We start from the raw sequence: 115,343 nt of genomic DNA on the forward strand, positions 1-115,343 counted from the left end.
CCACTCCTCGCTGTTCGACCCGAAACGCGCCCATCTGATGTACAACGACTTCATGGACGAGCTTGAATACGCCGCCGAAGTCGGGTTCGACGCGGTGTGCGTGAACGAGCATCACTCCAACGGCTACGGACTGATGCCGTCGCCGAACCTGATCGCGTCCTCGCTGGCCCGACGCACTACGAACACGGCGATCTGCGTGATGGGCAACTCGCTGGCATTGTATAATCCGCCCACCCGTGTGGCGGAAGAGTTCGCCATGATCGACTGCATCTCCGGCGGCCGGTTGATCGCTGGTTTCCCGGTCGGCACTCCGATGGACACCTGCTATGTCTACGGGACCAACCCTAGCCAGCTTCGGCAGCGCTACCATGAGGCGCATGACCTGGTGGTTCGCGCCTGGACCGAGAAAGACACCTTCGCGTTCAACGGGCGCTTCAACCAGCAGCGCTACGTCAACATCTGGCCCCGCCCGGTACAGGCCCCGCACCCGCCGATCTGGGTGCCCGGCGGCGGATCGGTGGAAACCTGGCAGTGGTGCGCCGAGATGAACTACGTCTACTGCTACTTGTCGTACTATGGATATAAGGCCGGCCGCGCAACGATGGATGGGTTCTGGGCCGAAATGGATCGGCTGGGGAAGAGCCGCAATCCTTACCAAGCGGGATTTCTGCAGTTCGTCGGCGTCGCCGAATCCCGCCAGCAGGCATACGATCTGTATCGCGAAGCCGCTGAATATTTCTACGGCCGCTGCCTGCACGTCGACCCGAAATGGGCAACACCTCCGGGCTACACCAGCGAGGGCAGCCAGCGCGCCGGCATCGAAAGTCAGATCAAGCAGGCCGCCGACGCCGGAGTGCGCGGCAAATCCACCGGCGAACGTTTCGCCGCCGTCGCTCGCGACATGGATGCGATCGTGGAGAAAGGCTACGTCATCATCGGGTCCCCCGACGAAGTCGCCGAACAATTGCGCGAGGTGGCAACCCAACTCAACGTCGGTCATCTGATGCTGCTGCTGCAATACGGCAACATGAGCAAGGATTTGACGCGGTACAACACGAAGCTGTTTGCCGAACAGGTCATGCCCAAGCTGCGCGACGTCCACGCGGACTGGACCGATCACTGGTGGCCGCAGCCGATGGACACCGCGCAGCGGGCAATGGTTCCGGCTTTCCAGCCTGGTCTGGCAGCCGAGTAAAGTCCCGCAACTGATGCGGTGACACGCGTCGCGATCTGTCCCTGCCCGCGTCGGAAGCTGGCTATCCCAAGCGTGCCGACGCTGACGAACAGGCGGCGTCGATCACCTGCGACTATAAACGAAACGCGGAGCTCATCGTGAACCAGTCCGAAATGTCGGTCCCTGAAGCTTCGGTTATCGAGATCAACGGATTCCCAACTCGGATCTGGCGCAGCGGAACCGGCCCGAAGCTTGGCTTTCTCGCCGGCTTCGGCGGGCTGCCGCGCTGGGTGCCGTTCCTGCGGCATCTGACTCGGTCACACACGGTGATCGTGCCGTCATTGCCGGGGTTTCCAGGCGGTGATCGCGGTCACACCGTGCTCGATTCGCATCTCGACTGGCTGCTGGCGGTGCGCGAGATGTTGGACCGGGCTGGCCTGGAAGGCGCCGATCTCATCGGCAGTTCGGTCGGCGGCTCGCTCGCGGCTGAGGTCGCGGCGCTATGGCCGGCGACGGTCCGCCGATTGGTGCTGATCGCACCGTTCGGGCTGTTCGACGAGGCCAATCCGCCGACCGACCCGTGGGCACAGCGCGCCGATGCCGTGCCCGGCCTGATGTGCGCCGACCCGGAAAACTGGAAGGCCCTGAAGGCCCCGCCCGAAGGCGCCAATTCCATCGAATGGCCGATCGAGCAGGTTAGAGCCAACGAAGCCGCGGCGCGTATCTTCTGGCCGCTCGGCAATACCAGAATCGAAAAGCGTCTGCGCTTGATCAAAGCTCCAACCCTGCTGCTGTGGGGCGAACAGGACAAGATCATGCCACGAGCCTATGCCGAGACCTTCGCCCGCGGCATCGCCGGACCAACGACCACGCGGATCGTTCCGAACGCCGGGCACCTGGCCGAATTGGACCAGCCCGACGAAGTCGCCCGCCAAGTAACCGGATTCCTCCAAGCCGATTGAAACGCTACCGCATTCGCCGCGCGAGCAACTCGAAGCGTGGCGTTACGGGTTGGCACTCTGGCAATCGTTAAGAACCTGTTAACCGATCAACGCTAGGCTATGCGCGCATACCAGTGAGCGACCGCATGCAGCGTGCCAAGATCAGCGCCTTCGTCATCGCCCATAATCGCGCGCCCATACTGGGCACTTGCCTGCGCGGTCTGCGATTCGCCGATGAACTGATCGTGGTAGACAAATCCTCGACCGATGGGTCGCGCACTATCGCCGAAGCGTACGCTGACGATGTCATCACCGTTCCCTGGACCCCCACAGTGGAGGAAACCCGCACCCTCGCTTTGTCACTCTGCCGGCATGGATGGATTCTGTTCATGGACGACGATGAATGCCTCAGCGCCGAAGCGGAACGCCATATCCGCGCAGAGGTGCAAGCCCCGCGCGGAGACATCTACGAATTTCCCCTGCGCCACTACATTCTGGGGCGACATGACGAGCGGGCGTACTATTGGCCCGAGCATCATGTGCGGCTGTTCCGACGCGGCGCCGTCGCCTTCTCGCGAACCGTTCACGCCGGGATCGTGCGACTGTCGGACCGGGTGGCGCGGTTTGAGGCAACGGACGGCGTCTGCATCCATCATTTGTCGCACCCCGATGCCAGCGGGTGGATCGAAAAGACGAACCGCTACACCTCGCGTCCCGATCGGGTCGGGATCAAGGCTGGGCCCGAAGGCTTGGCCGCCTTCGCGCACCATCGGATCGACCATTGGATGGCGCGCGGCAGCGATGGCACGCCGAACGGTTATCCCGCCGTCGTGGCCGTGCTGCGCGCGGTTTACGACATCGTCGATGCGGTGAAGGCGTGGGAGGCGGACAGCGGCGTGACCGGCGCTGCATTGTTCGAGCAAGCCTGCGCGCGGTTGGATCAGGCACAGCTACGCGGTGAGCGGATCTTGGCCAACCCGTTTGCCCATGGCTATGCGGAAAAGCTTGATTGAGCGCGAGCCGCCACGATTATCGAAGCAATTGGCGGTCGAGCGCGCCAGCACGCGGCAACGTTCGTCGCAGCCTCCAGGCGGAGCCTCCGTGGCGGCCGGCGATTCAGCGCGTTTGCGCCGCGACTTCATCCTGCCGTTGCGCTTCTTCCTCGAAATCTTCTGCAACCAAAAGTAGTTTGTCCTTCAAGATAGGGTCGTCGCCGTGGCGCGCCAGTTGGCGAAAATTCTCGGCCATGTCCCGCAATTCGGCTGCTGTTCGCGATGCCATACTACAACTATGGCGGGCAGACTGATGCGGATCACGTGATCGCACACACGTGATCCGATGGGACACGAGCACTGCTGATCGGTCGTCGTGCGCCGCGCGGATGACCGATTGCGTTGGCCCTGGTCGGAGGCGACGAAGCGGACGGGGAGCCCCCCGGCACGGTGAATTTTGCGGCACCACCCGAAACATCGCCTTCGCAGTCGGTTATTTTTCGTATCAATGCCGAAGTGGTATCAATCTCACTTTGAAGTGACGCGCTACGCGCAACGGTATGATCTAGATGTGCTCACGGTCTTGGCAACGAAGGCGAACCAATGCAGTCAGCGAACAACACCCTCATCGGACGCGGTCAGTCGATCACCGATGCAGAAGGCAATGTGTGGGCGATCAACACGGACGGCCGAATCGAGGTCAATGGTGTCGTCGATAGTACGACCGCCAATGTTACTCATCTGGCGTATGCCAATGGTCTGGTGTGGCAGGAGAACAGCCACGACTTATGGTGGTCGAAAGCCTCACCCGCCGCACCATGGACCGCTCGGGGAACCACGGTTCCAGTGACCATTGCGACGGTCTCGCGGAACGAAACCGTGCTGGCAACCGCTGCCGCCTTCGGGCCCGTCGGCGCGATCGTCGACCGCGGCGGCAACACTTGGTCGATCACCAATGGCCAGGTTGCGGTTAATGGAGTGATCGACCCGACAACCGCCAATGTCACTGAGCTTGCTTATGTCAATGGAAAAATCTGGCAGGAGAACAGCCACGGTTCATGGTGGGCCAAGGCCACCCCGGCGGATAATTGGGGGCCGCCCAACGGCACAACGACCAACCCCCTAACCGGCAGCTTCTACATCGGCAATCCGGCCGGCGACTTTGCCGTCGTCGACGTGGGCGAACTGACCGCCTCGCCCGAGGGTGGCATGGGTATCGCGCCACAGTCGACGTCCGAAATCGTGACGCCCGGAGTGCTGGCAACCGGGACCGCCATCACCGTAAGCACCGAAACCGCCACGTTGGTGGTCAACGGTAACAGCACCTTGGCCAACGGCGCCACGCTGAACCTGATTGGGGCATATCGAACGCCCAGCGAAATATCTGCGCCGCTGCAAAACAACGGCGTCATGACTGTCAACCATTCGACACTCGAAATCGGCGCGCTCAGCGGCCAAGGCTCGATCAAGGCGTCCAACGCCAGCACGCTCGACGTCCAGAGTTCGAACGCCGGCAACACTGTCCAGCTTCAGGCGTCGCACCTGCACATCGGCGGGCAGGGCGGGGTTGCCGGCGGGCTGTCGTTTCTGGCACCGATCACCATGGACAGCGCAAGCTCGATTATCCTCAACCAGACACAAGCCACCAGCGAGACGCTCAAACCGCTCGGCGGATCGATCAACGAGTTGCTCCTTTACAATGGCACGACCGAGGTCGCTGACCTCAAGATTGGTGGGGTCTCGACCCTGTATGCGACAGCGACCGGCTCCGGGTCCGGCGCGGCGGTGACCCTGAGCGCGACGCCAAACGCCAACGATCTGCATATCGTCGGGCACATGGGATGACACTGCACGGCGACGGCTTCGGGCCGTCGTCGCCCGCGCTCACTGCATGATGTCTCCGGCTTACCCCCAGCTCGGCGGCTGGCGTCGGCCCAAGCTGGCGGCCCGCTTTTCGAACACCGATTGACAGTCATCCTGGGTGCTGGCGCAATCCGGTTCCGTCGCTGCCATGACTGAACCCAAGTGTCGCGAGGTTGATGTGGACCATTACGACCTGATCGTTGTCGGTAGCGGCCCAGGAGGCGCCTCACTGGCACATCGGCTCGCCCCGACGGGCAAGAAGATCCTGCTGCTGGAACGCGGCGACTACCTGCCCAGATCGCCGGCAAACTGGGACTCGAAGACCGTGTTCGTCGACGGCGCCTATCAGACCACCGAGACCTGGTATGGCGGCGACGGAAAATCGTTTCAGCCCGGCTTGCACTACTACGTCGGCGGCAACTCCAAGGTGTATGGCGCCGCGCTATTCCGACTCCGTGAGCGCGACTTCGACGCGATCCAGCACAGCGATGGCCTGTCCCCGGAATGGCCGCTGAAATACCCCGATTTCGAGCCGTTCTATACTGAAGCGGAAAACCTGTTCGTAGTGCATGGCCAGCGCGGCGAGGACCCGAACGAGCCACCAACGTCGAGCCCGTTTCCGCATCCGCCGGTGTCGCACGAGCCGCGCGTGCAGGAACTCAACGACAGCCTCAAGGCTGAAGGCCTGCACCCGTTCCATCTGCCGCTAGGTATTCGGCTCGACGAGAAAGACGGCAAGGTCACGCCGACCAGCATCTGCATCCGCTGCGATGCGTTCGACGGCTTCCCCTGTTTGCTGAACGGCAAGGCCGACGCCCAGGTGATGTGCGTGGACCCGGCGCTGGCGGCCCATCCCAACCTGACGCTGCTGACCAACGCCTATGTGTCGAAACTGCAGACCGACGCGTCCGGGCGGCGCATCACCGGCGTTGACGTCACCCGCGACGGTCGGCAGGAGCAATACAGCGCCGACATCGTGGTCGTGGCCTGCGGTGCGCTGTCATCGGCGCTGCTGCTGCTGCGCTCCGCCAACGCCGCGCATCCGAACGGTCTGGCCAACCGATCCGGCCAGGTCGGACGCAACTACATGCGGCACAATCAATCGGTGCTGATGGCCCTGCTGCGTCAGCCGAATGAAACGGTGTTCCAAAAGACGCTCGCGGTCAGCGATTTCTACTTCGGCGCCGATGACTGGGAGTATCCGCTTGGCCTGATCCAGATGTGCGCGACCTCGCACGCCGACCAGATCAAGGCCGAAGCGCTGCCGTCATGGCTGGAATGGCTGCCGGAAATGCCGTTCGACCAAATGGCGCGGCATTCGATGGACTTCTGGCTGTCATCGGAAGACCTTCCGCGGCCGGAAAATCGCGTGTTCTACGACGACGACCGGGTGATCCTCGATCTGCAGGAAAACAACATGGAGGCGCATCACCGGTTGAAGAAAAAACTGGAGCACTACCTCGGCATATCCGGGGCCCATCCGGTGCTGCTGGAACGCAAGCTCTACCTGGGCAAGAACATCCCGATCGGGGGCACCGCCCACCAGGCCGGAACCTGTCGCTTCGGCACTGACCCCGCCGCATCCGTACTCGACCTCAATTGCAAGGCGCACGACGTGGATAATCTGTATGTCACCGATGCCAGCTTTTTCCCCTCAATCGGATCGGTGAACCCCACGCTGACCATCATCGCCAACGCGTTGCGGGTTGCCGAACATCTGCGTACCCGGTTGGGCGCATGACCTTCGCCGTCCTGATAACGGTTATCGAACGCTATCTCCTGGTCGTGCTGTTCTTTCCGTTCTCGGCGCTGGACAAGATCATCAACTTCAAGGGCGCGGTCGGTCAGGCACAGCAGGCGATGCCATCGGCCGCGGCCGCCACCTGCCTGATCCTGCTTGGTCTCGCGGTCGAGATCCTGATGCCGCTTGGCATCCTGACCGGCATCGCCGACCGGCTCGCCGGTTTCATCCTGGCCGGCTACTGCGGTGTCACCGCATTGCTGTGGAAGCAGTTCTGGAAGCCGGGCGACTTCTGGCACCGTGGGGAGAGCAAGGGCCGCGACCTGTTCTGGGATTTCCTCAAGAACTTCTCCCTCGCGGGCGGGTTTCTATTGATCACCTTCGGCACCACCAGCGCCACCGTAATGACCTTTTTCCACGACCCGCTGGCATCGACCCATCCCTATGCCCAGGTGGACCATCCATGACCGACAAACCGCGCATTCCCTATTGGCACCTGTGGGCCGATGACGACGGCGTCAGTCACCAGACCCGCTGCGAACTCACCGATTGGGAACTGAAAGGCGTCGGCGGCGCCGCGCCGCAATGGAACGATACGCAGGAACGCTCCGACGCCACCGTCGTGTTCACCGTGCAGCCGGTCGGGTGGGTTGGCGAATGGCACGAAAACCCGGCGCCGCAGTGGATCGTACCGCTATCCGGCCGGTGGTGGGTCGAAGCCATGGACGGCACCCGGATCGAGATGGGACCGGGTGAATTTTCCCTAGGTGAGGATCAGGACTGCCGCCAGGACAGAAGTGGCCGCAAGGGGCACCGAGCCGGCACGATCGGCGATCAACCGGCGGTCCTGATGACGGTACGGCGTCATGTGCCGCCGGTGCGACAGCCCTGCCATCTGAAATAGTCCGATGCCGGATTGGATCGAGCAACTCGACCCGCGCTTCGCGTCGTGCGTGTTGCCCAATGCACCGTTGCTGACCCTGGGCGAGGGATACGCCTGGCTGGAAGGTCCGGTCTGGTTCGCCGATGCCAACCAGTTGCTGGTCAGCGATTTGCCGAACAATCGCATCCTGCGCTGGACCGAGGATTCCGGCGTCTCGGTGTTCCGTCAGCCGTCGAACTTCGCCAACGGTCATAGCCGCGACCGGCAAGGACGCTTGATCGGCTGTTCGCACCGCGGTCGCTGCATCACCCGCACGGAACTCGATGGATCGGTCACCGTGCTGGCGGATCGTTTCCGCGGCAAGCGGCTGAACGGTCCGAACGACGTCGTGGTGGACAGCGTTGGCGCGATCTGGTTCAGCGACCCGCACTACGGCGGCAACACCGATTACGAGGGTGGCAAGCATGCCGCCGAATTGCCGCCCACTTTGTACCGGCTCGATCCGGACGGGTCGCTGGCAGTCGCCGCCGACGATTTCACCGGGCCGAATGGACTATGCTTCTCACCCGATGAGCGCCTGCTGTATGTGGCGGAAAGCGGCGCCCAATTTGCCGAACACCCGACACGGCACATCCGGCTGTTCAACGTTGCCGACGGACGACTGCATGACGGGCGGGTATTCCACGAGATTTCACCCGGCTTCGCCGATGGCCTGCGCTGCGACCAGGATGGAAGGGTCTGGAGCAGCGCGGCGGATGGTGTTCATTGCATCGAACCGGACGGCACGTTGATTGGAAAGATCCTGACCGGGTCGACCGTCGCCAACCTGACATTCGGGGGACGCAATCGCTGCCGGATCTTCATTTGCGCCTCTCACCGGTTGATGGCCGTCTATACCAACGTCAGAGGAGCACAGTTGCCATGACGCTTAGGTTGGTTCGCGTCGAACTGACGGTTTCGGACCTTGACCACGCCGAACGGTTCTATGTGGACGGACTGGGCTTTGCCGTTGAACGGCGCGGCGTGATCGATCCGGCAATGGCTAGGCTACTGGGCGCCGATCAAGTCACCGCGGTGACACTGCGGCGCGGCGGTCAGACCCTTGTCTTGCAGGCATTCCAGCCGTCCGGCGCGCGCTACCCTTCGGGCGCGACGTCATGTGATCAGATCTTCCAACATTTCGCCGTCCCGGTTGCCGACATGAAGGCCGCTTATTCCCGCCTGCAGCTCGTGCGCCCGTCGCCGATCAGCCCCGCACCCCAGCTTTTGCCAGCCAGTTCCGGCGGTGTCGTGGCGTTCAAGTTTCGCGATCCTGACGGCCATCCGGTGGAATTGATCCAGTTCCCCGATCACCATGATGACGGTATCGATCATTCTGCGATCGTGGTGATGGACGTCGCGCGCAGCATCGACTTCTATTGCGACCAGTTGGGTTTCTCAGTCGCGGCGCGGCAGATCAATACCGGCCTGGAGCAGGATCGGCTCGACGGTCTCGCGTCGGTCAGCGTGGACGTGGTTGCCCTGGAACCGGAACGGCCGACCCCGCACCTGGAGCTTCTGGGCTATCGCAACCCGCCGGTACGACCGACCATCCGGCTCGCATCTCGGGATATCGGCGCCACCCGCGTCGTGCTCGAAGGCGCCGAGTTGCCCAGCGGATCGGTGCGCCTCGGCGATGGCAGCCGAGCCGGGCTGATCCATGATCCGGATGGACATGCCATCGTTTTGATTTCGCATTGTTGACGGCGGGTCTGCTTTATTCTTGCAGTTTTTCCCAATGCCGTCCGTCGCGCTCCAGCAGTTGGTCCGCTCCGCTCGGTCCCTGGCTGCCGGACGGATAGTCTTCCACCTTGCCTTCGCCGCGTCCCCACGAATCCAACAGTGGCTGCACCGCCGCCCAGCTCGCTTCGATCGCGTCGGCGCGCTGAAACAGCGTGGCATCCCCGATCATGCAGTCATACAGCAGCGATTCGTAGCCGACATTGGGCTTCTCATCGAAGAAGTCCTTGTAGCGCATCGACGTCTCGACGCGGCCAAGCTGCATCTTCGGCCCCGGCACCTTGGCATCGAGCGCTGTCTCGATGCCCTGCTCGGGATCGATCATCAGCCTGATCACGTTTGGCTTCGTCGCATCGACCGGCGTATCGCGAAATATCTGATACGGCGCCGGTTTGAAGAAGACGGCGATTTCGGTCCGCCGCCCGGCCAGCCGCTTGCCGGTGCGCAAATAAAATGGCACCCCGGCCCAGCGCCAATTCGCGATATCGAGCTTGAGCGCGATATAGGTTTCAGTCCGGCTATCCGCAGCCACATGTGGCTCCTGACGGTAGCCCGGCACGGCGGCATCGAACTCTTTTCCCGCGCCATACTGCCCGCGCGCCGCGTCCTCGAGCCGGACCGGCCGGATCGCCTCGATCAGCTTGGCTTTTTCACTGCGCACCGCTTCGGCATCGAACGAGTTGGGCGGCTCCATCGCGACCATGCAGAGCAGGGTGAACATATGGTTCGGAACCATGTCGCGCAGCGCCCCGGTCGGCTCGTAGAATGCGCCGCGCTCTTCCACCCCGACGGTCTCCGCCGCGGTAATCTGGACATGATCGATGTAGCCACGCCGCCAGATCGGTTCGAACATACCGTTGGCAAAACGCAGCGCCATGATGCTCTGGACGGTTTCCTTGCCCAGGAAATGATCGATGCGATAAAACTGGCTCTCGTCGGCTTGCTTCAGGATGCGCGCGTTCAGCGCCTTGGCCGATGGCAGGTCAGCGCCGAACGGCTTCTCGATCACCACGCGGCGGAATTTCCCGTCCGGCTGTTTCAGCAACCCGGCTTGTCCAAGACCATCCACCACCGTGCCGAAAAAGCGCGCCGCCACGGCAAGGTAGAACAGCGCGCTGCCGCCGCCGATCGCCTCGCCAATGTGCTTGAAGGTATCGGACTGACTGAAATCGCCCTGCATGTAGTGCAGGCGGTCCTTTATCCAGCCCCAGGCGGTGGCATCAATCTGCGGCGTGTAGAACTCGGCTGTCTTGTCGTGGGTGAACGATTGCATGGTCTCGTCCAGCGAGCGCTTCCAGTCATCGCCGCTGATCTGTTCCCGATCCACGCCGATGATCTTGAAATCCTCGGCGAGTTGCTTTGCGCCGGACAGGTTGTAGAGCGCCGGCATCAGCAACCGCTTCGTCAGGTCTCCGCCAGCGCCAAATATAACCATCGTGCAGCCAGGGGCCCGCTGCACCTGTTGAGCGGGCGCCGATTGATGCGTCTGGGTCATACCAATGCCTTTGAATTCAGCCGGGTTCCGAGAACGCCTTGGGTTATGGATCACGCTGATATCGCCCGCAAGCCAGCGCGCGATGTAGACGAACCGGATACTGCGCCGCATAAGACTAACCCGAGATGCAGCAAATCGAGAGCAGACGGAATGGTCGACACGAAGCCGACGGACGACGACCAGCAGCCGCTACGGATCGAAGACTATGCGTTGATCGGTGATTGCCTGACCGGAGCCTTGGTGGGCCGCAATGGCTCGATCGATTGGCTGTGCTGGCCGCGGTTTGATGGCGCCGCCTGCTTTGCCGCGCTGCTTGGCACATCGCGACACGGCCGTTGGCTGGTCGCCCCAGAAGATCCCTCGCCACGGGTTAGCCGCGCCTATCGCGGCGACACAATGGTGTTGGAAACCTTATTCGACACCGCGGACGGCCAAGTTGCGGTGATCGATTTCATGCCCACCGGGCGCGCCGACTCATCCCTAGTCCGGCGTGTCGAAGGCAGGCGTGGCAAAGTTAGCATGTGCATGCATCTTGTCTTGCGCTTCGACTACGGGTCCGCGACGCCCTGGGTCACCGAGCTTCACAAGGGTGGCGGCATCAGCGCCATCGTCGGCCCGAACCTCGTGGTGTTGCATACCAAGGTTGAGCTACACGGCCGCAACCAGGCCACCCATGCCGCATTCACCGTCGGCAAAGGCGACAGCGTCGACTTCGTACTGACGTGGGGCCCGTCGCACCTTCCGCCGCCAGCCGCATTCGACGCCCGCAAAGCGCTTGATCAAACCGAGGCGTTCTGGCGCGATTGGGCGGCGCGCTGCAAATATCAGGGCGCCTGGAAACCGGCAGTACTGCGCTCGCTGCTGACGCTGAAGGCACTGACCTACGCCCCGACCGGCGGTATCGTCGCCGCGCTGACCACTTCGCTGCCGGAACAGCTCGGCGGCCAACGCAATTGGGACTATCGCTACTGCTGGCTGCGCGACGCCACCCTGACGCTGATCGCGCTGATGGAAGGTGGCTACGACGACGAAGCCGAGGCCTGGCGGCACTGGCTGCACCGCGCCGTTGCCGGCAGCCCCGACGAATTACAGATCATGTACGGCATCGCCGGCGAACGTCAGTTGGTCGAGTGGTCCCCGTCCTGGCTGCCCGGCTACCAGGGCGCGGCCCCGGTGCGTATCGGCAACGCCGCGTCGCAACAACTGCAACTCGACGTCTATGGCGAGATTATTGGTGCCGTCTCGCTCGCCCGCACCAGCGGGCTAAGGGAGCCGGCCACGGCGTGGTCGATGCAGGCCTTGTTCATCGAGCATCTGGCGACGATTTGGGATCAACCGGACGACGGGATCTGGGAGGTCCGCGGCGGTCGGCGCAACTTCACCCATTCCAAGGTCATGGCCTGGGTGGCGCTGGACCGATCGGTAAAGGACGCCGAGCGTTTCAGCTTTGACGCTCCGCTGGATCGGTGGAGGATGTTGCGAAACAGTATTCATGCCGAGGTCTGCCAGAATGGCTTTGACCCAGGGCGCAACACCTTCACGCAGAGCTTCGGCAACCCGGAGTTGGATGCCAGCCTGTTGCTGATCCCAAAGGTCGGGTTCTTGCCGGCGAACGATCCCCGCATGATCGGCACCGTTGAGGCAATCGAGAGCGAACTGCTGGCCGACGGATTCGTGCTGCGCTATCGCACCGAAGCGGGGGCAGACGGACTGCCCCCAGGCGAAGGTGCGTTCCTGCCGTGTTCGTTCTGGTTGGCTAACGCTTACGCGTTGCAGGGCCGGGATGCCGACGCGGTCGCGTTGTTCGAACGGCTGCTCGGCCTGGCAAACGATGTCGGCCTGTTGGCCGAGGAGTACGACCCGCGGGCAAAACGCCTGGTGGGCAACTTCCCACAGGCATTTTCCCACCTCGCCCTGATCGGTTCGGCGCTCGATATCCAGGCGTGCCGGTCTGACGGCAAGGCCGATTCCTGACCGCGACGCGCGGTTTGGACTGATACTACTGCACAGCCATCGCGCGCGTGCCTGCGGTCTCGGTTTCCCTCTGCACCGTAACCGGGATCGATTTTGCCGCCGGCGTCTTGCTGCCTTCCGCATAGTGCCACAACGGCAGCAACACATTGGCCTCGGGATAGTAACTGCCGACGCAACCCACGGGAATGTCGTAAGCCACCACGGTCAGCCCGGCCAACTTGCGCTCGACGTTGTCCTTCGACGCCGTGCGCACAGTCACCACATGCCCCGGCGCCAGGCCAAGCCGATCGATATCCGCCCGATTCATCAGCACCACCTGGCGCGTGCCCTCGATGCCGCGGAACCGGTCGGAATAGCCATAAACCGTCGTGTTGAACTGATCGTTGGAGCGCAGCGTGATCATCCGTAACGTGTCGTGCCCGATTTCCGGCATGTCCGCATCCTCGACGAGGCCACGCGGCGTGATGAAGTTCGCGCGTCCTGTCTTGGTCTTCCAGTTCCGCTCCCGCGCCGGCATTGGCCGTTGGAAGCCACCCGGCTGCCACATCCGCCGATCGTAGTCGTAGAAGATATCGGGATAGGTCTCGCCGATCGATCGGCGGATCAGCCGGTAGTCGTCGCGCCACGCATCCCATGTCAGCTTCGGATTTGGATCCAGCGTTGCCTTCGCCATCTCGCAGACCAGGCGCACCTCGCTGATCAGATGCGGCGAGGCGGGTGCCCGTACTCCGCGCGAGCCATGGATGTGGCCGGTGCTGTCCTCGATCGACAGGTCCTGCGGCCCGCTGGCCTGGCGGTCGTTCTCGATGCGACCAATGACCGGCAAGATATAGCTGGCCGCGCCATGAACCAGATGGCTGCGGTTTAGCTTGGTAGCCACGTTCACCGTCAGTTGGATGCGGCGCCAGGCCGGTTCCATTTGCCCGCGATCCGGGATCGCGCGCACGAAATTTCCACCCAGCATGACGAATGCATTGATCCTGCCGTCCAGAATAGCCTGGCAGGCGTCAACAGTGTTGGTGCCTTCCTCGCGTGGCGGGTCGAACCCGTACTGCACCGCCAGCCGGTCCATCGGCACCAAGGCGGGCTTTTCGGTGATGCCGACGGTGCGCTGACCTTGCACGTTTGAATGACCGCGGACCGGGCAGATGCCGGCGCCGGAGCGTCCGATATTGCCGCGCATCAGCAGCAGGTTCGCCACCATCTGCACGGTCTCGACCCCGGCGCGATGTTGCGTCAAGCCCATGCCATAAACGGCGATCACCGCCTTGGCTCGGGCATAGATCAGTGCCGACGCTTCCATCGCTGCTCGCGGCAACCCGGATTGCCGTTCCAGCTCGTCCCAGTCCTGCTGGCGCAGCCAGGCAACGAACGTGTCGAATCCGAACGCGTGTTCGGCGATGAATGGGTCATCCAGCACCGGAGGCCGCCCCGCGTTCCGAGCCTCGGCGTCGAGGTCAAGCACCGCTCTGCAGATGCCGGTCAGCGCCGCGAGATCACCACCCGCCTTGACCTGGTTGTACTGCGACGCGATCCGGGTCTGGTGTCCGGACAGCATTTCCCTGGGCGACTGCGGGTTGGTAAAGCGCTCCAACCCACGCTCACGCAACGGGTTATAGACGATGATCGGCACGCCGCGCTCGCTGGCGGCCCGCAGCCCGTGCAGCATGCGTGGGCTGTTGCTGCCAGGGTTCTGGCCGAAGAAGAAGATGCAGTCGGTCTTGGTGAAGTCGTCCAGCGCCACCGTGCCGACCGGAACCCCGATGCTCTCCGGCAGTGCCACCGACGTTGTCTCGTGACACATGTTGGAGCTGTCGGGCAGGTTGTTGTTGCCGTAAGCCCGCGCAAACAGGCCATACAGATAGCTCGCCTCGTTGGAGCACCGGCCGGAGGAGTAGAACACCACGCTTTTGCGATCCTCGATAGCGCGCAGGGCACCGCCGATCTCGCCGATCGCATGGCCCCACCCCACAGCGACATACTTGTCGGTGGCGGCATCGTAGCGCATCGGGTGGGTCAGCCGCCCCGCTTGCTCAAGATGGTAATCGTCCCAGTCCAGCAATTCGGTCACGGTGTGCTTGGCGAAGAACTCCGGCGTGCAGCGATGCGCGGTGATCTCCCACGCCGTTGCCTTGGCGCCGTTCTCGCAGACCTCGAATGGCAGCGGGTTTGCCGGCTTGACCCAGGCGCAGCTAACACACTGGAAGCCGTCCACCTTGTTCTGCCGGGTCAGCGTCAGGCTGCCGGAGGCCAGGACACCTTCGCGAGCCAGGATATCGCCCAGCGAGCGGATCGACCCCCAGCCACCCGAAGGATGCTGATAGGGTTTGAACGACGACTTTCCGCGCATGTCATTGCTCCCGACTGTCGTGGCTCGACAATCCCGACAAATGGTGTTGCTTGCGAAACCGCAAGGCACGAGACCACGTTCGTGAGATGACAAACCGAGACGGTGAAATCGATGACCAAGCCCGACTACATGACGCAACACGCCTCCTTGTCCCCGGCGTGGAAGCGCGTGCGTGACCGCAACGTCATCCCGTTACTGATCGACGCTGCCGGCAGCGTCGAGTCGGTGATCGAGAGCTGGGCGATCCGTGTTCGCAGCGCGCCGGCGCAATCGCTTGGTATCGTGGTCGCTGCGAGCGCGCTGGCCTCGTTCCTGCTGGCGCGCCGAAGGGCCTAGACCTATCGCGCGGGCGCTGGCTGCCCCGCAAGCCGGCTCGCCAGCGCGGTCTGAAACGCGTCCATCATCATGAACCCTGGGTCGGCCCGGCAGGCCGCCTCGGTTTCGCGCATGATCTGCTCATCCGACTTGGTCAGATCTAACGGTTCGCCATGCGGCTGCGGCACGTGGAACGGGGTGTCCAGGTAGGCCTCCACCGTGTTGCCCTCTGGATCCTTGAAGTAGCAGGACCAGGCATTGCCGTGCGAGGTCACCCGCATATCGGTCGCGCCGTTGTCAAGCGCTCGGCGATGCACGACCCGCAAGTCGGCGAGCGAGTCGACCATGAACGATATCTGGTTGATCGGATTAAAGCCCAAGGTATCGGGCCGGCCGCTGGCCAAAACCAACTGATGGTGGTTGCCGGCACTGCCGCTCAGGAACGTCAGCTCGGCTCCACCACGCCCTGCTCCGCTGTCCGTCACCATCAGGCCAAGCACGGTGGTGTAGAACTGTTCCAGCAATCCCTTGTTGTGCGCGTAGATGCCCACATGCGCCAAGCGGGCATGAATTGTTCCCATGGTCGCTTCCCTGGTTCAGCTTGAATCCATTGAAGATCGCCGCTGGCAAATGTGCAAGAGTTGCCGGGCCGTGGGGTTGCCGGGCCGGGCACGACCGGCTCAAGCCGGCCGGATCGCGATCATCACCCGCCGATGTCCCGGAGACAGCCGGACATATAGGTCGAGGATCTGCTTCCAGGGCCAATACTTGCGGTTGAGCAATTGCATACCGCGGTCGAACTCTGAACCGCCGGTGATCCGGGCATGCGCAGCGACCCAGGCGCCCATCACCTTGCCTCGGGAATCGCAAGGCGCAATCTTGACCACGCCGGTCCGACGGATCCGTTTCGCCTTCCCGGAGTCAGCGGTCGTATAGACATAGATCATCACGCCGCCGGTCTCGCATGGCGCCGGCGCGAACCAGACCGGCGTGCGCACTCCCTTGCCGCTCTTACGGTAGGTTTCCAGATTGAGATACTTCATTCCCTGAAACGCATCTAGGCCAGCGGCGGCGTTCATCGACAGCCTCCTGTCTCGGCGCTTCGCCAAGATCGCTTCCGCAAGGCCTGCGCGAAAGAGATCACGGAGGCATTTGCCAGGACGTCCCCGAACGCGGTCTCGAAGCGCTGCTGGCGTCTTGCCACACTCGGCGTCAGAGTTCGAGTTCTGCCCGGATCCAAGTTTTCGCCTGTGCGATCGTCGTTGGGCCGAGTATCGATATCCCGCGATTCAGCAAGCCGTCACCGGGCGACGCCTGCGGCGATTAATCAGGGGAAGACAACCATGCGTATTCTCGTTGTGGGCGCCGGATCGACCGGTGGCTATTTCGGCGGCCGGCTGGCACAGGCCGGCCGCGATGTGACGTTCCTGGTGCGCCCGGCACGCGCCGAGCGGCTTCGCGCCGACGGCCTGCGGATCGTTAGCCCGCACGGTGATGTCACCCTGGCGCCAAAGCTGGTCACCGCCGGTAACATCGATGCACGCTATGACGCCGTGCTGCTGACAGTGAAAGCTTTCTCCCTCGACGCCGCGCTCGATGATCTGGCGCCTTCTGTCGGGCCCGAAACGATGATCCTGCCCGTGCTGAACGGCATGAAGCACGTTGACGCCCTGATCGCCCGCTTCGGCCGACAGGCGGTGGTCGGATGCGTCTGCAAAGTCGCTACCATGGTGGACGACCAAGGACGCGTCGTGCAGCTCAATAAGCTGCAAGACCTTGCATACGGAGAAATCAACGGATCGCCGTCGCCGCGCACCCGCGCTCTCGACGAGGCGATGACGGGCGCCGGCTTCGACGCCAGGCTGTCACCGACCATCGAGCGCGAAATGTGGGAGAAATGGACCCTGCTCGCCACGCTCGGCGCCATCACCTGCCTGATGCGCGGCACGATCGGCGAAGTCGAGGCAGCGCCAGGTGGCCGCGAATTCGCCCTAGGGTTGCTGGGCGAGGTATGCTCCGTCGTAACTTCGGCCGGGGTCGCGCCTAGCCCAGCATTCCTGACCGCGACCGAAGCGGCGGTAACGCAGCACGGGTCTCCTCTTACGTCATCGATGTACCGAGACCTTCTGCGGGGCGGCGCGGTCGAAGCGGAACAGATTATCGGCGATCTCCTGGTGCGGGGCCGCGACGCCGGTATCTCCACCCCGCTGCTGTCCGCCGCCTTCGTTCATCTATCGGTGTATCAGGCTGGGATTTCGGCAGCGTGACCGCGGGTAGCGATGAAGTGTCCCGCATCCGCTTGACAGCCTCGGCTCGGTTCGATAGCGATTAACCCGTGGTCACCGAACGCCGCAAGCAAGCGGATGGCAGAAAAGTCTCTCGTTAAGGGGCTAAGGTTCTACGCAGATTTACGCTTCAGCGTTATCGGATCGATCACAGCCCCGCCAGTTTGACGGGGTTTTTTTCTGCCAATTTTCTGTGCCCTGCGGCGCGGACAAGCAGCGCCGCAGATCGAAAGCCCATTAAGCCGCCTTCGCCAGCGCCATCGCCCGCCACACCCGCTCCGGCGTCGCCGGCATGTCGATATGCGTCACCCCGTCGCCGCTCAACGCGTCGATGATTGCATTGATCACCGCCGGCGGACTGCCGACCGCTCCGGCCTCCCCCGCGCCCTTCACGCCCAGCGGATTGGACGCGCACGGGATCTCCAGCAACTCCACCTCGATATCGGGGAACTCGTTGGCCCGCGGCATCGCGTAATCCATGAAACTGCCTGACAGCAACTGGCCCGAGGACGGATCGTAAACAGTGTGCTCCAGCACCGCCTGGCCGAACCCCTGGGCGACACCGCCCGCCACCTGGCCGCGCACGATCAACGGATTGACGGTCTTGCCGAAATCGTCGCAGACGCTGTAGCGCACCAGTTCCAACATTCCGGTCTCCGGGTCGATCTCCACCTCCGCCATGTGGCAGCCGTTAGGGAAGGTATGCGCATCGATCGGCGCGACCTCGGCCGCATCCAGCAGGGTTGCCGGCTGACCCGCCGAGGCCTTCTTCCGCTGGCTCGCCGCCAACGCCACGATATCCACGCCCCGATCGGTCCCGACGATCGAGAACCGACCATCCGCGAATCCGATATCGGCCACCGCCGCTTCCAGTTCCTCGGCTGCCGCCTGCTTGCCCTTGTTGATCACCGACTCCGACGTCAGCAGAATCGCCTGTCCTTCCGAATAAAGACTGCGAGCCCCGCCGGTGCCCCCGCCGACCGGAATGATATCGGTGTCGCCTTGGCGGATGCGAATCTTGTCGCCATCGATGCCAAGGTTATTGGCGGTCAGTTGCACATAAGCCGTCTCGTGCCCCTGCCCGGTGGACTGGGTGCCGACATAGACATCGACGAACCCATCCTCGGCGAACCGGATCTCCGCCCGTTCGGTCGGATCACCGCCGGTGGCCTCCAGGTAATATGCCAATCCAAGCCCGCGCCGCTTGCCACGCGCCACCGCCGCCGTTTGCCTGGCGGCAAAACCCGCATAATCCATCCGTTTCGTAGCAGCATCAAGCACACTGCGGAAGTCGCCGCTGTCATAGCTCTTGCCCACCGGGGTCGCGTGCGGCATCGCGTTCGGGGGCACCATGTTCCGCCGCCGCAATTCCACCCGGTCGATGCCAATCTCCCGAGCCGCGGCATCGACCAGCCGTTCGACTAGATAGTTGCTTTCGGGACGACCCGCGCCGCGATAGGCGTCGACCGGCACGGTATTGGTGAACACGCCCAGCACGTTGGCATAGATTGCCTTGAAGCCGTAAACGCTGGCTAGCACGCCGGTGCCCGCGAAGGTCGGGATGAATGGCGCGAAGGTCGACAGGTAAGCGCCCATATTGGAGATGTTGCGCGTCCGCAAGGCAAGGAACTTGCCGTCCGCATCGACCGCCAATTCGCCCCGCGTAACGTTGTCGCGGCCCTGAGTGTCGCACAGGAATGCCTCACCACGTTCCGCCGCCCACTTCACCGGACGGCCCAGCTTGCGCGCGGCGAAGCAGGTCAACACATGCTCGGCGTAGAGAAACAGCTTCATGCCGAAGCCGCCGCCGACGTCGGGGGTGATGACACGAAACTTCTCGGGATCGGTGCCGAACAGCGGACCGATCAAGTTCTTCACCATCCAGCCGCCCTGGGTATTCGCATACAAGGTCCAGCGACCGGACGCGGCATCGAACTCCGCCACCGCCGCCCGCGCCTCGATCGAGTTGACGACGATCCGGTTGTTGATGATGTCGATTTTGGTGACGTGCACCGCCCTGGCGAACTCGGCCTCGGTCGCCTGCTTGTCGCCGATCTCCCAGTCGAAGGCGAGGTTATGTGCGACGTCCGGCCAGACCCTTGTGGCGCCTTTGTCCATCGCGGTCGCAGAGTCAGTATGTGCCGGCAGCGTATCGTAATCGACCTCGATCGCCTCGGCCGCGTCGCGCGCCTGCTTCGCGGTCTGGGCGACGACGAATGCAACCGGGTCGCCGACATGGCGGACGACACCATCGGCCAACACCGGGTGCGGCGGGGTTGCCTGCGGCGAACCATCGCGGTTGTTCACCGGCGCCGCGCAAGGCAGCGGTCCCACGCCCTCGGCGGCCAGGTCGGCGGCGGTGAAGACACCAGCAACGCCGGGCAGCTTGGCCGCCACCGCAGTGTCCAGCCGACTGATTTTCGCCGCCGCATGCGGGCTGCGCAAGACGATGCCGAACAACATGCCCGGCAGCACGATATCGTCGGTATAGCGTCCCGAACCCTTCAGCAGCCTGGGATCCTCCACGCGGCGGACGGGCTGCGCTAGTCCGAACTTCGTGGTGGCCATGATCGAGGCTCCTTTTCATAGGCTGGTATCACCAGCACAGCATGTACTCCCCGCCGACGAAACGCCAAGGGGTGAGGCACCATCACGGTTCTCGCCGATCGAGCTATCCCGCCGTCAACGGCTGAACGACTGCACGATATCCGCGTGCAGCGCGCCGATTTCGCGCTGCACATAATCCAGGAACGGCGACAGCTTGCGCGAGGCCAACTCGACGACGTTCTGATATGTCATCATCCCGTTCAGGTGATCCAGTCGTTCCAATGCCGCCGGCATGCGCAGGAGATAGCGCGCTCGCAACTGCGTCAGATGCCACTCCGCTTGCGCCAGGTTCAATCCCACCGAGCGTGGAAACGCAGTATTGGCTAGCAGAAAGCAGGCGACCTGACGCGCGTCATAGCCGGCGGGATGTTCCCGCCGATAGGCATGATATCCCGCCGCTCCCCGCAGCAGCGCGTTCCATTGTCCGGCGTCAACATCAGGATCCACCGTATCCGACCGCGGCGCGTCTGCGTTGAATCGCGTATCCAGCAGCCTGGTCGTCTGATCCGCCCGCTCAAGATAGCGGCCCACCATGTAGAAGTGCCAAGCCTGATCGCGGTACAGCGTGCCCTCGGTGATCCCGGTATGCGACTGCGCCCCGTCCTTGAGCATGTTGCATACAGCGGTGAAGTGATCGGGTGAGATGGTGGCGGCGCTCAACTGCCGGATCCGCTCGTGGAACACATTGATCTGCAACCACATCTCGGTTGAGATCAGCGCCCTCAAGGTGCGCGCATTTTCCCGCGCCGCGGCGATGAACCATTGCACCGAGGTCGGATTGTCATCATCCAGCAGATAGAACTCGCCGACGCTGCGCTGCGTCGCCTCGGTGTGCTTCTTGTAGAATTCGGTCAGGTCGCCGTTGATTCGCGGGATCGACAGCCAATTGCGGGTATCGTCGGCATCGCGCGCAAAGGTGTTCGCCACATCGAGGATCCGCGCCATGTTCTCGATCCGCTCCATATAGCGGGCAAGCCACAACGTGCTTTCGGCGTGCCGAGCGATCAGATGGACTTTGTGCGGCTGCGCAATAAGAGCCATTAGATCGGTTCCGCGCTCAAGCCAGGACCCAGGTGTCTTTTGAACCTCCGCCTTGCGATGAGTTCACTACCAGGGATCCGGCGCGCAGCGCGACCCGCGTCAGTCCTCCGGGCAGCACCCAGGTGTCCTTTCCAGTCACCGCGAACGGCCGCAAGTCGATATGGCGCGGCCGCACGCCCTCGTCGCACAATGTCGGCGAAACCGACAATTTCAGCGTCGGCTGGCTGATGTAGTTCGACGGTTCGGCCTTCAGCAGTGAGCGAAACTTCTCAAGCTCCGCTTGCGATGCATGCGGCCCGACCAGCAGGCCATAGCCACCCGACTCAGCGACCGGCTTGACCACCAGTTCATGCAGATGGTCCAGCGTGTAAGCCAGAGCGTCCGGTTCGCAACAGATCCGCGTTTCGACATTCGGCAGGATCGCCTCTTCCGACAGGTAATACCGGATGATACGCGGCATGTAGGCATAGATCGCCTTGTCGTCCGCCACCCCGGTGCCCACCGCGTTGGCGATCGCCACCGCGCCTCGCCGCCACGCCTCGATCAACCCGCGGACTCCGAGCGTACTGCCGGGATCAAACGCGTCGGGATCAAGGAAATCATCGTTGATCCGCCGGTAGATCGTGTGCACCTGCGCCAGCCCACAGGTCGTGCGCATCCACACCTTGCCGCCATCGACGCACAGGTCGCGGCCTTCCACCAGTGGCACACCCATCTCGCGCGCCAGGAAAACATGCTCGAAATACGCCGCGTTGAAGATGCCGGGCGACAGCACCACGACCTGCGGGTCATCCACGCCCGGCGGTGCGATTTCCGCCATCGCGTTGTGCAGCCGCAGGCCGTACTCGTCGACGCCGCGCACCCGAAGGTTGGTCATCAGGTCCGACATCACCCTTAGGCTCATGTGACGGTTCTCGACGACGTAGGCGACACCTGACGGCGTCCGGGCGTTATCCTCCAGCACCCGAAACGCGCCGGTCTCGTCGCGCACGATGTCGATGCCACAGACATGGACATAGGTGTTGAACGGCACGTCGAAGCCGACCATCGCTTGGCAGTAGCCGGCGTTGTTCAGCACCAGTTCCGCCGGGACTATCTTGTCGGCGAGGATTTTTCGATCGTGGTAGACGTCATGCAGGAACATGTTCAGCGCCCGCACACGCTGCACCACGCCGGTTTCTATCTGCTTCCACTCGGTCGGCGTGATGACGCGCGGAATCAGGTCGAACGGCAGGATGCGGTCGATCGCGGTGGCATCGGAATACACCGTAAAGGTGATGCCGCGTTCCAGCAGATCCCGCTCCGCCGCGGCCGAGCGCCGGCGCAGGCTGTCGATCGGCAGCGCCGACAGCCGCGACAGCAACAAGGTCAGGGTCGGGTGCTGCGGCTGGCCGGAGCGCAGCATTTCGCAGAAGAACGCGGCCGGGTCGTAGCCCTGCATCGTGCCATGCGGCTGCAATTGGGCTTGCAACTGACTGTGGACCTGAGTCTGGCTGGCATCGCCCGGCTGCATCCGCGTCTCCGTTTTGCAATGCGGGATGATAGAGCAAACCGGACCGGGGGGAAGGGGTTTCCCGCCGCTGGCGAGCCCTGGTTCAGCGATGCCGTAGCCGCCTCAAGCCGGCTTTTTCGGCCGGCGATCCGATCCGGCGGCCGACACCCGCCGCGTCGACGCCCGGTGCCGAGGCGATGGAAATACTTTATCCGCCGCGTCTGCCCTTGTATGCACCCGACACTGATCGGGGGAGATCGCCTTGGTTGACGAGTTACACACCCAGCAGCAGGCGGCGGAAATCGCCGATGCCAGAAGCCGGACCGCGTCCACCCTCCGCCCCACTGTCCCGGCTTTGGAAGCCATGCTGTTCCACGCCGTCCCGGTGCTCGACCATGGTTTGATACGAGTCATCGACTACATGGGCGACGACACCGCCATCGTGCAGGCGGCCCGCGTCTCCTACGGCCGCGGAACCAAGCGAGTGCAAGAGGATGCCGGTCTGATCCGCTATCTGATGCGCCACCGGCACACCACGCCGTTCGAGATGTGCGAGATCAAGTTCCATGTCAAATTGCCGATCTTCGTCGCCCGGCAGTGGATCCGTCACCGCACCGCCAGCGTCAACGAATACTCCGCCCGCTATTCGATCCTCGACAAGGAGTTCTACCTACCCGCCCACGAACAACTCGCCGCCCAGTCCACCGCCAACCGCCAAGGCCGCGGCGAGGTGCTGGCGGGCGAGGAGGCCGCCGAGGTGCTCAGCATGCTGCGCAACGACGCCGAACGCACGTATGCCAATTACGCCGCGATGCTGAACGAGGGCGAGGCCGCCGATCCCGGCCGCCGCGGCCTGGCGCGCGAGCTTGCCCGGATGAACCTGACGCTGAACACCTATACGCAGTGGTACTGGAAAACCAACCTGCACAACCTGTTCCACTTCCTGTCGCTGCGCGGCGACGCGCACGCCCAATACGAGATCCGCGTCTACGCCAACGCAATGCTGCGGATGACCGAGGCCTGGGTACCAATCGCCGCCGCCGCATTCCGCGACTACCGGCTGGGCGCGATCACCTTGTCGGCGCAGATGGTCGTCGTGTTGAAACGGATGCTGGCCGGTGAGGTCGTCACCCAGGACACCAGCGGGCTCAACCGTCGGGAGTGGGCCGAGTTCAGCCAGCAGATGCTGCCCTGAGCTTCACACCACCAGCCACTCCCCTTGCCCATGCCGCAAGCTTGCGTGCCGCGACCAAACCGTCACAGTAGGGCACACCGCGCGACCAGTGGACCAACAGCGAGCCGCCAATCAAGTCATCGCCTGGACCGAACATCCTGCCGAGCATCATGAGGTCAACCGTTTGAGCCACGATCATGAGCCCGACATACGCGGCTCTACCAAGCCAAGCCTCGGCATGCTGATGGCGGTATTGGGCGTCGTCTATGGCGATATCGGCACCAGCCCGCTTTACGCCTTCAAGGCCAGCCTGCAGTTGTTCGAGCCGGCCCGGACCACCGCCGTCGAGGTCATGGGCGTACTGTCGCTGATCTTCTGGTCGCTGATCGTCATCGTCACGGTAAAATACGTCTTCCTGGTAATGCGCGCCGACAACCGCGGCGAAGGCGGCATCCTGGCGCTGATGGCGCTGGCGCAGCGGGTCTCGGTCGGCAGCAGCGTCAAGAACGCGATCGCGCTGATCGGCATCGCCGGCGCCTGCCTGTTCTTCGGCGACGGCGTGATCACACCGGCGATCTCGGTGCTGTCGGCGGTCGAGGGCCTGGAAGTCTCCGCCCCGGCATTGAAATTCTACGTGCTGCCGATCAGCATCGCGGTGATCGTCGCGCTGTTCGCGGTGCAATACACCGGCACCGGTCGCGTCGGCCGGATCTTCGGTCCGGTCATGGTCGTCTGGTTCTTCATCATCGGACTGACCGGGCTGGGCGAGATCATTCCCCATCCATTCATTCTGCTCGCGATCTCGCCCAGCTACGCGGTGGCGCTATGCATCCAGTACAAGGGCATGGCGTTCTTCGTGCTTGGCGCCGTGGTGTTGTGCGTCACCGGGGCGGAGGCGCTGTATGCCGACATGGGGCATTTCGGTGCCCGACCGATCCGGCTCAGTTGGCTCGGTTTCGTGCTGCCCTGCCTGATCCTGAACTATTTTGGCCAGGGTGCACTGATTCTGCGCGACCAGGCGGCGATCGCCAACCCGTTCTTTCTGCTCGACCCGGTCTGGCTGCGGCTGCCGATGGTGCTGCTGGCGACCGTGGCCACCGTGATCGCCAGCCAGGCGGTGATTTCCGGTGCGTTCTCGGTGGCTCGCCAATGCATGCAGCTTGGCTTCCTGCCGCGCATGATGGTGCGGCATACCTCGAATATGGAGGAGGGTCAGATCTACGTCCCGCAGGTCAACATCGCGCTGGCGATTGGCGTCGTGCTGTTGGTACTGGCGTTCAAGACGTCCGACAACCTCGCCTCTGCCTACGGCATCGCAGTCACCGGAACGTTCCTATGTACCGCGGTGCTGGCGATGGTGGTGTTCCGTCGCCAGTTCCACTGGTCGCGCGCCGCCGCGATTTCGGTATTCGGCGGCCTGTTCCTGGTCGATATCGTGTTCTTCAGCGCCAACACGGTGAAGATCTTCGAAGGCGGTTGGGTGCCGCTGGTGCTGGGCATCGGCCTGACCGTGATGATGACGTCCTGGAAGCAAGGCCGCGACCTGCTGTTGTCGCGCTGGAAGCAGTCCAGCATGCCTTTGGCGCCGTTCCTGGCCCGACTGCCGCAGTCCAGGATCATCCGCGTCCCCGGCCTGGCGGTGTTCATGACCAGCAATCCCGACTACGTGCCGACCTCACTGCTGCACAACCTCAAGCACAACAAGGTGCTGCATGAGAACGTCCTGTTCGTGACCGTGCAGAACGAGGATGTGCCGGAGGTCTCGCCGCGCCGCCGCGCCGAGGTGGCGCAACTGGCGCCCGGCATCCACCGGGTGATCCTGCGCTACGGCTTCATGGAAAGCCCCAACATTCCACGCGCGCTGGAGGAACTCACCGATCAGCTCAATGTCCGGGTCACCCAGGCGAGCTATTTCCTCGGTCGCGAGGTGCTGGTCCCGGGTATGGCACCGAAACTGTCATGGTGGCGCCGCGCGCTGTTCCTGGTCATGGCGCGCAACGCGGTGCCGGCGACGGAGTTCTTCCGCATCCCCAGCGATCGCGTGGTGGAGCTGGGGGTGCGGATCACGATCTGATGGCAACGGCACGGCTGCCGGCCATGCCGGCCGGTCCTCGGCCAGCGCTGACTTATCCGCTGTAGGTAAAGGTCGGCATGGCGTTCAGGGCGTCCTTGCTGGCGCCCGGCATTGTCACCTTGGTGCCGGCCTGACTGTTCTCGATGTGCAACTGCTGATATGGCACCGCGACCAGCTTGTTGCCAATCCCCAGAAATCCGCCGACCGAGACCACCGCCATGACGATCCGGTCACCCTCTTTGACGATCAGGTCGTCGACGCTCCCGACCTTTTCGTTCTGGTCGTTGTAAACCGCCGACCCAATCAGCCTGCTGGCACGCAAGCCGCCCTGCAGCTTTACTGTCGCGACCACAAGATCGGCGCTTTTCGGCGTACCCGGCAGGTTCGCCGCCGCGGTCGCGGCCGGCGCAGTCGGGGGTTGTGCATTTGGCGGCTGTGGCGGGGCTTGTGCCCGCGCTGATCCAAGCGCGCCGAGCAAGGCGACAAGACTGAGACGGGCCGGGCGGATCATGGCGGCTCCTTGCGTTTGAGGGGATTGCCGAGATCAAAGGACCGGGCCTCCCGGCAGGGCAGGCCAGGCATTGGCGGCATTTGGATTAGCGTCGAACCGTAGGTCGTCCTGGCGCGAAGATAAAGCGCCGGCGACGGTCTTCCCGCGAACCGACATGATTGTCACACATCGACGGATTTTGCCGCTTTGTCCCCAGGTGTTGACGTACCCGATGTCAATGGCCCTTGACGGCGAGCGCGAACCTCGGAAAAGTTTTAGCGCTTCGGTTCTTCGTGTTTGGAACAGCGCGAAGCTAAGAGGGAAGCCGGTGCGATGCCGGAGCTGCCCCCGCAACTGTAAGCGGCGAGCGGCTGTCCATCACGGCGCCTCGGAAAAGGCCGGACGGTTGCGTTGACCCGCGAGCCAGGAGACCTGCCGCAGCAACAATCCACGGGCGGGGTGCACCGGTCGGATGCAGGCGTGCCGGGCGTGGCGTATGCCGCGGACCAGAGATCTGCATTCGGGTGTCCCCGATCGGCAAGAAACGATGGGGAGCGGCCATGCTGGATACCCACGCCTCGACACCCAACGCCAGCACAGCGTCTGCTGGTGTTGGCTCAACGGCAACGGCCGCTTTGGCGACCATGGTTTATCGCAGCCGGGCAGTGCGTCCGCTATCCGGATTGGATTTGCATCGATTGACCCAGGCGGCACAGGCTCGCAACCGTGCCGAATGCATCACCGGGCTGGTGCTGTATGACGGTTCGCGTTTCTTCCAATGGCTGGAAGGACCGCGTGAAAGCCTGGCCAGGATCATGCGGTCGATCTTGAACGATGTTCGCCATACCGATATTCACGTGCTGCACAACCAGCCGATCGCTGCTCGCTGTTTCGGCGACTGGAGCATGCAGTTGGTGACGATGGGCGGTCGTGCCGGCGCTTGGAAGCACGACGTCGTTCAACCGCCCAGGCGGCTTATTCTCGATCTGCGCCGAGATCCGGATGCCGCACCAGCGTTGCTTGCCAGGCTGGCACCACGAAAACCGGCATTGGCAGTCAGCAGCATCGCCGCATCTGGCTTTGCCCCGCCGCCTTCTCATGAACCGACGGCGACGATCCTGCAGAACCTGATCATGCAAACAGTGATGCCGCGGGTGGCGGTCAGGCGAGCACTGGCAGGTGGCTCGCGGATACCGCCACCAGGACTGCTTGATGGGCGGGCCGACCAGCTGGCGCATCTGCTGATCGGATCTGACCCGGCAGCAGCACTTCAACTGATCAAGCAGATCCAGGCCGGCGAGCGCTCAGATTTGCGGCTTTATTCCAGGTTGTTCGAGCCAGCGGCGCGCAGGTTGGGCGACTTGTTCAGCCAAGATCGGTGCAGCGAAGTCGACGTGGGCTTCGGACTCTGCCGATTGCAGACCGCGATCCGGGTATTGGGTGCCAGCAATCCTCCCCGATCGCGGCCGATGCCGTCCGCGCCCGATGTGCTGCTGGTGACTCAGCCCGGCGAGCTGCACACTTTGGGCGCGGTTCTGGATGCGGAAGTACTGTGGCACGCGGGCTGGGCGCCACGCTTCGGCTATCCTGCCGATGACGCAGCGCTGCAGGCGCTGCTGGCAGCCACCTGGTTCGATGCGCTGGATCTCTCGCTGAGTTCCGCGTTGCGCCGCGAACACTGGCTAGGGCGGATTTCCAGGACCATTGCCGCCGCGCGCTCGGCGTCTCTCAACCCGAACCTCGCTATTGTGGTCAGCGGTCGCCTGTTCGCCGACCAAAGCGCGGATTGCGACGCCGTGGGAGCCGACACCGCAATTACCACGGCTTTGCAGATCAGACGAGCCATCCTGCTCACGGCGGAGAATAATCGTGCTCAGCCGACAATCCAGGGCGCGCCGACTGCGCCGAAGTCGTTGGCAACACAACACAGCTACCCGCAGCCCGCCTAGCTGAATATCAGCCGATGAACGCGCGGGTGGAACGGTTTACCCGCGCGATGATGCGATAAGGCCGATAGCCGGACACTGTTAGGCTGTATTCAAAGCCGAAAGGCCCGGCGATCGGATGACCGACCGCCGAGCCATCCGCGCGGCGATCAGCGGACGATGATCTCGACCCGCCGGTTTTGCGGCTCGCGAACCCCGGGTCCGGTCGACACCAGCAAGTGGGTCTCACCCAATCCGTGGACATCGATCGCGTTCTGCGGCACGCCGTCTCGGATCAACTCGCCGGCTACGGCGCGCGCCCTTCGTTCGGAAAGCCCAAGGTTGTAGCGCGGCGTGCCGGAGGTATCGGTGTAACCGTTCACTTCGATCCTGGTATACTGCACGCGGGTTGAATTATCCGCGGCTTCCTTGACGATCGCCCGGGCGCGGTCGGTCAATGTCGCCTTGTCCCAATCGAAGAACACCAGGTAGGACCGGGCGGCGGCCGGGGCCGGCACCGCCACCGGCGATGGGGCCGCCGGCGGCGGCGGTGTCGGCGCGCCGAAATCGTAGCGAATGCCGATCAGCAGGGCATGGTTGAAGTCGTTGCCAAGCTTCACCCGACCGTTCGGGTCGGAGACACCGGGCGCGGTTTGCACCGTGGCGTCAAAACTGCGGTCCGCCGTGCCGAGAAACCGATACTCGATGGTGGTCGCCAACTGCGGCAGGAACCGGAACGGGATCACCGCGCCGATGATCGCCTGATAGGCCAGCGCGCCGCGGCTGTCATCGGAGGACTGGCGCGGGAAGCCGGTGTCGTCATTGTAGGTATGGAATGAGTTCAGCCGCGTCCATTGATAGCCGACGCCGACACCGGCATAGGGTGCCACATAGGGAAAACTGGGGATCAGTCCGGTCAGGTCGTAGACCACGTTGAACATCGGCCCGAACTTGGTCTCGCCTCCGCCGGCGCCCGCCGGATAACCGAAATTCTTGCCGTTGGAAAACCCGTTGTGCCGATAGTCGCCCTCGAATTCGAGCCGCAGTCCGTTGCCCAGACCGTAGCCTAGCGCGCCGACCGCGACGCCGCCGAAATGCGAGGCCAGGCTGGCGTCCGAGGTGTTGCCGTTGGGTCCGACGATGTGCTCGTTCTGCAGGAAATTACCGCCGCCGCCGAAGCTGACATAAGGCCCGGTCACCGGGGGTGGGTTGAACGTCTGCGCCTGGGAACTCAGCGGCGCCGCGATCAGCGTCGTGGCGAGCAGTATGTTTTTCAATTTCATTCGTCAGTTCCTGAACTCGGTGGATGACTTCGGTGCCCGCGGGCCGGCAGCCATTACCGAGTGCGCAGTGTCCTGGCAACCGAATTGGTAATCCGTCACTTGCGAGGTTCAGACCGCTATCATGACAGATCAGCGCGAATGCCGGCGCCCCCGCGGCGGCGCCGCAGGGGACGTCCCGCGACGTCGTGTTCGACACGCTGGACCGCGCCCTTGAACGCTGACGCCGTCGCCGCCAAAGCCGCGGACACAGCCGCAAAAGCACAGAGACGTGATTACAAAGCGTTATACGGCCGGAGACCCAACGGTCAGTCTATCCAGCGTGTTGCCGGCGGTGTGGCCGCCTGAACACAGCAGGTAGCGAATCAGCATGAGCACTCCGGATCGGGCGAACACCCCCCCGGGCCGGGTGTTCCGCGCTGGCATGCCTCGCTGGCGCCGGGTCCGACGCGATCCCGCGGCGGCACGGAATGGCGGCCGGGGAGCCCGACCAGGCACGCGCTCAGCGGCGCCCAAACAGCTTCTCAAGGTCCGCCCGCGACAGTTTCAGCACCGTCGGCCGGCCGTGACTGCAAGTCGACGCCCTAGGCGTCGCCTCCATGGCCCGCAGCAGCGCACTCATTTCCGCCGGCCCCAACTTGCGCCCGGCGCGGATGCTGCCGTGGCAGGCCATTCGCGCGATCACCGCGTCGAGCCGCGCCGATAGCGCCGTCTGTTCGTCGAACGCGGCGAACTCGTCCGCCAGATCACGCAACAGCAGCCCCGGTTCGGCCGGCCCCAGCACCGCCGGCAGCGCCCGCACCAGGACCGCACCAGCGCCAAACGCCTCCAGCTCCAGTCCCAGTCGCCCCAGTTCCGCGGCCCGCCCCGCCAGCCGCGCCACGTCGGCGGGCGCCAGATCGACCACCGCCGGCAACAACAGCGGCTGGCTGCGCACCGCACCGTCCAAAAGCTGGGCGCGGATCGCCTCGTGCGTCAGGCGTTCATGCGCGGCGTGCTGATCGACCAAGACCAGTGCGCCGTCGGAAGCCACCGCGATGACGTAGGTATCCAGCACCTGCGCCACCGGCGCGCCCAGCGGGTGCTCGGGCAACGGCGCGGTGGCGGCGATCTGGCGCGCCGCCGGAACGGCGGCGAAGGCCAATTGAGCCTCGGCCAACCCGGCGGCACCACCGCCAAGACCGGCCTGGGCGGTTTCGGCCGGACTGCCGCCGCCGTCGTCGGCGCGCAACGTCGGCGCCGGGTAGATCGGCCGCGCCGGCCGGCCGCCACCGGACCACCCGCCAGCGCCGGACCACGGCGACGCCGCCATCGACCCCGCCATCCCTGGGGCCGATCCGGTCGCCATCCCCAGCGCCCGCCGCACCGAACCGATCACCAGCGCGCGCACCGCGCCGGCGTCGCGGAATCGCAACTCGGTCTTCGCCGGGTGGACATTGACGTCCAGTTGCTCCGCCGGCAGTTCCAGGTAGAGCGCCACCACGGCATGCCGCCCCGGCGCGATCACATCGCGATACGCCAGCTTGACCGCGGTACGCAGCACCGGATCGGCCACCGGGCGGTGATTGACGATCAGCGCCTGCGCCGCCGGTGTCATCCGGGTCAGCGCCGGCGAGCAGACGTAGCCGCGGATCCGCAACTCACCGCGGGTCTCGTCCAGCGCCAGCATCACTGCCGCTGCCTCCGCCCCAAGCAGCGCCGCCACCCGTTCGAGGCGCGACTGCGCCGGCGCCTCGAACGCCACGCGCCCGTCAAGCTCCAGCCGGAACGCCACCGTCGGCGCCGCCAGCGCCAGCCGGCGCACCGCCGCCTCGGCGTGCTCGGCCTCGACCCGTGCCGATTTGAGGAACTTGCGCCGCGCCGGAGTGGCGAAGAACAAGTCCCGCACCGCGACCCGGGTGCCCGCCGCGCCGGCGGCCGGTGCCACCGCCGAGACCCGGCCGCCCTCGACCGAGATCGTGCTGGCATGATCCGCGGCCGACCCGGTTGCCGCTGGGTCCGCGGCCGCCGGGTCGGCGCCCTCCTGGGCCGCGCCCCATTCATCGGGGCCGGCTTGATCGAGGCCGACTTGATCGGGGCCGAATTGATCGGGGCCGGCTTGATCGGCGCCTGGCTGACCGATTGCAGCCCGACCTTGCTCCCAGCCCTGTCGGCTCGACCGCGAGCGTGGCCGCGAGGTGATCCGCAGCCGCGCCGCCGCGCCGATCGCCGGCAGCGCCTCGCCGCGAAAGCCCAGCGTGGTGATCCGCAGCAACGTCTCATCGGTCAGCTTCGAGGTGGCGTGGCGGCGCACGCACAGGCCGAGTTCCGTCGCCGACATGCCGATACCGTTGTCGGTAACCTCCAGCCGGTCGATGCCGCCGCCATCGAGGCAGACGGTGATTCGCGTCGCGCCGGCATCCAGCGCGTTCTCCACCAATTCCTTGGCGGCGGCGGCCGGCCGCTCGATCACCTCGCCGGCGGCGATGCGATTGACCGTGGTCTCGGGCAACAGCCGGATCCGCGACAGCGTCATGCTCAGGCGTCTCCTGCACGCGCCGCCGGCGCTGCTTTGACCACTCCCCGGAGCCCGTCCCATCCGGAACTTGCGGCGGGAACTCCCTGGCCGCCGCCGAGCGGCGACACCGAAGGCGGCAAATTTATTTGGCGCCGCGTAGGGCTGCTGTCCAGCGCTAACGGCAGCCGCCAGATCACAGCATTGCCACGGCAACGTTGCAGAGCGGGGATTGCCAGGGGGCATGACCAGGGGGGCATGACTAGGGGGGATCATGGCTCGGTGCGGCCTCATCCGGAGCGGCATTGCCGGTCGCCGCGGTGGCCGCCCGGCATGCCTGGCGGAACCCTCTTTGCCGCCCTGCCCGGACGCGCTATGGGTGGGCACCACAGGCGCGAGGGCACTGATGGAAGACGATCAGCAGCAGCGGCCGGACAGTCTGCTGCCCTATGAGACATGGATCGCCCAGGCGCTGCGCCACGTCGTGGCGCAGGCGATCGAACACGTGGCGGCCGCCGGCCTGCCCGGCGGGCATCATTTCTACCTCACCTTCCGCACCGATCATCCCGGCGTGCAGATCCCCCCGCGGGTCGCCGCGCAATACCCCAATGAAATGACCATCGTGCTGCAGCACCAGTTCTGGGACCTGACGTTCAACCGCGCGACCCAGACGATCGGGGTCGGTCTGTCCTTCGGCGGCGTGCCGTCCCGGCTGGTTATCCCGCTCGACGCGGTGGTCGAATTCGCCGACCCGCATATCCGCTACGGCCTGCGCTTCCAGCCGGCGGACCCGGCCATGACCGTCCCGCGAACAGCGTCGCCGGATAGCCAACCCGAGGGTGGCGAAGCGCCAAGTGGCGAGGACCCGGGCACCGCACCCGGCGACGCCGCGGCCAAGGGGAGCGAACCGGCTCAGGTGGTCAGCCTGGACGCCTTCCGCCGCCGCTCACCGCAGGATTGAGCGCCGCCGCCGACCGCGGCGGCTGAAAGGAGATCAACGTGGCTTCCCTGATCCAGCGGCCCGCCGCATCGCGCCCCGCCGGCGCCGCTGACGCCACCTCGGAGGCTCGCTCCGCCCGAGAGTCTCGCTCTGGGACGGACGCTCGCCCGGCTGGTTTTCGTTACATGCCGATGTTCCCGCTGGCCGCCGATACCACGCCGTGGCGCCGGCTGCCGATCGACGGCGTGCGCAGCCTCAGCATCGAGGGCAAGAACTTGCTGCGGATCGCGCCGGAGGTGCTGAGCGAACTGGCCCTGGCCGCGTTTCACGACGTCTCTCACCTGCTGCGTCCGGCGCATCTGGCTTCGCTGCGCGCCATCCTCGACGACCCCGAGGCCTCCGCCAACGACCGCTTCGTTGCCCTCGATCTGTTGAAGAACGCCAACATCGCCGCCGGCGGTGTGCTGCCGATGTGCCAGGACACCGGCACCGCCATCGTGTTCGGCAAGAAGGGTCAGCGCGTCTGGGTCGACGGCGACGAGGAAGAGGCGCTGTCCTGGGGCGTGCACCGCACCTACACCGAGACCAATCTGCGCTATTCGCAGATGGCGCCGCTGTCGATGTTCCAGGAGGTCAACACCGGTAACAACCTGCCGGTGCAGTTCGACATCATGGCCGCGCCCGGCGAGGACCACGCCGACGAATTCCATTTGATGTTCGTCGCCAAAGGCGGCGGGTCGGCCAACAAGACGTTCCTGTTCCAGGAGACCCGCGCCATCCTGACCCCGGATGGCCTGGCCAAATTCCTCGAGACCAAGCTGAAGACGCTCGGCACCTCGGCCTGCCCGCCATACCACCTGGCCATCGTCATCGGCGGCACCTCGGCCGAGCTGACACTGAAGACGGTCAAGCTGGCCTCGACCAAGTGGCTGGATGCACTGCCGACCAGCGGCGACGCCAGCGGCCATGCGTTCCGCGACCTTGGGCTCGAACAGCTTGTGCTGCGGATCTCGCGCGATCTGGGGATCGGCGCGCAGTTCGGCGGCAAATACTTTTGTCACGACGTGCGCGTGGTGCGGTTGCCGCGGCACGGCGCGTCACTGCCGGTCGGCATCGGCGTGTCGTGCAGCGCCGACCGCCAGATCAAGGCCAAGATCACCGCGGACGGGGTGTTCCTAGAGCAGCTCGAAACCGATCCGGCACGCTACCTGCCGGATCTTCCGGCGGGGGAGATGAGCACCCGTCAGAGCGGCGACGCGGCCGACACCGCGATTGCGATCGACCTCGACCGGCCGATGGCCGAGATCCGCGCCGAACTGAGCCGTCATCCGGTGAAGACCCGGCTGTCGTTGACCGGCACCTTGGTGGTGGCGCGCGACATCGCCCATGCCCGGCTGGCCCAGCGCCTGGACAATGGCCAGCCGTTGCCCGACTACCTGAAGCAGCACCCAGTCTACTACGCCGGCCCGGCGAAGACCCCCGATGGCATGGCCACCGGCAGTTTCGGCCCGACCACCGCCGGCCGGATGGACAGCTACGTCGCGGCGTTCCAGGCCGCCGGCGGCTCGCTGGTGATGCTGGCCAAGGGCAATCGATCGAACGCCGTCAGGCAAGCCTGTCGCACCTATGGCGGCTTCTACCTGGGCAGCGTCGGCGGCGCCGCGGCGCGGCTGGCGCAGGACTGCATCCGTCGCGTCGACGTGCTGGAGTTCCCCGAACTCGGCATGGAAGCGGTCTGGCGCATCGAGGTCGAGGACTTCCCGGCCTTCATCATCATCGACGACAAGGGCAACGACTTTTACGACGGGCTTGGCTGATGCGCTTCACCATCGACCGCATCGACCACCTGGTATTGAACGTCGCCAGCGTCGAGCTCAGCGCCGCCTGGTATCAGCGCGTGTTGGGCATGGAGCGCGAGGATTTCGGCACACAGCACCGCACCGCCCAGAACCGGACCGCGCTGAAATTCGGCGGCCAGAAGATCAACCTGCGCCCGATCGATGCCAATGTCGGGTCCTGGCCGACCGGGGTGAACGCCGACCCCGGCGCCGGCGACCTGTGCTTCATCACCGCGATACCGCCGGACGAGGTGATCGGCCACCTGCACGACAACGGCGTGCAGGTATTGCAGGGCCCGGTGGAGAAAGCCGGCGCGCTGGGTCCCATTCTCTCGGTGTATTGCCGCGATCCCGACGGCAACCTGGTCGAAATCGCCTCCTACCAGCCGCTGTGAGCGATGCACTCGACCGATCCCGCGTCGATGACTCGGCAAGCCTTGCTTCGCGTTCGATCGGCCGCCGCGCGCGACCCGCGTCAGCCGCCCGCATCGGCCGATCTTCTCGTGATCCGGTTCGATGACCACGGCGCGGGGTAGCGTCCGGGCCGCAATAGGCGCGGCACCAGCCCATCAGACAGCACCCGAACCGGCCATGACGGATCAGGCCGCCACCGGACGAGGGGGCGAACCGAGCGCGGCCGAGCTTTCCCTGGCCGATTTCGACTACCCCCTGCCAGCTGCGTCCATCGCCCAGCAACCCGCGCGCCCGCGCGATTCCGCGAGGCTGCTGCAGGTCGGCCGCGACCGCTTGACCGACTGCACGATCCGCGACCTGCCCGGCCTGCTGCGCCGCGGCGATATCCTGGTGGCCAACGACACAAGGGTGTTTCCCGCGCGGTTGCAGGCCAGCCGAGGCGCGGCACGGGTCGGCCTCACATTGGACCGGCCGCGTCCGGACGGGGCCTGGCACGCGCTTGCCCGCAACGCCCGACGGCTCAGTCTCGGTGATACCCTGGCGATCCAGGCGGCCGACGGGCTGACCGCCCTGGTCATCGACAAGGCCGCCGACGGCAGCCTGGTGCTGGCCTTCAGCCGCGACGGCGAGGCGCTGATGGCAGCGTTCGCCCGCGCCGGCGCGCTCGCCTTGCCGCCCTATATCCATCGCCCGCATGGCCCCACCGCGGCCGATGCGAGCGACTACCAGACGGTGTTCGCCCGCCATCCCGGCGCGGTGGCGGCGCCAACCGCCGGGCTGCATTTCACCCCGGGCCTGCTGGCGGCGCTCGATACCGCCGGGGTGCGCCGGGTCACGCTGACGCTGCACGTCGGCATCGGCAGCTTCCTGCCGGTGCGCGCGGAGCGGGTTGCCGATCACCGCATGCACGCCGAGCGCGGCGAGATCAGCGCCGCCGCCGCGGCGGCGATCAACCAGGGGCGGGCGGCCGGGGGGCGCGTCGTCGCCGTTGGCACCACCAGCTTGCGTCTGCTGGAAAGCGCGGCGACTGCCGACGGCTTGGTCACGCCGTTTCGCGGCGACACCGAACTGTTCATCCTGCCGGGCTACCGGTTCAAGACGGTGGATCGGCTGCTGACCAATTTTCATTTGCCGCGCTCGACGCTGCTGATGCTAGTCGCGGCGTTCGCCGGGCGGCAACGGATCCTGGCCGCCTATGCCCACGCGGCGGCGACCGGATATCGGTTCCATTCCTATGGCGACGCATGCTTGCTTGAGCGGTTCCAGACGATTCCACCGATGCCGTAACGATTCGCTTGACATCGGTGGGGGGCAATCCGCTATTCCCTGCCTGATGGAAACGTCCTTCGCCGCCCTGCCGGCCGGTCTCCGGCGCGTTCGAAGGAACCCACAGTTGAAGACAACCGCAAGCGCGCCGCTCGCCCCACCCGTCACCACGGTCAGGGTTTGGCAAAACCGCCGCATGGTGCGCGGCATCGCCGACTTCGGGCCATCTGCCACCACCGCATCCATGTCAGGCGCTCAACTGATCAAGCGGATCGCCCTGGCGATCATCTTCGCCGCGATGCTGCAGCCTGGCATCCGCGCGCAACCCAACCAGGCGATTGATCCGACCGTCGGCATGGAGCGGCCGTTCGGCCTCCGCGGCCAGTCCTGCAAGCAGTATGACGACACCGGCCGGCTGTATATTTACAGCGAGGGGCTGCCCGATATCAGCATAATCTCCTGGCTGCAGCGGTCGGCCAACGGCACCCGGCCAAACGTGCCGATGCCTGATGCCCTGGCGCAGGCCCTGCCACTGCTACCGGGCTGCCTGCCAGGCAAGCACCACGCCGCATCGGCACACGGCTGATCTCGGCGACCGGCGGAAGCCGGCGAATGCAGGCCCCTGGGCGCAGCGGCCGAACGCCTCCCACGCACGACCCCATTCCGCGGGTCGCGGCATGGCAATAAAGCATCTGCCAAGAATAGAACCCCGACCAGCGGGTCTTCGCGTGTTGCAAGCATGTCTTGCATAATTCAACCTGCTGTCACGCTCCGTCCGATAGAATGCGACCGCAAGGATTATTGGAACAAGCGAAAATTCGTTCCGATGAGATACTGTGATGTCGCGGGAATTCGGGGGAACCACTGTGCGCATTCTCAGAACCATGACGGGTGTGACCACAGCCGCCATCATGTTGTCGCCGCCAAACTCCGATGCGATCGACCGGGCACCCTGGATCTGGGCCACGATATGCGGCCACGCGCCCCAGGAAGAGCTGTATCAGCCGGCCGCCTACCGCTATCCTGCCTTGACGAACGATACGCCGACCGTACCCTGCGCGGCAGCGCCAACCGGGTTTCATCGCCTGCAGCAAGCCAGCGCCGACGGCGATCTGTCGGTTGATCTGTCGGTCGCCAGCGACACCGCAAACTCGTCGCTCTGTTATGTCTATAACGGTGTTCCGGAAGCACCTGTCATCCGCATCCAGCGAGGCCACAGGCTGACCGTCAGGCTGACCAATACGCTGCGTAACACCGGACCCGGCAACACCCGGAACTGCCTGCTGCAGACCTTCGTCGACGGCGGCGCCTGCGATGAGCCAGAGCAGGGATTCGAGGCACAACCGGGTCCGGACCAAGACTTCTACCCGATCCAGACCAACGTTCCGCATCTGGCTGACGGCACGACCAATCTGCATGTCCACGGCCTGATCGTCTCGCCACGGCCGTGCCACGACGAGGTGATCCGCAGCGTCATCTATCCGGCGAATTGGGACGCGCCGGTGGTGCGGCCGTTGCCCTGCCAAGCGGCCTAGAATGAACTGACCTACAGCTACGATATACCGGCCGATCATCCTGAAGGACTTTATTGGTATCACACCCATCGGCACGGCCAGGCCGAGGCCGCGTCCATGCTGGGTCTGGTCGGCGCCATCGTTGTCGAGGGACCCGACGATGCCCGCCGGGCCGCGATGGGGGTCGATGACGACGTGCTGGTGATCCACGACGTGCCGATCATGCAGCCCGAGGGGGCGGACACGCCCTCGCAGCCGATGCCATCCCACACCACGACCTTGAACCACGCGGCACGGCACCCAAGGATGATAGCCGCGGCAGACCCAAGGATCGATCAAGCCAATGAGGTGACCTGCGATCCCGACGATACCGCGTTCGGTGGGCCGCAGGTCACCACACTCACCTTGAATGGCGCCCCCGTTCCGGAGATGCCCGATGGCTCGTTGCCGCCTGATGATGTGGTGCTGACCAAGACCATGCGGCCAGGGCAGACCGAGGTCTGGCGCATCCTCAATGCATCCGCCGACACCGCAATCCGGCCTCGTCTGGTCATGCTGCAGAATGGCGTGACCACCACGCTGCCGCTGCAGGTCTTGGCGCGGGACGGCGTGCCGGTGGCTGACGACACCGGCTCTCCTTCGGTCCAGACGATCGACACGACAAGCAAGCCGGTATTGCTGGACCCAGCCTACCGGCTGGAGATCGTCGTGCACGCCCCGCCGACCGGTGCGACGCTGTATCTTGACAGCGGCCGGGTTTCGGTCGGCTGCACCGGCGATGGCGACCCGGCGCGCCGGCTGTTGCGGGTCGTCGCGGCCGGAACGCCGGTGAGTGCCACCGCGTCGGATGCCGCACTGGCCCCGGCCGACCCCGATCAGTACTATACCCATATTCTCGATCAGACACCGACGATACAGCGGCGGCTGGCGTTCACCGAGTACCCACGCAGCTTCACCGTTGCGCAATCGACCTGGGATGGTCCCGCGCCGCAGCCCGGCCAGTTCGATCCGGACGCGACCGACTTCTTCCTCAATCAGATGGAGTCAAGCGATGCTCCGGCACTGCGCCCGGTCATCAGACCATTCGATATGCGTACGACGCGTCCCGACGTGGTTGTACATCTGCATGGCGCCGAGAGCGTTACCGAGCAATGGACCATCCAGAATTATTCCCTGGAGTACCACGCTTTCCACATCCACCAGATCCATTTCCGCGACGTTACCGCGGGCAGCCTCGATCCGCTCGACGCCCCATTGCTGGATACCGTCAACGTGCCGCCGGCCGTCGACAACGATGGCTTTCCCGGTGCGCCCGGGCAGACCAAAATCCGCCTGACCTTTACCCGCGCGCAAATCGGCGAGTTCGTTTTCCACTGCCATGTGCTGGAGCACGAGGACAACGGGATGATGCAGAAAATCCGCGTCGTCGAGGACTAGCGACCACCGCGCAGCACAACGTTCCCAGCGCTTAATCCACCGCCCCCGCCGTCGGAGTTTCCAGGCCGACGGAACTCGCTCTAAGCTCCAGCGCGGACCACGCGGGATCAGCCATGCCACAGACCGAACCGGTCACCGGGGCCGAATACCTGGCACGTAGCCTAGCCGCCAACGGCACCAGCCACGTTTTCTTCATCGACGCCGTGTTGCGCCGCACCTTGATCGAGTTGGGCACGCTGGGCGTGAAGCGCGTGCTCGGTCACAGTGAGAAGGCGGTCGCCTATATGGCCGATGGCTACGCTCGGATCGCCGGCCGGCCGGGCATCTGCTTCGCCCAGTCGGTCGGTGCCGCGAACCTGGCCTCCGGTCTGCAGGATGCCTATCTCGGCCGCAGCCCGGTGATCGCCATGACCGGGCACAAACAGCCCTCGATGCAGCACCGCAACGCCTATCAGGAGCTTCCGCACACCCCGCTGTTTGCGCCAGTGACAAAATTCTCCGCCCGCGTCGACCAGGCCGCCGACCTGCCACGGCTGATGCGCCAGGCCTGGCGCGAGGCAATGACCGGCACGCCGCGTCCCGCCCACCTCGACCTCAATGGCCTGCAGGCCGAGGTGATCGAGACCGGCGCGGTGCAAGAAGCCCCGGTCGCCGATCGCGCCCTGCAACTGACCATGCCGCCGCATCGACCGGTTGCCTCGACGGCGGAAATCCAGCGTGCGGCAGAATGTATCTTACAAGCAACGAACGTCGTGATCGTGGCGGGCGAAGGCGCCACCGCGTCGGCTGCCGGCAGGGAAATCCTCGCGCTCGGCGAACTGCTGGCCGCTCCGATCGCGACGTCCTTGGGCGGCCGCGGCCTGATACCCACTCGCCACCGGCTGTCGATCGGTTGCGCCGGGAACTACGCCGCGCCGCCGGCCAACCAGATCGTCAACCAGGCGGACCTGGTGGTGTTCATCGGCTGCGACACCGGCGATCAGGTCACCCATGGCTGGCGCATCCCGGCGATCGATACGCCACGCCTGCAGATCGACCTCGATCCCGCCGAGATCGGCCGTTCCTATCCCAACACCACAGCTTTGATGGGCGACCCGAAAGCCACCCTGGCAGGCTTGCTTGTCGCGCTGGGCCGGCCGCGGCGAGACACCGCATTCGCTGATCGCGCCGCCGCCATCGTCTCCGCCTGGCGGCACGACCGCTCCGCCGCGTTGGCCAGCAACGCCACGCCGATCTGGCCCGACCGCCTGTGCGACGAGATCACCCGCGCCCTGCCGGCCGACGGCATCCTGGTCGCCGATACCGGTTACTCCAGCATCTGGAGCAGTTCGCTGATCGAACTCAACGGCGAAGGGCAGACGTATCTACGAGCAGCCGGATCGCTCGGTTGGTCGTTTCCCGCGGCACTTGGGGCGAAATGCGCGGCGCCACATCGCAAAGTCATCTGCTGGTCGGGCGACGGCGCGCTATACTACCACCTGAGCGAACTGGAAACCGCCCGGCGTCGCGGCATCGCGGTGGTGCTGGTGGTGAATAACAATGCGGGCTTCGGCCAGGGCTGGCCGAACATTCAGCGCCAGCAAGGCAACAAGTCCGGAGACGTCGCCGAACTGGTGCGTTTCGGACCAACCAACTTCGCTGATCTGGCCAAGGTGTTCGGACTGCGCGGAGTACGCGTTCAAGACCCGGAACAAATCGGCCCAGCGCTGCGCGAAGCGTTGGCATCGGATGAAACCGTGGTGGTCGACGTCGCTACCGATATCGACTGCCGAGCGCCGGAACCTTGGTTGCCGGAGGGGGTGTAGCATGACCGATGTAGCGGTGCTCGGCGCCGGCCTGATGGGCCACGCGCTGGCCCTGGTGTTCGCGCTCGGCGGCCACCGTGTTCGCCTCACCGATAACGACGCGGCAACCCTGGCACGCGCCCCCGGCCTGATGGCCACCGCGCTGACAACCCTGGCTGAGGCCGGCGAAGCCGACGGCACCTGGAACCGCCAGCGACTCGCGAACGCGGTGCGCTGCGTCCCATCACTGGCCGAGACCGTCAAAGGTGCCACCCTGGTGGTCGAGGCCGTGGTCGAGCGCCCCGACGTCAAGCGCTCGCTCTACGCCGAGCTCGAAGGTCTGATGGAATCCCAGGCGATCCTCGCCAGCAACACCTCGAACCTCGATATCTTCCCGCTGATACCGGACGGCCTGCAGGCCCGGACCATCATCGCGCACTGGTACACGCCGCCTTACCTGTGCGATCTTGTTGACCTCTGCCCAGGGCCCGGAACCGATCCGGCCGCCGTAGAAGCGGTGCGCGCTATCGTCGCGGCGATGGGCAAGACGCCGGTGGTGTTCAAGCAGATGGTGCAAGGCTACGTCGCCAACCGCCTGCAAGCGGCGATGCAGCTTGAAGTCTATCGATTGCTCGACGAGGGTCTGGTCACCGCGAAGGACATCGACGACTCGGTGCTGCATGGGCTGGCCGTGCGCATCCCGATCCTCGGCATCATGGCCAAGGCCGACTTCACCGGACTGTTGCTGATGCAACAAGGTATGCGCAACCGCAGCTACACGCCGCCTGCACCGCGCGACCACAGCACGACGCTGGACGCACTTATTGCCGACGGCCGCACCGGTGTCATGGCCGGCAAAGGCTATTTCGACTGGGGCGACCGCACACCCGAGGAGCTGTTTCGCGAACGCGACCGCAAACTCCTGGCACTGAAACAAGCTTGGCGGGCGATCGGCCCGATGGAGGGCAAATGATCCGCTACGATCTTACCGGCAAGACCGCCCTGGTCACCGGTGGTGCCTCTGGAATCGGCTTCGCAACGGCGAAGATGCTGGCAGGCTTCGGCGCCACCGTGGCGGTAAACTTCCTGACCGATGACCCGCGCGGGCCCGAGGCGGTGGATCGCGTTGTCGCAGGCGGCGGCAAGGCGGTGCTCGCTCCAGGCGACGTGTCCGACGCCATTGACGCGGTGCGGATGGTTGAACAGGCGGTTGCCGAACTCGGCGGCCTGAACCTGCTGGTCAACAACGCCGGCACACCGGGCACGCGACACCGGATCGCACCACAGGATCTCGACCTGATCACCGAGGACCTATGGTCGGTGCTCCTGCAAACCAATCTGCTCGGCGTGTTTCGCTGCGCCAAGGCCGCCTCCCCGGCGTTGAAGAAAGCTGGCGGCGCGATCGTCAACACCGCCTCGATCGCCGGGCTCGGCCGTGCCGGCAGCAGCCTGGCGTATGGTGCGACCAAGGCCGGCGTGGTCAGCCTGACGCAAAACCTGGCGCGTGCGCTGGCGCCCGAGGTGCGGGTGAACGCCATCGCCCCCGGCGCGGTGGACAGTTCCTGGATGGTGGAGTGGAGCAACGAGGAACGCCAACAATCGATCGAGCGGGCGCTGTTGAAGCGCCGCTGTCAGCCGGACGATCTAGCCGAGGTGATCGTGTTTCTTGGCTTCGGCGCGGCGATGGTGACTGGCCAGACGGTGACGGTGGATGGTGGTCTGACGCTGTAGTTGGCGAGCAGGCCAGGGACGGTCAGCCTGGCCTGTTGCCTTCAGCTCAGAACGTCAGCACCACGTCCGACGCCAAGGTGAACGAGCTGTTGTCCTTGTTGCTGTTGAAGGCACGGGCACCCCCAAGATCCGTATCCCACCGCGCTTCCGGGCGGATCAACAAGCCGCTTATCACTGACGGCAGGTTGGCTGGCTTGTAGGACACGCCAACAGTGATTTCGCCGTATGTAGTCTGATGCAGGGCGGTGGTCGTGGGTGTCGCGAAGCCTTTCTGGAACTGGTCAAAACCGTTGTTGGCGCCGAACCCGGCCACGAAGAAATTATTATCATCTCGGAATAATTCGCCGCGTCCGTTCAGCGTCAGCGTGTCAGTAAGGGTGTAGCTGGCGTATTGGGCGATGCCGAGGCCATTGGACGCCGATGGTCTCCCGGTGGCAAAACCCGTCGCTCCGAAGTCGTCACGAATCCAGTTCAGTTCAGTGGTTAGTGTCAGGGCCGGGGTCGCCTTGTAGGTGATCACGATGTCATTGAAGTAGCGGTAGTATCCGTCGGCGTTGAAGCCGGCTGGCGACAGCGCGCGGGACGCGTTCTCGGGCCCGATGTGGGTCAGTGCCAGGACCGTCAGATTGCCGCCCAGCAGAGTCAGGTTGACTCCACCGAGAAACGCCGGGGCGCTGTTATTTTCGCCCAACGGCCCGAACGTGGTGTTCGATCCGGTATCCACTCCCAGGTAGACATCAAGCATCGAGTTGACGTGGCTGGTAGTCAGGACGCCGGTGTGCTTGAACGGCAGACCGAAGCTGAAAATGTAGGAATGCGAATAGAACGGGTTGGTTGACGGGTCTATCGTTTCGAAGCCAAGCGGAGTTGAATACTGCCCCGCCTTTAGGTCGACACCGCCATCGAACAGCACCGGCAGGTGAAACAGGGCGTTCGCCTCGACGATATCGAGTTGGTCGCGGTCGTAAGGATTGACCCTGTCCAGTTCACCCAGGAAGTGGGTGTAGCGGGCGTCGGAACCATACATGCCCTGTAGCTTGAAACCCCAGTCGAAATCGGTGGCCTTGGGATCGAGCGGTTTGTTGGCGGTCAGCAGGATCTGGTTCAGCAGAACGGTATTCGGTTTATCGGTGAACAGTTGTCCGAAGTTCTGCTTCGGCCCGGCGAAGTTGCCGGTGATACCGCCTTCGATCTGGGCGGACAGATGGATGCCATCGATCCAGAAGCCAGGCGGCGGCGCTGCCGGGGCCGGCGTCGGGGCAGGCGCTGTTTGGGTCGCGGCCGGCGGGGCCGGCGTTTGTGCGGCTGCCGGTACGACCGTGCTTGCCATCGCGACTGCCGCGGCGAGCGACGCGACGTGCCGAACTGGTTTTATAGGCATTTTATATGTTCCATCCTGGTCTGATGCAGACGCAATACAAACGTCCGGGTAAAACTATAGGAACAGTCTGTTGCGCTGGGGTGCTCATCTTGCAACACGGACAAAAAAAGGGCGCCCCGAGCAATCGGGACGCCCTGTTGTGGTCTAGAAGATCTGCTCGCCGTGCAGAACGATATCCAGACCTTCGCGCTCTTCGTCCTCGCCAACCCGCAGCCCGACCAGAGCCTTGGTCACCATCAGCAAGATTAGCGTCATGACGCCGCTATAGACCAACGTCGAGCATACGCCGATGGCCTGCAACTTAAGCTGCGCCAGCCCGCCCGGGCTGCCATCCGGCGAGGCGTCGGTCGCCGACAGCGGACCGTAGGAGAACACACCGGTCAGCAGCGCGCCGACGATGCCGCCGATGCCGTGCACGCCGAAGCAGTCCAGGCTGTCGTCATAGCCCAGCAGGTGCTTCAGCGTGGTGGCCGCCCAGAAGCAGATCACGCCCGCGGCGACGCCGATCACGATCGACCCACCCGGCAGCACGAAGCCCGAAGCCGGGGTGATGGCCACCAAACCGGCAACTGCGCCAGAGATCACGCCCAGCACCGAGGGTTTGCCTTTGGTAATCCACTCCGCGAACATCCAGCCCAATGCCGCCGCTGCGGTGGCGATCTGGGTCACCGTCATCGCCATGCCGGCGCGGCCGTTGGCAGCCACCGCGGAACCCGCGTTGAAACCGAACCAGCCGACCCAGAGCAGTGAGGCGCCGATGACCGCGAGCGAGAGGTTGAACGGCGCCATGTTGTCGTTGCCATACCCGACCCGCTTTCCGAGCACCAGCGCACACATCAGACCGGCGATCCCGGCATTGATATGCACCACGGTGCCCCCGGCGAAGTCCAAGATCCCCATCTGATTGGCCCACCCCGAAGGCGACCAGACCCAGTGCGCGATCGGTGAGTAGACCAGCAACGACCATAACGCCATGAAGATGCACAGCGCCGAGAATTTCATGCGATCAGCGAACGCGCCGGCAATAAGCGCCGGAGTGATGATCGCAAAGGTCATCTGGAACATCATGTAGACCGTTTCGGGAATCGTCGTCGTCATGTCGGCGACACCCTTGACGCCCGAGGCCAACACGAACGCCTGCGAATCGTTCCCCTTGACGATGTGCTCGCCGATCCCGTTCAGCAAGATGCGCGAAAAATCGCCCATATATGCGTTGCCGGTGGTGAAGGCGATGCTGTAGCCAGCCACCGCCCAGACAATCGTTACGATGCAGCAGATGGTGAACGACTGCATCATCGTTGCGAGCACGTTTTTCTTCCGCACCATGCCGGCATAGAACAGCGCCAGGCCGGGGATCGTCATCAACAGCACCAGCGCGGTGCTGCTCAGCATCCAGGCGGTATCGCCTGAGTCGAGTTTGGGTGGGCCGGCCGGGGCCGCTGCCGCCGCCGCTGGCGCAGCGGCATTCTGGGCCAAAGCCGGCAGCGCGAGCAACAGAGCGAACAGCAGCGCGCTCAGTCCCCAGAAGTAACGGGGTCTCTTCATAGTCCTGTTTCCCTATGCTTCTTGTTTACAGCGCTTCGGCATCGACTTCGCCGGTGCGGATGCGCATGGCGCGCTCGATGTCGATAATGAAAATCTTGCCATCGCCGATCTTGCCGGTATGCGCGGACTTTGCAATCGCTTCAATCACCTGATCGGTCAGATCATCCGGCACCACGACCTCAATCTTGATCTTGGGCAGAAAGCTGACGTGATATTCCGCCCCGCGATAGATTTCCGTCTGACCTTTCTGCCGGCCAAATCCTTTCACTTCTGAAACGGTCAGGCCTTGCACGCCAAGCGGCGTCAGGGCCTCCCGCACGTCGTCGAGCTTGAACGGCTTGATGATGGCCATGATGAGTTTCATGTCGGCCGGTCCTCCAGTTTTTCGTCGCGGTGGGGGAAGTCCTGCATTTTTTCCGTCCTGTGCTGCCGTTTCGCCGCGCCGTTACGATGAACCACGGCCAGACGCGCTTCAGATAGAATCAACAATCATGCCAACATCCCCCCGGCGTCGCCGGCGGTATTTCCACCAAACCTGATCGGCTTCGATGCACATTAATCAGGCAGTTGCCCGTGCACGGCCCTGTCCGTCTGCGAATCCCCTCGCCGACGCCCCACCAACGGATTTGGCTAACGCGGTTCGCCGTGCGGACGCATCGGACGAAGACGTCGGGTATGTTTTGCGCACAAGAAAACCCCGCCGCGAAGATACGGCGGGGGTATTGAAGCCCGTCTGCTCAGACCGAATAGTACATTTCAAACTCGACTGGGTGAGGTGTGTGTTCGAAACGATACACTTCATTCCACTTCAGCTCGATATAGCTCTCGATCTGGTCCGAACTGAACACACCGCCTTCCAGCAGAAAGTCATGGTCGGCAGTCAGTGCCCCAAGCGCCTCGCGCAGGCTGCCACATACGGTCGGGATACCCTTCAGTTCTTCCGGCGGCAGATCGTACAGGTCCTTGTCCATCGGATCGCCCGGATGGATCTTGTTGATGATGCCGTCCAGCGCCGCCATGGTGATCGCGGAATAGGCCAAATATGGGTTGCAACTGGGGTCCGGGAAGCGAACCTCCACCCGCTTGGCCTTCGGGTTGGTGGTGTATGGAATGCGACACGACGCCGAGCGGTTCCGCGCCGAATAGGCCAGCAGCACTGGCGCTTCGAAGCCCGGGATCAGTCGCTTGTAGCTGTTGGTCGACGGGTTTGAAAAGGCGTTGATCGCCTTGGCATGCTTGATGATGCCACCGATCGCATACATGCAGGTCTCGGACAGGTCGGCGTAGCCATTGCCCGCGAACAAGGGCCGTCCAGCCTTCCAGATCGAGATATGGGTGTGCATGCCCGACCCGTTGTCACCATAGACCGGTTTCGGCATGAACGTCGCCGTCTTGCCGTAGGAATGAGCGACGTTGTGGACGCAATACTTGTAGATCTGCATCTGGTCCGCCATTGCGGTCAGCGCGCCGAACTTGAAGCCGAGTTCGTGCTGCGACTGGGCGACCTCGTGGTGATGCTTTTCGATCGTCAGTCCCATCTCACCCATGGTGGACAGCATCTCCGCGCGCAGGTCGCTGTCACCATCGACCGGCGGAACCGGGAAGTAGCCTCCCTTCACCGTCGGCCGGTGACCCATGTTGCCTTCCGGGTAGTCCTTCAGGTTGGATCCGGGGCCTTCGACGCTGTCGACCTGGAAGCTGGCGTAGTTTCCGCCGGTGCCGAACCGCACACTGTCGAAGATGAAAAATTCGGCCTCGGCGCCGATCGAAACGCCGTCGCCCACGCCGCTGGATTTAACGTAGGCTTCGCACAACTTGGCGGTGGCGCGCGGGTCGCGGGCGTAGAACTGACCGGTGGACGGTTCGATGATGTCGCACAGCACGATCATGCTGGGTTTGGCCGAAAACGGATCCATCGTCGCGGTCGCCGGGTCCGGCATCAGGATCATGTCGCTCTCGTTGATCGCCTTCCAGCCGGCAATTGATGAGCCATCGAACATGATGCCGTCACGGAACGCGTCCTCGTCCATGGTCGAGACATGCTGGGCGGTGTGCTGCCACTTGCCGCGGGGATCGGTGAATCGCAGATCCACATATTCGACTGAGTTGTCACTCAGCATCTTGAGCACTTTGCCCACGCCATTGTCCGTATCTGATGCTGTTACTGCCGGCTTCTTCGCCATCCTGCTACCCTCGTTCTCTGTCTGAAAGCCAAAACCGTCCTGCCGTCACACGACGCGACAGCCGAACACCCCGGCCTGCGCGGGGCTCAATCGTCTCGATCCCGCTGGCCACGCCGAGCAGGGGTTGGAAACCAACAAATCCGTTCTGAGTGGGAAATCGCACCCGCACCGGAACCGCCGGGAGCGGAGACACGGGGTCGGGCAAGCCGATTAGATCGCGTCCTCCCCACGTTCGCCGGTCCGAATGCGAATAACCTCATCGACACTGGAAATGAAGATCTTCCCGTCGCCGATCCGGCCAGTACGAGCAGAGTTCACGATCGCCTCGACCGCCCGCTCCACAACCGTATCCTCACAAATGACTTCGATCTTCACCTTCGGCAGAAAATCCACCACGTACTCGGCACCTCGGTAAAGCTCGGTGTGACCCTTTTGACGGCCGAAACCCTTAGCTTCCACCACGGTAATCCCCTGCAGTCCAACCTCGTGCAGCGCCTCTTTCACTTCATCGAGTTTGAACGGCTTGATGACGGCTTCGATCTTTTTCATGCTCATCAAGCCCGGTTTAGCCGGGCCTCCCACAAAGTTCAGGCTGCCCGAGTCGCGTCAAGGATGTCAGCGGCGTGAACAGCGCCACAGGTTTGCATGCGGCGTGCCAAGCTACAACGGCGAAGGTTGCACGGTATCCACCTTTTTTGGCTGTTAAACCGCCAGTCGGTCCCCGCCCAGCCGCAAATCCCGCGCCCCTGCTGCAAGCCCGCTTGATGCTGGCCGCCGCGCTGGGCGACCTCGCCCCGCCCGGGCCCGGCAGTTCTATACCGACGGCGCTTCGGGTCGCGACAACGGGGCGCAACCGATTGCCGCTTATTTGCGCAGAGGAAACGGATGCATGTCGCCCGTTTTTTATGCATCGGGTGGAGTCAATATAGCCGGCCGCTATGCTTGCCTCCAGGTCTTTCCAGTGCAAGTTGAGGACGGCAGTTCAATGTCTCGCGCGGCCAGTCTCGCGCGGCTAAACCACGACGGAGCATGACCGATGCGCGGCGCGAACAGCTACCTGGGATCGATCGGCACCACCATCTTCACGGTGATGTCGGCGCTCGCCACCGAATATCGGGCGATCAATCTTGGTCAAGGCTTCCCCGACACCGACGGTCCGGCCGACATCGTGCAGGCCGCCTGCGACGCATTGCGCGACGGCCGCAATCAGTATCCGCCGATGCCGGGCGTGGCTGACTTGCGCCAGGCCGTCGCCGCGGCGAACCGCCGCTTTTATGGCCTCGACATTGACGGGATGCGCGACGTCACGGTGACATCCGGCGCCACCGAGGCGATCACCGCCAGCTTGATGGCGGTCGTCGACCCCGGCGATGAGGTCGTCCTGATCGAGCCGCTCTACGACACCTACGTGCCGGTGGTTCGCATGCTGGGCGGGATACCGCGCATCGTACGCCTGTCGCCGCCGCACTGGGACCTGCCGTTCAACGAACTCGCGCACGCATTCGGCGCCAATACCAAGGCGATCCTTTTCAACTCGCCGATGAACCCCTGCGGCAAGGTGTTCACCGCCGACGAACTGGGCTTCATCGCCGATCTGGTCACCCGCCACGACACCTACGCGATCTGCGATGAAGTCTACGAACACCTGACATTTGACGGGGCCAGGCACATTCCACTGATGACGCTGCCCGACATGGGCCAGCGAACCATGCGGATCGGCAGCGCCGGCAAGACGTTTTCGCTGACCGGATGGAAAGTCGGCTATGTGACAGCCAACGCGGCCCTGACGCCACTGGTGCAAAAGGCCCATCAGAACCTTACCTTCACCACCGCGCCCAACCTGCAACGCGCGGTTGCGGTCGGCCTGGCCAAGGACGATGCCTACTTCGCCTCCCTGTCGCGCAATCTCCAGGCACGGCGGGACCAGCTTGCCCAGGGCCTGGCCTCGATCGGATTCTCTGTCCTTCCGACCCACGGCACCTACTTTCTTACCGCCGATTTCACCCCGCTTGGTTTTGCCGGCGACGACGTCGCGTTTTGCCGCCACATCACCGAACAGGCCGGGGTGACGGCGATCCCTGTCTCGGCGTTCTATGAGCAACCGGGCGCACCGCGGCATTACGCCCGCTTCGCCTTCTGCAAACGGCTCGAGGTGCTGCAACAGGCGATCGACCGCCTGAAAAGTCATTTTGCGGCCCGATGATGCCGCGTCTCGGAGGCGACCGAAACCACGAACCGCCGGCGTATGCGGGCGCATGACTTCGGCATCGGCACTTTTCCAGCCGAAGCATCAGTGCTTAACAATGCACCTCAGATGACGGTGGCCCGCATGGGCTGAAACGGGAACTGCCGAACGGCGGCTGCCCTCGCAACTGTAAGCGGCGAGCCAGGTCCTTATGCCATTGCCCCCAGGAGGTGCCTCCCCGGGCGAGAAGGTGGACCCAGGCCAAGACCCGCGAGCCAGGAGACCGGCCGGCATCGAGACTGCGCGTGTGCTCCGGGCGAGGTGAACCGGGGCTGCGGGGAGAAACCCGTATGCGGGCAATCGACACAACGGTCGATGGAGTAACCGCATGCGCCTTGGTCGCGCGATCTGCCTGTCACTTGCCTTGCTGTCGATAACAGCGGCAAGAGCCGAGGACGCTCAGCTTGCCATACCCGAAACGGTGGTGACCGCGACGCGGGTGCCGACTCCGGTCGAACAGATTCCGGCCGGCGTCACCATCATTGATCGAGCAACGATCGAGGCACACGGCTATAACACCATCGCCGAAGCGCTCACTGACGTTCCCGGCCTGCATGTCAGCCCGTCCGGCGGCCCCGGCGGTCAGACCAGTGTGTTTCTCCGCGGCACGAACTCCGACCACGTCCTGGTGCTGCGCGACGGGATGCCGATCAACGACGCCGCTGATCCGACCTCGGCGTTCAATTTCGGCGTCGATACCTTGTCCGACGTCGAGCGGATCGAGATCATCCGCGGCCCGATGGCGGCGCTCTACGGGTCGGGGGCGATCGGCGGGGTGATCAACCTGATTTCCCGCCGTGGCTCCCAGCCGGGGGTGCATTGGAGCGGCGACCTGGCCGGCGGTTATCCGGCACTGCTGCGCGGCAATCTGACCGCGAGCGGCATCCAGGGGCCGGTCGATTTCGCCATCACCGCCGAATCGCAGTCGCAGCGCGGCTACGATGCCCTGCCGCAACGGGAGAGTTCCTACACCGATGTGCCGCAAGGGTTCCGCGACCGTATCCTGACCCTCAATCTTGGCTATACACCGGTCGAAGGTACTCGGCTGTCGCTGTTTCTGCGCGCCGACACCAGCTATTTCGGTTTCAACACACTCGGCACCCCGACATTCGATGACTCGAACTCCAACGGCCAAGCGAGCTCCGTGCTGGGTCGCATCGGCGGCACCACCCATCTGTTCAACGGCCAACTGGAAACCGGGGTGTTTCTGGGACAGTTGCAGGATGATCGGCGCTATCTGGAGCCGCTGGCGCCGGCCGATCCGAACCAGGCAACATCGGATTCACGCTACCATTCATACCGCACCGATCTGCAGTGGAACAACACGCTGCATCTGGACGATGTCATTGCGGTACCCGGGTTGTCCGCCAGCGCGATGACCTTCGGCTATGAATTTACCGGTGACACCGCCAAGGTCCGGGTCAATGAAAATTTTGCCGGGTTCCCGTTCGCCCAGGGCACGTCGGCCTATATGTCCACCCACGCAGCCTATGCCGGGCTGCAGACCACGCTGCTGCAACGGCTGGCGCTCACCGCACAGGTGCGGCAGGATTGGGTGGATCAAAACGCGCCGACCACCTGGCGGATCGGCGGTGTCTACGACCTGAAGCAGATCGCCACGCACCTGAAGGTCGCCTATGGAACCGCGTTCCGAGCGCCGTCCTTGTTTGATAGATTCGGGGTCGACTCTTTCGGCTATGTCGGCAATCCGAATCTGAAACCGGAACAGTCACAGGGCTGGGAAGCCGGCTTTACCAGCGATATTGCGGCCGCCGGGCGACCCAATTTCGCGACCCTTGGGGCGACCTACTACGACCAGCGCATCCGTGACCTGCTGGTGAATGTCCCAACCTCCGAGACGATGAATACCGAGGTGAACCTGGCCTCGGCCCATCTGCACGGCGTGGAGACCGAGGCAACCGTGCGCCCGGCGTACTGGATCGATCTGCACGCCACCTACAGCTTCCTCAACACCGCCTCGGACGGCGAACCGGCTGGCCAAGGCTCCCAATTGCTGCGCAGGCCGCAGAACCAGGCATCCGCCGACGTGACGATACGGCCTTTAACCGGCCTGAGCGTTGTCACCACAATCATATATACCGGATCCGACCGGGATTTCTTGATTGATGATAGCGGCAACAGCAGCTTGCAACCGGGTGTCGGCCAGCATGGACTGGTCGCCAACCTCGCGGTCAACTACCGGCTGACGCCGCGTGTCGAGCTTTACGCCAACGGCTGGAACATCTTCTATTCGAAGTTCGAGCCGGTGAATGGCTATCAGATTCCCGGGCCGACTGCGCTGGCCGGCATCCGGTTGCGGCTGTAGCAAGTCGGGCTCTGCCCGAACCCGCAAAGGGTGCGACGCACCCTTTGATCCCGCTGATTCAGCTCAGGCCACCGCGCGCGGCTACTGGCCACAGGCACTCTACGCGGCCGTTGCGCACGCCGACATACCAGTCGAACTTGTCCACCGTCGGGTCGCAATGGCCGGGCACCAGCCGCAGTTTTTCGCCGACCTTGGGCGATGCTGTCTCGCTGCCGTATTGCAGCTTGCCGTGCTCGTCTGACGCGCTGGTGTAGCGAATGTCCGGCCGCTGCCAGACTGTGGGCAAACCGGAATCCACCGCCACCGCCTTGTGCCCCGTATCCACGACCGCGATGCCCGCCTGCGCCTGGCTCATCACTGATGCCAGTACAAACAGCGCATGTCGGAACGTGCTGACCGGCGCACCCTCCTCGTCAAGGTTCCTGGCATAGTCCGCGTCCATAAAAACGTAGCTACCAGCCTGCATTTCGGTATAGACACCCGACTTGGATTCGAATTCGAACGTTCCGGTGCCGGCGCCGCCCACGATCGCGCAGTCCAATCCCTGTTGACGCAGTTGCTCCACCGTACGCCGCGATGCGTCGACCGCGCCGCCGATCAGAGTCCGCCGCTCCGCTGGCGTGCGCTTGTGCTGAGCACTGCCGTGATAGGCCTGCAATCCGCCGAAAACCAAGTGTTTTGACCCGGCAATCCGCTTCGCCAGTGTCACCGCGTCCGGTCCGGGCTGAACCCCGCAGCGCCCGGCACCGACGTCGATCTCCACCAACACCGGCATGCGAATGGCGGCGTCAGCCGCCGCCGCTTCGATCGCCGCGATCTGCCCGGGATCATCGGCGCAGACCGCGACCTTGGCGATCCGTGACAGCGCGCATAGCCGAGCCAGCTTGGCCGCGCCGACGACCTCGTTGCTGACCAGGATGTCGGGAATGCCACCCCAGGCAAGCACCTCGGCTTCCGCCACCTTCTGCACACAGTTGCCGACCGCGCCGCGCGCCATCTGCATTTTGGCGATGACGGGGGATTTGTGCGTCTTGGCATGCGCCCGCAGCTTCACTCCGGTCGGCGCCAGCAGCGCGGCCATGGAATCGAGATTTGCCTCGAAGGCGTCCAGGTCGATGACCAGAGCAGGGGTGTCGATCTCGTCTTCGCGCATGCCGGGAGCGGCGGGCGGCAGTTGCATCATGGATTAATTCCTCAGTAGGACGGCCAGTTTCGCCGCATCCCGGGCCTTCGGCAACCCCCAGGCAACCCCGTAATTAAGATATAACCTTCTTTTCTTTAATAAGCCAGCGCGCTATTAACGCATCCTTTAACAAGGTCGCAGATGCCCGACTACCCAAGCCGCCTGGGTCGCTACGAAACCACCGCCATCGGCGGCGAGCCGGTGCGCGCCTACGTCCCGCCACCCTTGCCACCCATACCGCCCATCGACCTCGCGGGCCTGCACGTCCCGCTCGAACAAGCCAACCAGACGCTCGGACGGCTCGACGGTATCGCATCGGTGCTGCCCGATCCCTCCCTGTTCCTCTACATTTATATCCGCAAGGAAGCCCTGCTGTCCTCCCAGATCGAGGGCACCCAATCCTCGCTGTCCGATCTGCTGCTATACGAGGCGGAAGAGGCGCCGGGCGTTCCGATCGATGACACGCGCGAAGTCTCCAGTTATGTCGCCGCGATGAACCATGGTCTGCGCCGCCTGCGCGAGGACTTTCCCTTGTCGCTTCGCCTGATCCGGGAAATCCACGCCATCCTGCTTTCGCAAGGCCGAGGCCAGGACAAGGACCCTGGTGAATTCCGCCGCACCCAGAACTGGATCGGCGGCACGCGGCCCGGCAACGCCCTGTTCGTGCCGCCACCGCCGCACCTAGTCATGGACGCCCTCGGCGCGCTCGAAGCCTTCATCCACGCCGACAGCCCGGACCTGCCGCTGCTGGTGAAAGCCGCCCTGGTGCATGTCCAGTTCGAAACCATCCACCCGTTCCTTGACGGCAACGGCCGCCTCGGCCGCCTGCTGATAACCTTCCTGCTCTGCGAACGCGGTGTCCTGCGCGAGCCGCTGCTCTATCTCAGCCTGTTCTTCAAGCAGAACCGGCAGGCTTATTATGACCACCTGCAAGCAGTGCGCGAGGGCGGCGACTGGGAGGCGTGGGTCGGCTTTTTCCTCCGCGGCGTCACCGAGACCGCTCGCCAAGGCACCCAGACCGCGCAGAGCCTGCTACGGCTGTTCGGCAACGACCGAGCCCGCATCGAGCAACTTGGCCGGCCCGCCGCCACGGCGATGCGGCTGCATCAATTCCTCCAGCGGCGCGGATTGACTACCATCCCCGATGCATCCCGCCAGCTTGGCCTGTCGCAGCCCACCGTCACCAGCGCCATCGGCCACCTGCGGAAATTGGGCATTGTTCGCGAAACGACGGGCCGTCAGCGCGGCAAGGTGTTCGTCTACGGCGGGTTTCTCGATTTGCTGAGCGAGGGCACCGATCCCCTGCCACGGTAATCCGACCGGTTTCCCGCCGCACCAACCTCATCTACGCTGCTTCAACGCCAAACCGGGGGAGATCGAACCATGTGGGCACCAAGCCAGCGCTATCCCGATCCGAACGTGCAAGTGCTGGATCCCAGCTTCAACGCGCTGCGCCTGCCGCTCGCCTCCGTCGAACAATTGGCCACCGGCTGCCGCTGGTCCGAAGGCCCGGTGTATTTCGGCGATGGCCGCTACTTGTTGTGGAGCGACATCCCCAACGACCGCATCCTGAAATGGGAAGAGGAAACCGGCGCGGTCAGCGTGTTTCGCAAAACCTCGTGGAATGCCAACGGCAACACCCGCGACCGCCAGGGTCGCTTGGTGACGTGCGAGCATCGCGGTCGCCGCGTCACCCGCACCGAGTATGACGGCAGCATCACCATCGTGATGGATCGCCACGAAGGCAAACGGCTGAATTCGCCCAACGACGTGGTGGTGAAATCCGACGGCTCGATCTGGTTCACCGATCCGCTTTTCGGCATCAGCGGTTATTACGAGGGCGAGAAGGCTGCGTCCGAAATTCCCGCCGCGGTCTGGCGCATCGACGCCCAGACCGGCCACGCCGCGATGATGGCCGACGACATCGAGGGCCCCAACGGGCTCGCCTTCTCCCCCGACGAGCAGGTGCTCTATGTGGTCGCCTCGCGCGCCGAACCGAACCGCCTGATCCGCGCCTTCGACGTCGTCGACGGCGGCCGCAAACTGGCTCGGAACCGCGTGTTCATCGACGCCGAAGCAGGCACGCCGGATGGGTTTCGCGTCGACGTACACGGCAATCTATGGTGCGGCTGGGGCATGGGCCAGGACGAGTTGGACGGCGTGCGGGTATTTGACAAAAGCGCCACGCCGATCGGCCACATAACGCTGCCTGAGCGAGCCGCTAACCTTTGCTTCGGTGGCCGCTTCCGCAACCGGCTCTTCATGGCGGCCAGCCACGGGCTGTATTCGCTGTATGTCAATACCCAGGGTGCGGTTGGCGGCTGAAACGCGGATAAACGACCCCGCTCGGACCGCCGGCTTCCAGCTTTGGATTGAAGCGTCGTCCGTTCGGCGAAACCGCTTAGGCGCTATCGCCAGTGGGCGATAACCGCCCGGTGAACCAGCCATGCTCCGGCGCAACCGGTCAATAGCACCGCGCCCCAAAGCGCGGCGGATTGCCAGTCACCATCGCGCAGCCGTCCGATCGACAAACCAGCGATCCGCGCCGGGTAGATGTGCACCGGCGCCCAGACCAACGCCGATGCGACATTCGCCGCCACAAAGGCCCGCTGTCGCATCCCCGCCATGCCTGCAACCAGCGGAACGGTGGACCGCAGCACCGGCACAAACCGGCACAGTGCCACACTATAGACGCCATACCGATCAAAGAAGCGGGCCGCGTTGTCCATCAGCATGGGCCGCCGCGAAAACGGCCAAACGCCACGCAACCGAAGGCTGAACCGTTTGCCTACCCAGAACGAAAGGAAATCGCCAATCACCGCGCCCAGGATGGAAAGTGCCAGGAACGGCAGCATCGACTGTCCAGCCATCGCCGCTGCGCCGGCGACCGCCATCAGGATTGGAGTCCCTGGAATCAGGATGCCAAGCACCGCCACGGCCTCGACGATAGCGGCAAGAAACACCGCGCCCAGCGCCCAGCCCGGATGCAGCGTCACCATGTCGACGATGATGTCGATGCAATACCACATAGGCCGGATGAATACTCCCGCAAAGCAATCCAATAAGCACTATGGCTAGTCCTGGTGACGAAGGAAAGCGGACGTATACAAGGGCGCGACTCGATCGGAAATCGCCGTATCATTGGCACGATGTATCGGTTTCCTCCACCGGCTAAAAACCGCCATCTGTTGCCCGCCTGCACGGCGATCGATTTGCATTTCGGCGCCAAAGATGAAATAACGTAAAAGTTGATTATTCACGCATCAGCTTCGACACTGCCACAACAAACTAAGCGAAAGCAATCAGTTATCCGACCTTTTCGGGTCCGCTTCAAATCGTCGCACGGCCTATGCGACAGGATCGCGTCAGGCTTACATGATGCTGTTCAAGTCGTGGTGAATTGCCGGTTCGGACCGACCGCCGAATATGGGGGACGTCAAAGGGCTGGGCGCAAGCAGCCGCTTCCAGCGGTTGCTCCTATCCCGGACAATCCAAGACCTAACCCAGGAGTTCAGGCGCATGCGTCTCCGCGGTGCGATTCTTGCCACGGCCCTTCTGACGACACCGATCCTCGCCATCGCGCAGCCGATCAGCGGATTGTATGTCGGCGCCGGTGCCGGGCTGCATGCCCCGCAAAACCCGAAGGTGACGGCGTCAGGCGCCGGTTTCGGGACCGGGCAACTGCAATTGAACGAGGATTTCGGCTTCAACTCCAACCTCGCCGTCGGATATGGCCTAGGCAATGGGTTCCGCTTCGAGATCGAGGGCGACTTCGCCCGCAGCGACCTGCGTCATGTGCTTGGCACGCCGTTCCCCACCGCCAGCAACGGTACGATCCGTACATACGGCGTGATGGCCAACGCCCTGTTCGACATCGACGTCGGTTCCCGCTGGGTCTTTCCCTATCTCGGCGGCGGTGCCGGATATCAATGGACGAAGCTGAATTCGGTAAATTCCACAGCTTTGAATGGCGGCTTTTCGTCCTCGACCAGCACCCAGGACGGCGCCTTCGCCCTTCAGGGTATCGTCGGCGCGTCGTTTCCGATACCCAATGTACCCGGTCTGTCGCTCACCGCGGATTACCGCTTCATGGATATCCTCGGTGGCGCCAAATACGATGGGGTGGTCGATAACGGCGGCGTGATCACACCATCGGAACTCAAGCTGCACAATCAGTTCGACCATGACGTCGTGATCGGGGTTCGCTACGCGTTCAACGTGCCACCGCCGCCCGCGCCGCCGGCGCCCCTTCCTACTGCCGCTCCGGCACCCGCTCCGGCCCGATCCTATCTGGTGTTCTTTGACTGGGACAAAGCGGATCTGACCGAACGTGCGCGAGCGATCGTAAAGGAGGCAGCGGACAACTCCAGCCGCGTCCAGGTCACCCGGATCGAGGTCAACGGCTACACAGACACGTCCGGAATCCGAGCTTACAACCAGGATCTGTCGATTCGCCGCGCCAGGGCCGTGGCCGGCGAACTGGTGCGAGACGGCGTGCCGCGGAACGTGATTACCGTGCAGGGCTTCGGGCAGACCCACCTTCTGGTCGCTACCGGCCGCAACGTGAGGGAGCCGCAGAATCGTCGGGTCGAAATCATCATCCGCTGACCCCCGATCCAACAACCGTGCAGCGGGCAAACGCCCGTTTCCGGTTGGGCCGACGTCTGGCCCGGACCGTATTCCGATTGAGCCGCCGCAATCACCGGATGGCGACGCGACGACAGTCCTGGCCAGATTACCGACCATGCAAGACACACACATCATCGACCGGGTTTCCGAAGAGCATCTCTGGAATCAGGTCTTCACCCGCCAGGCCGGCGCCGACTTCTTCTATGCGGTAACCACTATGGGAGTGTATTGCCGCCCGGGTTGTCCCTCGCCCCGGCCGCTGCGCAAAAACACTCGTTTCTTCCGCTCTCCGCCGGAAGCCGAGGCAGCCGGATTCCGCGCCTGCAAGCGCTGCGACCCGAAAGGCGAGCGCGCCCGCATCGCCCAGGACGTGGTGCGCGACGCCAGCGCCTTCATTGAGGCCAGCGACGAGGTCCCCTCGCTCGAGGTCCTGGCTAAACGCTCAGGCTATTCGCGATTTCACTTTCTGCGCATGTTCCGCGACCATACCGGCCTGACGCCACGCGCTTACGCCGAGGCGATTCGCGCCCGCCGGCTGCATGCCTCACTCGCCGATGGCAACCGAGTGATCGATGCGGTCGCCGACGCCGGCTTCGGTTCCGAAAGCCGGGTCTATGAACATACCGCCACTTTGCTCGGTATGACCCCCGGCGCCGCGCGGCGCGGCGGTCAGGGCGAGCGCATCCGCACCGCGTTTGCCAACTGTCCGTTCGGCCGGTTGCTGGTCGGCGCGACCGACAAGGGCGTCTGCTTCATCGGTTTCGCCGAACCGGATGATGCGTTGATGGCCGATCTGCGACGGCGTTTCCCGCAGGCGGCGATCAGCACGGACGATGCCGCGCTGGCGGGTACGGTCGGTGCGGTCGTGGACTTCCTGCGCGAACCAAAACAGGGCTTGGACCTTCCTCTCGACTTGCGAGGAACCGCCTTTCAGCAAAGGGTATGGCGTACGCTGTGCACCATTCCGCCCGGCGAGACCCGCAGCTACGCCCAACTCGCCGCGATGGCGGGAAACCCGAAGGCAGTCCGAGCGGTGGCGCGGTCGTGCGCGACCAATCCTGTGTCGCTCGCGGTGCCTTGCCACCGGGTGATCGGCAGCGATGGCCGGTTGATCGGCTACCGCTGGGGCGTGCCACGTAAGCAGGCGCTGCTAGAGCAAGAGAGGTCGCTTTCGTTGCGGGGCTGACTGGCGGGCCGGGTTGGCGGACCAGTTCACCGCCATCCTGGCGTCGATGGACAAGGCAGCGGCTCGATAATCGCCGACCGGCCGAGGTTGAGCGACCATCGCACCACGACAGTCAGAACAACAGGGCGATCCATCACCGCGACCCCAACGGCGCGCACGCCGCCGTCAGCCAGCCCCGCTCCGCCTCGCCCAACGCCGGCCCGACCGTGCGCAGAACCCTGGCGTGGTAGGCATCCAGCCAGTCAACCTCCTGCCGCGTCATCAACCCCGGACACAACAGCGCCCGATCGAACGGCGCCAGGGTCAAGGTCTCGAATGCCAGAAACGGTTTAACCGCCGCGGGCAAATCGGCCGGTTGCACCAACAGCAGGTTTTCCAGGCGGATGCCGTACTGATCCGGCAGGTAGAACCCCGGTTCATTGGACAGGATCATCCCGACATCGATCGCTACCGGACGCGCCAGCCTGGACAGACTGACCGGCCCCTCGTGTATCGACAGATAACTGCCCACCCCGTGACCGGTACCATGGTCGTAATCCAATCCCACCTGCCACAACGTCCGCCGCGCGAACGCATCCAGATGCGCCCCCCCGACCCCTTTCGGAAACACCGCAGTGGCGATCGCGATGTGCCCCTGCATCACCCGCGTCACCCGATCACGCAGCTCGTCCGGCGGATCGCCGGGTCCGGTCCAGATGGTTCGGGTGATGTCTGTCGTTCCGTCCGCATATTGCGCCCCTGAGTCGATCAGGTAGACCTCGTTCGACCCAAGCTGGCGGTTCGTTTCCGCGCTCACCCGATAATGAATGATCGCGCCGTGCTCGGCGGCACCAGAAATCGCCGGGAAACTCTCGCCGCGAAACCCCTCGACCTCACGCCGAAACCCCAGTAGCGCCTCAGCGGCGGAGATTTCGCTCTGCCGTCCGCTCGGCGCGGCAACCGACAGCCAGTGCAGGAAGCGGCAGACCGCGACCGCATCACGCAGATGCGCCTCGCGTGCCCCATGCTGCTCTGTTGGATTCTTGCAAGCCTTCGGCAACAGGCAGGGATCGCTGGCCGAAGCGACCACCGCCTCGGCGTTCTCCAGTCGCTGCGCGAACCAGACCGGCGACCCCGCCGCATCGACTCGCACCGTCTTGCCCGCCAGCTTCGCCAACGCCGAAGCCAGTGTGGTCCGATCCGCCACCGACACCGCGTTGCCCAGCCAGGCCCGGGTCTCCGCCGGCAGCTTCGCCGCATCCATGAACAAATCCGTCGTCGCATCGGCATGAACCACCGCGAAGCCCAGCGCAATCGGTGTGAACGGCACGTCCGCACCGCGGATATTCAGCAGCCACGCGATCGAGGCCGGATCGGTCAGCACCGCTGCGTCCTGCTTGGCTTCCAGCAGCAGCTTGGCGACATCGCCGCGCTTTTGCTCCGACGCGCGCCCGGCGTAAGCCAGCGGGTGCGGAACCGCGGGCGCCGTCGGTTGCGTGGGGCGATCCGGCCATATCGCGTCGATCGGATTGCGCTCGACCGCGACCATGGTCAGACCAGCATCGCAATAGCGGCCCAACGCCTCCCGGCTGATCAACATCGGATCATAGCCGATCCGCGCGCCCTTCGGCGCGTGTGCCGCCAACCAGCCCGGCGGCGGCTGCTCGATCATATGGAGCCGCTGCCACAGCGCCGGATCGGTCTGCTCGGCAAGCTGCAGCACATAACGCCCGTCAGTGAACACCGCCGCGTCTGAGGCCAGCACCACCGCCAGCCCGGCACTGCCGGTGAAGCCGGTCAGCCAAGCAAGGCGCTCCGCCGCGGCCGGCACATATTCCCCAAGATGCTCGTCTGCCCGCGGAACGATGAATCCGTCCAAACCCTGATGCACCAATTCCCGCCTTAGCGCGGGCAATGCTGAACCGTCCATTTTTAATCCTCGGAATCTGATGGTTGCAGAATTTCATGGCTTCACGCCAACCCATGCTCCATATGCATGGCAGTCGGCTGATTCTGCGACTTAACGCTCACGTAATCCGCATTATGTTGCACTGCGTCATGGCCGGAAGCGACCGCCATTCCGACGGCACGCACGACCCGGACCCGTATGGACATTTTGCCATGAGCGTTCACACCGCCAAATCCGAACTTTCCTTCCAGCTACCCAGCATGAGCTACATCGACGCCAAGTGGGAAGAGCCGAACCTTCGCGCGGCCGCCTCCACCCCCGGTAACCGCCGGCGCGGTGGCCTATTGGCCTGGGTATCGCGTCAGGTCACCGGCATGGTGTCCTGGCATCGGGAAAACCAGGCCGCCCAGGAATTGTCGCTGATGTCGGATCGTGAGCTCAGCGATATCGGCCTGAGCCGTAGCGACGTTGGTCGCGTCTTTCAGACCCGTTTCAACGCTGATCTACGCCACCGCGGCACCAGCCGCTGACCGTTATGTTCCGACCGAAGTCGGCGACACTGCCTGATGCATGCGTCGTCCGGTAGCGCCGCCGACCCAGCGTGTGCATACAGTCGTGTTCGCCAACGTCATCGCGGCCAGCGCAAGGACGCAAGCGCTCGGGTAACCATGGCCGGAACGTCCTGCCACTCCGCCAAGATCCAGTAGCACAATAGCAACACCACAATCCCGAACACCGGGACCGCGAAGCCGCGGCCCGCGCGGGCCTGCTTCCGCGATATCGCCATGACACCTCCAGCCGCCCCGTCAGAGATCACGACGCAGCGACGCGGTGATTGTAACGCTGGCAGTAGGGCAAAATTTTGCGGCATCCGTCGCTTCATTGCGAGCATAATACTGCCCGTTTCCGGTCGGGTTGGCCCGCTGTTGCCTGGAAAGATCGAGCGGTGGGAAATTGGCCACAGCAACGCCGCCACTTCGGCCACCACGCCAAGCATCCCTGGCTCCAGGCTACGAACCGGGGCGCCCCGATCTCGGAGCAACGCGATGGATCACATCGAACTAGCGATGGTTTTGGCGGTGGATGGGTCGGCCAGCGTCACCTATGACGAATTCGGACTTATCGCCGGAGGCATGGCGAACGCGCTGCGTGATCCGGCGGTGGCCGCCGGACTGACCGGACGTAGCCTGCTCGCTTTGTTGCTATGGTCCGGCACCGGACAGCAGGACATCATCACCGGCTGGACTGCGATCAGCACGGCGGCCGACCTGGCAGCATTCGCCGACGGGGTCGACAACATGCCGCGCACCGTGAAGGCCGGCAACACCGCGATCGGCGAGGCGTTGCTGGCTGCGCTGACCCTGTTCGCCCGCGCACCCGGCATTCCTGATCGCAGCATCGTCGACGTCATCGGTGACGGCCGGTCCAACGACGGGATCGCCCCGGGGCTGGTCCGTGACCGCATGGTATCGGCGGATATCACCATCAACGGCCTCTGCATCCTGCACGAAGAGCCTGACCTGCTGACCTCCTACACCAACGACGTGATCGGCGGCCCCGGCGCCTTCGCGGTCACTTGCCGTGACTATCGCGATTTTGCCGAAGCCATGCGGCAGAAGCTGACGCGCGAGGTCAAATCCCCTATCGTCTGACCGCTATGTCGAAGAGGTGATCCGCCGCCCGAACGCCGCGCAACGCTTAGCTGACGCCGTGCATTGTTATAGGTGATGTCGCAGCCGACGTCGTCGCACCAGCAAGAGGATCCGTCGTCTGACCGACCAACCAGCAGAAGCCGGCGAAAACCGAGTCATTGCCGAGGAAACCCGGCACGAGTTCGTCGCCGTGACCGAATCCGAGGGCGACATCCTCCGCGGCCGCACCGTCGGTTCCGTGACCGAGAAGAAAACCTTCGGCGACGACGAAGACGACGCGATGCCGCTGCCCACCGACCCGCGGACCTTCTTCCTTGGCGGCTTGTTCGTGCTGGCCTGCATGGCCGCGCTCTACATCACCGCGCCGATCGTGCTTCCGCTGATCCTTGCCATCGTCCTCAAGCTTCTGCTGCAGCCTTTGGTCCGCCTGCTGGAGCGTATCCACGTCCCGCGCGCCATCGGCGCCATCCTCTCGGTGCTGCTGGTTCTGCTGACCTTCGCCGGCACCATCAGCATGCTCGCCGGTCCCGCCGCCGCTTGGGCCGCAAAGTTGCCTGAGGCGATCCCCAAGCTGAAAGACAGCCTGAGCGTCCTGCAGCCACCGATCGACGCCATCCAGCGGATGATGAACCTGGTCACGGGCCCGGCCGTCAGCCCCGGAACGCAAGCTCCGAATATGCATCCGTCCGGCCTGCTGAGCGCACTGCTGGCTAGCTCCGCCACTGCCACTTCAGGCCTGTTCACTACCCTGCTCATCCTGTTCTACATGCTGGTCTCAGGCGAAACGTTCCTGCTCCGCATGGTCGAGATCCTGCCGCGGTTCAGGGACAAGCGTCAGGCGGTCGAACTGTCGCTCCGCATCGAGCGCGATGTCTCCGCCTATCTGCTGACCGTGTCCTGCATCAATTTGCTCGTCGGCGTGGCCACCGGCTGCGTCATGTGGGTCTGTGGCGTCGCCAACCCGGTGCTGTGGGGCGCCATCGCCTTCGTGCTAAATTTCGTGCCGATACTCGGGGCAATGGTCGGGCTCGTCATCTTCCTGATGGCCAGCGTCCTCGCGCTTGGCGTCACCTGGTGGGCGTTGCTGCCGGTCGGCCTGTATTTGGCCATCCACATCGCCGAGGGTGAATTCGCCACCCCGATGCTGTTGGCTCGGCGTTTCACCATCAACCCGGTGGCGCTAATCCTGGCTTTGGTCTTCTGGTATTGGATGTGGGGCGTTACCGGCGCGATCCTGGCAGTGCCGCTGCTGGCGATCGCCAAGATCATCTGCGACGAGCTCCGCCCGCTGCGCGCCTTCGGTCACCTGCTGGAGGGTTGAGCTTCGGCCGCCCCAGTCTTCCGCGCCCAGCATGGGGCCCGCTGCGAGTCCAACCCGGAGCCCTTGTCCAAGCTGTCAGTCGATCCCCGCGCCTACGATTTGCAGCGTCATTGCCGCGAAAACGGCGGCGATGAACACGCTGGCGGTAGCCATCACGGCTCGTCCGCCCCAATTCTGCAATGCGGTCGTCTTGTATGCCAGCGCCAACTCCCACACGCCGTAACCCGCGAAAACGGCGCTGAGACTCCCGAGGACAACCGGTCCGATTTGCTCGTACATGGCTGGTTGTTACACCGATCCGATATGACAGCACAACAAGTATCCTGCGTTGCGCCATCAGGGCACGTCCCTGGTATCACGGGAATAGTATGAGACACCTGATTCTCGACAGCCGGACGCCCCGCAACCTTCGGTCGCAAACATTGCCGTCAGGCAGCCGGCATCCCATACTGATGGCATGCATGGCTCCGTGACACTGTCCCTCAATGGCGAAACAAGGCTGTTCGCCGGCCCCGCCGACGGCCCGCTTTCGCTTTCGGCGCTGCTGGGTATGCTTGGGCTCGACGCGCGCAAGGTCGCGATCGAGCGGAATCAAGAGATCGTGCCGCGGTCGCGCTACGCCGAGACCTGGCTGGCCAGCGGCGATGCGCTGGAGATCGTGCACTTCATCGGTGGAGGCTAAGCATGGACGGATCAATCGTTGCGGACGACGGCTGGACGGTGGCCGGACGAAAGTTCCGCTCCCGGCTGATCGTCGGCACCGGCCGATACAAGGACCTGCAGGAAACCGGTCGCGCGATCGAGGCCAGCGGGGCCGAGATCGTTACTGTGGCCGTTCGACGGGTGAATCTGTCCGATAGCGGAGCGCCGATGCTGCAGGACTACGTCGATCCAAGGAAATATACCTATCTGCCAAATACCGCCGGCTGCTTCACCGCGAACGAAGCGGTCCGCACATTGCGACTGGCGCGCGAAGCAGGCGGCTGGAATCTGGTCAAGCTGGAGGTCCTCGGTCCGCCGCCGTTGCTCTACCCCGACATGCAAGGCACCTTCCAGGCTGCGGAAGCGCTGATCAAGGACGGCTTCGAGGTCATGGTCTACTGCGCCGACGACCCGCTCGCGGCGAAGCGGCTGCAAGACATGGGCTGTGTCGCGATCATGCCGCTGGGCGCACCGATCGGGTCCGGTCTGGGCATCCAGAACCCGGCGATGATCTCGATGATGATGGAACACGTGACGGTGCCGTTCCTGGTCGATGCCGGCGTCGGCACCGCGTCGGATGCGGCGATCGCGATGGAGTTGGGCTGCGATGCCGTTCTGCTGAACTCGGCGATCGCCCATGCCAAGGATCCGGTGTTGATGGCGCGTGCGATGAAGGCGGCGATCGAGGCGGGCCGGTTGGCCTATCGGGCCGGCCGGATGCCGCGTCGGATGGGCGCCGATCCGTCCAGCCCGCTGACTGGATTGATTCGTTAATACGTGCAACCGCGCGTGGCACGACGCTGGCGTTGCAGCATGATCGCCTCGGGCGCCTCCAACCCGCGCCAACCACGAGGCAGAATAAGTCGAGCGGGTTCAGATGTTCCATTCGGCGTGGGCAGCTTGACCATGCTACTCGTGGAACGCCGCCCGCCCCTCTTGAATGCCAAAATTCTCGTAATGCACGAGCGGATCAATGCCGGCGGCTCTGACATCGGAATAGGCAGCCAGGTACTTCGCGGTCGAAAACGCGGCACTCGGATCCCGACCCTCTCGCCAACCGAAGTTCTCATAGTGCAGCAACGGATCGATGCCGGCCGCCGCCACGTCCGGGTTGCTGCGCAAATAGAAGTTTGTGTCGAACAAGGCGTCCGGATTGCGCCCCTCTCTCCAGCCGCTGCTCGCGTAATGGGCTGAGGGATCGACGCCGGCGGCCCTTATGTCGGCGTATTGGGAGAAGTAATAAGTGTTGTCCACTAGCGGGTCCTGCGGCCCGACGCCATGGGGCGTGGCGACGAATGCCAGGCGTCCCTCCAACGCTCCATTGTGCAGGTAGTGCATCAGCGGGTCGATCTGCGCCGCTGCCACATCTGGGTTGGCCCGAAGATAGGCCCGCGTGCTGAACGACGCGCTGGGATCGCGCCCCTCTTTCCAACCGTCGGTTTCATAATGCACCAGTGGATCGATGCCGGCAGCCGCCACATCTGGGTTTTGATTGAGGTAGTATTTGATATCAAAGAACGCATCAGGGTTGCGTCCCTCTCTCCAGCCGAAACTGGTAAAGTGCGCTTCGGGATCGACGCCCGCGGCGGCAACGTCCGGATTGTGCTGAAGGTAATACGCCACATCGAAGTCAGGGTTTGCCGAGGGTGTGATGTAATCGGTGATACTGTAGCTGCCGCGCCCAATAAAGGAATTCGACGAAACCTCGAGCTTGTAGGTGCCGGAGATCGTGGGGGTGTAGCTATAGCTCCGGCCGACCACGGCGGACGTATACGACACAACCTGATCGAACGGATTGACCAGTTGAAGATAAGGATCAGCGAGAGTCGCGAATGTAATAGCGGCGTAGTAGGTCGTACCGGCAGCAAGTTGTAAAGCATAGGTATGCTCTTCGCCGGTATAGGTCAGGGTGTCGGTCAGCGTTTCACCCGAGACCAACGGTGTGTCGGATGTCTGTTCCGGCTTAGAGGCATTATCCGCCCGTAGCGAGTAGCCGCCAGCCGACGGCGAGGTGACTTCGATGTAGTAATCGGTTGAGTTTGCGACCCCAAGCCACTGCTGAGCCTGTCCATTAGCGCTGCTGTAGGCCATAATGTTACCGAATTGGTCACGAACATCGAATTTTGCGCCCAGCGAGCTGGTGCCGTCGAACGAGTTCGGCAGCAAGGTTACGACGTAGGTGAAGCCTACGTCAGTGTGCATGTGATACCAGTCGGTGTCGATGCCGCCAGCGCTGATCGTACCGTAGGCGTTCTCAGGCCCAAACGTCAGATAACCTGTGGTGGCCGTGTTGCTCGGCAGGTCGATTCCGAAACTCTTTTCGTCGAGACTCATGATAATCCCACCGGAGACTTGAATGCAGCCTTTTTATGTCGGAATAGATATATTTGTCAACAAACAATGAAAATCGCAGAGTCTATCGACTCACCCTGGAATGTTTCACCCCGTACACGCGCGCCATCGGCGAGGCGAATATCGGGTATTGACCGAGCGGCGGCCCGCATAGGCCGCCTGAGCGTCTGGACGGCTTTAGTCCGGCGTGCCTCGTGAGCAGGAATCTACCGCCGTCTGCCGGTGGCCGCACCCCGCCGCGGGAATGGCAAATGTTTGGAGCAAAGCCCGACCACGCGACCTACCTTTGACAATAGGCCTGCGAAGGCGCGGCCGGGGCCATCGCTGGTTTGCACCCACCGCTACACGTAATACTCCGCCAGCGGCGCAAAGCCGTTGAATCTGGTGCTGGCGTAAGTCGTCACATACGCACCGGCAGACAGCAGTTCCACTCGGTCTCCACACCGCAGCGCCAATGGCAGACGGTAGTTCGACCTCTCATACATGATGTCCGCGCCATCGCAGGTCGGTCCGGCGATCGCCACCGGGCCGGTCTTGCTGCCATCGTGTGCCGTGGTGATACGATACTTGATCGACTCGCCCTCGGTCTCCGCCAATCCGCCGAAACGCCCGATATCGAGGTAGACCCAGCGCACTGGGTCGTCCCGATCGCGGCGGCTGACCAGCACCACCTCAGCCTGCACCAGGCCGGCATCACCGACGATGAAGCGGCCGGGCTCGATCACCATCTCGGGCAGGTTGTTGCCGAAGTGCCGGGTCATCGCCGTCATTATGGCGTCACCGAAACGGTCGATCTGCGGCACATCGTCGCGGTAGCGGGTCGGGAAACCGCCGCCCAGATTAAGCATCCGCAGGTTGACGCCGGCCTCGGTCAGGTCGGTGAACAGCATCGCGACCTTGCCGATGGCGGCCTCGTAGGCGTGGGTGGTGACCTGCTGACTGCCGACGTGAAACGACAGGCCGTACGGGTCCAGCCCAAGCTCGCCCGCCTGCTGCATCAGTTCGCGTGCGTTCTCGATCGTCGTACCGAATTTGCGCGACAACGGCCAATCCGCGCCCTCGTTCTCGACCAGGATGCGGCAATAGACCCGAGAGCCGGGGGCATGACGAGCAAGCTTCTCCAACTCCTCGCGGGAGTCGAAGGCGAACATCATGACGCCAGCTTGGTGCGCCCGTCGGATCGCCGACACCTTCTTGATGGTGTTGCCGAAACTGATCTTCTCGGGCGCGGCGCCGGCGTCTAGGCAAAACACCACCTCCTCGATGCTTGCGGCGTCGAAGTAGCTGGAAAGCCCAGCCAGTCGCTCCAGCACCTGCGGCGCCGGGTTTGCCTTGACAGCGTAGTAGATGCGGGCCAGCGGCAGCGCATCACGCAAAGCGCGGAAATTATCTTCCACGCGATCCACATCGAGCACCATGCACGGCGTCGCCGGCTGCTGCTGCGTAAGGAATCGGGCGATTTTCGGAGTCATCGCGCCGGGCCTCCCTCGGTTGGACGCTCACCTATCCAGGCGATGAGCGTAGTTGACGAAACGGTCGAACGAACCAGCGACCAAACGATTGCCAGAACGCTTGACGTCGTTGCGTAACCACAGAGGGCCAGAGGCACGTGCGTTGCTGCGTGAGCGCCATCTAAGACCCCCTCCCCCCCCTTGCAATAGGAAATTCGTGTGCGGGGTCAAAAAACCCCCGGAGCCGCGCCACATGCTTGATGACACTGTGTTAACCGAGGACGACGTGGCACCCGATATGACGCCTCGACACGCCGCCCCGGCGTGGAGCGGCCTGCTCGGCCGAACCCTAAGAGAAAGCACGTCGGATCGGGTGTCGCTCGCCGCCGCGGGTTGTGCATTCTATGCCACCTTGGCGTTGTTCCCGGCGATCAGCATGCTGATCTCGGTGGCCGGCATGATCCTGGATCCGGTAACCGCCGAAAAGCAGCTAGCGGTGGTTTCAGGCCTGCTGCCGTCACCCGCCTTCTCGCTGATCGAAGATCGCGTACACCAGCTCGTCAACCAGAGCAGCGGCGCGCTCAGCCTGCATCTGGCGGTCAGCTTCCTGTTGACGTTCTGGAGCAGTGCCAGCGGCAGCAAGTCTGTGCTGTCAGCGGTCAACGTGGCTTATGACGTAACCGAGCAGCGGCCGTTCCTGCGATTTCAGGCGATCGGGCTGGCAATGACACTGGTCTCGGTGCTGTGCGCGATCCTGGCGATCAGTGTGCTGTTGCTGCTGCCGCCGGCGATCGATTTACTTGGGTTGTCGAGCCATGGCGGCGGGCTGATCCATTTCGCCGGCATGGCGATGCTGATCGGCTTCTTCTTCGTCGCCATCATGCTGCTGTATCGCTTCGGTCCATCGCGACCCAAGCCGCCGCACCCCCGCATCATTCCGGGCGCCGTGCTGGCCACCATGCTGTGGCTGATCGCGTCGGAATTGTTGTCGTTCTATGTCTCGCGGATAGCCTCATTCGGCGCCACCTATGGCTCGCTCGGGGCTGCTGTCGGGATCATGCTCTGGTTCTATATCTCCGCCTACGCCGTACTGCTCGGCGCGGAACTCAACGCCCGCCTGGAAGAGGTCCAGGACGGCTGGTGACCGGTACGGTAGATGGCGGCAGCACTATCGAGTTTCTGATTGAAGCAGACGCATCACAACAGCCGGATAGGCCTCATGCTTGGGCCTGCGCCTTAGCGGCCGCATCTTGTTGACACTGATATCACATCGGCAACCGGGGTGTTTTTCGTTGATCGCTCCGAGCGCCAGGTGATATCGACGTTGCGCGACGCACAAGAGAGCATCCATGACCGATCTCCATTGGTTGCCGACCATTGCCGACTGGCGTCAACGTCTGCGCGCTTTGCCCGCCGATCCAGCGACCGCTTGGGAAAACGCCGTTGCACTCGCCAATGCGCGACTGAACTTCGTGCTGACCAATTCGCTGGATGAAACCATCCGCCGCGTGTTGCCCGCGGGGCCCGAGACTCTGGCCACCAAGAAGGTACGCCTCGCCGTGCTGGGGTCCTCCACCCTGACTCACTTGCTGCCTGCGATCCGGGTCGCCGGCCTGCGACGCCGGATCTGGGTCGACACCTACGAGAACGACTACGGGCAATATCTGCAGGAACTATCGGACACCGACTCGGCGCTGCACGCATTCAAGCCCACAGCGGTACTGGTCGCGCTCGACGCCTATCACCTGACCGCCGGCGTGACGGCGGCGATGGACGCCGCTACCGCCGACGCCGCGCTAACCGAGATGCAGGACCACCTGCGCGAGATCTGGCGGTTAGCCCGCGAAGCGTTCCGCTGCCCGATCATCCAGCAGGCCGCACTGCCGGTTCACTTACCCTTGCTTGGAAATAATGAACACCGATTGCCCGGATCACGTGCCTGGCTGCTGACCCGCCTGAACGCGGCGATCCGCGACATGGCCGAGGCCGAGGGCATCGACGTGCTGGCGGTCGACGACCGAGCTTGCCGCGACGGTATCGGCAAGTGGCATGATGCGGCGCTGTGGCATCGCTCAAAGCAGGAAGTTTCACCGACCGCCAGCCCGCTTTACGGCGATCTGGTCGGCCGCTGGATGGCCGCCAAACAGGGCCGGTCGTTCAAGTGCCTGGTGCTGGACCTCGACAATACGGTTTGGGGCGGCGTCATCGGCGATGACGGCCTGGAAGGCATCGTGCTGGGTCAGGGCAGCCCGCTGGGCGAGGCCTATACCGCGTTCCAGGACTATGTCCGCGAGCTCAGCCGCCGCGGCGTGATCCTGGCGGTGTGTTCGAAGAACGACGAAGCCAACGCGCTGGAGCCGTTCGACAAGCACCCCGACATGGTGCTGAAGCGCGCCGACATAGCCAGCTTCGTCGCCAACTGGTCGAACAAGGCCGACAACATCCGCGCCATCGCCCACGAACTGAACATCGGCCTCGATGCGCTGTGTTTCGTCGACGACAATCCTTTCGAACGCAACCTGGTGCGCCAGGAACTGCCGATGGTCGCGGTGCCGGAGGTGTCGGACGATCCGGCCGGCTATCCGCTAGCGCTGTCGGACGCCGGCTATTTCGAGGGCCTGTCGGTCACTGACGAGGATCGCGATAGAACGTCGCAATACCAAGGCAACAAGGCTCGCGACGCACTGAAAGCCGCGGTGACCGACCTGCCGTCGTATCTGCGCGGGCTCGAGATGCAACTGATCTGGAAGCGCTTCGACAAGCTCGGCTTGCAGCGGATCGTGCAGCTCATCAACAAGTCGAATCAGTTCAACCTCACCACAAGGCGCTACGCCGACGAGGACATCATCGCGGTGATGGCCGATCCGAAGGCCTTCGGTCTGCAGCTTCGGTTGACCGACCGGTTCGGCGACAACGGCATCATCGCCATCATCATCGGGCGGATGCAGGCGAACCAGGATCTTTATATCGATACCTGGCTGATGAGCTGCCGCGTGCTCGGACGTCAGGTCGAGCCGACGACGCTGAACCTGATCGCCCGGCAAGCGGCCAGCCTGGGGGCTAGGCGGCTGGTCGGCGAATACATACCGACCAAGAAGAACGCCATGGTCAAGGAGCACTATGCCCGGCTGGGCTTTAGCGTTATGCAAACCGACGACGCCGGCGGCAACCGCAACATCCTGGATCTTGCCGCCTTCACGCCGGCCGAAACCTTCATTCATGTGGTCGAGGGCTGATCTGATGGCGACGGAAGCCGAAATCTATGGCGATCTGACCGAGATCTTCCACGACGTGTTCATGCGCGACGACATCAAGCTGTCGCCGGACCTTACCGCCAAGGGCGTGCAGGGCTGGGACAGCTTCAAGCAGATCGAGATCATAATGGCCTGCGAGGAGAAGTGGGGCATCAAGTTCAACACCCGTGAACTCGACGCCCTGCGCTGCGTCGGCGATCTGGCGACGATGGTGCAGAAAAAGACCGCCTAGATCGCTTCTTAGCCCGGAAGCAACAGCGAATTCGCTTCAGGTTCTAGAGCCCGGGGCCAGCATCTCGGGCGGCAACCATACCCGTTGCACGCGCCATGCGCCGTTCTGCAGATCCATTTCAAGCTTGATCGGATCCGTTTGGCCGCGCGCCTTTAAACTGACCAGGAACGTGGTTGGGCTATCGAAGAATGCCCAATTGACATGGACATCGGCGCCCTTCGGGGCCGGCGCCGGCTGGTTCGCCGGCACGGTGGTGGTGGCGGCGGCCAACAGCGCCTGCGGAGTGACAGATTTATCGATCGAGTTCGATGCAATGCCGCGAACAAACGATGCTCCGAACGGCGGCAAGCTCGCCGTGGTCGTGGACGCCGGCGCTTCCGTTCCAAGATCGCAGACGTCTTCCTTGATTCCCTCCCGCACCGCGGGCCAGTCAACAAGAGATTCCAACGTGGAGGCATCAGCGCTCTGGATGGCCGACCCAAGCCGATAGAGCGTCACATAGGGATAGGCGACATAGGCGACACCGACACTCAACACAGTCGCAAGCAGTGGCCACCTGGCACGCATTCGGATGCTCCGTGTTTTTGTCGCCCCGTTCCATTCGACGTGTAGCAGCTAAACGCCGAAGGGTGGAGTGCTTTCCTTGAGCAAACGGCACATTGAACCACAACCGGTTGATAAAACGTTAACTCTGTCGTGAGCGCCGCATATCAACGCAACCGCCGAATCGGCAAGCGAATGCCCAACAACGCGAACCGAGCGCCAAGCGACGCCGAAGAAGGGACACCATCGACCCTGACCTCGATTCCGCGCTAACACCCGACCATGAACCCTTCCGATCTCTACGCCCGTCTGCGCGAGACCGTCCTGGCCGCCCTGCGCGAAATAGTCCCCGACCTTCCCGCGGAGATCGCCGCGCGCGTCGAGATCACTCCCACCCGCGACCAGGCGCATGGCGACATGGCCACCAATGCCGCCATGGTGGCCGCCAAGGCCGCCCGCCAGCCGCCCGCGAAAATCGCCGCCGCCCTGGTCAAGCATCTGACCGCGGCGCCCGATATCGCCTCGGCCGAGGCGGCCGGCCCCGGCTTCGTCAACCTCCGCCTGCGCCCCGACGCGTTTCGGGCCATTCTCCCCGCCATTCTGCGTGATGGTGAATCCTGGGGCGACGCCACCATCGGCGCGGGAACCCGCATCAATGTCGAATATGTCTCCGCTAACCCGACCGGTCCGATGCATATCGGTCATTGCCGAGGCGCCGTGGTCGGCGACGCGCTAGCCAATTTGCTCATCAAAGCCGGCTACGGCGTCACCAAGGAATATTACATAAACGACGCCGGCGCCCAGGTCACCGCGCTCGCCTGGGCGGCCTACTGGCGCTACCTCCAGGCCATCGGCTCGCCGATCACCGAGCAGATGTTCGCCAGCGAAGTCCCCGGCGGCCTGCAATATAAAGGTGAATACCTCGCCGACGTCGGCAGAGCCCTTGGAGAGCGATATCAAGCCTCGCTGGCTACGCCCGATCTCGGCATCGCTCCGCCCGAACTCTGGCTCAACGCAGTCAAGGACCTCACCATCGCCGCCATGATGACCGAGATCCGCGAAGACCTCCGCCGCCTTGGCGTGCAACAGGACGCTTTCACCAGTGAACGCGCCCTGGTCGCCTCCGGGGCCGCCGACGCGGTGATCGACAAGCTGCGCGCCGACGGGCTGATTTACCAGGGCGTGCTGGAACCGCCGAAGGGCAAGGCGCCGGAGGACTGGGAACCGCGCCCGCAAACCTTGTTCCAGGCCACCCGATTCGGCGACGACGTCGATCGGCCGCTGCGCAAATCCGACGGCTCCAACACCTACTTCGCGAATGATATCGGCTATCACGCCGACAAGGTCGCGCGCGGCTACGACGTGCTGATCGACGTCCTCGGCGCTGACCACGGCGGATATGTCTCTCGGATCAAGGCCGCGGTTCGCGCCATCTCGGCCGACGCCGTCAAACTGGAGGCCGTGCTCTGCCAGATCGTCCACATCGTCAAAGCTGGCCAGCCAGTCCGCATGTCCAAGCGTGCCGGCAGCTACGTCACCCTGCGCGACCTGCTGGACGAAGTCGGCAAGGACGCCGTCCGTTTCACCATGCTGACGCGCAAGGCCGATGCGCAGATGGAGTTCGACCTCGACCAGGTACTGGCCACCACCCGCGAAAACCCGGTGTTCTACGTCCAATATGCCCACGCCCGCTGCCGCTCGGTTTTGCGCGCCGCGACCGGAATGTTCCCGGGCCACGGTCTGGCCGATTCTGACCTCGCCGAAACAGCCCTGAATACCCTGACCGGAGAGCCCGAACTGGCCCTGATGCGTCGCCTGGCACTTTGGCCGCGCACCGTGGAAAGTGCGGCTATTGCAAGAGAACCGCATAGGATAGCGTTTTTTCTCTATGACTTGGCAGCCGACTTTCATATGTTATGGAACCGAGGCAAGGACGACGCCACACTTCGATTCCTGCGGCCCGATCAACCGGCGGAGACCCGTGCGCGGCTCGCCCTGGTTGCGGCAACGGCGATCGTGATCCGTTCCGGCCTCGCGGTGATGGGCGTCACGCCCGTCGAGGAAATGCGCTGACCGCCGGCTGACTTCCGCCGGCCAAGGCCAAGCGGGAAAGAGCTGTCACGTGTCGGACGATCTGAGCATCCCCAACCCGAGTTACCGCGGAACCCAGGCGCGCCGCTACGGCACCGGTCAAAGCCGAACCGGCCGACGGCTTGACCCGGATACTCGCCGCCTTGCGCTGTTCGCCAGTGGCCTCGGCGTCGTGTTGGTGGCGCTGATCGCCGGCTCCACCCTGATCGGTCGCCGCGGCACCGAGGTCCCGGTTATCACCGCCGACACCCGGCCGATCCGCGTCAAACCGGACAACCCTGGCGGAATGAAGATCGACGGCGCCGAGAACGACGTGTTCTCCGCCGGGTCCGACCTCGCCGATGCCAAGCTGGCCCCGCCGCCGGAGAATCCGGACGCCAAGGCGCTGCGCCCCGCGTCGGCGCCCCCTGTCGCCGTCGAACCGCCCGCGCCGCCGCCCGCGCCTTCGGCTGTGACCACGCCGCTGCCCGCTCCGCCGGCGCCCGTGGCCATCAACCCGCCGCTGCCCACGGCCATCGCCCCACCGCCCTCGGGCAAGCCAGCCCAGGTCACCAGCGTGCTCGCCAGGCCCGCTCCGCAGTTGGCCCCGAAACCGCAAGTTGCCGCGGCCGAAACCCATCCCTCCGCGCCCGGACATCAGATCGAGGTCCAACTTGCCGCACTCACCTCGGAGGAAGCGGCGCGCGACGAATGGCAATTGCTGTCCAAGCGCCTGCCGGACCTGCTCAACGGCCGGCAGCCCGATTATTCTCGCACCGAGCGGGATGGGCACACGTTCTGGCGCATTCGCACATCAGGCTTCGCCGACATGGCTCAAGCCCGCACCTTCTGCGACCACATACGAGCCAAGGGTGGCGGCTGTTCAGTGGCGGATTTCTAGAGCAGGATCCAACCCTGGCGTGGCGATTCGGGAGTCAGCCATGCTGGGAATCAAAAGCCGGCCGCCATGAGCTCTCCACCAATCCGCGCCGCCATCGTCAGCCTCGCCGGACTCGCGCTTTCGGCGGAAGAAGCCGCGCTGTTCCGGGCCTTCCCCCCCGCCGGCGTAATCCTGTTCTCCCGCAACATCCAAGACCCGGAGCAACTGACGGAGCTGACAGCTTCGCTGCGCGGCGTGCTGTCGGCTGACGCCGACCTCATGGTCGATCAGGAAGGAGGACGGGTTGCCCGCCTCAAGCCACCGCACTGGGACCCCCACCCGCCCGCTGCGTCGCTCGGCCAGCGATTCGCCACCGACCCGGCAGCAGCCATCCGGGCCGCCTGGTTGACCGGTGCGCTGATCGGTTGGCAGTGCCGGACGGCCGGATTCACTATATCCGCCACGCCGGTGCTGGATATCTCGGTTCCCGGCGCGCACGACGTGATCGGTGACCGCGCCTTCGCCCGCCATCCGGTCGCCGTGGCCCGGCTGGGCCGGGCGGTCGCCAATGGGCTGCTCGCGGCCGGCGTCGTGCCGGTCGGCAAGCACGCCCCTGGTCATGGCCGGGCGCGCGTCGATAGCCACCTGTCGCTGCCGAAGCTGACCGACACCGACCTCGCCGCCGATATCCGGCCTTTCGCACTGAACGCCGACCTGCCATGGATGATGACAGCTCATATCGTGTATGAGGCCTTCGATCCCCATCTTCCGGCAACCCTGTCGGCCAAGGTGATCGAGAGCGTCATCCGCGGCCGCATCGGCTTCGAAGGAGTCCTGGTGACCGACGACCTGGCGATGCAAGCGCTTTCCGGCGCCCCAGCCGACCTGGCGGTCCAGGCGCTGACCGCCGGCTGTGACATCGCGCTGTACTGCAGCAGCAATTTTTCCGCCACCGAGGCAGTGCTGCGAGCCGTCCCCCCGCTGACTTCACGCGCCCAGCAGCGGCTGCGCGCCGCCAGGGCCGCCGCCGCCCGCCGCCGCCAGACGCTTCAGCCGGCGCCGCTGGCCGCCGAGCGGGAATGGCTGCTGGCGTGAACCACTTCCTGTTCAATCTCGCACTGGCCGTTATCCCGGTGGTCCTGGCGATCACCCTGCACGAGGCCGCGCACGGCTATGCCGCCTTGGCGTTGGGCGACACCACCGCTCGTGATGCCGGCCGGCTGTCGCTGAATCCGATCCGCCATATCGACAAGGTCGGCACCATAATCCTGCCGGGCTTTCTGCTGATCAGCCAGCTGCTGGTGCCCCCGCACCGGATCTTCTTCATGTTCGGCTGGGCCAAGCCGGTGCCGATCGGAGCCTGGAAGTTCCCCAACCCGCGGCGCGGCATGGCGCTGGTGGCGAGCGCCGGGCCGCTGATGAACTTCTTTCTCGCCTGGCTCGCCGCCCTGGTGATTCCAGTGGCCGATACCGACAGCGCCACCCTGGCGGTGCTTCAGCAATTCCTGCTCTATTTCATACTGTCAAACATCGTGCTCGGCCTGTTCAATCTGCTGCCGATCCCCCCGCTGGATGGCGGCCGCATCGCCGTCGGCCTGCTGCCGGAGAGCCTGGCGCGAATCTGGGCGCGGCTGGAGAAAGCCGGCATCGTGATTGTCCTGCTGGTGGTGTTCATCCTGCCCCGCATCATCGGGGTCGATCCGGTCGGACAGGCGCTCGACCACGTGCTGCCGTGGGCGTTCCACACCCTGTTCTGGCTCGCGGGGCGAAACGTCGGTGGGATGGATGGAAACATCATCTGACATCGCCGAACCTAGCCCGGCTTCGGACAACCTCGTGCTCCGGCTTGAAGGGTTCGAGGGACCGATGGACCTGTTGCTCGACCTGGCGCGGTCGCAGAAGCTGGATCTGGCGAAAATCTCCATCCTGTCGCTGGTCGATCAATATCTGGCGGTGATCGAGGGCGCCAGGCGCGTCCGGCTGGAACTGGCCGCCGACTGGCTGGTGATGGCTGCCTGGCTGACCTGGCTGAAATCCCGCCTGCTGATCCCCGCCGCCGACGGCGATGACCTCGAAAACGGCGAGTTGGCGGCCGAGGCACTGGCCGAGCGGTTGCGAGAGATGAACGTCGTCCGCAGCCTTGCGTCCTGGCTGGCCGCGCGGCCGGTGCTGGGCCAGGACGTGTTCGCCCGCGGCGCGGCAGAGACCCACTTCGAATACGATCGCTCGCGTATCGTGCTGGAACCCGGCCCGTTCGTGCGCGCCTACCTGCAGGCGATCCGGCGCGGAACCAGGACGTCGCCATACACGCCACGCGCGCTGACACTGTGGACTGTGCAGGATGCGCTGCGGCGGCTCGCCGATCTGCTCGGCAGCCTGCCGGACTGGAGCACGCTGGAGCAGTTCTTGCCTGAGCACGGAGACAGCCCGACGGAACGCCGCGCCGCCCTGTCCAGCACCCTGCTGGCGAGCCTGGAGATGGCACGCGGGGGGGCCGTCAGGCTCCGGCAAGAGCAAGCGTTCGGACCAATCCTGGTGCGGCGCGGCAGTGCTGATGTAGATATGGGCGCATGAGTGACGATCCCGAATTGCGGACCGCCGATCCCGCCGACGCGCAACCGTTGCCGGAAGCGGCGGCCAATCCGGCGGACCGGAATACGTTGCCCGAACAACGTGAAGCCGGGCATCAGAGGCTCGAACGACCGCTTGCCGAACCGCAAGCGAGCGAAGCAGGGCCGCCAGCTTCTCCGCGAGAGCCCGACGAGGACGCACTGCGTCTCGCCGAGGCTCTGGTGTTCGCCAGCGCCGAACCGGTCACGCCGCGCGGTCTCGCCAGGGTGCTGGCGGATGATATCGACGCCGACGCCGTGCTGGCGGCCCTGCGGGCGCGCTATGCTGGGCGCGGCGTTGAATTGGTCGAAGCCGGCAACGGCGTGATGTTCCGATCCGCCCCCGACCTCGCGCCCCGCCTGCGCAAGGTGATCGATTCGCCGCGCCGGCTACCTCGGGTGGCGATGGAGACGCTGGCGATCGTTGCCTACCACCAGCCGATGACCCGCCCCGAGATCGAGCACATCCGCGGCACGGCGTTGTCGCAGCAAACCTTGGACTCGCTGCTGGAGCTGAACCTGATCGCGCCGAAAGGCCGGCGGGAGACCCCTGGGCGGCCTACCTTGTGGGGCACGACCCCCGAATTCCTGGCGCATTTCGGCCTGAACGATCTGCGCCAACTGCCGCGGCGCGAGGACCTGCTGCTCGACATCGCGCCGCCAAAGTCCGCGCCCGAGATGTTGCCGGCCGATCTGCAGCCGCCACCGCAAGCGCGGACCGAATAGGCGCCGCGGCAGGATTGCATCGAGCGGAACGTTCAAGGCGCGCAGCGAGGCCCGCGCGTTGACGCTAGTGTATACAAATGTCAAATCACCTGTCCGCATGGCTGGGTCATCATAGTTGCATAACAATCAGTCAGAATGGCTGGTTTATCGCTCCCGCATCAGAGTATGCTTGGCATTGTTAGGGAAGAGCGTCCTTCGCCTCCTGTCCGGCATGGCCCGGCAGCTCCGAAGGAACGTAGATAATGAACCTGTCCAGCAACATTTCGATCAGCTCCGAACGCCAGCGAAAATTCGCCGGCGATAGCGGCACGTCGATTTTCACCGCTACGCTGCGGTTGCGGCGTCTTGCCGCCTACCTGGCGGATCGGCGCGAACGTCGTAGGGCGGCGGACGCATTGCATCGCTTCAGCGACCGCGAGCTTTGGGATGTCGGGCTCAGCCGCGGAGATATCTTGTCGATCGGGCGGGGGAGTTTCCGTAACGATTGATAGCAACGTGGCGGATCGACGTTCTGGTACTGAAATAATTCCGATTTCACATCATACTTCGATAGGCCTATTCCATCGGGACGATACCCGCCGATTGGACAACTGTTGATGTCGCCAACCATGAGCCATCGTTAGCGGCGCTCTGGTCATAAAGCTTGGCCGAAAGTGCCGTAACGACCGAGCGGAGCGCCTAGACCATGAGCGGGCCAATCTAGCCCGGTCATGGTCTAGCGTTGCGAAGGCCGAACCATCAGTTGAGAATGTCCGGCGCGGAGGCGGTCCTTGCCGGCCTGCTGTTCGGCCTGAACCGCGCCGTCATAGTCGCCGTCCGTGATCCGCGCCTGCGCCTCCAACTCGGCCCAGCGTGCGGCGTCGCGATCCGCGGCAGCCGCGCCCAAGTCGGCGCTTCTCGGGCCGGCCGCGCCGGGCACCGCCGGTTCGGCGCTCGCCGGTATCGCCAGCAACATCAGGACCCCGATGGCGGTGGATAAACGCATCGGCTTTGCCATCCCCAACTACGGATCGATGCGAGCGCTTGCTGATCCCGAAACGACCTCCTTGCCGTCCTGGTTCGTGGTCGACAGCGCCAGATCGACGTAATGCTGGCCGCCTTCCTGGCGCATCGCCACCACAGTGGCCTTCGATTCCAACGTATCACCCGGCCAGACCTGATTGGTGAACCGCACACCAAAGTTGGTCAGCGTGCCGTCGCCGACATAGTTGGTCAGCATCTTCCCGGTCAGCCCCATGGTCAGCATCCCGTGCGCAAACACCGTCGGATAGCCGGCGATCTTGGTCGTGTAGACCTCGTCCGAGTGCAGTGGATTATAGTCGCCCGACGCACCGGCATATTGCACGATCTGGGTGCGGGACAGGTTCTCCACCACGCGCTCGCTGTGGCTGTCGCCGACCTTCAGGGCGGCTGCTTTCAGTGCCATGATCTTGTCTCCTCAGCCCTGATCCACGGGACGTTCGGTGGTCACGCCGACGCCGCGCGCTGTGACCACCAGTTCGCCTTTCTGGTCGCGGTATTCGGTGATCCGTTCGCGGAAGGTCAGCTTGCCGGCGCGCTTGCTCTCCTTTTCCCAGGTCTTGCCGGGCTTGGTCTCCACGCTCAGCACGTCGCCGGGGCGGACGTGACGATGAAATTCGAAGTGCTGTTCCGCATGCAGCCCACCTGACGAGGTAGGCTTGCCGTCGATCCCGGTCGGCTCCTTGGCGGATCCGAACCATTTTTCACCCGGCTTCGGGCGCAAGTGATAGTCGGGGTCGAACTGAGCGACCGCCTGCGCGAAGCTTGGGGGCGCGATGATGCCCCCCGCCTCGGTGTCTTTCGCCGCCGCCGCGTCGTGGTAAACAGGATTGCTGTCGCCAACCGCACGCGCGAACATCATGATGTGGCTCGCTTCCACGGGGAAAGTGATTTTGGCCAAGGGTTCCCTCCGATTGCTTCGATCCGGACAGGTTAGCAGGCTTCGCAAAAGAAGAAACAGCCGGTGAGGCGACCGCTGCGGCGCCCCGCGATGCGAGCCGTCCTGGATGCCGCCGCGATCCCGACCTTTAGCGGCCCACGACAGATGGCGGCGTCAGCCGAGACCATCAGCTTCCTGCGCGCGCCCGGCCGGCTGCCACCCGGCCGACGGGTTTACGCGATCGGCGACATCCACGGCTGCCTTGACCAACTGGCTGCGCTGCACCGCTTGATCGCGGCGGATTTCGCGGCCCGCTCGACCAACTCCGCGGTGCTGGTTCATCTCGGCGACTACATCGATCAAGGCCCTGAAAGCGCCGGCGTCGTCGCCTTGCTGTCCGCCGGAACGCCGGTCCCGGGGATCACGGTGATCAACCTGCTGGGCGACCACGAGCGGATGCTGCTCGATGCGCTGGATGGCGACCGGGCGGCGGCGACCGACTGGCTGTGGGCCGGCGGCAAGCAGGCGTTGCCAAGCTGGGGTCTTGATCCCGACCTGCCGCGCGACCAGTGGGAAGCCGCGCTGCCGCCGGCACATCTGGCCTGGCTGCGCGGCTTGGCTCTGACTCATCACGAAGGGGACTATCTGTTCGTCCACGCCGGCATCCGCCCGGGTGTTCCACTGGTGCGGCAGTCGCGCGAGGACCTGACCACAATGCGGCAGCCGTTCCTTTCCACCGAGCAGGATTTCGGCATGGTGATCGTGCATGGACATTCGTCCGGCCCGTCGGTGCCAATCGCCGCCAACCGCATTGGCCTCGATACCGGTGCCGGCATCGGCGGCAAGCTGACCTGCGCGGTGCTGCAGGACGACGTTGTGGGCCTGTTGGCGGTTTGAGATGGACGATACAATCTACAGCCGACTGGGACCTGCGCGGACACCGCGTCATGTGGAACCGGCAATGACCGTGCCGGAGCTGAATTTTGAGATCGCCGCGGCCGCCTTGCGGCGATCCCGCTTGCTGGCGTTGAGGCTGACCGGCTCGATAACCCAGCGGGCCGGGTTGGTCAGTTGCCTGGACCTTCCCGCGGGCGGGATAATCCACGGTGACTGCATCTGTTTGGCGCTTGAGCCACCGGCAAGCAACTGATGGCCGAAGCGGATCACATGCGCCGAGCGATCGAGCTCTCGCTGGAGATGATGCGTACGGGGCGCGGCGGGCCGTTCGGCGCCGTCGTGGTCAAGGATGACAAGATCATCGCCGAGGGGTTCAATCAGGTGACCTTCAGCAATGATCCGACCGCGCATGCCGAGGTGGTGGCGGTTCGCCGTGCCTGCCAGGCACTGGCAACGTTCGATCTGACTGGCTGCGAGATCTACACCAGTTGCGAGCCCTGCCCCATGTGCCTCGGCGCGATCTACTGGGCACGGTTGGCGCGGATCTACTATGCAAATGATCGCTCCGACGCCGCGAAGATCGGCTTCCGCGACGATTTCCTGTATCGCGAGATCAGGCTCCCGCTGCGCCAGCGATCGATCCCGACAGCGCGGCTGTTGCGGGCCGAGGGCCGCGCGGCGTTCGAAGAGTGGGATCGCAAGCCAGACAAGATCCCGTATTGAAGCCGAACTTTGGAAACCCGGGCGCCAGCGCGTCATTACGCCAAGCCGGTGGTGGCGGCCAGAAACGGCCTCTGCCAGCGCGATGACAGGCTTCAGCATCGCCGCGGCCGACGCTAAACCGTCGCGACGCAATCAAGTGCGCCTCGTGGTCCTCCGCCTTCGTCCGTGTTAAGCCCTGCTGGCACATATGCAGCCAAGCCGTCAAAGCTGAGACTCGGCGCTTCGCTCTTGGACCTTCGCCATGACCCCGACCCAGCTCCAGACAATCAAGGCCGCAGAGATATACCGGGGTGGCATCGAAACCCGGCACGTCGACGCCGTCCAGGTGGCCGCTTGACGCCGCTGCGGATGGCACAGGCGGCGATCGCCGCCGACCGCGCCCACGCCGATCCGGCGATCTGGATAGCCCGCCGGTCCGACCAGGCCATTCTGGCGGACGCCGCCGCTTTGGAAGCCGAGGGACCGCGCGACAGTCCCCTGTGGGGCGTGCCGTTCGCGGTGAAGGACAATATCGACATAGCCGGAATGCCGACCACCGCGGCCTGTCCAGATTTCTCTTACCTTCCGGCAACGGACGCCCAAGCCGTGCGTCGCCTGCTGAATGCCGGGGCGCTGTTACTGGGCAAGACCAATCTCGATCAGTTCGCGACCGGTCTGGTCGGTACCCGCAGCCCGTATGGGGTTCCACGCAATGTGTTCGATGCTAAGCGAGTCCCCGGAGGTTCGTCGTCGGGATCGGCGTGCGCCGTGGCGGCTGGCATTGCCCGCTTTGCATTGGGCACCGATACCGCTGGATCGGGGCGCATTCCCGCGGCCTTCGGCAACATCGTCGGCCTGAAACCAACCGTCGGCAGCGTTTCCGCTCGCGGGATGGTGCCAGCATGCCGCTCGCTCGATACCATTTCGATATTTGGCCGCTCGGCTGACCAGGCGCTGGAGGTGCTGCGGGTGATTGCCGGGTTCGATGTCGAAGATCCTTACTCTCGCCAGGCACCGGCGCCGCATCTTCGCCGCGGCGGCGGCATCGGGCGCGTTGCGATGGCGGACGTCGCCGGATTGTGCGAAGCGGACGTGGCGGTTGCGTTCCAACAAGCCGGACAATTCCTGCACGCCGTTCCGGTCGGCGTCGGTCTGTTCCTGAAAGTCGCTGATCTACTCTACGAAGGTCCCTGGGTCGCCGAACGCAGTTCGGCATTGCGTTCGGTGATCGGCCGAAGCCCGGACATGCTATATCCATCAACTCGAACGATCCTCGAACTCGGGCTTCAACGTCTGGCGGTCGATGCATTCGACGCGTTCCATCTGCTCAGGCAGGCGCGGCGCCAAGCTGACTTATTATTTGCCCAATACGATGCGCTGCTGTTGCCCGCCGCGCCGTTTTGTCCGTTACTGGCCGAGGTAGCCGCCGATCCGCTTGGACCCAACCGGCGCCTCGGCGCGTTCACCAATTTTGCCAATCTCTGCGACATGGCCGGCTTCGCCGTGCCGATCGGTTTCGCACCCGACGGTTGCCCGATCGGCGGCGTATTGCTTGGACCGGCGTGGTCAGAGGGCCGGCTCGCCCCAGTAGCCGACGCGCTGCATCGGCAGTTTAGCACGACAGTCGGCGCCACCGGCCAGTCGCTGCCGGCTGCCGAGCAACCCGATCCCCTGGCGACGGATGAAACAGCGCTGTTCTGCATCGGCGCGCACATGGCCGGGCTACCATTGAACCACCAGATCACCTCGCTCGGCGGGCGGTTGCTGCAACAGGCGACCACCCAGCCTGTCTATCGGTTGTTCGTGCTCGACGATCGGCCCGGCTTGGTGCGGGCGGCCGATGGCGGCGTGGTCGCCGGTGAAGTCTGGGCGCTGCCGACCGCTTCCATCGGGAGATTGCTGTCGCTCATACCTCCGCCGCTTGGTTTTGGCAGCGTGATACTCGATGATGGCCAGTGCCTGGGCTTTCTGGCCGAATCCGCCGGGATCGGGGACGCGCCCGACATCACCCACCTGGGCGGCTGGCGGAATTGGCTGCGCAGCAAACCCAAGGATTGAAAATGGAAGAAGCCGCCTTGGATGCCTTGATCGATGCCGGCACGACGATCCTCGGGATAAAAATGGAACCGGAATGGCGCGCGGCCGTGCGTACGCATCTGGCGATCTCGCTGGACCATGCGGCCGCGGTGCTGGAAGCGCCGCTGCCCGACAATCTGGATCCAGCGCCGGTGTTTCGTGCATGAACCCGTTCCGCTCCGCCGCTGAAACCGCCGCGGCCGTCGGCGCGGGCCACGTCACCGCCAGCGTGGTGCTGGCCGAGTGCCTCGACCGGATCGACCGGTTGAACCCTGTGCTGAATGCGTTTACCGCGGTCACCGCGGATCGCGCTCGCGCCCGGGCGGCGGCGATCGATGCGCCGGGAGCGAAGCCGGGTCCGCTTGCCGGCGTGCCATTCGCCGTCAAGAACCTGATCGATGTCGCCGGCCTGCCGACATTGGCCGGATCGAAGATCAACCGCGATCATCCGCCGGCGACCGCCGATGCCCCGTTGATCACCCGGCTTGAGTCCGCCGGCGCGATCCTTGTCGGTGCGCTGAACATGGGCGAATACGCCTATGACTTCACCGGCGAGAACGCCCATCACGGACCGTCGCGCAATCCGCACGATACCACGCGCATGACCGGTGGATCGTCAGGCGGATCGGGCGGCGCTGTCGGCGGCGGTCTGGTGCCGCTGACATTGGGCTCCGATACCAACGGTTCGATCCGCGTGCCCGCCTCGTTCTGCGGCTTGTTCGGGCTCAAGCCAACCTACGGACGGCTGACCCGGGCAGGCAGTTTCGCATTCGTTTCGAGTCTAGATCATCTAGGGCCGCTGGCGCGCAGTGTGACCGATCTGGCGATCGCCTATGACGCCATGCAGGGTCACGATCCAACCGACCCGGTCTGCACCGATCGCCCGGCCGACCCGGCGGCGGGGTCAATCCATCAGGGCATTGGCGGCTTTCGTATCGCCGTGGCCGGCGGCTACTTCCAGGCCGGTGCGTCAACAGAGGCCCTGGCTGCGCTGAATGCCGCCGCCGCGGCGCTGGATGCCTCGGATATTGTAACGATTCCCGACGCGCGTCGAGCCCGAAGCGCGGCCTACATCATCAGCACGACGGAAGGCGCGGGATTGCACCTGACGCGCCTGCGCACCCGGCCGCAGGACTTCGACGCCGATGTGCGCTACCGCTTGATCGCCGGCGCCCTGGTGCCCGCCGCGGCTGTGGTGCAGGCGCAGAAATTCCGCCGCTGGTATCGCGACCAGGTGCTGACGTTGTTTCAGCACGTCGATGCCATCCTGGCGCCGGCCACTCCGACCGTGGCGCCGCTGATCGGCCAGAAAAGCATCGTGCTCGATGGCCAGGAAATGCCGTTGCGGCCAAATATCGGTATCTATACCCAGCCAATATCGTTCATCGGCCTTCCGGTCGTCGCCGTGCCGATCCCCACCGCTTCCGGCTTGCCGATCGGCGTACAGATCATTACCGCACCATGGCGCGAGGACGTGGCGCTCCGCATCGCCCGGGGGTTGGAGGCCCGCGGCGTCGCACGAGCGCCAACATCAAAGCTGGAGGCCTGACCCGTGGACATCAACATCCCCGATGTCAAAGCCGAGGTAGAAGCGGCGTTCGCGGGCTACGAGAAGGCGCTGATGGCCAACGATGTCGATGGCTTGCAAGCGCTGTTCTGGAACAGCGCTCACACCATCCGCTATGGCATTGGCGAAAATCTCCATGGCTATGACGAGATCGGCGCGTTTCGCGCGGCGCGCTCACCGATCGGGCTGGCACGGACCACGTCGCGCACCGTCATTACAACCTTTGGGCGCGATTTCGCCACCGCATCGACCTTGTTCCAGCGGCCAGCTCTTCCCGGCAAGGTCGGGCGGCAAATGCAGACTTGGGCACGGATGCCGGATGGCTGGCGGGTGGTCGCCGCTCATGTCAGCGTGATCGACTTGCCGTGACGGTGTCGCCGCCGCCGATCCGCGACTTGCTGGCGATCCTGACCCAGGACGCGAATCATGGTCAGCGTGCACGCTCGACCCCGGGGCTGGACATCGCCGGCCGTGTTCGGCGACACAATGCGACGGCGAAAGCGCTGCACGCAGTATAGGGGACGCCCGTCATGGCTGATTACGATCTGGTGGTCACCGGCGGCACGGTGGTCACCCCGGCGGAGATGTTCCAGGCTGATGTCGGCGTGGTCGGGGAAAAGGTCGCGGCGATCGGGCTGGGATTGCGCGGCGAACGCACACTCGATGCGCGCGGGTTGCTGGTCATGCCGGGCGGTGTCGACTCGCATTGCCATATCGAGCAGCTACAGCCAGGCGGTGGGGCCGACGAGGAGAATTTTGTCAGCGGCAGCACCTCGGCGCTGGCCGGCGGCACCACGAGCGTGATCACCTTCTCAACTCAGTTCAAAGGCCACGACATCCTGCAGCCGCTGGCCGAATATCGCCGCCGGGCGGCCAAGGCGATGGTGGATTACAGCTTCCACCAGATCATCACCGACCCGACGGATGACGTGATCTTCAACCAGGTGCCGCAGGTGGTCGCGTCCGGCGTGCGCAGCCTGAAGGTGTTTCTGACCTACGATCCGCTGCATCTGGACGACCGCCAGTTCATCCGCGTCTTGGCCGCGGCGCGCCGTACCGGCGCCTTGGTCACCGTGCATTGCGAGAACTATGAGGCGATCCGTTGGCGCACCGCGGCGCTGCTCGCGGATCGGCGCACCAGCCCGAAATATCATGCCTGGTCGCGACCCAGCGTGGTGGAACGCGAGGCAACCCACCGAGCGATCGCATTGGCCGAGATGGTCGACCAGCCGATCCAGATCTTCCACGTCTCCTGCCCGGAAGTGGCCGAGGAAATCGCTCGGGCCAAGGCGCGCGGGCTAAAGGTCTGGGGCGAGACCTGCCCACAATATTTTGTTCTTTCAGAAAACGATATGGATCGCCCAGGATTCGAGGGCGCGAAATTCATGTGCAGCCCCGCGCCACGCGACGCAGCGACAAGCGCAGGGCTGTGGCGGATGATCCGCGATGGCGTGCTGGATGTGGTTTCATCCGATCATAGCGGTTGGAGTTATGACACGCCCGTGGGCAAGCGGGCGAAAGGCGCCGATGCCGCGTTCAACGAGATCCCGAACGGAGTGCCGGGACTGGGCTCGCGGCTGCCGATCCTGTTCAGCGAGGGGGTTTCCAAGGCACGCATCAATGCCTGCGAATTTGTACGGCTGACCGCGACCAACCCGGCGCGCCTATTCGGGCTGTATCCTCGCAAAGGCACTATCGCACCGGGATCAGACGCCGATCTCGTGTTATGGGATCCAAACCGGAGCGTCACAATCACCAACCGTCTGCTGCAGCACATCATCGACTACACGCCGTACGAAGGACTGGAGGTCGTCGGTTGGCCGACCTGCACCATCCGCCGCGGCGAAGTGGTGATGCAAGACGGTATCGTGCAGGCCGAAGCCGGCAGCGGCCGGTTTTTGCCGCGCGCTCCGTATGACCTGATCAAACCGACCGGCAACCTGCCATTCGGCTTCGACGCCAGCGCCTTCCTGGTCTGACCCGAGAAGCCATCATGACCCTGATCGACATCACCGCCGGCCCGTTCAACTTCAAGGCTCGATTCGAGGACCAGAGTGCAGCGAAGACCTGCGCTAAGTTCCGCTCTCTGCTGCCCTATCGCGAGCGGATCATCCATGTACGGTGGAGCGGTGAAGGTTGCTGGATTCCGCTGGGCGAGCTTGATCTCGGCTTGGGGTTCGAGAACCACACCAGCTACCCGGCGCCGGGACAGTTTCTGTTGTATCCAGGCGGGATTTCCGAAACCGAGATCCTGCTCGCCTATGGCGGTGTACAGTTTGCCAGCAAAATGGGGCAACTGGCCGGCAATCATTTCCTTACCGTTGTCGAGGGAAACGAAAATCTGGCTGCGCTGGGTAAAATGGTATTGTGGCAGGGCGCTCAGGCGATCGAGTTCAAGATCCCCTGAGGATTGGCGGGGCTAGAGGTCCACCGAGACGTCGCAGATATGGGCGCCGAAACCGGGGCCGGCTCTAGCGGCCTTCGAGCTTGTTCAGCAAAGTGCCGGCCTGCGGATCCCCAAGCGCGAGGGCTTTACGATACCATTCGAAGGCGCGCGCGGGGTCGGACGGTTGACCGGGCGACGCATAGCTTGGGTCGTAGGTTTTCGCCAAGGCGGTGGCCGCCGGAGCGCTGCCCGCGTCCGCGGCGCGTTGATACAATAATCTGGCGGCAGCGGCGTCGCCCAGGGCAACCGCCTCGTCACCGCGCTTCATCAATGCAGCCATCAACGCGGGCGGCAGGGTTTCGACTGGCTTTTCGGCCGGTGGTGGCGGAGTGTTGGCGACAGTCGGGTGCGGCTGGGCTCGTGGTGCGGAGACGGCGGCCGATGGCCGTTCGACTGGGCCCCTAAGTCCCGTGTAGAGAAAAACTGATAGACCCAACACCAATAGTCCGATAGCGGCATACTGCGCGCCGCGCGCCGTAGTGGCGGAGAACTCGATCGGTTTGCGCTGGGGCCGCGGCGGCGCGGTCGGCCCGGTTACCGAAGCAACGGTCTTGGCCGTGATCATCGAATCGCCCCGGGCGAAGCCTGCCATCAGCACCGCCTCCATCAGTCGGCCGATGGCGACGGGCACGCCGCCGGATCGCGCGATCAACAGCTTCATCGCGTCAGCGTTGATCAGCCGCCGGGTCGTGCCACCAGAAATCCAGAGCGATCGCTCAATGTATTGCTGCACTTCGAACGGCGCGAGCCGCGGCAGGCGAAGCGTGTTTCGTGCCAGGGCGGCAAGCTCTGCGAGGTCTGGCCGCTCCGAAGCTGCCGTTACATCGCCCGAACTGGCCACTACGAGCGCTGGACTGCTCGATTGACCTGGCACACGTTGCGCTAACGATATAAGCAAATGAACGCAATCTTTTGGCATCAAGTCGACATCGTCCAGCAACAAAGCTTTACGCGGCGGTGCCAGAAACTGCGTGATCGCATCCTCGCTGGATGTCCCCTCGGCGCCGGGACGGCCTTGCAGTGCCGAAACCAATTGCATCAGGCTGATACGCCCGTTTGGCGGTCGCGATACGACGACGGTTCGCAGATCCGTTTGTTTGGCGACCGAGGCCGCGGCGGCGCGCAGCGTTTCGGTCTTGCCGATGCCTTCCTGCCCTTGCAGCACGAGCAGACCGCTGCCGCTGGCGACGTGATCTATCAGCGCTTCGATGACGCGCCGATGGGAATTGAACAGGATATAGGTCGCGCTGTCGGGCGCCCCGCCAAACGGAGGCTTCGCCAGCCCGTAAAGGTCGAGATAATTCGTCGGCGCACCGGATCCGGCCGCGGCGGGCGCCCGTTCCGCCACCATGGTGGTTTTCATCAAGTTCGGTGAGCGGCGCATGTCGCGTTCTACGAATATGACAGGGGACGGATCATAATGCGTGTCGCGGCGAGTCGCCAGCAGTTACTCACCGAACTGTGAGTCCGGTCAGTCTGGAGCTGAGAGGCCGAACGATTGACAGGACCGGCTGCTTGTGTTGCCGGTAGAGTAACAACACAAGCAGCCGGTTCAATGGCCGTTATTACTGCTCCCATTCATTTTCAACCAGACCCGGCGTAGCCGCCGCATCACCCAGTATCGTTCCCGTCTCTCCGGCATCATCAGCAGCCTCACCAGTTCCCGGTGCTGCCAAGGAACGTCGTGATACTCGGTGTTCATAAGGTGATTGGCCGGATCTTCACGCCAGGTATCGGGGAAGAACACTACGATGTCCTTGTTCGTGCATGGCGGGCGTTCGCGCACCGGCCTGGCGGCGAGAACGGCCACCATGGCCTCGGCAAGATCGCGTCCGGCGCCCAAGCGCAACGCACAAATCGGAGTGTTGCGAGGGTTCATTTCGATCAGATAGGCCGCACCAGTCGCGGCTTCGATCATGAAGTCAAAACCGATCATCCCGGACAGCCCGAGTGCCCGGACTACCCTTTTGGCCGCGTCGATCATTTCAGTGTTGTGGATGATACGCGCGACCGTCGACGGACCTGTCGCCGAAGACGTCGCCACCGACTCGGCACACACCGCTGCCAGCACCTGACCCTGCCAACAGGCAACCCCGATATTGGCCGGCCAGCCATCGACATAGCTCTGCGCCGACATCGCAGGACGTTCCCGCCGCAGCCATGACCGGATCCCGAAGTGATTGCCTTCCAACAGCGACTCGCGCACCGCCAGCCTGCCACTGGACCGCCGCGTCATCTGCCTAAAGGCGTCCTTGGCCGCCGATCCGTCCGAGATGATCCGCACCCCGAAGCCGGCCCAACTGCCGTCAGCCTTCAGCACGAACGGCGCCGCGTATCCCGCCGTCCAACGGTCGAGGTCCCCGATCGTATGCAACGGCATTGACGTCGGCACCCGCACGCCGTGCCGTTCCGCAACGGCAAGTAGCGCGGCGCGCGAGGTAATGGTGGCGAAATTCTCGCCCGGCGCGGTGGACCTTTCGATCAACCGCTTCACCGACGGATGCCGGGTGTCGCGCCAGATCGCGTGCAGGTCACGCACCGTGCGTTCGTCGCAGGGGATCACGATATCCGGCCGCAGGCGCAACAACGCTCGTTCCAGGCTGAACCGCGGCGCCATCGCGCGATAAATCAGTCGATCGGACACCAGGGACAGCGTCTTGGCTGGGTGATTGCTCGGCCCGATCAGGCTGACCTGCGCCCCAGCGTCATGCAGTTCGATCGCCAGACGCGCGGTGGAGGGCAACTGGCCCGTCGTCGCCAAAAGGATATGCGGCGCACCGGTCAGTTTGCCATCGGACGCGGCGTGATCCGCGACCGGCGCAATAACTCCCGGCGCAAACCCGCGAGCGGTGAAGTCGGCGGTAAAATGCGCTGGAAGATCTCGCATGTCTCCGCCATCATTTACAAGTGAGTTACTGGACAAGGCGAGATCCGTTCTGCAATCAGAGTTTATGTTGCCCTTGCGTCAGAACACCACAGTCGCAACGGTAAGAAAAGCATTTCCAACTGCGATGATCTGCTTGTGATGACTCTGTTCACATCGAGGTTAGATTCTATACCACTGCGTGGCTTTTCAACAAAATCGCGACCAACGGCCCGCGCTTTACCGGTGATCGATGCTGCCGTGCAACGCGCAACCGTGCGCGCTGAGGCCGCATGACGATGGTCAATTCCTCCTGACTATACTTAGGCTTTCCAAAATAATACCGGCCCTTCCGTAGCCAGTTGCCAGCGTTGTCAAGCGATCGGGAGGCGGGAGAGTCCGTGTACTAAACCCGGGTAGTCAAGCCGCACACCTACCACAGCCTCTAATCGGCCGTCTCCAGCTCTTCAGGAGGCGCGTCGCTCACTGAATCCTGCCGCTGCCGCCGTCGCAACAGCCAGCGATGACCCGAAACCGCCACCTGACCCATCAGCGTGCGCGCACCGGTAAAGCTGCTCAACAAGGTTTCCGCATTGGCCATGCGGAACTTGAAGGCTTCTTCACCGCGCAGAAAGTCGACATGGCACAGACCCCGATCGAACGCCCAGCGTGCGTATTCCACGATCAGGATCGTCCCGGGCGAAGCGCGGTCAAACATCGGATCATAGGCCGTGAAGTACGCTTCCATGCGGCCGGCATAGACGAAATTGACCGATGCCGCCGCGATCTTGCGGCCACACTTCAAGACGAACAGCTTAGCCAGCCCAGATCGGCAGGCATGATCCAAAACCGAGCGCAGGACTGGTCCATCGGCACCAAGCAGCGGTGACGCCGGATCGTTGGCGCGAAGCCAAAGCGCTTTGAGACGCATGATCTCATCGATCAAGGTATCGCTGTTGTCGAGCTCTTCGATACAGCGGAATTCCACCTCACCGCTGAGTTCGTTGAGGATGCGCTTTCCCCTGGTATGATTATTCCGCCCTTTCTTGTTGAGCGAGCGGAAGAAGGCCTCGCCGTTCGGCCACTGATTCTCGATGCGCATGCAACGTTCTTCACGATCAGCGAGCTGCAACTGGCTGCCGTCGCGGGCAAGCCGGTCCAGGAACTCCCGACATTTCGCATCAGGCCGTATCTGTTGCAGGCTGACGAGATCAAAGCCGCCGAACCGGCGCAGCGCACTCCACAGCACCGGCATGGCCGCGCTTGCGTGGGGCGGATCGAGCAGGCAGTCGCAATAGTCGCTGAACAACTGTGCCGCCCAGGTCAGCACACGCAACCCGGAGCGGCGGTGCACCGCGCAAGGCATGGCGCCGCCGAGGCGATCGCCTTCCCAGGCCAGCGCGATCTGAAGCTTGATCTCCCGCCGTCCATGCACACCTCCGAGCCAGCCGGCGATCCAGGCGTGACTTTGGAAGATGTGGCCGCCCGAGCTTTCCCAAAGCTGCTGCCACGCCGGCTGTATGGCAGCGAACCGTCCGGCATTTGTTACGACTTCGGTGGTAAAACTCAAACCGTCTCTCCGGCACGATGGTCCGCACGCACCGTCTCACGGCGAGGGCCGAACAGCCGCAAGCGGCCGGCGATCTTCTTCAACGGAACGACATGAAGCTTATAAAGCGATTGATATTCATCATGTTCGTTTTCCGTCAGCCCGAACACGAAATCTTCATCAGGTTCCGGCACCACCAAGGTGCCGAACAGCCGATCCCAGATGCTGAGACCTAGCCCGAAATTCCTATCCCAATGCTTCTCGGCGATGCTGTGGTGAAGTTGGTGATAATGCGGGCTGAGCAGCACCACGCTGAGGTATCGGCCATAGGACAGCTTCAAGTGGGTGTGGCGAACGAAATCCATCATCAGGATGATGTTACGCAGCGCGTAGACGTTGATGCCGAAGACCGTCAGTTCTACCGGGTCCAGCGCAAAGAACAGCCAGGCTCCATAACACAGGCCGGGGATCAGGCCGTCCCACCACCGGTTCATGATCTCGTCGATCGGGTGCACACGGTCCTTGGTCACCCCGACCATAACTTGAGCGGAATGGTGAACCTTGTGCAGTTCCCACAGGATCGGGATTTTGTGCTGCATGCGGTGATACAAGTAATAAGACAGGTCGTAGGCCAGCAGCATGCTGATGGTGAACCCAAGCAGCGTCAGCGGGCCGGCCGGTGTGGCGGGATGACTGGGCGCGCCGATGATGCTGCTCAGCACCCAATAGGCGAAATGCCCGGCGACCACGGTGGAGATCACCAATGGCACCACCAGCAATGGCATGAAGATTCGCCGCGACAGCCAGAACAGCAGGTCAGCCCGTGCCGAGGGATGGCGGAAGGTTCCCGGCGGGACGAAGTGGCGGATGAAATCCCGCACCGACCACCGCTCCGGAGTAGCCCGCACATAGGTCACCAAGGCGGCGAACAGCACTGTCCCCCACAGCAAAAGCAGGAGCATGCCGTTCTGGCCCGACACGTGCTGCCAGGCGAGGTGTGCAAACCGGTGGATGTCTGATTCCACTGCGATCATTCTAGTTCACCATGGCAGAGTTTCTGGTCGTCGCCAGCGATGGAACCCAAGCGTCGGCCCGACGCAGATGTTCCGCCAGGCGCAGCGCCATGGCAACGATCGTCAAGGTAGGATTTGCCTGGCTCGACGTTGGGAACACCGCACTTCCGGCTACATATAGGTTGTTGACGCCAAACACCTTGGCATTGGCATCGACCACGCCCGAGGCCGCACTGCCCCCCATCCGAGCGGTGCCGATATGATGGCCACCATAAGCCCCATCGCGGCGCACGACGGTTTCGATATCGGTCTCATCCGGCGCCAGCGTCAGCCGCCCGATCGCCTGATCGGCAAGGTCCTCGCGGAGCAGGTCGAACGACCGCTCGACCGTCTCGACATCCTTCCGGCTATAGCGCCAATCAACCCGCACTTGGCGATTGCCAAAACGGTCGGTCGCCGCAGCCAGGCCGATCCGGCTATCCCGGCTGGGAGTCTGCTCGGCATGGAAGTCGAGGCTGAACAGATTGGTTCGCGGGCGGATGATGACCGATGGAAACTTGCGCTCCGCCAGTGTCCGATCGCGCAACCAGTGGCCCAGAAAGCGCAAGGTCGCGACAGGGTCGGTCACCGCGTTCAGCCCATGCCGCAACCAGTCTGCTGCTGTCGCCGGCTGATCGCTGACCAGCCGCTTGGCATATTCGTAGCTAATGAAATTCTGCGCCAGATAGATCGCCGACAACGGTCCGGTGCGATGCCCCGGATCGGTGATCCGCGGATGATGCAGGCGAAACACCGCGTTGCCTAATCCATACTGGGCCTGCACATCAGCCCGCAACGATATCCGCCGGCGGCAATAGGTGCCGTCGGCCGCGATATCATAGCCGTGCCACACCGAATCCGGCGGCCCAAGCACCTGCAGGCGGCCGATCGTGCCAGCGATGTGGCACATGTAAAACCGCCCCACCAGATCGTTGGCGTTGCCCAAGCCGCTTGCATGCACGTCATTCGAGGTCAACAGCAGCCGAGGTGTCTCAATCCCGCCCATCGCCAGCACGAACTGATTTGCCACCACCGAAAAGCCATGGTCCCTGCTGTTGCGGACATCCACTCTTTCAATCCCCGTTCCATCCGACGATGCGCGAAGCTGGGTCACCGTGGCGCGCAGCAACACCCTGACATTCGCCGCTGCCCGCAGCCTGGTCTGATAGCGTGCACCGAAATTGGTCGGGCAACTGAACCGCTCGATCCCGTTGACCTCGAAGTGTCGCGGCGTAAAGCCGCGCAGCACCGGCCGCATCCCGCCGGGCGACGCCAGCCGCGCGTCATATTCATATTCGCCCGCCTCACAAAGCGCGTTCGCGGCGGGGTAGTATTGCGCCACGTCAGCATAGCCGATCGGCCAGCCGGAGTGGTCCACCCAGTCCCGAACCTCGAAATCGATCGGATCGAACGGTACGCAGCGGCCGCCCCAGATCGATGTCCCGCCGCCAAGACGACGTTGCCGATACTTGTCCGGCGGACTGTGCAGCGCCTCATCGACGACCTCACCGGCATTCAGCGCCTGGGCGTCGTCGGACTGGTCTATATCGCCCGATTCCAGCAAAACGATGCTGCTGCCGGTCTTCGCCAACTCGATCGCCAGCGTGATACCGGCCGGACCGCCACCGACGACGCAGATATCGGCCTGCACAATCGTGTCGCGCACTATCTGGTCAGCATCCTGAATCATCGCTCACCTCCTGCACCGGTGGCCAGACCGAGCGGCTCGTGCCGCCCTCGCGCGGGGTCAGCGACGCATAAATCGCCGCAACGGACACCGCGAAGGCTTCCATGGTGAACAATCGCTGGTACAACGCCGCGCCCGCAGCCGACAGCTCGGCACCCAGTTCAGGGCGATCGACCAGCGTCGCGATCGCCTCGGCGATACCAAGCTCATCGCCTGGGGTGACGAACAAGGCCGTGTGCCGATCCTGCAGAACTTCGGGTATGGAACCGACCGGCGTGCAGATAACCGGGGTCCGCGAAGCCAGCGCCTCCAGGATCACCAGCGGCAATCCCTCATCATAGGCGGGCAAGATCAGCGCGTCCGAGTCGACCATCAGCGCCCTGGCGTCGTCCTGGCTGACCCACCCGCTGAACGAGACCCGGTCAGCAATGCCAAGTTCGGCCGACATCGCACGATAGAAGTCCACGGGGCCGCCCCCCGCCATCGTCAAACGGATATCGCGGGTCTTCAGCGACGGTCCGGCGAACGATCGCAACAGGTCCTTGACGCCCTTGCGTTCCAGCAAGTTGCCGACGAACAGCAGGCGGAATGGCGCGTCCGCGCACGCCGTGCGCTGTGCTGCCAGGGTCGCGGGCACGCCGTTATAGACGATGCTGATCCTGGCCGGCCGCACTCCGAACTGATCGATGACCCAGCGGCGCCACACCTCCCCAAGCACGACGCAATGATCGGCGCCGCGGAACATCCACTGTAGCAGGGACTGTCCCGGCCGCCCCATCGCGGCATGGAACTGCATGATCTGCGCGGCATGCAGATGCAGCAGCACGCGCCCCCCGACCAACCGCGTCGCCGCCAGCAGCACCGCTTTGCGAAACACGCTGCCACGCTCGGCCAGGTTCAGGTGCACCACCGCCAGCCGCCCGCGCGAGGCCTCCAGCCAGATCCGCGCCACCGCCAGCGCCAAAAACAGCGGCGACAGCGCGATATGACCACCGCCGCGGGTTTCCAGCCGCTTGAAGTCGAAACGACCGGTCGGATCCTGCTGCATCGAGGCGAGATACGCCATGATGCTGCCCATGCCGCCGCCGATCTGGCCATAAGGGCACGCCAGGAAAACCGTCCGCCGGTCGGTCATGACAATGCTGCCTGCGGCAGCCCGCGTTCATGCCGGACCGCCGCCGCGATCATCCGATCGACCGGGGTTCGCGGCAGCCGCAGCAAGGCCTGCGCCCGCGAACAATCGATCCGGATATCCTGCGACCACAACGCCGCCAATGACGGCGTAATCGCCTCGGTCATCGGCGAGCGCAACACCATGCCGGCAATGCGGCGCATCGGCGCCAGCAATTTGGTCTCGATCCGAAGCGACCGGGGCGCGATCCGCCGTACCGGAGTTGCCCCCAGCGCCTTGGCGAAGGCGGTCAGAAACTCGTTCCATGTCAGCTCGGCGGAGCTCGAAACGTTGAACACACCGCCGGCTATATCGGGCGCGTCCAGCGCGGCGATCACCCCGCCCACGACATCGTCGACGCAGGCCAGGTTGCACCACCCGTCGCCCGCGCTGCCCAGGTCGCCGATCCGGCCCGCCCGCAGCAAGCGGGCCAGTCGGGTCGTCCATTGCGGACTAGCCGGCCCGAATACACAACTTGGCCGCAGCACGACCGCGTCACCGCCGTCGTGCACGTAGCCCAGCACCATTCGCTCGCAGTCGATCTTGGCCTGGCCGTAGCCACTGACCGGCGATACCGGAGCGCTTTCCTCACGCACCGTTCCGGTCGCTGCCCCATATACCGCCATGCTGCTGAGATGCACGATCCGCCGCGGCGGCGAAGCCCGCGCCGCCTCGCACAGCACTTCGGTCGTGCGCAGCATTGTCTGGTTGTTGCCGGCAATACAATTCACCACGTAGTCAGCGCCGCGGAGCGCGTTGCGCAAGCTGTCCGGCTTGGTCGCGTCAACCGCCGGATCCGACCGCCGAGAGGCCTCCACTGGCCGATAAATCGGGCTGCCCGACAGCGCGGCAACGACCCGCGATCCGATATAGCCTGATGCCCCGAGGACTAGCACCAGCTTGCGCGAAAAATCGACTGAATCTGGCATGATTATCCGCTGATGGTTTAATGAAACTTGCCGCTTGGTCCTCAGGCGTCGTTGTGCCGGCTGCCCGGATGCCTAATCCGATGATCGAGCTCTCACGGCGCAATTTAGGGGCTGCGCTGAGGCCAGCCCAATCAATTGGTATCGACCGGGCGCACAGAACGAATAGCGCCGGGACGAACAAGGCCGGAGCCTCGATCGTCCCAGCGAACAAGCTCAGGCAGGCACGACCAGCACCGATGACGACGGGCCGCCGATCGCCCGCATCTCCGGCACCGAAGTCAGCACCGTCAGCCCGGTATCCATCTCAAGAGCCTCCGGCCGCAGATAGATGGCTCGCAGGAAGTGCGACACCAGCACCGAAGCGATCGACAGCAACATGCTGATCACGATCCCGGCCAGCAGAATAAGCCGTCGCGTCGGCTGCGGCAGGGCCGGCACCCGTGGCGGCTGGATCACCCGAACCGACGATTCACGATGCGCCTCCACCGCCTCGACGGTCTGCCGCTCATCGAGGATCTTCGACACCGCCTTGTAGTTGTCCTCAAGGATCGCTCGGTTGCGCTCCAGCTCATGCAACTGCGATTCATCGGCATCCAGCGCAGTGACCTGCTTGTTCAGGGTCGCCAATTGGCCCGCGATCGCATCATGCGCACCCAGGCTAGCACGCAGGTCAGCCTCGGTCTTGTTGCGATCGGCCTGCACGCCGTAGGCCTGGGTCGCCTGCATACGAGCAATATCGGTCTCCCGCTCCAGCATCTGGCGTCGCGCATCATCCACCGCCGGCGAGCCGCGGTAACGGGTCTGCGCATCTTCCTGCCGCTTCTGGTAGGCTTGCACCATCCCTTGCAGCGCCGCCGCCGCGTTCGGCGCACCCTTCCTGCTCCCGGCGACCGTCCCAAGCGTTTGATTCAACTGCGACAGCCGCGCCGACTGCTCAGCAATCGTGGCTTCCGACTTGGTCAGCGCGGTCTCCAGGGCACCCTGCTGCTGCAGCAGAATGGCCCGCCGCTCGGCGAAGTTGCTGATATCGTGCTGCTGCTTGAATGAATTCAACGCCGCATCCGCATCGGACAGTTGCTTGCCCACCGCGTTCTGCTGCACCTGCACGATGGGCGCCTGAACGTCGCCATAAAGTTTCGCTCTAAGTACGAGATACTGAGACTCCAACAGCCGTAGTGCATCGGCCGCTACCTGTTTGTGAGGATTGGCGAACTCCAAGGTTATCACGCTGGATTTCTTGTCCACCGTGATCGTCAGATTGCGAGCGAACAGTTCGACCGCCATCGCCATCGGATCGTTCGGGCCGATGCCGGTTGCCTTCTCAGTCAGGCCCAGGGAGTCGGTCACGAATCGCTTGGTATCCACGATCCATTGCCCGATCGGACCCGGCTTCTCCAGCAGCTTCGGATACATCTTGCCGATGCCGATATCGCGGATCACCGAACGATGCAGGTCGTCACTGGTCAGGATGTTGGACTCGGTGCGCAGGATCTCTTCCGAATCCGGTCCCCCCGTTGGCGTTGTCAACTGACCCGCCGCCGGGCGGAACGCATGCTCGGTGCCCATCAGCACCAGCAGGCTGGACTTGGCCTTGTAATCAGGCTTGATCTGCACCGCGATCACGATGCTCAGCGCCACGATGCAAAAGAAGATCAGCGCGATCCGCGCCTTTTGCGAGAAGGCCGTCAGCATCAGGTCGCGCAACACCAGGCGCGGCGGGAGAGCGAGGGTCTCGTTCATGGTTCAAATCCTGCCAGGTTCAGAAGGGACGTCGGGACGCCTTGCCAGGCGCCGGTTCCACGCGGAGCAGTCGGCCCCCTCGCGCAGGATTGAGACGGAAGCAGAGGATCGTCGGCCAGGTCGATCATGATCGACTCTCCCGCAGCATCCGAAACTGATCCTCGATGACCGCGTAGCCGAAGCCTACGGATGCGGCTACGTATCTTTTGGTCAGCCGGGATGGCTCTTGAAGCACGCGCCATAGCCACTCCAGACCGATAGACTGCCACTTGGACGATGCGCGTTGCACCAGTCCGAGTTCGACCTTCACCGCCTGGCCGACACAGAACGCCCAGCATGGCGGCAGCAAAGCGCGATAGCTATCGACGAATACCTCGCTGCGCGGCGCGCCCACCGCCATGATCAGGATCGTGCTGCGGTGTTCGCGGATAGTCTCCGCCAGACGGACGCAGTATTCGGCGTCTCGTTCGAACCCGAACGGCGGCACGGCGACCTGACTTTCAACCCCGTTGCAAGCGGCCCAGGCTTCGGCCGCCTTACTGGTCGTCACACTATCGACCACGAAGAACAAGCGCTGGGAAAACGGATACGGTGCCAAACGCATCAGTTCCGCGGTGATCTCGCAGCCGGTTACCCGCGCTGCCGGAACCCCGCAAAACCGGGCATAGAGTTGCACCGGCCAGCCATCGCAAACGATGCAAGCCGCTTTCTTGTATGCCTCCGCCAGCGCCGGCGACCGCCTGATCGTTGCGATGTGGTCAATGTTGGGCGTCACCACCAACGCCACCCCGTCAGCGGGAGCCTGGCGAACCGCCGCGCCGACGATATCGCGTGCAGACTCGGTGCTCAGCGTCAGGCCGAAGGGGCGCGCGACGTTCATGCCGATGCCGCCCACGCGCGGTTCGGCGCCAGCGCCTTGAACATCGCCATATAGCGTGAGGCACACGCTGCGTAGCTGAAGTCACCCGCGCGTTTGCGCAGCATGTCGGCCGGAAACCGCTCACGCAACGTGGCAACCTGATCCATGGCCTCGGCGAGAGCAGCGGGATTGCGCGGTTGCACCAGCACGCCGTAGCGGCCCCCATCCAGTATTTCCCGAGGTCCGTATTCACAGTCTGTGGCGATCACCGGCGCGCCGCAACCTAGCGCCTCCACCACCACGTTACCGAACCCCTCACAACGGGAGCTCAACAGGAACGCATCAGCCTCACGAAAGAACGGCAGCGCGTTACTATGAAACCCGGCGAAATCCACCACATGGGTCAAACTTAGCCGTGCCACAAGATCGATGAGTTCATCCTGTCGCGGACCGGTGCCAAGGATGATCAGCCGACTGTCGACCTCCCGCCGATGAATCGCCAACGCCCGGATCATGGTCTCATGATCCTTCTGCGGAACCAGACGACCGGCGGTGACAAACACTGGCCCGCTGCGCGGCGATCCCAGCCAGGGATGGTCGACGGGCTCCATGCTGCGCCCTTGAAAGTCGGGACCCACAACCGGATTATTGATGGTCAAGATCAGTTCGCTCGGCAACCGCGCCAACGTCGCCAGTTCCGCCGACACCCCGTCGGACACCGCCACCGCCCGGGTGATCAGTGGCGACAGCACCCGGTAGGCCATGGCGATATGTCGGTACAACCGACTTTCTCCGGCGGCGAAGCTGATCGAGATCGGATTGTGCTGGCAGATCACCACCTTGGTGTGGCTGAAGCTGATGCATTTCGCGAGCAAGGCAGCCACATTGTTCAGATCCACGTTGGACAGCAAGATATCCGGCTTCTTGGCCCGAAGAAAACGCGCCAGACCTGGAACATCCATCAGCGTGCGCGAACTGTTCAGGTCGACTACGCGCAACCCAGGCGGTACCTGATCCAGCAACTGTCCGCGCAATCGGTGCAGCACTAGAGTGACATCAGCGCCGCGGCGCCGAAACTCCTCTGCGATGATCAAGCTCTGCCGCTCGACGCCGCCACCCGCCAAGTCGTGCAGATAGATCGCCACCGACAGTCCGGTTGCGGTGCCGTTGTTGCGCGATGGCGCCGATACATCCGCCCGACGCGCGGCAGGGGGGGCGGTAACCGATACGGACATGGTCAGTCCATCCCTACGCTGGAAACGACGCGCGATGCCCGAGTCAGCAGCTTATGTCGGAACAGGCCCAGATCCAGCACGAAGCGCTTGCCATCCAACCAAAACCGGTCGCCATCGTGAACCAGCGTATGCAAACCATGCGGAAACGGACCGGACCGGTCCGGTCGAAGTACGGTGACAAGCGATTCATGAAACTCGGTTTCGCTGAGCGTCAGCAATTCATGGATCGCCACCGCTGCGCCGTAGGTCGCAGCGCAGTCTTGGCCCGGACGAAACAACCGGCCGGCGACCTCGAACACCATCCCGGCCGGCCGAGCCCCGCGCACGTCGATCTTGACCGGCCATTTGGCATGCGGGGTCCACGGACCAGTGATTGCGGGGGCGTGCAGCAGGCAAAGATTGTCGTGCCCACCCAGGTCCAGGTCGGTGCAGCCAAGCCAGTAGCGTCCGTTCCACCGAAACAACGTCGGATCAGCCAGCCGAGCATGCGGCGCAACCTGGCATAAAACGGTCAGCCGCCCGTCATCTCCCAGCCGATGGATCACCGTGGCGCCGCGCTCAGTGGACTCCGGCACGCAATAGACGTTGTCGCCATCGCTTAGCGTGCAAGGATAGGAATGATGGTAGCCATCATCCAGCACCACTCTAGGTGGCGTTAGAGAGCCCTGCTGCTCAGCGACCGCGACGATCCGACCGACGCCGTTGGTCAACGGCATCTCCTCGCACAGGATACGACCGGTTCCGGGCCAGGGGAACGGGTCCGCAAGGTAACGATGCCCAGCCTTGGCGCGATACCAGGTGACGTCGCCAAGACCGCCTCCGCCAAGCACATGGTCCATCGCCACCGTGGACGTGCCAATGCTCCACCACTCGGCCATCAGGCGATCGCGCCACTTACCACGCATCGCATCCAGCCAGCCGGGCAGGCCATGGGCCGGGGCAGCCGGTGGCGAACCCGCCGGGCCTCGGCCGCGGCCCAGCGCGGCGTCGCGCACAAAGCGCATCGCTAACCGATCGATCGCCGAGTTGAACGCGGCCCGGCTGCCGCGTGTGCCCAGGGTGCCCTCGTCCAGGATTTCCGCCACCGCCGACCCGGGTTGATACTGCACCAGCCGAAGCGTGACCGCGTACGGCGCGCGGTGCCAATGCCGCCCTAGCACACCCGGATCGTTCACCGCCGCACCTGACGCGGTTTCAAATCGCCACAGCAGCGCGTCGCAAGGCGGCGCGCATCCCGGCTCCAGCCGCGGCATGGCTGCTTCGGTCAGCGCCGGATCGCTCAGCGCCGCGTCAACAATCTCGGAACCTTCGATTCCGGCCAGCACCACGACGAACGGCGATCTGTGGCCACCAGGCCAAACCGTCGCGCCCGCCCAAAGGGCGGCAGGACTGGTAACCGTCTTCATGTTAGTGCCGGCCTAGCCAGCGCGGCATTACGCTCCGCTCGCGATTCAGCACGACGCCGACGGTCTGACCGCCAAGACGCTCCAGCAGCGATTTGGCGTTCTCGATTTCCCACTGCTTGGTCTTCCCGGCGGCAACCACCAGCACCGACCCGTCGCAATACCGCGATATGGCGGCGGATTCCGGCGCTTCGGTCGGCGGCGTGTCCAGCACGATCACCGGGTGGTTCGCCCGCAGCATGTCCAGCATCGATTGCAGCCGATCACCGCCCAGCGCCAGAAGTGGACGCTCGCCGGGTCCCAGCCGAGCCCATAGCAGGTTCTTTGCCTCGCGCGCCGGAGTCATCGCATCGGTCAGCGGCAGGCCGCGGCGCAACGCATCGAAGAGCGACGGCGCCTGCAGATCGCTTCCGCCACGCCGCGATTTCGCCGCCCGGCCGGCATTGCAATCGATATAAAGCACCGGCTGCGCGCAATCGTCGGCCGCCACCCGCGCATACCCCGAGGCCACCGTGCTGGACCCGGTCGCCGGGGTCGGCGAAATGAATTGCACCACCAGTGGCATCGCGCTGGTGCGGCGTGCCTCGATCGCATAGTAAAGCTGCACGAATGAGGGGTGGTGACGCGATATCGCACCGATGTCGATCCGCACCGGCGCGACAGCATGCTCTTCGGGCGGTTGCGCGACCGGCGTCGATTTGCGAAGAATCGTGAGCTCGGGGTTGGGCGACCTGTTCACGGCAAGCTTCTCCAAATCCAAATTCGGGCTTCAATCGAAATGACGGGCCTGGTGCCAGCGACAAACTAAGGCCGTCCGGACGCTATGCGAAATCAAAACGCATTGTCATCGGCAAAAACCAGCCGCACGGTCCGCCACAAAATCTTGAGGTCGAGCGCCAGCGACCAGTTCTCGATATAGTAAAGGTCATGATTGACGCGGTGAACGATCTTCTCGACGCTGTCCAATGCGCCGCGATAACCATTGACCTGCGCCCAGCCGGTAATGCCGGGCTTTACACGATGACGTGAGGGATAGACCGGAACCGCTTCTTCCAGCGCCAATCCGCCCGCCGTCGTGGCCAGGGCATGCGGCCGTGGACCGACCAGTGACATGTCGCCCCGCAGCACGTTCAAGAGCTGCGGTATCTCGTCCAGGCTGGTTCGCCGCAACCAGGCCCCCACGGCGGTAACCCTCTTGTCGCCGCGCAGTGCCTGTTGCTTGGCATCGGCGTCCGCGAGATGAGTGAACATCGAGCGGAACTTCAAAACTTCGATCAGCCGATTATTGTAGCCCAGTCGGCGCTGGCGAAATAGCACCGGCCCCTTTGACGTGAGCTTGATCGCCAAGGCGATGGCCAGCATCACAGGCGAGATAAACGCCAGCAGCGCCAGCGAGAGCGCAATGTCCTCGGCGCGCTTGATGAACGCACCCCATCCGCCGATCGGACGCGTGCAGGCCATCAACAACGGCAGATGGTCGAATGCCCGATCGGCCCGGCGCAGCGGCAGATCAAGGCCGTCGAGGCCGGGATAGATATACACATCAATTGGCGCCATCGAGATCCGCTGGATCACCGCCCGCATCTGCTCGGCGGCTGACCAGGAAAACGCCACCAACACGGTGTCAACCGCATCCCGACGGATCATCCGCTCCATCGCATCGATGTCGTCGATCACCGGCGATCCAAGGATATGCTCGCGCAAGCTGGATCCGCCCAGACCATTCGCCGCGTGATCCACGATGCCGATCACATCGAAGTTTCGCCGCCCCCCGGCAGTCATTCGCTGTAACAGATCGTGAATTGGCTCGGGCTCGCCGATGATTACTGTCCGGTTCAGCGGCTTGCCACCCGCGTGCAGCCGCAGTCGCACCAGTCGGGCCGCGATCAAGCCGGCAAATCCAAGCACGAGAAACGTCGGCAGCCAGGCGCCCCCCAGCGTGGCACCCATCTGATTGGCATCCATCTGACCGAAGCCGGGCGCGAGGCTGCCATGGCCCGAGATCACCGCCAGGCAGAAGGTCGCCAGCGTGCCGATCGCGACCGCCTGCAGCCAAGCCAGCACAATCTTGCGCCAGGGCACCGTATGACTAACGATCTCCGCCGCCGCATACAGTCCACGCTCAAAGAAACTTAGGCTCAGGCAAGCCGTCAGGCAGGCGATCGGAAGGATGACCGAGGCCGCGTCAAGCTGCCGCGCCGGGTTGAACAAGGCGTAGCACAAAAACGCCAGACCGGCGGTTACCGCCGCGTCAAGCCCGACCAGGGCGAACGTCAGGGTCGCCAAGCGCGGACGCGGAGCGAACCTGTGCTGCCCGCCAAGGAGCGCCGACAGGCGGGGGTCCCCCAGCACGACGCCAATCGCTATTTCCGGTTCCGCCATCGCTGGCATCCGCCTGTTCCTGTTCCTGTTTGGATGCATGGCACCCATGGTTTGCCACGCATCTCCCGTCCCACGGCGGTGACCGGGGCCGATAGCTGCCGGCATGTATCGTGATAGATTGCGACTGACCTTCGTCTGAGACAGCACTTCCGCGTCCAGTATGGTCGAACGGCCATCCGGACAGCCGATAAGGTATCGCGTCCTCAACGACGTACGAAACCAAACTCTGCGTGTACCACGATCAGATGAAACGTTTCGAACTGCACCGAACCGTCGATTGTGATGCTTAGAAACTCGGACAAAGCCTCACAAAAAGATGCCAATTGGCGGTAGTTTCTGTCAAAAGGTTATATGTACGCAACATAAGTGGTGACGATTGACGATAAGTGTCTGCGATCCCGTCATTCTATATCGGATTCGGAATGCATTGCCACAAGTAGAACGTTTTCACAATACCCGCAATTAGTGCGCCGACCGCTACGTTTCGTAACCCAGCGACGCGACGACCAAGTCCTCGGCGCCTCAGAACCATAATCATCGGCGTAAAAACTTCATCAACAAATCCGTCACTCCAACCGAATCCTCCTGTTGCACCCAATGTCCCGCGCCCTTTAGCAAGTGGCAACCTAGCATTTTCCTGCATACACTAGTCTGCATGCGTTCGATCGCATCAAATGTCTGATAAACACCCCAGTCGTGCGCCCCAGCGATGAATAAAGATGGAATGTCAATAGTCCGACCGATGAAGACTTGCAGCTCCGCATTTCCGATTCCCTTAGTGCGGCAACGGTACCACTGTAGACCTCCCTGAAACCCGGTTCGTTTGTATTCGCCACTGTATACTGCCAGCTCGGCATCCGGCAGCCATCGACAAGCGACGATCGACTCGGGCGATGGCATCTCCGCGGCAACCGTCCGGGGCATGTCCCGGTCGAGATCCATGATGTAATAGGTTGGCATACGCGCCAATTCAGTTGCCGTCGCCGAAGCCAGACGAAACGGCTGATTGCCGAGCCAATCCGCACTTTTGTGGTGGTAGTAAGCACGCAGGAAGGCATGCATGCCCTGTCGGCTGCGCGTCATGTCAGAGTTGGCCTCACGCGTCGAGTAATACCACTGATAGTGCTTGCGTGGACGTTCCAGCCCCGCCAGGGCCGCATGCAATCCGGACGCTGCCGCCGGCGCCAGGCTGGGCAATCCGCCGAACGGTGCGCTCATCAAAACCACGGAGCGGAACAGGTCCGGCCGCAGCAGTGCGCACCACCCGGCGACCGAGGCGCCGAAGTCGTGCCCAACCACCGTCGCCACCGAATCGCGCCCCAACGCCGCCAGCAAGGCGACCGCGTCACGCACCAGGTTGATCGGCCGGAAAGACGCCACGTCGCCGTCGTAGTCCTGGTCCCAGCCGGTGGTGCGGCCACAGCCGCGTTGATCCGGCGCGATCACGTGATACCCGGCCGCCGCGACCGCCGGTATCACCTTGCGCCAGGAATAGGCTAGTTCCGGAAACCCATGCAGCAACAGCACACACGGCTGCCCGGGCTGCCCAGCCTCCAACAAATGCACCCGCAAACCATTGACATCATTGACAAAACGAGCAGTTATGCCGGACGGAAGCACGTCCGGCCCCAGCGCATCGATCATGTCCGGTTCGCCTTTCACAGCTCTATCACCATAGGCGAGATACAAAATCCGCCCACCGGCTGCGAGTTGAACAGCCCACCCCCTCGCGATTACCCTATGACTCCTCGCCGGATCGGGCCGTGTTCGCCATCAGCGCGTCAGGCCGGAATGCGAACCTTCATTTCCGTAATGCCGTGAATGAAGTTTGAGTAAATCCGCTTCGGCTCCTCAACCAGCTCGATCACCGGGAAGCGCTTCATGATTTCTTCCCACAGGATGCTCAACTGCATCTCTGCCAACCGGTTGCCGACGCAACGATGGATCCCAAAGCCGAACGACAGGTGATGCCGTGGTCGCGTCCGGTCAATGAAGAATTCGTTCGGTCTATCGATTGAGTCCTCGTCACGATTGCCCGAGACATACCACATCACCACCTTGTCGCCGGCCTTGATCCGCTTGCCGCCGAGTTCGGCCTCCGCCACCGCTGTGCGGCGCATGTGCACGATTGGTGACTGCCAGCGGATGATCTCCGGCACCATGCTGGGAATCAGCCCAGGATTGTCGCGCAGCTTCTGATACTCGCCGGGATGCTTGCACAGCGCCCACAGTCCGCCGCTCATTGAGTTGCGTGTCGTGTCATTGCCGCCGACGATCAGCAAGGTAAGCGTTCCCAGGAACTCCGCCGGATCGTTGACCAGATTCTTCGTCGCCTCGCCGTGCGCCAGCATCGATATCAGATCGAAGCCACCCGGCCGCGCCGCTCGTTCATGCCACATCGCGGTGAACGTCCGCAGCGCCTCGGTCAGGATCTCCAGCCGCTTCTGCTCGGAGTCCACCACTCCCCCGGCATTGACGTCCTGGGTGGCGCAATCCGACCAGTAGGTCAGCTTGCCGCGTTGCTCCAGCGGGAAGTCGAACAGCGTGGTCAGCATGAGCGTCGTCAGCTCGACCGATACACGCCGAACCCAGTCAAAAGTTTCGCCGCGCGGCAACGCGTCGAGCACCGTGCATACTCGCTCTCGGATGATGCCGGCCATGTTGTTCAGATTGGCTGGCGCGACGATCGGGCTGACCACCTTGCGCTGCTCGTCGTGCCGCGGCGGATCCATCGAGATGAAGCTGGACCGCCGGAATTCCATCGGCCGGTCGGTGATGCTGATGCCGCCCAGCCGGGCCTCGGACGAATAGATCTCGGGATGGGTTTCGACTGCCATGATGTCCTTGAACCTGGTCACCGACCAGAACGAGCCATACTTGCCGTTAGCTCGCCAATGCACGGGATCCTCACGCCGCAAGCGCTCGAAATACGGATAGTAGACGTCGTCCTGATACAGCCGCGGATCACTGACATCGATCTGGTCAAGCGGTGTCGTCAGGGCATCCGAAGCAGGGTCGAAATGGATCGGGGCATTCATCGCAACGAGCCTCCTTGTTATCGTCTCATCTCCGTCAGCCGCCCGCGCCGCAAGCGCTAGCGCGCTTCGGTCAGCCTCTAATGCTGGCCTTCCGGCATCCGCACCACCAGCCCGTCCAACGCGTCGCTGACCTGAAGCTGGCAGGACAGTCGGGAATCCGGCTGGGTGACCGCGGCGAAGCTTAACATGCTGGCCTCCTGTGACCCCGGCTCAGGCCGCCCGATGCGGTCCAGCCAGGCGGCGTCGATATAAACGTGGCAGGTGGCGCATGCGCACTCCCCCCCACAGTCGGCGTCGATGCCGGGCACGTTGTTGTCCACCGCCCCCTGCATCACCGATCGGCCGACCGCCACCTTGATCGGGTGTTCTGTCCCGTCGTGTTCAATATAGGTGATCTTGGGCATCTGAGTTTCCCTGCTGGCGCCGCGTTAGGCCGCGAGTTCCTGCATCGATATTGACATATCTTCGATCCGCTTGCGAGCCAGCCGTTTGCGCCGCGCGATGATCCGGCGCCCACCCATGAATTCGGTCGAGGCGTTGACCGCCTCCACCGCCTGCACGGTGCCGTCCGCGGTCAGATGAAACAGCGCGAACTTGGCGGCCTCGACATCGCCGCGCACCGCGATCTCGGTGCAGTCGAACGGCAAGCCGGCGATCTGCAACCGAAGGTCATACTGATCGGACCAGAACCACGGCACCTCCGGCGTCGGTGCCGGCTTGCCGCAGATCATCGCCGCCGCCTGCTTGGCCTGCTCCAGCGCGTTCGGCACGCTCTCCAGACGCCCCAACCTATCATACAGCGGCAGCGGCCGGCTGGTGCAGTCGCCGATGGCGAAGATCGCCGGATCGTCGGTCCGCGCCGCCAGGTCCACCGCGATGCCGTTATGGCAGGTCAGCCCGGCTGCGCGCGCCAGGTCGTCGTTCGCCACCGCGCCGACGCCGATCAGCGCCACGTCGCAACCGATCAGCCGGCCATCGCCCAGCCGCACGCCGCTGATCCGCCTCGCCGTGCCCTGCAGCCCGGCAACCTCGGCGTCCAGCTCGACCGTCACGCCCCGGCCGCGGTGAAAACCCCGGAAGAACTCCGACAGGATCGGGCAGGCGACACGCGCCAGCAACCGGCTTTCGCGCTCGATGATGATCACCTCCGCGCCTAGCGACCGTGCCGAGGCAGCGGCTTCCAGGCCGATATACCCGCCGCCGATCACCGCCAGCCGAACGCCAGGATGCAGCGCCGCCTTCAACCGGTCGGCATCCGCCGCCGAACGCAGTTCCAGCACGCCGTCCAGTTCGACCCCCGGCAAAACCAGCCGCCGCGCCCGCGCGCCAAGCGCCAGGATCAGCACGTCGTAACGCAATGTTCCCCCATCCGACAGCGCCACAGTCTTGCCCGCTCGGTCGATCGCACTCACCCGCGTCGCCAGCCGCAAACCGATCGTCGCGCCGGGGTAGAACGCCGCCGGTCGTAGCGCCAGGCTCTCGGCTGTCGCTTCACCCTTCAACCAGGCCTTCGACAGCGGCGGACGCTGATACGGCGGTATCGGCTCTTCGCCGATCAGCGTAATCGCCCCTTGCCAGCCAAGCTGGCGCAGCATGGCGGCGGCCGATCCGCCGGCGTGACCGGCGCCGGCGATGACGATGTGGCGGCTGTCCTGCGTCACCGATATTCTCCGTCGTTTCAACGGATAGGAGCAGCGGCTGGCGTCCTCGGCAAGCCGCCGGATATTCTGGTTCTTACTCGAAGACGACCAAATGGCCGCCGCCATTCCCGGCCGAGAGCCCCAAGATTTGCTACCCTTGCCGCCACCCCCCTGAAGCGTGGTAATCTCCGGGCGGGAGATCGGCGGTGGACGGGCGCCTCGCCAACCCGGTCAGGTCCGGAAGGAAGCAGCCGCAACGGGTCACCGCTCGGGTCGTTTGTCGGTCTCCCACTTACCCCCTCGCCGCTTCCGCCGGCCGTCAGGTGATCCTCCGAAATGTCCGGCATTTCCCGGCACGACCCCGCCGAGCAAGACGATTCTCCCCCGCCGCCCGATGGGCCGGGTCTGTTCGGTGGCGCACTACCGGTATCGCTGCCCGAACCCGCGCATCCCCTCTCCTACCGCGTGCTGGCGCGCAAATACCGCCCGACCACGTTCGATGACCTGATCGGACAGGACGCCATGGTGCGCACCCTGCGCAACGCTTTTGCCGTCAGGCGCGTCGCACACGCGTTCATGCTGACCGGTGTGCGCGGCGTCGGCAAAACCACCACTGCCCGTATCATCGCCCGAGCGCTGAATTGCGTCGGCGCCGACGGCAGCGGCGGCCCCACGGCGGACCCGTGTGGTGTCTGCGCCAATTGTATCGGGATCCTCTCCGATCGCCACCCCGACGTGATCGAAATGGACGCCGCCAGCCGCACCGGTGTGGACGACATGCGCGAGGTGATCGAGGCCACGCGGTTCCGCCCGATGCAGGCCAGGACCAAGGTCTTCGTCATCGACGAGGTCCACATGCTCAGCCGTAACGCGTTCAATGCCCTGCTCAAGACGCTGGAAGAACCCCCGCCGCACGTCAAATTCGTGTTCGCGACCACCGAAATCCGCAAGGTACCGATCACCGTGCTGTCGCGCTGCCAGCGCTTCGATCTGCGCCGCGTGCGAATCGCCGAACTGACACAACTGTTCGGCCAGATCGCCGCCCGCGAACATGTCACTGTTGAGTCCGCGGCGCTGGACCAGATCGCCCGCTCCGCCGACGGCTCGGTACGAGACGGATTGTCGATCCTGGACCAGGCGATCGCGCAAATGGATCGGGGAGCCGACGCAACGATCACCAACGTCCAGGTCACCGACATGCTGGGGCTGGCGGATCGAGCGGCTGTGTTCGACGTGATGGACGCGGTGATGGGCGGCAAGGCCGCCGCCGCCCTGGCGATCACCGACCGGGCCTATGAGCGCGGCGCCGATCTGGGGACTCTGTTGCAGGACCTGCTCGAACTGCTTCACACCGTGACCCGGCTGAAATCGATCCCCAGCCTGCGCGAAAGCCACGAACTGCCGGAGGTCGAACGCACCCGAGGCGCTGACCTGGCGGATCGGTTGACCGTTCCCGTGCTGGCGCGGGCCTGGCAGATGCTGCTGAAGGGTGTGGCCGAGGTTGAAACCGCTCCCGATCGGCGCGCCGCGGCCGAGATGGTACTGATCCGGCTGTGCCATGTGTCGGACATGCCGACGCCGGGCGACCTGGTCCGTCGCCTCGGCGCCGGCGAACCGCCCGCCGCGCCCCCCCCATCTCCCACACCGGGCGGTGGCGGTGGTTTCCGCGCCGTCGCCAACGGCGCGCCACTTGTGACTTCGGAGCCAGCGCCGGTACGGCCTCGGCCGGGAACCTTCCGCGACGTCGTGGCCCTGGTCGGTGAGCGCAAGGAAGCAATGCTGCACGCCCACCTGTTGCACTCGGTGCACCTGGTGCGTTTCGCTCCGCCGGTCATCGAATTGCGCCCCCAGCCGGAGGCGCCGCGCGATCTGGCGTCCCGGCTGGCGGCGCTGCTTTCGGAGCTGACCGCCACCCGCTGGACAATTGCCCTGTCCACCGCCCTCGGTGAGCCGACGATCGCGGAACAGGGCAACGCCGCCGATGTCGCTCGCAAGACCGCCGCCGCCGATCACCCGCTGGTCCAGGCGATCCTGGCGGCATTTCCGGGCGCGCGCATCGCCACGGTCCATGATAAGACGGCGGATGCCTACGGATTGCCCGCCGCTGCCGCGGATGCGCCCGATATGCCGGACTTCGCTCCGCCCGATGCCGCCTATTTCGACGACGACCCGATGGAGATCGACCCATGAAGAACCTGGCCGGGATGATGAAGCAGGCGCAGCAGATGCAGTCCAAGATGCAGGAATTGCAGACCAAGCTGGAGGCCATGGAGGCCATCGGCGAGGCCGGCGCCGGCTTGGTGCGCGTGACGCTGAATGGCAAGAACGACCTGCGCAAGCTCACCATCGACCCAAAGATCATCGATCCGGCTGATGCCGAGATGCTGCAGGATCTGATCGTCGCCGCCCACCGCGACGCCAAGTCCAAGATCGAAGCCGCCTCGGCCGATGAGATGCAGAAAGTAACCGGCGGAATGCAACTGCCTCCCGGTATGAAGCTACCTTTCTAGTGGTCAGCGGTCGGAAGTGCTCGCGGCTATCACTCTCCCACTGACCGCTGACCACTGAAATGGGCCCCCAAGTCGACCACCTGATCAGCCTGCTGTCGAAGCTGCCGGGCATGGGTCCCCGCAGCGCGCGCCGCGCCGCGCTGAAGATGCTGCAGCAGCCGCAATCCCGCATGCTGCCGCTCGCCGCCGCGCTGGCCGACGCCGCCCGAGCGGTGCGGCCCTGCGCCGATTGCGGCAACCTCGACAGCCAGGACCCATGCGCGATCTGCGCTGACCGCGAGCGCGACCGTTCGGTCATCTGCGTCGTCGAAGGGGTTGGTGATCTCTGGGCCTTGGAACGGGCGCAAGTCCATCATGGGCTATATCACGTGCTCGGCGGCACGCTGTCGTCGCTGTCGGGCATCGGCCCCGAGGACCTCGCGCTGCCTGGACTGCTGACCAGGATCACCGAGGGCGGAGTGACAGAAGTGATCCTCGCGTTGGGCGCGACCGTCGAAGGCGCCGCCACCGCGCATTGGCTCACCGACCAATTACGCAGCACTGGACCCACCGTCACCCGCGTCGGACAAGGCGTCCCGATGGGCGGCGCGCTGGATGTGCTGGACGACGGCACCCTGGCTGCCGCCTTGCGCGCGCGCCGGGCAACCTAGACCTGGCCGTGCCGGGCGTAACGTTCCGTCCCCGTGGATCATGGGACAAAGAGCAGTTACAGTTACACCAATCCATACTCGGACAGAGCGCCCCTTTTGGTATCTGCCGGGGCATTGACCGAGCCGATATACAAATGCTCGCCTTACAAAGGAGGGACACTGCCATGATCGACTCACTAAATCCGCCATATCCGGGGCGTTCGCGCCCCTGGCCATGCTGGGGCAAGATTATTTCCGTGGGGATCGTCCTTGCTGGTTTTCCATCCGTGTCCGACGCACAGATTAGCCCGTTTCGCGGATATAAGGGACCAACGCTCAGCAAGGAGGACCTGGCGGCAGGACAGGCGGCAGCCGAGAAGCTCCTTGACGATGATCACGCTCAGGTGGGCAAGTCCGAGGATTGGTCCGGGCCAACGTCCGGTAACACAGGCAATATTTCCGTTCAGAGGGCTTTTCAGCGGCAGAACATGGAGTGTCGGGCGCTGCGGTCCGAAATCCGCTTCCGGAAAGCCTCGACGAAGCCGAGGACTATCAACCTCAATGTGTGTCGCGTTCAGGGCCGCTGGAAGTTGATGTAGTCATTGCCGCCATGACACGGGACAGGCCTCACCACTTCAGGACCTGGGTCATCACCACGCCTGCCCATGACCATGGCGTCTGATTGGCTGTTAGGCCATCGCCGCAGCCACTTTCGCGACGCGGTCCTCGCGCTGAACTCTTAGCGCAGCCATCCGGGCGCGCGCAGCCGCCACAAGTTCCGGACGAGCGGTATCCGGACTGCCGGCATTGAATGGTGGCGCTGGGGCGTATTCGATCCCCAACTGGATGGTTTCGGCCACCTCCTGGCCGGCGAGTTCGGCCACCATGGTCAAGGCGAAGTCGATCCCGGCGGTGACGCCGCCGCCGGTCATCACTTTGCCGTCCCGAACCACCCGGCCCTTGGTGGGAATCGCTCCGAGCGGGGTCAACAAATCGATCCACGCCCAGTGGGTCGTGGCGCGCTTGCCGCGCAACAGCCCGGCTGCGCCCAGGACCAGGGCGCCGGTGCAGATCGACCCGACGAACCTGGCCCGTTCGAACCGGGTGCGCAGGAAGGACAGCACGATCGGGTCATCCATCAGATCCAGCACGCCGGGCCCACCCGGGACGCAGATCACGTCCAGCGCCGGACATTCCGCCAGCGTGGTGTCGGGCAGCAGTGTCAATCCACCCTGGGTCCGGATTGGATCCATCGTCTTCCACAGCACATGCACCTCGGCGTCGGGCAGGCTGGCGAATACCTGCAGAGGGCCGGTCAGGTCGAGTTGGGTCATTGCCGGAAACGCCAGCAAACCGACGCGGTATTGGGGCATCGCGAATTCTCCTGTTGTCGCGGCATCCGTTTCTGGCATGACGG

General features: G+C 64.0%; 103 protein-coding genes, 1 other RNA gene and 2 riboswitches (1 of these 106 only partly in view). Of the genes, 59 read left to right on the plus strand and 45 right to left on the minus strand.

Features of this window, described 5'->3' with window-relative positions; all coding sequences use genetic code 11:
* From ACQY4T_RS03170 to ACQY4T_RS03180, 3 genes are all read left to right on the plus strand, one after another.
* Positions 1-1,195: the 3' portion of an LLM class flavin-dependent oxidoreductase gene (locus ACQY4T_RS03170; protein ID WP_428537545.1), read on the plus strand. The gene continues 86 nt to the left of window position 1, outside the view; only the last 1,195 of its 1,281 coding nucleotides appear in the window; its start codon lies off the left edge, out of view; its stop codon occupies positions 1,193-1,195.
* A gap of 137 nt (positions 1,196-1,332) precedes the next feature.
* A complete protein-coding gene (locus ACQY4T_RS03175; RefSeq protein ID WP_428537547.1) occupies positions 1,333-2,136 on the plus strand; it encodes an alpha/beta fold hydrolase in 804 nt (267 codons plus the stop codon).
* A gap of 125 nt (positions 2,137-2,261) precedes the next feature.
* Positions 2,262-3,128: a glycosyltransferase family 2 protein gene (locus ACQY4T_RS03180; RefSeq protein WP_428537549.1), complete on the plus strand. Its 867-nt coding sequence runs from the start codon at positions 2,262-2,264 to the stop codon at positions 3,126-3,128.
* A 103-nt stretch (positions 3,129-3,231) separates the two neighbouring features.
* On the opposite strand, the gene ACQY4T_RS03185 is transcribed toward ACQY4T_RS03180, so the two are convergent.
* Positions 3,232-3,363: a hypothetical protein gene (locus tag ACQY4T_RS03185; RefSeq protein ID WP_428537552.1), complete on the minus strand. Its 132-nt coding sequence runs from the start codon at positions 3,361-3,363 to the stop codon at positions 3,232-3,234.
* A 347-nt stretch (positions 3,364-3,710) separates the two neighbouring features.
* Between ACQY4T_RS03185 and ACQY4T_RS03190 the strand changes: the two genes are divergently transcribed.
* From ACQY4T_RS03190 to ACQY4T_RS03215, 6 genes are all read left to right on the plus strand, one after another.
* Positions 3,711-4,952, plus strand: coding sequence for a hypothetical protein (locus ACQY4T_RS03190; RefSeq protein ID WP_428537555.1), 1,242 nt, complete (start codon positions 3,711-3,713; stop codon positions 4,950-4,952).
* 166 nt (positions 4,953-5,118) lie between these two features.
* Complete coding sequence (locus tag ACQY4T_RS03195) at positions 5,119-6,711, plus strand: GMC oxidoreductase (protein WP_428537558.1); 1,593 nt, start codon at positions 5,119-5,121, stop codon at positions 6,709-6,711.
* Positions 6,708-7,178, plus strand: a complete 471-nt coding sequence (locus ACQY4T_RS03200) for a DoxX family membrane protein (protein WP_428537561.1) — start codon at positions 6,708-6,710, stop codon at positions 7,176-7,178. Before ACQY4T_RS03195 ends, ACQY4T_RS03200 begins: the two co-directional genes overlap by 4 nt.
* Complete coding sequence (locus ACQY4T_RS03205) at positions 7,175-7,615, plus strand: cupin domain-containing protein (protein ID WP_428537564.1); 441 nt, start codon at positions 7,175-7,177, stop codon at positions 7,613-7,615. Before ACQY4T_RS03200 ends, ACQY4T_RS03205 begins: the two co-directional genes overlap by 4 nt.
* A 4-nt stretch (positions 7,616-7,619) precedes the next feature.
* A complete protein-coding gene (locus ACQY4T_RS03210; RefSeq protein ID WP_428537567.1) occupies positions 7,620-8,519 on the plus strand; it encodes an SMP-30/gluconolactonase/LRE family protein in 900 nt (299 codons plus the stop codon).
* Entirely contained in the window at positions 8,516-9,337 is an 822-nt protein-coding gene (locus ACQY4T_RS03215; RefSeq protein WP_428537570.1) for a VOC family protein, read from the plus strand. Before ACQY4T_RS03210 ends, ACQY4T_RS03215 begins: the two co-directional genes overlap by 4 nt.
* Before the next feature lie 13 nt (positions 9,338-9,350).
* On the opposite strand, the gene zwf is transcribed toward ACQY4T_RS03215, so the two are convergent.
* Positions 9,351-10,868 (minus strand): glucose-6-phosphate dehydrogenase, encoded by a 1,518-nt coding sequence (zwf, locus tag ACQY4T_RS03220; protein WP_428537573.1) that lies wholly within the window; start codon positions 10,866-10,868, stop codon positions 9,351-9,353.
* Between the two features lie 150 nt (positions 10,869-11,018).
* Between zwf and ACQY4T_RS03225 the strand changes: the two genes are divergently transcribed.
* Positions 11,019-12,842 (plus strand): glycoside hydrolase family 15 protein, encoded by a 1,824-nt coding sequence (locus ACQY4T_RS03225; RefSeq protein ID WP_428537576.1) that lies wholly within the window; start codon positions 11,019-11,021, stop codon positions 12,840-12,842.
* A gap of 25 nt (positions 12,843-12,867) precedes the next feature.
* Here ACQY4T_RS03225 and ACQY4T_RS03230 read toward each other — a convergent pair whose 3' ends face one another.
* Positions 12,868-15,192 (minus strand): FdhF/YdeP family oxidoreductase, encoded by a 2,325-nt coding sequence (locus ACQY4T_RS03230; RefSeq protein WP_428537579.1) that lies wholly within the window; start codon positions 15,190-15,192, stop codon positions 12,868-12,870.
* A gap of 111 nt (positions 15,193-15,303) precedes the next feature.
* Between ACQY4T_RS03230 and ACQY4T_RS03235 the strand changes: the two genes are divergently transcribed.
* The gene (locus ACQY4T_RS03235; RefSeq protein WP_428537582.1) at positions 15,304-15,528 is read left to right on the plus strand and encodes a hypothetical protein; all 225 of its coding nucleotides are present in this window, start codon (positions 15,304-15,306) and stop codon (positions 15,526-15,528) included.
* A 2-nt stretch (positions 15,529-15,530) separates the two neighbouring features.
* Here ACQY4T_RS03235 and ACQY4T_RS03240 read toward each other — a convergent pair whose 3' ends face one another.
* Positions 15,531-16,088: a VOC family protein gene (locus ACQY4T_RS03240; protein WP_428537585.1), complete on the minus strand. Its 558-nt coding sequence runs from the start codon at positions 16,086-16,088 to the stop codon at positions 15,531-15,533.
* Between the two features lie 99 nt (positions 16,089-16,187).
* Positions 16,188-16,586 (minus strand): PPOX class F420-dependent oxidoreductase, encoded by a 399-nt coding sequence (locus tag ACQY4T_RS03245; protein WP_428537588.1) that lies wholly within the window; start codon positions 16,584-16,586, stop codon positions 16,188-16,190.
* Between the two features lie 264 nt (positions 16,587-16,850).
* On the opposite strand from ACQY4T_RS03245, the gene panE reads away from it, so the two are divergent.
* Positions 16,851-17,774 carry a 2-dehydropantoate 2-reductase gene (gene panE, locus ACQY4T_RS03250; protein ID WP_428537591.1) on the plus strand — a complete coding sequence of 308 codons (924 nt, stop codon included), beginning with the start codon at positions 16,851-16,853 and terminating at the stop codon, positions 17,772-17,774.
* A 255-nt stretch (positions 17,775-18,029) separates the two neighbouring features.
* On the opposite strand, the gene ACQY4T_RS03255 is transcribed toward panE, so the two are convergent.
* From ACQY4T_RS03255 to ACQY4T_RS03265, 3 genes are all read right to left on the minus strand, one after another.
* Complete coding sequence (locus ACQY4T_RS03255; protein ID WP_428537594.1) at positions 18,030-20,360, minus strand: xanthine dehydrogenase family protein molybdopterin-binding subunit; 2,331 nt, start codon at positions 20,358-20,360, stop codon at positions 18,030-18,032.
* A 114-nt stretch (positions 20,361-20,474) separates the two neighbouring features.
* The gene (locus tag ACQY4T_RS03260) at positions 20,475-21,440 is read right to left on the minus strand and encodes an alpha-E domain-containing protein (RefSeq protein WP_428537597.1); all 966 of its coding nucleotides are present in this window, start codon (positions 21,438-21,440) and stop codon (positions 20,475-20,477) included.
* Positions 21,441-21,456: 16 nt separating this feature from the next.
* Complete coding sequence (locus ACQY4T_RS03265) at positions 21,457-22,953, minus strand: circularly permuted type 2 ATP-grasp protein (RefSeq protein ID WP_428537600.1); 1,497 nt, start codon at positions 22,951-22,953, stop codon at positions 21,457-21,459.
* A 241-nt stretch (positions 22,954-23,194) separates the two neighbouring features.
* On the opposite strand from ACQY4T_RS03265, the gene thyX reads away from it, so the two are divergent.
* Both thyX and ACQY4T_RS03275 read left to right on the plus strand, forming a co-directional pair.
* Positions 23,195-24,127, plus strand: a complete 933-nt coding sequence (thyX, locus tag ACQY4T_RS03270) for an FAD-dependent thymidylate synthase (protein ID WP_428537603.1) — start codon at positions 23,195-23,197, stop codon at positions 24,125-24,127.
* Between the two features lie 217 nt (positions 24,128-24,344).
* Positions 24,345-26,180 carry a potassium transporter Kup gene (locus ACQY4T_RS03275; protein ID WP_428542681.1) on the plus strand — a complete coding sequence of 612 codons (1,836 nt, stop codon included), beginning with the start codon at positions 24,345-24,347 and terminating at the stop codon, positions 26,178-26,180.
* Positions 26,181-26,232: 52 nt separating this feature from the next.
* Here ACQY4T_RS03275 and ACQY4T_RS03280 read toward each other — a convergent pair whose 3' ends face one another.
* On the minus strand, positions 26,233-26,691 hold the full coding sequence (locus ACQY4T_RS03280) for a PRC-barrel domain-containing protein (RefSeq protein ID WP_428537606.1): 459 nt from the start codon (positions 26,689-26,691) through the stop codon (positions 26,233-26,235).
* Positions 26,692-26,937: 246 nt separating this feature from the next.
* Positions 26,938-27,124, plus strand: a riboswitch (cobalamin riboswitch).
* Between the two features lie 70 nt (positions 27,125-27,194).
* Between ACQY4T_RS03280 and ACQY4T_RS03285 the strand changes: the two genes are divergently transcribed.
* A complete protein-coding gene (locus tag ACQY4T_RS03285; RefSeq protein ID WP_428537609.1) occupies positions 27,195-28,619 on the plus strand; it encodes a BLUF domain-containing protein in 1,425 nt (474 codons plus the stop codon).
* A 146-nt stretch (positions 28,620-28,765) separates the two neighbouring features.
* Here ACQY4T_RS03285 and ACQY4T_RS03290 read toward each other — a convergent pair whose 3' ends face one another.
* A complete protein-coding gene (locus ACQY4T_RS03290) occupies positions 28,766-29,878 on the minus strand; it encodes an OmpA family protein (RefSeq protein ID WP_428537612.1) in 1,113 nt (370 codons plus the stop codon).
* 499 nt (positions 29,879-30,377) lie between these two features.
* Positions 30,378-32,390 carry a DNA mismatch repair endonuclease MutL gene (mutL, locus tag ACQY4T_RS03295; RefSeq protein WP_428537615.1) on the minus strand — a complete coding sequence of 671 codons (2,013 nt, stop codon included), beginning with the start codon at positions 32,388-32,390 and terminating at the stop codon, positions 30,378-30,380.
* A gap of 385 nt (positions 32,391-32,775) precedes the next feature.
* Here mutL and ACQY4T_RS03300 point away from each other — a divergent pair, with 385 nt between their 5' ends.
* From ACQY4T_RS03300 to ACQY4T_RS03345, 10 genes are all read left to right on the plus strand, one after another.
* Entirely contained in the window at positions 32,776-33,330 is a 555-nt protein-coding gene (locus ACQY4T_RS03300) for an SspB family protein (protein WP_428537618.1), read from the plus strand.
* Positions 33,331-33,494: 164 nt separating this feature from the next.
* Complete coding sequence (locus ACQY4T_RS03305; protein WP_428542684.1) at positions 33,495-35,126, plus strand: fumarate hydratase; 1,632 nt, start codon at positions 33,495-33,497, stop codon at positions 35,124-35,126.
* Positions 35,126-35,542 carry a VOC family protein gene (locus ACQY4T_RS03310; protein WP_428537621.1) on the plus strand — a complete coding sequence of 139 codons (417 nt, stop codon included), beginning with the start codon at positions 35,126-35,128 and terminating at the stop codon, positions 35,540-35,542. The genes ACQY4T_RS03305 and ACQY4T_RS03310 overlap by 1 nt, the downstream gene beginning before the upstream one ends.
* 196 nt (positions 35,543-35,738) lie before the next feature.
* The gene (gene queA / locus ACQY4T_RS03315) at positions 35,739-36,848 is read left to right on the plus strand and encodes a tRNA preQ1(34) S-adenosylmethionine ribosyltransferase-isomerase QueA (protein WP_428537624.1); all 1,110 of its coding nucleotides are present in this window, start codon (positions 35,739-35,741) and stop codon (positions 36,846-36,848) included.
* A gap of 106 nt (positions 36,849-36,954) precedes the next feature.
* A complete protein-coding gene (locus ACQY4T_RS03320; protein ID WP_428537627.1) occupies positions 36,955-37,413 on the plus strand; it encodes a hypothetical protein in 459 nt (152 codons plus the stop codon).
* Positions 37,414-37,720: 307 nt separating this feature from the next.
* Positions 37,721-38,362: a hypothetical protein gene (locus ACQY4T_RS03325; RefSeq protein WP_428537630.1), complete on the plus strand. Its 642-nt coding sequence runs from the start codon at positions 37,721-37,723 to the stop codon at positions 38,360-38,362.
* A 96-nt stretch (positions 38,363-38,458) separates the two neighbouring features.
* Complete coding sequence (locus tag ACQY4T_RS03330; protein ID WP_428537633.1) at positions 38,459-39,778, plus strand: multicopper oxidase family protein; 1,320 nt, start codon at positions 38,459-38,461, stop codon at positions 39,776-39,778.
* Positions 39,779-39,891: 113 nt separating this feature from the next.
* Positions 39,892-41,583, plus strand: coding sequence for a thiamine pyrophosphate-binding protein (locus ACQY4T_RS03335; RefSeq protein ID WP_428537636.1), 1,692 nt, complete (start codon positions 39,892-39,894; stop codon positions 41,581-41,583).
* Between the two features lie 16 nt (positions 41,584-41,599).
* Positions 41,600-42,535, plus strand: coding sequence for a 3-hydroxyacyl-CoA dehydrogenase family protein (locus ACQY4T_RS03340; RefSeq protein ID WP_428537639.1), 936 nt, complete (start codon positions 41,600-41,602; stop codon positions 42,533-42,535).
* A complete protein-coding gene (locus tag ACQY4T_RS03345; protein WP_428537642.1) occupies positions 42,532-43,293 on the plus strand; it encodes an SDR family NAD(P)-dependent oxidoreductase in 762 nt (253 codons plus the stop codon). Before ACQY4T_RS03340 ends, ACQY4T_RS03345 begins: the two co-directional genes overlap by 4 nt.
* Positions 43,294-43,339: 46 nt before the next feature.
* Here ACQY4T_RS03345 and ACQY4T_RS03350 read toward each other — a convergent pair whose 3' ends face one another.
* The 5 genes from ACQY4T_RS03350 to ACQY4T_RS03370 all read right to left on the minus strand — a co-directional run bounded on the left by ACQY4T_RS03350 (position 43,340) and on the right by ACQY4T_RS03370 (position 48,951).
* Positions 43,340-44,623 carry an outer membrane beta-barrel protein gene (locus ACQY4T_RS03350; RefSeq protein WP_428537645.1) on the minus strand — a complete coding sequence of 428 codons (1,284 nt, stop codon included), beginning with the start codon at positions 44,621-44,623 and terminating at the stop codon, positions 43,340-43,342.
* A gap of 195 nt (positions 44,624-44,818) precedes the next feature.
* Positions 44,819-46,219 carry an ammonium transporter gene (locus ACQY4T_RS03355; RefSeq protein ID WP_428537648.1) on the minus strand — a complete coding sequence of 467 codons (1,401 nt, stop codon included), beginning with the start codon at positions 46,217-46,219 and terminating at the stop codon, positions 44,819-44,821.
* Between the two features lie 25 nt (positions 46,220-46,244).
* Complete coding sequence (locus tag ACQY4T_RS03360) at positions 46,245-46,583, minus strand: P-II family nitrogen regulator (protein ID WP_428537651.1); 339 nt, start codon at positions 46,581-46,583, stop codon at positions 46,245-46,247.
* Positions 46,584-46,956: 373 nt separating this feature from the next.
* Positions 46,957-48,402 carry a type I glutamate--ammonia ligase gene (gene glnA, locus ACQY4T_RS03365; protein ID WP_428537653.1) on the minus strand — a complete coding sequence of 482 codons (1,446 nt, stop codon included), beginning with the start codon at positions 48,400-48,402 and terminating at the stop codon, positions 46,957-46,959.
* 210 nt (positions 48,403-48,612) lie between these two features.
* On the minus strand, positions 48,613-48,951 hold the full coding sequence (locus ACQY4T_RS03370; RefSeq protein ID WP_428537656.1) for a P-II family nitrogen regulator: 339 nt from the start codon (positions 48,949-48,951) through the stop codon (positions 48,613-48,615).
* Between the two features lie 487 nt (positions 48,952-49,438).
* Between ACQY4T_RS03370 and ACQY4T_RS03375 the strand changes: the two genes are divergently transcribed.
* Together ACQY4T_RS03375 and ACQY4T_RS03380 are read left to right on the plus strand one after the other, a co-directional pair.
* Positions 49,439-50,605, plus strand: a complete 1,167-nt coding sequence (locus ACQY4T_RS03375) for an aminotransferase (protein WP_428537659.1) — start codon at positions 49,439-49,441, stop codon at positions 50,603-50,605.
* 98 nt (positions 50,606-50,703) lie between these two features.
* Positions 50,704-50,892, plus strand: a riboswitch (cobalamin riboswitch).
* Between the two features lie 83 nt (positions 50,893-50,975).
* Entirely contained in the window at positions 50,976-52,973 is a 1,998-nt protein-coding gene (locus tag ACQY4T_RS03380; RefSeq protein ID WP_428537662.1) for a TonB-dependent receptor plug domain-containing protein, read from the plus strand.
* 58 nt (positions 52,974-53,031) lie between these two features.
* On the opposite strand, the gene ACQY4T_RS03385 is transcribed toward ACQY4T_RS03380, so the two are convergent.
* On the minus strand, positions 53,032-54,156 hold the full coding sequence (locus ACQY4T_RS03385) for a DSD1 family PLP-dependent enzyme (RefSeq protein ID WP_428537665.1): 1,125 nt from the start codon (positions 54,154-54,156) through the stop codon (positions 53,032-53,034).
* A 141-nt stretch (positions 54,157-54,297) separates the two neighbouring features.
* Here ACQY4T_RS03385 and ACQY4T_RS03390 point away from each other — a divergent pair, with 141 nt between their 5' ends.
* Both ACQY4T_RS03390 and ACQY4T_RS03395 read left to right on the plus strand, forming a co-directional pair.
* Positions 54,298-55,470, plus strand: coding sequence for a Fic family protein (locus ACQY4T_RS03390; protein ID WP_428537668.1), 1,173 nt, complete (start codon positions 54,298-54,300; stop codon positions 55,468-55,470).
* 69 nt (positions 55,471-55,539) lie between these two features.
* On the plus strand, positions 55,540-56,481 hold the full coding sequence (locus ACQY4T_RS03395; RefSeq protein ID WP_428537671.1) for an SMP-30/gluconolactonase/LRE family protein: 942 nt from the start codon (positions 55,540-55,542) through the stop codon (positions 56,479-56,481).
* Between the two features lie 83 nt (positions 56,482-56,564).
* Here the strand turns inward: ACQY4T_RS03395 and ACQY4T_RS03400 are convergent, their stop codons facing one another.
* Positions 56,565-57,185: a DedA family protein gene (locus ACQY4T_RS03400; RefSeq protein WP_428537674.1), complete on the minus strand. Its 621-nt coding sequence runs from the start codon at positions 57,183-57,185 to the stop codon at positions 56,565-56,567.
* A 490-nt stretch (positions 57,186-57,675) separates the two neighbouring features.
* On the opposite strand from ACQY4T_RS03400, the gene ACQY4T_RS03405 reads away from it, so the two are divergent.
* Complete coding sequence (locus ACQY4T_RS03405; RefSeq protein WP_428537677.1) at positions 57,676-58,764, plus strand: OmpA family protein; 1,089 nt, start codon at positions 57,676-57,678, stop codon at positions 58,762-58,764.
* A 136-nt stretch (positions 58,765-58,900) separates the two neighbouring features.
* The gene (ada, locus tag ACQY4T_RS03410; protein ID WP_428537680.1) at positions 58,901-59,971 is read left to right on the plus strand and encodes a bifunctional DNA-binding transcriptional regulator/O6-methylguanine-DNA methyltransferase Ada; all 1,071 of its coding nucleotides are present in this window, start codon (positions 58,901-58,903) and stop codon (positions 59,969-59,971) included.
* Between the two features lie 133 nt (positions 59,972-60,104).
* Here ada and ACQY4T_RS03415 read toward each other — a convergent pair whose 3' ends face one another.
* Complete coding sequence (locus ACQY4T_RS03415) at positions 60,105-61,880, minus strand: aminopeptidase P family protein (protein ID WP_428537683.1); 1,776 nt, start codon at positions 61,878-61,880, stop codon at positions 60,105-60,107.
* Between the two features lie 128 nt (positions 61,881-62,008).
* Here ACQY4T_RS03415 and ACQY4T_RS03420 point away from each other — a divergent pair, with 128 nt between their 5' ends.
* The 3 genes from ACQY4T_RS03420 (at position 62,009) to ACQY4T_RS03430 (ending at position 64,832) form a co-directional block, all read left to right on the plus strand.
* Positions 62,009-62,389 (plus strand): DUF1127 domain-containing protein, encoded by a 381-nt coding sequence (locus ACQY4T_RS03420; protein WP_428537686.1) that lies wholly within the window; start codon positions 62,009-62,011, stop codon positions 62,387-62,389.
* A gap of 516 nt (positions 62,390-62,905) precedes the next feature.
* Entirely contained in the window at positions 62,906-63,511 is a 606-nt protein-coding gene (locus ACQY4T_RS03425; RefSeq protein ID WP_428537688.1) for a DUF1194 domain-containing protein, read from the plus strand.
* A 190-nt stretch (positions 63,512-63,701) separates the two neighbouring features.
* Positions 63,702-64,832: an AI-2E family transporter gene (locus tag ACQY4T_RS03430; RefSeq protein WP_428537691.1), complete on the plus strand. Its 1,131-nt coding sequence runs from the start codon at positions 63,702-63,704 to the stop codon at positions 64,830-64,832.
* Between the two features lie 75 nt (positions 64,833-64,907).
* Here the strand turns inward: ACQY4T_RS03430 and ACQY4T_RS03435 are convergent, their stop codons facing one another.
* Complete coding sequence (locus ACQY4T_RS03435) at positions 64,908-65,111, minus strand: hypothetical protein (RefSeq protein ID WP_428537694.1); 204 nt, start codon at positions 65,109-65,111, stop codon at positions 64,908-64,910.
* Positions 65,112-65,301: 190 nt separating this feature from the next.
* Between ACQY4T_RS03435 and thiS the strand changes: the two genes are divergently transcribed.
* Both thiS and ACQY4T_RS03445 read left to right on the plus strand, forming a co-directional pair.
* Positions 65,302-65,514, plus strand: a complete 213-nt coding sequence (gene thiS, locus ACQY4T_RS03440; protein ID WP_428537697.1) for a sulfur carrier protein ThiS — start codon at positions 65,302-65,304, stop codon at positions 65,512-65,514.
* Between the two features lie 2 nt (positions 65,515-65,516).
* Entirely contained in the window at positions 65,517-66,308 is a 792-nt protein-coding gene (locus tag ACQY4T_RS03445; RefSeq protein ID WP_428537700.1) for a thiazole synthase, read from the plus strand.
* Between the two features lie 135 nt (positions 66,309-66,443).
* Here the strand turns inward: ACQY4T_RS03445 and ACQY4T_RS03450 are convergent, their stop codons facing one another.
* On the minus strand, positions 66,444-67,868 hold the full coding sequence (locus ACQY4T_RS03450) for a hypothetical protein (protein WP_428537703.1): 1,425 nt from the start codon (positions 67,866-67,868) through the stop codon (positions 66,444-66,446).
* 359 nt (positions 67,869-68,227) lie between these two features.
* The gene (locus tag ACQY4T_RS03455; protein ID WP_428537706.1) at positions 68,228-69,358 is read right to left on the minus strand and encodes a type III PLP-dependent enzyme; all 1,131 of its coding nucleotides are present in this window, start codon (positions 69,356-69,358) and stop codon (positions 68,228-68,230) included.
* Positions 69,359-69,590: 232 nt separating this feature from the next.
* Here ACQY4T_RS03455 and ACQY4T_RS03460 point away from each other — a divergent pair, with 232 nt between their 5' ends.
* The 3 genes from ACQY4T_RS03460 (at position 69,591) to ACQY4T_RS03470 (ending at position 72,823) form a co-directional block, all read left to right on the plus strand.
* The gene (locus ACQY4T_RS03460; RefSeq protein WP_428537709.1) at positions 69,591-70,481 is read left to right on the plus strand and encodes a YihY/virulence factor BrkB family protein; all 891 of its coding nucleotides are present in this window, start codon (positions 69,591-69,593) and stop codon (positions 70,479-70,481) included.
* Positions 70,482-70,686: 205 nt separating this feature from the next.
* Positions 70,687-72,573 (plus strand): HAD-IIIC family phosphatase, encoded by a 1,887-nt coding sequence (locus ACQY4T_RS03465; RefSeq protein ID WP_428537712.1) that lies wholly within the window; start codon positions 70,687-70,689, stop codon positions 72,571-72,573.
* Positions 72,574-72,577: 4 nt separating this feature from the next.
* Complete coding sequence (locus ACQY4T_RS03470) at positions 72,578-72,823, plus strand: acyl carrier protein (protein ID WP_428537715.1); 246 nt, start codon at positions 72,578-72,580, stop codon at positions 72,821-72,823.
* Positions 72,824-72,859: 36 nt separating this feature from the next.
* Here ACQY4T_RS03470 and ACQY4T_RS03475 read toward each other — a convergent pair whose 3' ends face one another.
* A complete protein-coding gene (locus ACQY4T_RS03475) occupies positions 72,860-73,357 on the minus strand; it encodes a DUF2939 domain-containing protein (protein ID WP_428537718.1) in 498 nt (165 codons plus the stop codon).
* A gap of 291 nt (positions 73,358-73,648) precedes the next feature.
* On the opposite strand from ACQY4T_RS03475, the gene argS reads away from it, so the two are divergent.
* From argS to ACQY4T_RS03510, 7 genes are all read left to right on the plus strand, one after another.
* On the plus strand, positions 73,649-75,439 hold the full coding sequence (gene argS / locus ACQY4T_RS03480; RefSeq protein WP_428537721.1) for an arginine--tRNA ligase: 1,791 nt from the start codon (positions 73,649-73,651) through the stop codon (positions 75,437-75,439).
* 49 nt (positions 75,440-75,488) lie between these two features.
* Positions 75,489-76,337: an SPOR domain-containing protein gene (locus ACQY4T_RS03485; RefSeq protein WP_428537724.1), complete on the plus strand. Its 849-nt coding sequence runs from the start codon at positions 75,489-75,491 to the stop codon at positions 76,335-76,337.
* Positions 76,338-76,403: 66 nt separating this feature from the next.
* Positions 76,404-77,411, plus strand: coding sequence for a beta-N-acetylhexosaminidase (nagZ, locus tag ACQY4T_RS03490; RefSeq protein ID WP_428537727.1), 1,008 nt, complete (start codon positions 76,404-76,406; stop codon positions 77,409-77,411).
* Complete coding sequence (locus ACQY4T_RS03495; protein WP_428537730.1) at positions 77,396-78,118, plus strand: site-2 protease family protein; 723 nt, start codon at positions 77,396-77,398, stop codon at positions 78,116-78,118. The genes nagZ and ACQY4T_RS03495 overlap by 16 nt, the downstream gene beginning before the upstream one ends.
* Positions 78,102-78,890 carry a segregation and condensation protein A gene (locus tag ACQY4T_RS03500; RefSeq protein WP_428537733.1) on the plus strand — a complete coding sequence of 263 codons (789 nt, stop codon included), beginning with the start codon at positions 78,102-78,104 and terminating at the stop codon, positions 78,888-78,890. Before ACQY4T_RS03495 ends, ACQY4T_RS03500 begins: the two co-directional genes overlap by 17 nt.
* A complete protein-coding gene (scpB, locus tag ACQY4T_RS03505) occupies positions 78,887-79,651 on the plus strand; it encodes an SMC-Scp complex subunit ScpB (protein WP_428537736.1) in 765 nt (254 codons plus the stop codon). Before ACQY4T_RS03500 ends, scpB begins: the two co-directional genes overlap by 4 nt.
* Before the next feature lie 242 nt (positions 79,652-79,893).
* Positions 79,894-80,139: a DUF1127 domain-containing protein gene (locus ACQY4T_RS03510; RefSeq protein ID WP_428537739.1), complete on the plus strand. Its 246-nt coding sequence runs from the start codon at positions 79,894-79,896 to the stop codon at positions 80,137-80,139.
* Between the two features lie 227 nt (positions 80,140-80,366).
* Here ACQY4T_RS03510 and ACQY4T_RS03515 read toward each other — a convergent pair whose 3' ends face one another.
* From ACQY4T_RS03515 to ACQY4T_RS03525, 3 genes are read right to left on the minus strand one after another with little or no spacing between them, the layout of a single operon-like run.
* Entirely contained in the window at positions 80,367-80,636 is a 270-nt protein-coding gene (locus ACQY4T_RS03515) for a hypothetical protein (protein WP_428537742.1), read from the minus strand.
* Between the two features lie 18 nt (positions 80,637-80,654).
* A complete protein-coding gene (locus tag ACQY4T_RS03520; protein WP_428537745.1) occupies positions 80,655-81,077 on the minus strand; it encodes a MaoC/PaaZ C-terminal domain-containing protein in 423 nt (140 codons plus the stop codon).
* Between the two features lie 12 nt (positions 81,078-81,089).
* On the minus strand, positions 81,090-81,620 hold the full coding sequence (locus ACQY4T_RS03525) for an FAS1-like dehydratase domain-containing protein (RefSeq protein WP_428537748.1): 531 nt from the start codon (positions 81,618-81,620) through the stop codon (positions 81,090-81,092).
* Between the two features lie 15 nt (positions 81,621-81,635).
* Here ACQY4T_RS03525 and ACQY4T_RS03530 point away from each other — a divergent pair, with 15 nt between their 5' ends.
* Positions 81,636-82,448: a metallophosphoesterase gene (locus tag ACQY4T_RS03530; protein WP_428537751.1), complete on the plus strand. Its 813-nt coding sequence runs from the start codon at positions 81,636-81,638 to the stop codon at positions 82,446-82,448.
* A 48-nt stretch (positions 82,449-82,496) separates the two neighbouring features.
* Here the strand turns inward: ACQY4T_RS03530 and ACQY4T_RS03535 are convergent, their stop codons facing one another.
* Positions 82,497-82,718: a hypothetical protein gene (locus tag ACQY4T_RS03535; RefSeq protein WP_428537754.1), complete on the minus strand. Its 222-nt coding sequence runs from the start codon at positions 82,716-82,718 to the stop codon at positions 82,497-82,499.
* On the opposite strand from ACQY4T_RS03535, the gene ACQY4T_RS03540 reads away from it, so the two are divergent.
* From ACQY4T_RS03540 to ACQY4T_RS03570, 7 genes are all read left to right on the plus strand, one after another.
* Complete coding sequence (locus ACQY4T_RS03540) at positions 82,701-83,171, plus strand: nucleoside deaminase (protein WP_428537757.1); 471 nt, start codon at positions 82,701-82,703, stop codon at positions 83,169-83,171. The genes ACQY4T_RS03535 and ACQY4T_RS03540 overlap by 18 nt on opposite strands.
* A 333-nt stretch (positions 83,172-83,504) precedes the next feature.
* Positions 83,505-85,208 carry an allophanate hydrolase gene (atzF, locus tag ACQY4T_RS03545; protein WP_428537760.1) on the plus strand — a complete coding sequence of 568 codons (1,704 nt, stop codon included), beginning with the start codon at positions 83,505-83,507 and terminating at the stop codon, positions 85,206-85,208.
* A gap of 2 nt (positions 85,209-85,210) precedes the next feature.
* Positions 85,211-85,393 (plus strand): DUF4089 domain-containing protein, encoded by a 183-nt coding sequence (locus ACQY4T_RS03550; protein WP_428537763.1) that lies wholly within the window; start codon positions 85,211-85,213, stop codon positions 85,391-85,393.
* Positions 85,390-86,775 (plus strand): AtzE family amidohydrolase, encoded by a 1,386-nt coding sequence (locus ACQY4T_RS03555; RefSeq protein ID WP_428537766.1) that lies wholly within the window; start codon positions 85,390-85,392, stop codon positions 86,773-86,775. Before ACQY4T_RS03550 ends, ACQY4T_RS03555 begins: the two co-directional genes overlap by 4 nt.
* 3 nt (positions 86,776-86,778) lie before the next feature.
* On the plus strand, positions 86,779-87,162 hold the full coding sequence (gene hpxZ / locus ACQY4T_RS03560) for an oxalurate catabolism protein HpxZ (RefSeq protein ID WP_428537769.1): 384 nt from the start codon (positions 86,779-86,781) through the stop codon (positions 87,160-87,162).
* A 161-nt stretch (positions 87,163-87,323) separates the two neighbouring features.
* Positions 87,324-88,772 carry a dihydropyrimidinase gene (hydA, locus tag ACQY4T_RS03565; protein WP_428537772.1) on the plus strand — a complete coding sequence of 483 codons (1,449 nt, stop codon included), beginning with the start codon at positions 87,324-87,326 and terminating at the stop codon, positions 88,770-88,772.
* Positions 88,773-88,786: 14 nt separating this feature from the next.
* Positions 88,787-89,200, plus strand: a complete 414-nt coding sequence (locus ACQY4T_RS03570; RefSeq protein WP_428537775.1) for a DUF3830 family protein — start codon at positions 88,787-88,789, stop codon at positions 89,198-89,200.
* Positions 89,201-89,264: 64 nt separating this feature from the next.
* Here the strand turns inward: ACQY4T_RS03570 and ACQY4T_RS03575 are convergent, their stop codons facing one another.
* The 17 genes from ACQY4T_RS03575 to ACQY4T_RS03655 all read right to left on the minus strand — a co-directional run bounded on the left by ACQY4T_RS03575 (position 89,265) and on the right by ACQY4T_RS03655 (position 110,808).
* The gene (locus ACQY4T_RS03575; protein WP_428537778.1) at positions 89,265-90,602 is read right to left on the minus strand and encodes an AAA family ATPase; all 1,338 of its coding nucleotides are present in this window, start codon (positions 90,600-90,602) and stop codon (positions 89,265-89,267) included.
* 189 nt (positions 90,603-90,791) lie between these two features.
* The gene (locus tag ACQY4T_RS03580) at positions 90,792-92,126 is read right to left on the minus strand and encodes an ATP-grasp domain-containing protein (RefSeq protein ID WP_428537781.1); all 1,335 of its coding nucleotides are present in this window, start codon (positions 92,124-92,126) and stop codon (positions 90,792-90,794) included.
* A gap of 421 nt (positions 92,127-92,547) precedes the next feature.
* Positions 92,548-93,672 (minus strand): GNAT family N-acetyltransferase, encoded by a 1,125-nt coding sequence (locus ACQY4T_RS03585; protein ID WP_428537784.1) that lies wholly within the window; start codon positions 93,670-93,672, stop codon positions 92,548-92,550.
* Entirely contained in the window at positions 93,669-94,685 is a 1,017-nt protein-coding gene (locus tag ACQY4T_RS03590) for a sterol desaturase family protein (protein ID WP_428537787.1), read from the minus strand. Before ACQY4T_RS03590 ends, ACQY4T_RS03585 begins: the two co-directional genes overlap by 4 nt.
* 1 nt (position 94,686) lies before the next feature.
* Complete coding sequence (locus ACQY4T_RS03595) at positions 94,687-96,393, minus strand: FAD-dependent oxidoreductase (RefSeq protein WP_428537790.1); 1,707 nt, start codon at positions 96,391-96,393, stop codon at positions 94,687-94,689.
* A complete protein-coding gene (locus ACQY4T_RS03600) occupies positions 96,377-97,525 on the minus strand; it encodes a glycosyltransferase family 4 protein (protein ID WP_428537793.1) in 1,149 nt (382 codons plus the stop codon). The genes ACQY4T_RS03595 and ACQY4T_RS03600 overlap by 17 nt, the downstream gene beginning before the upstream one ends.
* Positions 97,522-98,490 carry an NAD-dependent epimerase/dehydratase family protein gene (locus ACQY4T_RS03605; RefSeq protein ID WP_428537796.1) on the minus strand — a complete coding sequence of 323 codons (969 nt, stop codon included), beginning with the start codon at positions 98,488-98,490 and terminating at the stop codon, positions 97,522-97,524. Before ACQY4T_RS03605 ends, ACQY4T_RS03600 begins: the two co-directional genes overlap by 4 nt.
* A gap of 213 nt (positions 98,491-98,703) precedes the next feature.
* Positions 98,704-100,230 (minus strand): GumC family protein, encoded by a 1,527-nt coding sequence (locus tag ACQY4T_RS03610; RefSeq protein ID WP_428537799.1) that lies wholly within the window; start codon positions 100,228-100,230, stop codon positions 98,704-98,706.
* Between the two features lie 124 nt (positions 100,231-100,354).
* Positions 100,355-101,110 carry a WecB/TagA/CpsF family glycosyltransferase gene (locus tag ACQY4T_RS03615; protein ID WP_428537802.1) on the minus strand — a complete coding sequence of 252 codons (756 nt, stop codon included), beginning with the start codon at positions 101,108-101,110 and terminating at the stop codon, positions 100,355-100,357.
* Positions 101,107-102,324 carry a glycosyltransferase gene (locus tag ACQY4T_RS03620; protein WP_428537805.1) on the minus strand — a complete coding sequence of 406 codons (1,218 nt, stop codon included), beginning with the start codon at positions 102,322-102,324 and terminating at the stop codon, positions 101,107-101,109. Before ACQY4T_RS03620 ends, ACQY4T_RS03615 begins: the two co-directional genes overlap by 4 nt.
* 2 nt (positions 102,325-102,326) lie before the next feature.
* A complete protein-coding gene (locus ACQY4T_RS03625) occupies positions 102,327-103,730 on the minus strand; it encodes a glucosamine inositolphosphorylceramide transferase family protein (protein WP_428537808.1) in 1,404 nt (467 codons plus the stop codon).
* A gap of 1 nt (position 103,731) precedes the next feature.
* Positions 103,732-104,466, minus strand: a complete 735-nt coding sequence (locus ACQY4T_RS03630; RefSeq protein WP_428537811.1) for a hypothetical protein — start codon at positions 104,464-104,466, stop codon at positions 103,732-103,734.
* A gap of 92 nt (positions 104,467-104,558) precedes the next feature.
* On the minus strand, positions 104,559-106,118 hold the full coding sequence (locus ACQY4T_RS03635) for an exopolysaccharide biosynthesis polyprenyl glycosylphosphotransferase (protein WP_428537814.1): 1,560 nt from the start codon (positions 106,116-106,118) through the stop codon (positions 104,559-104,561).
* A gap of 525 nt (positions 106,119-106,643) precedes the next feature.
* Positions 106,644-107,753 carry an alpha/beta fold hydrolase gene (locus ACQY4T_RS03640; RefSeq protein WP_428537817.1) on the minus strand — a complete coding sequence of 370 codons (1,110 nt, stop codon included), beginning with the start codon at positions 107,751-107,753 and terminating at the stop codon, positions 106,644-106,646.
* A 137-nt stretch (positions 107,754-107,890) separates the two neighbouring features.
* Positions 107,891-109,147, minus strand: coding sequence for a cytochrome P450 (locus tag ACQY4T_RS03645; RefSeq protein ID WP_428537820.1), 1,257 nt, complete (start codon positions 109,145-109,147; stop codon positions 107,891-107,893).
* A 77-nt stretch (positions 109,148-109,224) separates the two neighbouring features.
* Positions 109,225-109,551: a 2Fe-2S iron-sulfur cluster-binding protein gene (locus tag ACQY4T_RS03650; protein ID WP_428537823.1), complete on the minus strand. Its 327-nt coding sequence runs from the start codon at positions 109,549-109,551 to the stop codon at positions 109,225-109,227.
* A 24-nt stretch (positions 109,552-109,575) separates the two neighbouring features.
* Positions 109,576-110,808 carry an NAD(P)/FAD-dependent oxidoreductase gene (locus ACQY4T_RS03655; RefSeq protein WP_428537826.1) on the minus strand — a complete coding sequence of 411 codons (1,233 nt, stop codon included), beginning with the start codon at positions 110,806-110,808 and terminating at the stop codon, positions 109,576-109,578.
* 174 nt (positions 110,809-110,982) lie between these two features.
* On the opposite strand from ACQY4T_RS03655, the gene ffs reads away from it, so the two are divergent.
* The 5 genes from ffs (at position 110,983) to ACQY4T_RS03680 (ending at position 114,525) form a co-directional block, all read left to right on the plus strand.
* An RNA gene (ffs, locus tag ACQY4T_RS03660) (signal recognition particle sRNA small type) lies at positions 110,983-111,079 on the plus strand.
* Between the two features lie 44 nt (positions 111,080-111,123).
* Positions 111,124-112,977: a DNA polymerase III subunit gamma/tau gene (locus ACQY4T_RS03665; RefSeq protein WP_428537828.1), complete on the plus strand. Its 1,854-nt coding sequence runs from the start codon at positions 111,124-111,126 to the stop codon at positions 112,975-112,977.
* Entirely contained in the window at positions 112,974-113,297 is a 324-nt protein-coding gene (locus ACQY4T_RS03670) for a YbaB/EbfC family nucleoid-associated protein (RefSeq protein WP_428537831.1), read from the plus strand. Before ACQY4T_RS03665 ends, ACQY4T_RS03670 begins: the two co-directional genes overlap by 4 nt.
* Positions 113,298-113,356: 59 nt before the next feature.
* Positions 113,357-113,947 carry a recombination mediator RecR gene (recR, locus tag ACQY4T_RS03675; RefSeq protein WP_428537834.1) on the plus strand — a complete coding sequence of 197 codons (591 nt, stop codon included), beginning with the start codon at positions 113,357-113,359 and terminating at the stop codon, positions 113,945-113,947.
* 164 nt (positions 113,948-114,111) lie between these two features.
* The gene (locus ACQY4T_RS03680) at positions 114,112-114,525 is read left to right on the plus strand and encodes a hypothetical protein (protein ID WP_428537837.1); all 414 of its coding nucleotides are present in this window, start codon (positions 114,112-114,114) and stop codon (positions 114,523-114,525) included.
* 90 nt (positions 114,526-114,615) lie between these two features.
* Here the strand turns inward: ACQY4T_RS03680 and ACQY4T_RS03685 are convergent, their stop codons facing one another.
* Positions 114,616-115,299: a DJ-1/PfpI family protein gene (locus ACQY4T_RS03685; protein ID WP_428537840.1), complete on the minus strand. Its 684-nt coding sequence runs from the start codon at positions 115,297-115,299 to the stop codon at positions 114,616-114,618.
* Positions 115,300-115,343 lie beyond the last annotated feature (44 nt).

The sequence above is a fragment of the Rhodopila sp. genome (assembly GCF_965277825.1).
GTDB lineage: Bacteria > Pseudomonadota > Alphaproteobacteria > Acetobacterales > Acetobacteraceae > Rhodopila.

Bases quoted from the DNA above. Each gene is read 5' to 3' on its own strand.
- ACQY4T_RS03685 (WP_428537840.1), bottom strand. From the start codon at position 115,299: ATGCCCCAATACCGCGTCGGTTTGCTGGCGTTTCCGGCAATGACCCAA.
- panE (WP_428537591.1), top strand. From the start codon at position 16,851: ATGCGTATTCTCGTTGTGGGCGCCGGATCGACCGGTGGCTATTTCGGC.
- ACQY4T_RS03420 (WP_428537686.1), top strand. From the start codon at position 62,009: ATGGCCGGAAGCGACCGCCATTCCGACGGCACGCACGACCCGGACCCG.
- ACQY4T_RS03200 (WP_428537561.1), top strand. From the start codon at position 6,708: ATGACCTTCGCCGTCCTGATAACGGTTATCGAACGCTATCTCCTGGTC.
- mutL (WP_428537615.1), bottom strand. From the start codon at position 32,390: ATGACGCTGTCGCGGATCCGGCTGTTGCCCGAGACCACGGTCAATCGC.
- ACQY4T_RS03350 (WP_428537645.1), bottom strand. From the start codon at position 44,623: ATGGCAAGCACGGTCGTACCGGCAGCCGCACAAACGCCGGCCCCGCCG.
- ACQY4T_RS03225 (WP_428537576.1), top strand. From the start codon at position 11,019: ATGGTCGACACGAAGCCGACGGACGACGACCAGCAGCCGCTACGGATC.
- scpB (WP_428537736.1), top strand. From the start codon at position 78,887: ATGAGTGACGATCCCGAATTGCGGACCGCCGATCCCGCCGACGCGCAA.
- ACQY4T_RS03620 (WP_428537805.1), bottom strand. From the start codon at position 102,324: ATGTCCGTATCGGTTACCGCCCCCCCTGCCGCGCGTCGGGCGGATGTA.
- ACQY4T_RS03425 (WP_428537688.1), top strand. From the start codon at position 62,906: ATGGATCACATCGAACTAGCGATGGTTTTGGCGGTGGATGGGTCGGCC.
- ACQY4T_RS03445 (WP_428537700.1), top strand. From the start codon at position 65,517: ATGGACGGATCAATCGTTGCGGACGACGGCTGGACGGTGGCCGGACGA.
- ACQY4T_RS03495 (WP_428537730.1), top strand. From the start codon at position 77,396: ATGGCTGCTGGCGTGAACCACTTCCTGTTCAATCTCGCACTGGCCGTT.
- ACQY4T_RS03275 (WP_428542681.1), top strand. From the start codon at position 24,345: ATGCTGATGGCGGTATTGGGCGTCGTCTATGGCGATATCGGCACCAGC.
- ACQY4T_RS03610 (WP_428537799.1), bottom strand. From the start codon at position 100,230: ATGAACGAGACCCTCGCTCTCCCGCCGCGCCTGGTGTTGCGCGACCTG.
- ACQY4T_RS03590 (WP_428537787.1), bottom strand. From the start codon at position 94,685: ATGATCGCAGTGGAATCAGACATCCACCGGTTTGCACACCTCGCCTGG.
- ACQY4T_RS03500 (WP_428537733.1), top strand. From the start codon at position 78,102: ATGGAAACATCATCTGACATCGCCGAACCTAGCCCGGCTTCGGACAAC.
- ACQY4T_RS03255 (WP_428537594.1), bottom strand. From the start codon at position 20,360: ATGGCCACCACGAAGTTCGGACTAGCGCAGCCCGTCCGCCGCGTGGAG.
- ACQY4T_RS03305 (WP_428542684.1), top strand. From the start codon at position 33,495: ATGCCGATGTTCCCGCTGGCCGCCGATACCACGCCGTGGCGCCGGCTG.
- hydA (WP_428537772.1), top strand. From the start codon at position 87,324: ATGGCTGATTACGATCTGGTGGTCACCGGCGGCACGGTGGTCACCCCG.
- ACQY4T_RS03450 (WP_428537703.1), bottom strand. From the start codon at position 67,868: ATGAGTCTCGACGAAAAGAGTTTCGGAATCGACCTGCCGAGCAACACG.
- ACQY4T_RS03625 (WP_428537808.1), bottom strand. From the start codon at position 103,730: ATGAAGACGGTTACCAGTCCTGCCGCCCTTTGGGCGGGCGCGACGGTT.
- ACQY4T_RS03405 (WP_428537677.1), top strand. From the start codon at position 57,676: ATGCGTCTCCGCGGTGCGATTCTTGCCACGGCCCTTCTGACGACACCG.
- ACQY4T_RS03345 (WP_428537642.1), top strand. From the start codon at position 42,532: ATGATCCGCTACGATCTTACCGGCAAGACCGCCCTGGTCACCGGTGGT.
- ACQY4T_RS03385 (WP_428537665.1), bottom strand. From the start codon at position 54,156: ATGATGCAACTGCCGCCCGCCGCTCCCGGCATGCGCGAAGACGAGATC.
- ACQY4T_RS03520 (WP_428537745.1), bottom strand. From the start codon at position 81,077: ATGGCACTGAAAGCAGCCGCCCTGAAGGTCGGCGACAGCCACAGCGAG.
- ACQY4T_RS03245 (WP_428537588.1), bottom strand. From the start codon at position 16,586: ATGAACGCCGCCGCTGGCCTAGATGCGTTTCAGGGAATGAAGTATCTC.
- ACQY4T_RS03665 (WP_428537828.1), top strand. From the start codon at position 111,124: ATGTCCGGCATTTCCCGGCACGACCCCGCCGAGCAAGACGATTCTCCC.
- queA (WP_428537624.1), top strand. From the start codon at position 35,739: ATGACGGATCAGGCCGCCACCGGACGAGGGGGCGAACCGAGCGCGGCC.
- ACQY4T_RS03605 (WP_428537796.1), bottom strand. From the start codon at position 98,490: ATGCCAGATTCAGTCGATTTTTCGCGCAAGCTGGTGCTAGTCCTCGGG.
- ACQY4T_RS03380 (WP_428537662.1), top strand. From the start codon at position 50,976: ATGCGCCTTGGTCGCGCGATCTGCCTGTCACTTGCCTTGCTGTCGATA.
- ACQY4T_RS03575 (WP_428537778.1), bottom strand. From the start codon at position 90,602: ATGAAAACCACCATGGTGGCGGAACGGGCGCCCGCCGCGGCCGGATCC.
- glnA (WP_428537653.1), bottom strand. From the start codon at position 48,402: ATGGCGAAGAAGCCGGCAGTAACAGCATCAGATACGGACAATGGCGTG.
- ACQY4T_RS03615 (WP_428537802.1), bottom strand. From the start codon at position 101,110: ATGAACGTCGCGCGCCCCTTCGGCCTGACGCTGAGCACCGAGTCTGCA.
- ACQY4T_RS03595 (WP_428537790.1), bottom strand. From the start codon at position 96,393: ATGATTCAGGATGCTGACCAGATAGTGCGCGACACGATTGTGCAGGCC.
- ACQY4T_RS03360 (WP_428537651.1), bottom strand. From the start codon at position 46,583: ATGAAACTCATCATGGCCATCATCAAGCCGTTCAAGCTCGACGACGTG.
- ACQY4T_RS03670 (WP_428537831.1), top strand. From the start codon at position 112,974: ATGAAGAACCTGGCCGGGATGATGAAGCAGGCGCAGCAGATGCAGTCC.
- ACQY4T_RS03240 (WP_428537585.1), bottom strand. From the start codon at position 16,088: ATGGGAACAATTCATGCCCGCTTGGCGCATGTGGGCATCTACGCGCAC.
- ACQY4T_RS03310 (WP_428537621.1), top strand. From the start codon at position 35,126: ATGCGCTTCACCATCGACCGCATCGACCACCTGGTATTGAACGTCGCC.
- ACQY4T_RS03280 (WP_428537606.1), bottom strand. From the start codon at position 26,691: ATGATCCGCCCGGCCCGTCTCAGTCTTGTCGCCTTGCTCGGCGCGCTT.
- ACQY4T_RS03390 (WP_428537668.1), top strand. From the start codon at position 54,298: ATGCCCGACTACCCAAGCCGCCTGGGTCGCTACGAAACCACCGCCATC.
- ACQY4T_RS03205 (WP_428537564.1), top strand. From the start codon at position 7,175: ATGACCGACAAACCGCGCATTCCCTATTGGCACCTGTGGGCCGATGAC.
- ACQY4T_RS03180 (WP_428537549.1), top strand. From the start codon at position 2,262: ATGCAGCGTGCCAAGATCAGCGCCTTCGTCATCGCCCATAATCGCGCG.
- ACQY4T_RS03370 (WP_428537656.1), bottom strand. From the start codon at position 48,951: ATGAAAAAGATCGAAGCCGTCATCAAGCCGTTCAAACTCGATGAAGTG.
- argS (WP_428537721.1), top strand. From the start codon at position 73,649: ATGAACCCTTCCGATCTCTACGCCCGTCTGCGCGAGACCGTCCTGGCC.
- recR (WP_428537834.1), top strand. From the start codon at position 113,357: ATGGGCCCCCAAGTCGACCACCTGATCAGCCTGCTGTCGAAGCTGCCG.
- ACQY4T_RS03290 (WP_428537612.1), bottom strand. From the start codon at position 29,878: ATGAAATTGAAAAACATACTGCTCGCCACGACGCTGATCGCGGCGCCG.
- ada (WP_428537680.1), top strand. From the start codon at position 58,901: ATGCAAGACACACACATCATCGACCGGGTTTCCGAAGAGCATCTCTGG.
- ACQY4T_RS03550 (WP_428537763.1), top strand. From the start codon at position 85,211: ATGGAAGAAGCCGCCTTGGATGCCTTGATCGATGCCGGCACGACGATC.
- ACQY4T_RS03400 (WP_428537674.1), bottom strand. From the start codon at position 57,185: ATGTGGTATTGCATCGACATCATCGTCGACATGGTGACGCTGCATCCG.
- ACQY4T_RS03470 (WP_428537715.1), top strand. From the start codon at position 72,578: ATGGCGACGGAAGCCGAAATCTATGGCGATCTGACCGAGATCTTCCAC.
- ACQY4T_RS03210 (WP_428537567.1), top strand. From the start codon at position 7,620: ATGCCGGATTGGATCGAGCAACTCGACCCGCGCTTCGCGTCGTGCGTG.
- ACQY4T_RS03455 (WP_428537706.1), bottom strand. From the start codon at position 69,358: ATGACTCCGAAAATCGCCCGATTCCTTACGCAGCAGCAGCCGGCGACG.
- zwf (WP_428537573.1), bottom strand. From the start codon at position 10,868: ATGACCCAGACGCATCAATCGGCGCCCGCTCAACAGGTGCAGCGGGCC.
- ACQY4T_RS03465 (WP_428537712.1), top strand. From the start codon at position 70,687: ATGACCGATCTCCATTGGTTGCCGACCATTGCCGACTGGCGTCAACGT.
- ACQY4T_RS03600 (WP_428537793.1), bottom strand. From the start codon at position 97,525: ATGACCGACCGGCGGACGGTTTTCCTGGCGTGCCCTTATGGCCAGATC.
- ACQY4T_RS03215 (WP_428537570.1), top strand. From the start codon at position 8,516: ATGACGCTTAGGTTGGTTCGCGTCGAACTGACGGTTTCGGACCTTGAC.
- ACQY4T_RS03330 (WP_428537633.1), top strand. From the start codon at position 38,459: ATGCTGGGTCTGGTCGGCGCCATCGTTGTCGAGGGACCCGACGATGCC.
- ACQY4T_RS03515 (WP_428537742.1), bottom strand. From the start codon at position 80,636: ATGCGTTTATCCACCGCCATCGGGGTCCTGATGTTGCTGGCGATACCG.
- ACQY4T_RS03680 (WP_428537837.1), top strand. From the start codon at position 114,112: ATGATCGACTCACTAAATCCGCCATATCCGGGGCGTTCGCGCCCCTGG.
- ACQY4T_RS03185 (WP_428537552.1), bottom strand. From the start codon at position 3,363: ATGGCCGAGAATTTTCGCCAACTGGCGCGCCACGGCGACGACCCTATC.
- ACQY4T_RS03190 (WP_428537555.1), top strand. From the start codon at position 3,711: ATGCAGTCAGCGAACAACACCCTCATCGGACGCGGTCAGTCGATCACC.
- ACQY4T_RS03335 (WP_428537636.1), top strand. From the start codon at position 39,892: ATGCCACAGACCGAACCGGTCACCGGGGCCGAATACCTGGCACGTAGC.
- ACQY4T_RS03395 (WP_428537671.1), top strand. From the start codon at position 55,540: ATGTGGGCACCAAGCCAGCGCTATCCCGATCCGAACGTGCAAGTGCTG.
- ACQY4T_RS03510 (WP_428537739.1), top strand. From the start codon at position 79,894: ATGAACCTGTCCAGCAACATTTCGATCAGCTCCGAACGCCAGCGAAAA.
- ACQY4T_RS03375 (WP_428537659.1), top strand. From the start codon at position 49,439: ATGCGCGGCGCGAACAGCTACCTGGGATCGATCGGCACCACCATCTTC.
- ACQY4T_RS03435 (WP_428537694.1), bottom strand. From the start codon at position 65,111: ATGTACGAGCAAATCGGACCGGTTGTCCTCGGGAGTCTCAGCGCCGTT.
- ACQY4T_RS03235 (WP_428537582.1), top strand. From the start codon at position 15,304: ATGACCAAGCCCGACTACATGACGCAACACGCCTCCTTGTCCCCGGCG.
- ACQY4T_RS03230 (WP_428537579.1), bottom strand. From the start codon at position 15,192: ATGCGCGGAAAGTCGTCGTTCAAACCCTATCAGCATCCTTCGGGTGGC.
- ACQY4T_RS03260 (WP_428537597.1), bottom strand. From the start codon at position 21,440: ATGGCTCTTATTGCGCAGCCGCACAAAGTCCATCTGATCGCTCGGCAC.
- ACQY4T_RS03300 (WP_428537618.1), top strand. From the start codon at position 32,776: ATGGAAGACGATCAGCAGCAGCGGCCGGACAGTCTGCTGCCCTATGAG.
- ACQY4T_RS03635 (WP_428537814.1), bottom strand. From the start codon at position 106,118: ATGCCAGCGATGGCGGAACCGGAAATAGCGATTGGCGTCGTGCTGGGG.
- ACQY4T_RS03355 (WP_428537648.1), bottom strand. From the start codon at position 46,219: ATGAAGAGACCCCGTTACTTCTGGGGACTGAGCGCGCTGCTGTTCGCT.
- ACQY4T_RS03460 (WP_428537709.1), top strand. From the start codon at position 69,591: ATGCTTGATGACACTGTGTTAACCGAGGACGACGTGGCACCCGATATG.
- ACQY4T_RS03645 (WP_428537820.1), bottom strand. From the start codon at position 109,147: ATGAATGCCCCGATCCATTTCGACCCTGCTTCGGATGCCCTGACGACA.
- ACQY4T_RS03640 (WP_428537817.1), bottom strand. From the start codon at position 107,753: ATGATCGATGCGCTGGGGCCGGACGTGCTTCCGTCCGGCATAACTGCT.
- ACQY4T_RS03415 (WP_428537683.1), bottom strand. From the start codon at position 61,880: ATGGACGGTTCAGCATTGCCCGCGCTAAGGCGGGAATTGGTGCATCAG.
- ACQY4T_RS03540 (WP_428537757.1), top strand. From the start codon at position 82,701: ATGGCCGAAGCGGATCACATGCGCCGAGCGATCGAGCTCTCGCTGGAG.
- ACQY4T_RS03570 (WP_428537775.1), top strand. From the start codon at position 88,787: ATGACCCTGATCGACATCACCGCCGGCCCGTTCAACTTCAAGGCTCGA.
- nagZ (WP_428537727.1), top strand. From the start codon at position 76,404: ATGAGCTCTCCACCAATCCGCGCCGCCATCGTCAGCCTCGCCGGACTC.
- ACQY4T_RS03265 (WP_428537600.1), bottom strand. From the start codon at position 22,953: ATGCAGCCGGGCGATGCCAGCCAGACTCAGGTCCACAGTCAGTTGCAA.
- ACQY4T_RS03195 (WP_428537558.1), top strand. From the start codon at position 5,119: ATGACTGAACCCAAGTGTCGCGAGGTTGATGTGGACCATTACGACCTG.
- ACQY4T_RS03650 (WP_428537823.1), bottom strand. From the start codon at position 109,551: ATGCCCAAGATCACCTATATTGAACACGACGGGACAGAACACCCGATC.
- ACQY4T_RS03580 (WP_428537781.1), bottom strand. From the start codon at position 92,126: ATGCGAGATCTTCCAGCGCATTTTACCGCCGACTTCACCGCTCGCGGG.
- ACQY4T_RS03555 (WP_428537766.1), top strand. From the start codon at position 85,390: ATGAACCCGTTCCGCTCCGCCGCTGAAACCGCCGCGGCCGTCGGCGCG.